The following is a 115,343-nucleotide window of genomic DNA, read 5'->3' as shown; positions in this document are numbered from 1 at the left end:
GGGCTGACGTTTGGCGGCATGTTCAGCTTCGGTGGTCAGGCGGGGCAGTTCGCGACGAACCGTGCTTTTAGCGTTGGCACCGGCTACGCAAACGGCCCGCTGACGTTGGGTGCCGCCTACCTGAATGTCAATAATCCTAGCGCCGCTGTCTACGACAATGGCGGTACCCTCGATAAAACGGTGTTTGGCGCTACCCCCTTGCAGCAAGCCGATCAACTGCGTGTGTTTGGCGTAGGTGGCTCGTATGCATTCGGTCCTGCGACTATTGGCTTGTTGTATACGAACACGAAGCTCAAGAACAGCAGCTTCGTCGCCGGCGGCAGCGATATCAAGGTGGACAACTATGAGGTCAATGCGAAGTACATGTTGACTCCGGCGCTGCAAATCGCTGCGATGTACACCTACACCAACGCGAAGTTCGATCGTCTTGGTTCGAAGCCCAAGTACCATCAAGTGAATTTGGGTGTCGACTACTGGTTGTCCAAGCGTACGGACGCCTATGTCATGGGTGTGTACCAAAAGGCTGCGGGCGACGCGAAGAACGCAGAAATCTACGGCCTCGGCGCCTCCAGCACCGACAAGCAAGTTGCTTTGCGCGTCGGCCTGCGTCACAAGTTCTAATCGAAGTCATCGCTTGATCGCCTTCGCGACGCGTCTAAAGTGAAGGTAGATCTCTCGAGCGCGGCACGAGAAAATTCGCGTGCCGCGCTCGAGACATACGTTGCCGGCACGACCGAGCGCTTTTCGTCCAGAGTCCCAACGGAGATCATCATGGCCAAAATCATAGCTATCACAATTTTGACGTTGCTTGCCGCGGGGTGCGCCTCTTTAAGCAAAGGTTCGCAATCGACGCAGTCGGATCCCAACTGGGGGGTACACTCGATTTACCGAGGTAGCCGTTAGCACAAAGTTCTCCGCGTCCGGATCGGGTGGATTTGCCCCCGTACTTCCGGACACCGCCTCACACTAAGGTTGATGAATCGGTCCTGCGTCGGAACTCGCGCGGCGAGCGATATTTCAACGCGCTGTGAGGATGTTTCTCGTTGTAGTACTCGAATGCAATGGCCAAGTTGCGCGCAGCCGTTGCCGCGTCGGGCTTCGGCATGAAGGCGACATAGTCACGTTTCATCGTCTTCACGAAGCTTTTCGCCATGCCGTTGCTCTGCGGGCTGCACACCGGCGTCGTCAACGGCTTCAAGCCGATGGACGCCGCAAAGCTGCGGGTGTTGTCCGCCGTATAGCCCAAACCGTTATCCGTCAGCCATTCGATTTCAGCCGGCGCGCTCAGCGCGGCGCCAAAACGATTTTCGACGGCGGCGAGCATCACGTCGCGCACCACATCGCCACTGTGGCCGCCGGTCGTCGCCGCCCAGCTCATCGCTTCACGGTCGCAGCAATCCAGCGCGAACGTGACGCGCAGCGGCTCGCCATTATCGCAACGAAACTCAAAGCCGTCCGAGCACCAACGCTGGTTGCTCTTTGCTACCGCGACCTTGCCGTCGCGTTCGGACATCCGCGCAAACACGCTGTCCATTCTGACCAACGTCTCGTTCAACCATTGCCGAATCGGTCGCAGCGGGTGGTTCGCCGGAATGAAATCGTCCAACTTGCTCATCGTGAACATCGATTCGGTATAGCTGTCGGGGCCGCGCATCGTTTCCATCACCGTTTCTGGGGTACCTTCATGCAACGTTTACCCCCGCGCGGCGGATGACCTCGCGTCGAGGTATTTCAGCAGCCTGCTAGACCAAGAATGCCATTGAGAGCATCAAATCGCAACTACGAACGATCATCAAATCCTCCGGACACAGCCTCTTTGCACCTCACCACCGGGAAAGGTCAAGAAGAACGTGGTCGTCCCATGCTGGCTTTCGGCTTGCACGTTACCGTGATGTAACTCCATGATGGATTTTACGATCGAGAGTCCCAGCCCAGAATTCCCGGCTGACGTATGACGCGATGCGTCCGCGCGGTAGAAGCGATCGAACAAGCGCTCCAAATGCTCGCCTGGAATGTCCTGCCCCTGATTGCATACGCTGATGATCGTTTCCCGCCCAAGCATTCTTGAGTGCAATTCGATACAAGTCCCTTGCGTCGAAAATACCAACGCGTTGGAAACCAGATTACTCACCGCTCGTCTAAGGAGCGTCGGGTCGGCGAATATCAGCCCTTCGGCACTGACGCGGATGCACAACTCACGCTCCTCTGCGACCGCTTCGAAATATGACGCGATATTGGTCAGTTCTGTGTTGGCGTCGAGCCATTCGAGACGCAATGCATGTTTTGCATTGTCAGCGCGTGCCAAAAACAACATATTCTCTACCATCCTGCGAAGTCGGTCATATTCTTCCATGTGCGACTCTAGAAGTGACTGATACTCGTCCAGCGTTCTTGGGCGGGACAGCGTGACTTGCGTCGAGCTAATAAGGTTCGACAATGGTGTTCTGATGTCGTGCGCGATGTCCGAGGAAAACTGGGTGAGGCGACGAAAAGCGTCCTCCAAGCGATCCAGCATCCTGTTAATGGCCTCAGCAATGTCCTGCAACTCGTCGGGGGCGAGCGCGATTTTGAGTCGCTCGCTCAAGCGACTGGCCTCGATCGAATGGGTTTGCATGCCAATATCCTTGACGGGTCTCAAGCCCGTGCGCGTAACAGCGTAGCCGAGAATCCCGACAAGCATTGCGCCCGCAGCGGCGGCGCCCCAAAGATCCTGTCGATAGACGGCAAGCAATTCGCTTCGGTCTTTTGACGAACGAATAAAGATGATCTGAATACGAGTGCCGTCGGCCAAACGCTCAATGAAAGCAATGGCACGTGCCTTTTGCTGACCATCGAAAGTCAAGTCAAATGGCGCACCAGCGTTGCTCGCTAGACCCAAACGATCCAACAACTCTGCGGACATACCGGCGGAGCTGCTGACAAGCACTTTGCCGGACATGTCCCGCAACGCCATGCTGAGTCCTGGGTGGGACGCGACAACATCCAAGAAGATGTGCGAGTCACGCATCACGCCACTCTCGGATTTCGACTCTTTCAGTATGCTCTGGAACTGCGTCAACTTACCAATGATTTCCAGGTCATCCCGTCGCTCAAGCTGGGCTGCCAGAGAGCGATATAGGAACGTGCTCGACAAGGCAAAAACGAGAACAGCCACCACCCCAAACGCAGCCGTCAGGCGGAACGTGAGTGACTTCGGCCGGATGAGCCTCACTTCCGATCCTCCAGGACGTACCCCATGCCTCGGACCGTGTGAATCAATCTTTTCTCGAAAGGGTCGTCGATTTTCGCACGCAGCCGTCGAATTACGACGTCAACGACGTTAGAGTCACTGTCAAAATTCATATCCCATACGTGCGATGCGATCAGCGTTCGCGATAATACTTCTCCGTGCTTTTCGATGAGAAGCTGCAGCAATGCAAATTCTTTGGCTGTCAGGTCCACGCGCGCGTCACCCCGTTTTACCTTGCGGCCGACGATGTCGACGCTCAAATCAGCGACTTCCAATATGTCTGGCAGGCGGCGAGGGGAACGGCGCAGCAAGGATCGAATTCGCGCCAGCAGTTCAGCATACGCAAACGGCTTGACCAAGTAATCATCAGCCCCCAAGTTAAAGCCCCGTATCTTGTCATCGAGCGTATCGCGTGCCGTTAAAAGAAGCACCGGTGTCTGCTTCTCTTCCCGAAGGGCCTTCAATACTTGAATGCCATCCAGTTCCGGCAGCATAATATCGAGGATGATGAGATCAAACTCCTCGTGCAGGGCCAGGAATAGGCCATCTTTACCGTTGACCGCCAAGTCGGCCGTGTAACCGGCTTCGGTCAACCCTTTCCGGATATATGCGGCGGTCTTCGACTCATCTTCAACGATGAGAATGCGCATTCGGTCTCTCCTGTAGAGCGTCAACTACTTTGGCCGCAAAGCGACTCGGGCGTGGGGCGATTCTAAATCGACGGCAAAGTCACAGATCGAAGGTGCCCATGGTTGGCGACACCAATGTACTGCCGATGGCCATTGCGTTGACCGTATGACTGCATCAGGGCATCGGAATCGGCACGTAAATAGTGCGAGTTCCCGTCGTGGGAAGTGAGGCTATTCTCGTAAGTGACGGCACAGCGGTTATCCCTTGCGACTGAAGTATTTGGAATAGCTTGCGGGTAGCGGAACTGTCGATTTCCCAAGCAAAGCCTTGCATCCCGTCACGCTTCATGTGCAAGGCAATCACGTACTGCGGAAGCCGTAGCTGAAGTTGGTCCGAGAAGACCCCGGAAAAGATCGAGGCAGACAATAGTTGCCCGGCGGAATACACGCGGAATGTCGTGCTCGTTCCGGTTGTCCGGTCGATGCGCCGCAAGTAAAGTTTGTTTTTGCTCGCAAGGCACACGCCTTGATAGAAAATCCCGGTACCAAGTCCGTTGGGAACGAGCGCGAACTCGCAACGGGAGGTGAAAAGGATGTCTTCGCGAGATATATTTTCGGCTTCTGTGATTGCGGCTTGTTCGGAACGACGATCGTAAGGCAACATTGCCGTGCATCCGGCGAGCGTGATTGGCAAAAGAAGTACGGCCAGCGGGATCGCCTTCATGGTTCATTTTCCGGTGGTTGCATTATGGCCTAAACATTTTACTGGCGCGCCCACTGCGAGCCGATTACTCTGAGATTACAACTTTGCAATCAGAAAATTACTATTCGTAGCCGTTGGGGCGACGTCGCTCGTACGAAGACCGCATTCGAGCCGTTCTGACCCTGCCCCGACTCCTCGTACAGCAGGAATTTGTTAATTTCCTGTTTGTTCGGGACGGATGTCAGAAAAGTCAGTGCCGAAATGCTCGAGCTGTCGTTTCGACGGCTGGCTACCCAATCGGGCCTAGGTCAGCGATATCACGTTCGTCATGACTGGCCGGTTTGGCCGTGCCCGGTAGGTAGCCGAGATGGTGGTTCATTTCGCCGCCCAGCGCCCGCTCGATCAATGCTTTCTTGAAGGCCAGCGCGATGCGGCATTGATGGCGTCGGCCGTCATCGGACCGTTGGCGAACTGCTCAAGCAGCTCGGCGGGGATCGTCGGCAGCTCCGCCGGTGGGGGTTTCGGTTTACGAGGCATGGTCACTCCTTGGCGACATGTTATGCCTCAAACACGAAATTTCTGACAGGCCCCACTTTGCTCCAGCCCGCGGGCATGCTCATGGCGCCACCTACTCATTGAGGGCTTTGGATGCCGAGTACCGAGACCAGCACGAGGATAGCCGTGGCGGCACTCGACTCAATCAGCAGACTCTTACGCAAAGCACCAACTGCGTCCGCGTAATCCCCAATTTGCATCTTTGCTTCGAGCCGTGGCGTCAGGTGGTACCGATTGGCCGCCGCGAGTGCAAGCATCAATGCAAAGAAGCCCAGTTTTGTAAGCAGGAGCTGGCCATATAGCGTCGTCGTCAGTCCACTCAGTGTCTGGCCGGAAATCATGCCGTAGTTGATCAAGCCCGTGGCGACCAGTGTGAGGACGATCGCCGTCCCGACCACGGCGAATCCGGCCAAGGTCCGCTGCAGCGTTTCAAGCCGCTGACTGGGTGAGGCATCGTCCACGCGAAGAAGCAACACGAACGCCGTCAGCGCCCCGATCCATCCGCCCGCCGCCGCGAGATGGAGAATGTCGGCCGAAAGATGGATCAACCCCTTGTCGCCACTGTCCATCGCGCCATGGCCGCCCCACGCCAACGACGCCAGTGCAACCGCGCCACCAATCGCGGCGAGGGCGAGTCCGACGGTCGGGCGACGCAGCAGTGTGGGTGTGATGGCAAGAACGACAACCAACGCCATGAGGCGGAGCACCCATACCGTGCCGAGCGCGGTACCGGATATGATCATTCCCAACGCGTGTTGGCTCACGCTGGAATAGTCTTCCGCACCCGTCATCATCTTTGCCAGAACGATCATGCTAAGTAAGGACAGCGCGATCCCGGCGGTGGCAGCACCGCCAAGAATAATGGCAAACTGCTTCGTGATCCGTGACGAACGGCGCTCGTCATGCTTTAAGGCATACAGGCCAAAAAGTGGCAAGCCAAAGAGCAACATGAGGTCCAGATAGAGCGCGAACCGAATGGCGATGTTTACCCAGCTGTCCATGATGCTCACTTCACCATAAACGTGATCTTTCCGGTGATCGGGTGTGTGTCAGAAGACACCGCACGCCAATCCACGCGGTAGGTTCCCGTCGTCAACGGTTGAGCCGGCGCAATCACCATCACCTTGGGGTCTTCGCCCCCGGAAATCTTCGCGGCGACTTTCATTGCGGCGTGATCCGACATGCCGGGCATGCCGGTCATGATCAGATTGGCCCCCGAGAATTGCGTCATCAGATTCTCGGAAAAGTGAAGTTCGATTTTTTGCGGCGCAGGTCCTTCAGCGTTGTCCTGAGGGGTCGAGGACAGCAGCTTCGGATGTGCAAATGCGGCCGAGGCAATGACCAGACCAGCGGCTCCGACAAGTGACTTCGAGAAAAAGCGTTGGCGCGACATGGCAAATATCCTTTGCAGTAAGAAATTGAGAAGCATTAAAGCGTCCCGTGTCAAGCAATGAGAGAACTTCTACGGGACAACTGAACATCGACGAATGTCGCCGTTACGTCAGAACCAGGCACGCACGCCGGCAAGGAATAACACCTCATTACGGCGCCCACCTTCCTGCTCCAGGATGCGCGCAGTGTTGCCGTATGATCTTTCCCAAGTCACACCAATGTACGGCGCCAATTGACGATCGACTTCGTATCGCAAACGCAAGCCCAGCGAGCTGTTGGCCACGCCGGCTCCCTGCTCTCTTGCCGCGTCGTTTTTCCCGTACATGTTGACTTCCAGCGATGGCTGGAGGATCAAACGATTCGTGATAAGAAAGTCATACGTGCCTTCCAGGCGTACGGCAGTTTGACCACGTTGTCCGACAAATGCGGTTGCTTGCGCTTCGAAGTTGTAGAGCGCGAGCCCTTGTATGCCAAGCGCTCCCCAGGTTTGCGAAGTTCCCGGTTTGAAGTTGTGGCGAACGCCGGCCACCACGTCCCACCACGGACTGATGGAGTGGCCCCAAAGCGCCTGAACTTCTGCGTCCCCGAGCTTGCCGCCGGCTCGCTTGCCTTCCGTGCGAAGCCAGAGGCGGTCAATGTCACCACCGATCCATCCTGACCCATTCCAGTTCAATACGTTGCCCCCCTGACTTTTTTGCCATTCCAGGTTATCGAACAGAAAGAAGTAGTTGGTTTCCTTATCGCCCATGTCGTGCATATGGCCGCCGGTGAAGACCGCTTTTCGATCTTCGTCCGTCAACGGTGGCACGGGTGACGGGACACCTTTAGACGGAGACCCCATCGATTGCATAGTGGCATCGCCCATAGAGGTCAATGGGCTCGATACTGAAGTCGTTGCATCCGATGCGGCCATCGCAGAAAGAGATGCTGCTGCGGAAAATATCACGGTCAAGGCAGTCGCTGCAGCCTTCCCGAATTGCAGTTTTTTAATCATGAGAACCTTTACTCCTCGACGACTACTTCACGGAACATGCCAGTCTCCATGTGGAAAAGCAGGTGGCAGTGGTACGCCCATCGTCCGAGCGCGTCGGCCGTTACGCGGTAACTGCGTTTGGAGCCCGGAGCAATGTCGATAGTGTGTTTGCGCACCATGAAGCGCCCTTGCTCGTCTTCCAAGTCGCTCCACATTCCATGAAGATGTATGGGATGGGTCATCATGGTGTCGTTTACCAACACGAGGCGGACCCGTTCGCCATACTTGAGGCGAATCGGCTGGGAGTCGCTAAATTTGACGCCGTTGAACGACCAGACGAACTTTTCCATATGCCCAGTCAAGTGCAATTCAATCGTTCGCGTCGGGTCCCGTCCGTCAGGATCGGCGAAGGTACTACGCAGATCTGCGTAGGTAAGCACGCGCCGACCGTTGTTACGCAATCCAATGCCCGGGTCATTGAGCTTCGAGGTCGGATTCATGGCCTGTGCGTCAACAAGCGGGTTACCGTTCTCGGACGCAGGATGAGACTGCATTTCGCCCGTCCCCGACATCGAATGGCCGCTCATGCTCGACATGCCATCCATGCCTTGCATGGAACCATGATCCATTCCGGCCATGCCGCTCATGCCCTGCATCGAATCGCCGTTCATGCTCGACATGCCATTCATACCTTGCATGGAACCATGATCCATGCCGGCCATGCCGCTCATGCCTTGCATCGAATCGCCGTTCATGCTCGACATGCCATTCATACCTTGCATGGAACCATGATCCATTCCGGCCATGCCGCTCATGCCCTGCATCGAATCGCCGCTCGTGCTCGACATGCCATTCATTCCTTGCATGGAGCCGTGATCCATGCCAGCCATACCTCCCATCCCCATATCGTCCATCGTCACTAGTGGGCGTGGGTCGAGCGCTGGAATCTCGGACGCAAGCCCTTCGCGCACGGCCAAAGTGGCACGCGCGAAACCCGTGCGGTCCATGGACTGGGCGAAAATGGTATAGGCCGCTTCCGAGGTGGGCTCCACGATGACGTCGTAGGTCTCGGCGACGGCAATTCGAAACTCTTCTACACCGACGGGTTTGACGGGTTGTCCATCGGCCGCCACTACCGTCATTTTGAGTCCCGGGATTCGGACATCGAAATAGGTCATCGCCGAGGCGTTGATGAAGCGCAGACGAATGCGCTCGCCCGGGCGGAAGATGCCGGTCCAGTTTCCGTTCGGCGCCAAGCCGTTGACCAAGTATGTATAGGTGTAGGCGCTGACGTCGCCAAGATCCGTCGGGCTCATCCGCATCTCGGCCCACATCTTGCGGTCGGCGATCGTCGCACCTAGCCCATCTTTCTTGACATCTCGGATGAAATCTCCGAGCGTCCTTTGATGGAAGTTGTAATAGTTCGATTGCTTTTTGAGCTTGGCCTTAATGCGCCTAGGATCCTCGTCGGTCCAATCGGACAGCATGACAACATAGTCCCGGTCGTACTTGAACGGCTCGGGATCCTTGGGTTCGATCACCAACGGGCCATATACCCCGGTTTGCTCTTGCAGAGACGAATGGCTGTGGTACCAATAGGTTCCGTGTTGCTTGATCTTGAAGCGGTATGTGTACGTCTCACCGGGGGCAATCCCGTCAAAACTCAGGCCCGGGACGCCATCCATATTGGTCGGCAAAAGAATTCCATGCCAGTGAATCGACGTCTGAGTGGACATGCGATTCGCAACACGCAACGTTACAACATCCCCCTCTTTCCACCGTAAGACCGGGCCTGGCAACGTTCCGTTAATCAGTGTGGCCGTTCGCTCTCTACCCGTGATATTGATCGGCGCTTCCGCAATGGATAAGTCGAAGTCGTTACCCACAAGCACATTAGGCTGTCCGGGACTCGACATGGCCCACACTTGCGGACGCCAGACACCCAATCCACCGACGAGTCCCGCCGCGCCTATGCCTCGAATGAAGGTTCGTCTGCTGAGATGAGATCGCATCTATCAGTATCCAGTTGATATTGGTTGAGAGAATCACCAATTCGTGATGTCAGCCGTGTTAATGCTGCCAGCAGACTCACTCTCTCTCGCGCGAAATAGCGACGCGCGCATACGTCAAAGCCTGGGGTGAAATCACCAGTCGATGCCGCATAATTCGGCTTGTCAACGTACTGCGGGCGATACTACCAGTGGAGCGGCGTCACTGGCATTACTTTCAAATGACAATGTTGTCATGTGCGACAAGCATGGAAAAACGCCGTGTTTGACGAAGGAGTGCGATGCTGAAAAACGGTGGAAGCCAACGTTTTGTACAATCGTGAAAGACGGAGGCATGCATGAATCGAATTCCCAAGGCGGTATACACGAGCGAGTTTCGTGAGCAGGCGAACAGGCTGCAGTAGGTCGGCAGGCAGCAGAAGCTACCGACCGAACTGGAGGCCGAGTTGGCGTGCGTACAGTGAGAACTGGCGTAAGTGAAGTTGGAGGCGAACTGGTTGCAGAGCGCACTCGCGCTGGGCTGATTGCTGCCAGGCCCGTTGGTCGTACCGGCGGGCGAAAACAAAAGTAAGATCGCCTCCGCCAGAACGCTGCTTGCTAGTGGCGTGCCAGCCAGAGCGGTAGCGACGAACCTCGACGTTTCGATTCCGATGCTATATCGCTGGATTCCCGCTTCCACGCCACCTTGAACGCGAAGTCCCAATTCGCATTTTCCATGAGGACCCTTCATGCGCTTTTCACTACCACGCGCTTTCGCTGCCGCCACTCTGCTCATGGCCACGCAGGCCCTCTTTGCGCAAACACCGAAAACCGTATCCCTTGACGACCTGACGTGGACCGAGCTCCGCGACCAGATTCAGGCCGGCAGGACCACCATCATCATTCCCATCGGTGGAACGGAGCAAAGCGGACCGTATATTGCGCTCGGCAAGCACAACGCGCGCGTGAAGGTGCTGTCCGAGCGCATTGCAGAAGGACTGGGCAATGCGCTCGTCGCTCCGGTCATAGCCTATGTGCCGGAGGGAAGCTTTGCACCGCCAACCTCCCACATGCGTTTCCCCGGCACAATTACTGTGCCAGATGACGTGTTCGAAAAAACGCTTGAGTCCGCCGCAAACAGCTTCAAGGTTCATGGATTCAGGAACATTGTCTTTCTAGGTGATCACGGCGGTTACCAGAACGACATCAGGCGGGCTGTTGCCCAGCTCAACAAGGCGTGGTCCGGCTCGGCGACCCGGGCCTTCGTGCCGGCGGAATATTACAGCGTCAGCTCGGACGGTTACGCGGAAATTCTGCACAAGCATGGCTACCGGTATGACGAGATCGGCACGCATGCGGGACTTGCGGACACGTCGTTGCTGCTCGCGGTGGCGCCGCAAATGGTTCGGAAGGATCGGTTGCGAAGCGGTCCGAAACTCGGCCCGTCTGACGGCGTCTATGGTGGCGATCCACGTCGCTCAACAGCCGAACTCGGTCAATTGGGCACCGATGCGATTGTGTCGCGGACCATCAATGCCGTCAAAAAAGAGACTACGGGCCACTGACGAATCCGCCTGCGTCTGACTCTCTTTAGTTATTGCTTCCCCTTATAACGGACCTCACCATGCATCAGTGTTATCGTCGTTTGCCGCTACTCGTATCGTCTTTTGGCGTTGCCCTGGCCGGATTAGGCGTCACCTGCATCGCCTCCGCAGCAACGGCTATTGCCACCATGGCTGGCATGCCACCCGTGGTGAACTCCAGCAACCTGTATAGCGAAGCGGGCACCGGCCACCTCAGCGCGGCGGTGGCGGATGCGTTGCCACGGATCTATGTGCCCAATCTTCGCTCCAACGACATCTACGTGATTGATCCGGCGACGTTCAAGGTAGTCGAAAAGTTTCACGTCGGCTACAGCCCGCAACACGTCGTTCCGTCGTGGGATCTGAAGACGCTGTGGGTGGCCAACAACGCCGAAGGCCGACCCGACGGCAGCCTCACACCTATTGACCCGAAGACCGGCAAACCCGGCAAGGAACTCATGGTTGATGATCCCTACAACATGTACTTCACGCCGGATGGCGCGGAAGCGATCGTGGTCGCGGAAGCGCACGCGCGACTGGATTTTCGCGATCCGCATACGATGGCGCTGAAGTCGAGCCTGTCCGTACCGGAGTGCAAGGGCATTAACCACGCTGATTTTTCGATCGACGGCAGGTACGCACTCTTTACCTGTGAGTTCGGCGGGAAGTTGGCGAAGATCGATCTCGCCAATCGCAAGGTCGTCGGCTACCTCGAGCTGGAAAAGAAGGGCATGCCACAGGACATCCGCGTCTCGCCGGACGGCAAGGTGTTCTATGTCGCCGATATGATGGCCGACGGGGTTTTCGTGGTCGACGGTGACAGCCTCACGAAGACCGGCTTCATCAAGACCGGTGTCGGCACGCATGGGTTGTACCCGAGCCGCGACGGCGCCCGCCTGTACATCGCCAATCGCGGCTCCAATCGCGTGCACGGGCCGCGGCACGGCAAGGGCAGCGTGTCGGTGCTCGACTTTTCGACACGCAAGGTTGTCGCGACCTGGACGATTCCGGGCGGTGGCAGTCCGGACATGGGCAACGTCAGCGCGGATGGCAAGACGCTGTGGCTATCCGGCCGGTACGACGACGTGGTCTACGCGATCGACACGACAACGGGTGCCGTCCGGACGATTCCGGTCGGCATGGAGCCGCATGGGCTCACTGTCTGGCCACAGCCCGGCCGCTATTCGCTGGGCCATACGGGCAATATGCGCTGACCACGAATGGCATCCATTTGACCGGCGATTTGGTGTAGATCCCTGCTCACAAGCGCGCCGTGAAGGCGCGCTTGTGAGCAGGGCGATCATTGCATGACGACAACCTGCGCAAGCGACCGACATTCGTGCGACTGTCCCGCGCGACATCATCGTTTTCAAGCAGAACATTAGCGCGGCAAACAATACGCGCGCAGCGCGCGTGTGAACGACAAGGCAAATAACACCAGCAGCCCGACCACGGCGATGCCCTTGTGCTGGCTGACGAATATACTCCTGTCGCGGTGCCGGATAGCGCCAGCCGCACGATCTCGATGCCGGGGTGCGTCGCGGCCTACTGCTGGCGCAGCGCGAGGTCACGCGAGCCGTCCGATCGATCAGGATAGCGAAGAATAAGGTGTCGAAGGCGCACCACGTGTACAGACGCCGACCATCGACCTTGAATACATGTGAGGTCTCACGCAACGTCAAACCGTACCCAACGACGTTGCCAACGTCATCCCACACGGTGCAGACCGCCTGTGCGAGTACAGCGTTCACACGCCCGACGGCTAGTCCAGCGCCAGCGCGAGTGCGGCGGGAGAATCCGGCGCACCTTTGCTGAGTTCGCGCAGCAGTGCGACAAAGATATCCGCAAAGCCCTCCGAGCGGTTGGTCAGCGTCAGGCGCTCGACAAGTTCGGCCGTGAAATGTGCAAAGGTCATCGCTGTCCCCTGCGAGTTATCCGGCGCAACACGAGAGCTGCTTCACGTCCTTCGAGAAGGTCTGCGCGGCTAGCTTGAGCCCCTCGACCATCGTCAGGTACGGGAAAAGCTGGTCGGCGAGTTCCTGCACGGTCATCCTGGCGCGGATCGCGATCGCGGCCGTCTGGATGAGTTCGCCCGCCTCGGGGGCCACCGCCTGCACGCCGATAAGCCGGCCGCTGCCGGCTTCCGCCACCAGCTTGATGAAGCCGCGCGTGTCGAAGTTCACCAGCGCTCGCGGGACATTGTCGAGCGTCAGTGTGCGACTGTCGGTCTCGATGCCCGCCTGGTGCGCATGCGCCTCGCTATAGCCCACAGTTGCGACCTGTGGCTCGGTGAAGACGACTGCCGGCATCGCATCGAGATTGAGCCGCGCGTCACCGCCGGTCATATTGATCGCCGCGCGCGTGCCGGCTGCCGCCGCCACATAGACGAACTGCGGCTGACTGCTACAGTCGCCGGCGGCATAGATATCCGGTGCGCTCGTGCGCATGCCGGCGTCGATCACAATGGCGCCGCGCTCGTCGACCTGTACTCCGGCACTCGCCAGGTTCAGGGTGCCAGTGTTGGGGGCGCGGCCCGTTGCCACCAGCAACCGGTCGGCCCGCACTTCGCCGTGATTCGTGGTGAGGACGAACCTGTCATCGGCGTGTGACACCCGGCTCGCCTGGGTCTGCGTCAGCACCTCGATGTCCTCAGCGCGAAAGGCCGCCGTCACCGCTTCGCTGACCGCCGGGTCCTCCTGGTAGAGCAACGTGTGGCGGGCCAAGACAGTAACGTGACTGCCCAGCCGTGCAAACGCCTGGGCCAGCTCCAGCGCGACCACCGACGAGCCGATCACCGCGAGCCGTTTGGGGATAACGTCGCTCACCAACGCTTCGGTCGAGGTCCAGTAGGGCGTCTCCTTCAGGCCCGGAACCGGCGGCACCGCGGCGGTTGCACCCGTGGCAACCAGGCAGCGATCGAACGACAACGTGCGTTCCCCGCCGGCGGTCAGCGTGACGGCGAGCGTGTGGCCGCCCGTGAAGCGTACCTCGCCATGCAGGACGTTGATGTTCGGGTTCGATGCCAGAATGCCTTCATACTTGTCATGGCGCAGTTCGTCTACACGCGCCTGCTGCTGGGCGAGCAGGCGCGGCCGGTCGATCACTGGCGCCACGGCGCCGATCCCCGCATCGAAGGGGCTCGCCTGCCGCAGATGCCCGATGTGCGCGGCACGGATCATGATCTTGGACGGCACGCACCCGACGTTCACGCACGTGCCGCCAAGGGTGCCGCGCTCGATCAGCGTCACGCGCGCCCCAAGCTCCACGGCCTTCAATGCCGCCGCCATCGCCGCGCCACCGCTGCCGATCACGGCCACGTGCAGCGCCTGCTCACCGTCACCGCGCTTCGTATCACCGCCCAGCCAACCCAGTGCCTTGCCCATCAGGTCGACGACCGGCGTGTTCGGCGTATCGGCAACTCGTGCGCGGTAGCCGAGCGCGGCCACGGCCGCAACCAGCGGTCCCAGGCGCGCACCCGCGTCCGCCTCGATATCAGCCTGCCGTAGCGGATAGGACACCGAGGCCGAGCGCACGCCAGGCACGTTCTTCAAAGCCTCCTGGACGTGCTCGGCGCACGTCGTGCAGGTCATGCCGTCGATGTGAAGGGTGATCGCTTCGGCCATGATCACGCCCTCACTGCTTCGCTGTAGCGGGATAGCCCGCGTTCTCGGTGGCCTTGGTCAAGGCTTCGGTGCTGGTCTTGGTGTCGTCGAAGGTGACGATGGCCTCCCGCTTTTCGTATCTCACTTCGGCCTTTTTTACGCCGTCCACCTTGGTAAGTGCCTTCTTGACCGTGATCGGGCACGCGGCGCAGGTCATGCCAGGCACAGACAGGGTGACTGTCTTGGTTGCAGCCCAAGCGGGTGCGCTCAGGGCGGCGGCCAAGGCGACTAGGGTGGCGAGTTTCTTCATGGCAATCTCCTTTCAGTAGAACAGCGGCAGGACATAGGGAAAAGCGAGGGCAACCACGACCAAGGCCGCCACGATCCAGAAGATCAACTTGTAGATCGTCCGCACTCGCGGCACGGCGCACATGTCGCCCGGCTTGCAGGTTTGTACCGGCGGGAAGATGCTGCGCCAGGCGAAGAACAGCGCGACGAGCGCCGCGCCGATGAAGATCGGTCGGTACGGCTCCAGCACGGTTAGGTTGCCGATCCAGGCGCCCGAGAAGCCGAGCGCGACCAGCACGAGCGGACCGAGGCAGCAGGTCGAGGCGAGGACGGCGGCGAGGCCGCCGGCGGCCAACGCGCCGCGACCGTCCTTTGGTTCCGACATGAGGTTCTCCTTCCGGGTCTTCGGTTGATACTGTAACGTTACTTCCGTAGTCAAGTACGGAGTCAAGTACCATGAAAAACGATATGAAGAACCTGACCATCGGGGCCTTCGCCAAGGCAGCCGAGGTCAATGTGGAAACCATCCGGTTCTATCAGCGCAAGAAATTATTGCCGGAGCCCGACAAGCCCTATGGCAGCATCCGCCGCTATGGCGAGGCGGATGTAACGCGGGTACGGTTCGTGAAATCAGCCCAGCGACTGGGTTTCAGTCTGGATGAGGTCGCCCAGCTGCTGCGGCTGGAGGATGGCATCCATTGCGAGGAAGCCAGCGGTCTTGCCGAGCACAAGCTCAAGGACGTACGCGAGAAAATGGCTGACTTGGCGCGCATGGAGGCCGTACTGTCCGAGTTGGTGTGTGCCTGCCATGCGCGAAAGGGAAACTTTTCCTGCCCGTTGATTGGGTCACTGCAAGACGGAACGAACCTCGCAGTGTCGGCGCAGGGTGGTCACGGGGTGACTACGCCTTAGGATGCTTCATTTCCCGAACTCTGAGCCGACCCAAGCACATCAATAAGGGCAGCTAAATATAGAGCTATTGCGATAAGTCTTCTTATCACGATAGACGCAAATCTGTCCTAAACTGGTCTTCGTGAGAATGCGTGAGAGCATGCGCAATGCCGCCACCAATCGCCATATCCCCGGAATTCCCCGATAACGCGTCACTCGCCGCGTTGCGCGCGTGGTATGCCGGACTGAGTGCCCGCGCCGCGGTCGAGCGCTACCTGAATGACAGAAAAGCGGATGGCGCTTCCTCGCGCGGCATGCTGGGGCAGATTCGGCGTCGGTTAAGCGAGATGGCACGCCGACGTCAACGCGAGGATCTCGCCGTCGTATTCGAGCACAGTGCTGGCGAGCGAATTCGGCGCGCACGGGCTGCGAGTCAGGCGATTGAAGCGCTACGTGTATTGCCTTTGCCAGCGCCTCTGATTAGCGACGATATCGCCACGTGGCTGCCCTCGCGGGCCGTACGGGTGCTACGCGCTTACGGCATCGCGACATTGGCTGATCTGACAGTACGCATTCCGCGCCGACGTCGCTGGTGGTCCGCTGTGCCGGGGCTGGGGCAGATGAGTGCCCGAGAAATCGAGGCATTCTTCGCGCAGCACCCGCAACTCACGGAGCGCGCCCGCGCCCTGATTGTCGCTACCACCCCCAACACGGTAGTGCCTTGGGAACAATTGCGGCTTCCGCACGAGATAGATGGCTCGCAGGGGACATTTCGAGCCCCACGCAAGACGTGCACGTTGAGAGCAGCAAACGACTACGAAGCGGTCAAAGCCTGGCTTGCGCTTCATGAATCGGCAGCTACGCAACGGGCCTATCGGAAAGAAGCTGAGCGGTTAATTCTATGGGCGATCGTCGAGCGCCAGCGCCCCCTGTCTTCATTGACCATGGAGGATGCGATCGCATACCGAAGCTTCATACGCCGACCCACGCCGCGCGAGCGCTGGGTAGGTCCGCCGCGGCCGCGCATCTCGCATGAGTGGCGGCCTTTCGCGCGCGGGCTGTCCGCCGTGTCAAGTGCTTACACCTTATCTGTGCTTGCAGCGATGTACCGATGGTTGATTCAACAGCGATACGTGCTCGCCAATCCGTTTGCAGGCATCAAAGTGCGCGGAGGGGCGCGCCGCGCGTCAATCGATGCGTCACATGTATTTGGAGAAGGCGAATGGCTGCTCGTACGCACCATCGCAGACGGGCTTGAATGGTCCTATGGATGGGAAGCGCCAGCCGCCCAGCGTCTACGATTCGTCTTGGATTTTGCTTACGCTACTGGATTGCGTGCCAGTGAGCTCGTCGCAGCGACCCTCGGTAGTGTTGAGGTTGATGGCCACGGTGATCAGTGGCTCACGTTGGTCGGCAAGGGGGCTCGCACTGGCAAAGTAGCGCTGCCACCGTTGGCACGCATGGCGCTCGAACGCCATCTCTTGGAGCGTGGATTACCAACGTCACGGACACTTTGGGTCCCGATCACGTCATTGATCGGTGACCTCGGTGGAGATTCCGCCACGGGCATCACCTCGACGCGGCTATGGAGTGTGATGCGCCGGTTCTTTACCCAAGCAGCCGATATCCTCCAGACCGAGAGTCCGGCTGTCGCTGATAAATTGCGGCGCGCCAGTCCGCATTGGATGCGACACACGCACGCAACGCATGCACTGATGCGCGGAGCTGAATTGACCACGGTCAGAGACAACCTCCGGCATGCATCAATTTCAACGACGTCAATCTATCTGCACAGCGATGATGTAAAACGAGCGAAGCAGATTAGCGGAGCGTTTGCTGCGCGGTAGGTTTGACAACGGCGCCCACAAGGTGCGGAGGAGGTTCGTCAGGTGAGAATACTCCTCATCGGCATATTCGAGGAAGTCGCATTGCCGTCAGCTCCATATTACTTTTAGTGTTATGTGGCAATTTCGCCTTTATCGTGGTACGCCCCCGAGTGGTTTCGGAACCGGATCGAAGCGAGGATCGTGATCGAAGATTGGCGGACTCACTACAACGAAGTGCGTCCGCATTCGAGTTTGCAGTACCTAACACCGGCAGAATTTCGCCGGGCTAGCGAATGTAGTTCAACCACCGGGGCCGTGAGTCTCTAGACACCAGTGGTACGAAAAAACCAGTCAGGTCAGTACCAAGTTTGAAACTTACGGGCAGCGTGCCGATACTGCGCGCTCGCCGGTCTTTTCGGTAAACTGCCGGTATTTACGGGACGGACCACCGCCCGCTGCTTACTTAGTCTGCTCATGTCAAATACCCACGAAGTCCGCCCCGGCCAGTCCATCGAGCTGCTCAAGGAACTCCACATCCTCACGCGCGACGGCAAGATGAACCAGGACAGCCGGCGCAAGCTCAAGCAGGTCTATCACCTGTTCCAGTTCATCGAGCCGCTGCTCCAGGAAATCAAGACCGAGCGCGGTCGCGTAACGCTCGTCGATCACGGAGCCGGCAAGTCGTACCTGGGTTTCATCCTCTATGACCTGTTCTTCAAGGCACTCGCGGACGACTCGCATATCTACGGCATCGAAACCCGTGAGGAACTGGTCAAAACCTCGCAAGCGCTCGCCGAGCGGTTGGGTTTCACGGGAATGTCGTTCCTGAACCTGTCCGTGGCGGACTCCATCACCTCGCCGGCACTGCCGCCGACGGTCGACGTCGTCACCGCGCTGCATGCCTGCAATACCGCCACCGACGACGCGATCCGTTTCGCGCTGGCCAAGCAAGCGCGTCATATCGTGCTCGTGCCCTGTTGCCAGGCCGAGATCGCGGGCGTGCTGCGCAAAAACAAAGGCAAACAACTGGCGGGCAATCCACTCACGGAAATCTGGCGCCACCCGCTGCATACGCGTGAATTCGGCAGCCAGATCACCAACGTGCTGCGCTGCCTGCAGTTGGAGGCCCACGGCTACCACGTCAGCGTGACCGAACTGGTGGGCTGGGAACACTCAATGAAAAACGAGCTGATCATCGCGCAATACAAGAACCTGCCGCGCCGCCGCCCCGCCGAACGCCTGGACGAGGTGCTCGCTTCGCTCGGGCTGGAAGAAATGCGCGAACGTTTCTTTACCTCGCCAGCACCAGTGTCAGCGGAGTAGTCCCTACGATCTGAGGTGCGCGAAGCGCGAACAACATCGCGCCACGCGCCCTCCTCTCAACGCGCCGGTCGAACGAACCCGGAGTGCCGGTTGACTTCGTAGCGCTGAACGACGACATCTTTCTCTGCCGTCACCACATCGGCAGTGATGGTGTCGGCATCTCGCTCGACCACCTTGCCGAGTTTGAGGCGCGCGTTGCCCATGCGCTTGAGCCACCCGTCCATGTTGTTTCGGACCTGATCAACGCTCAACTTGAGATCTTCACGCTGGGCCCCCGGCCCGCCCCCGCCCGCGGCGCCAGGCCCCCAGCACGGCCCGCAGCCGCCAGGGCCCTCCATCATGCCGCCCCGCCCCATCATGCCCGGCCCGTAGCCATAACCGCCGCCCATCATGCCCGGCCCATATCCCCGCCCGCACCCCCAGTCGTCATCCTTCGGTTGGGCAAGCGCCGGGATCGCAGTGATTATCAAAACCGCTGACGACGCGATCGATAACGCGCGTTTCATGGTTCTCTTTTCCATCTCATCAATCTCCTGAACCTAAATCCTGACAGCACCAACGCGTGTACAAACCGCGCGAATGCCGGGCCAATCGTGCATGTTCAGGGTAGGCGACGCCCCAAGGCGTGCCTTGAGGCAGGTCAAACCTTTGATCGCGTCGGCCGTGCCCCGCCAACGACGTCGGTGCGCATCAAGCGTTGCCGCCGGCCGGCAGCGCGGCATGCGCGCGTGTCGATGGACGCACGGCAAACGGCGCGCCCAATGCGATGACATCGCAAGCGGCTCCTTGACATCGATCAACACGGGGTCGTCTCAGAAAACGGAAAATAAAGCACGTTAAGCCGGTGGCAGCGCTCGCAATGGCCTGAACTTCCCCGCGCCGACCTTGGCGCTGCTGCGCCAGAGGTAATCGCCGGTCAAGTTGATGTGCTCCCAGCCCAGCGGCGACAGGTATTGCAATAGCGTGTCGTCCAGCGACTTGCCGTGGCCACGCAAAGCACTGGTGGCACGCTCCAGGTAGACGGTGTTCCACAGCACGATGGCCGCCGTCACTAGGTTGAGGCCGCTGGCACGATAGCGTTGCTGTTCGAAGCTGCGGTCGCGGATTTCACCCAACCGGTAGAAGAACACGGCCCTGGCCAGCGCATTTCGCGCCTCGCCTTTGTTCAGCCCGGCATTAACGCGACGGCGAAGCTCCACACTTTGCAGCCAGTCCAGAATGAACAGCGTGCGCTCGATGCGCCCCAATTCGCGCAGGGCGACAGCCAAGCCGTTCTGGCGCGGATAGCTGCCGAGTTTCCTGAGCATCAGCGAGGCCGTCACCGTACCCTGCTTGATCGAGGTGGCCAGCCGTAAAATTTCGTCCCAATGGGCGCGAATTTGCTTAATGTTCAGCCTGTCGCTGCTAATCATCGGCTTGAGCGCGTCATAGGCGGTATCGCCCTTTGGGATGAATAGCTTGGTGTCGCCCAGGTCTCGGATACGTGGTGCGAATCGGAAGCCCAGCAAGTGCATCAAACCGAAGACATGATCGGTAAAGCCCGCTGTGTCGGTGTAGTGTTCCTCGATGCGCAAGTCTGACTCGTGGTACAGCAAGCCATCGAGCACATAGGTTGAATCGCGCACACCGACGTTGACCACCTTAGCGCTGAATGGCGCGTATTGGTCGGAGATGTGGGTGTAGAAAGTCCGTCCTGGACTGCTTCCATACTTCGGGTTGATATGCCCGGTGCTCTCTGCCTTACTGCTGGTTCTGAAGTTCTGGCCATCCGACGATGAGGTAGTGCCGTCGCCCCAGTTTCCGGCGAAGGGTTGCCGAAACTGCGCGTTCACCAGCTCGGCCAGGGCCGTCGAATACGTTTCATCCCGGATGTGCCACGCTTGCAGCCACGACAGTTTGGCGTAGGTCGTGCCAGGGCAGGACTCAGCCATTTTGGTGAGTCCAAGATTGATGCCATCAGCCAGGATCGTCGTCAGCAGCAAGGTCTTGTCCTTGGCCGTGTCACCGGTCTTCAGATGCGTGAAATGCCGGGTGAAGCCCGTCCACTCATCAACCTCCATCAGCAGTTCGGTGATCTTGACGTGCGGTAGCAGCATCGCCGACTGGTCGATCAGGGCTTGCGCGGTCTCCGGCACCGCCGCGTCCAGCGGCGTGATCTTCAGGCCGGACTCGGTAATGATGGCATCCGGCAGGTCGTTTGCCGCCGCCATGCGGTTGACGGTGGCGAGTTGCTGTTCCAGCAATTCCAGCCGGTCGTGCAAATACTGATCGCAATCCGTGGCCACTGCCAGCGGCAATTCGCTGGCCAGCTTCAGAGTGGCGAACTTCTCGACCGGCACCAGGTATTCGTCGAAGTCCTTGAACTGGCGTGACCCCTGCACCCAGACATCGCCCGAGCGCAGCGCGTTCTTCAGCTCCGACAGGGCGCACAGTTCGTAGTAGCGACGGTCGATGCCATCGTCAGTGAGCACCAGTTTGGCCCAGCGTGGCTTGACAAATTCGGTTGGTGCGTCGGCGGGCACCTTGCGGGCGTTGTCGCTGTTCATGTCGCGCAGCACCTCGATGGCATCGAGCACGCCCTTGGCGGCTGGTGCCGCCCTCAGCTTGAGCACGTCCAGGAACTGCGGGGCATAGCGGCGCAACGTGGCATAGCTCTCTCCGATGCGGTGCAAAAAGTCGAAGCCCTCAGGTTGCGCGAGCTTTTGCGCCTCCGTGACGCTGGCGGCAAAGGTGTCCCACGGCATGACGGCCTCGATGGCGGCAAACGGATCTCCTCCGCTCTGTTTGGCTTCCAGCAGGGCTTGGCCGATGCGGCCATACATCCGCACCTTGTCATTGATCGCCTTGCCAGAAGCCTGAAACTGTTGCTGATGCTTGTTCTTGGCCGCATTGAACAACTTGCCGATGATGCGATCGTGCAGGTCGATGATTTCGTCGGTGACGGTGGCCATGCCTTCAATGGCCAGCGCTACCAGAGTGGCATAGCGTCGTTGCACCTCGAACTTGGCTAGGTCGGCGGGCGTCATCTGTCCACCCTCACGGGCGATTTTGAGCAGGCGGTTTTGGTGAACCTGCCGCTCGATGCCTGCGGGCAGGTCAAGAGCCTGCCAGGCTTTGAGGCGCTTGATGTGTTCGAGCATGTGCCGGGAATTTGGCTTGACGGGCGACTGGCGCAGCCATGCCAGCCACGTCACTTTGCTGCCGTCCTTGCGCTTGAGAAGTTCGTCCAGGCGCTGACGGTGGGGCGGCAACAAAGAATCGGTCAACGCCTCGTAAATACGTCGGTTGGCACGGGTGATGGCCTCGGCGCTCGCGCGCTCGATAGCATTCATGGCGGGCAAGATGATGGTCTGCCGCCGCAGGTTTTCGACAAGGGTGCGGGCCAGCACAATGCCTTTGTCAGTCTGCAAGGCCAGCTCGGTCAATGTGTGCACCGCTTGCCGATAGTGGCTCATGGTGAATGACTTGAACCCAAACACAGTTTGCAGCTCGACCAGGTGCTCGCGCCGTGTCTGCTCGCGTTGGCCGTACACATCCCAACTTTCCACCGGCACCTTGAGCTGTGTCGCCACCATGCGCAGCAAGGGCGCAAACGGCGACTCATCGACACCCAGGATGACGCCAGGGAATCGCAGGTAGCAAAGCTGGATGGCAAAGCCCAGCCGGTTCGCTGGCCCGCGACGCTGGCGAATGATCGACAGATCGGTTTCGTTGAACGTGTACTGCCGGATCAGTTCGTCCTTGGCATCTGGCAATGCGAGCAGGCTTTCGCGCTCGGTGGCGGACAGAATTGAGCGGCGCGGCATGGTCAGTCTTCCCGCAGGTACTGGTACAAGGTTTCACGGCTGATGCCGAAATCACGGGCCACCAAGGTTTTTTGATCGCCAGCCGCGACTCGCCGTTTCAACTCGGTAATTTGTTCGCTGTTTAGCGATTTCTTTCGTCCCCGGTAGGCACCGCGCTGTTTGGCAAGCACGATCCCCTCGCGCTGGCGTTCGCGGATCAGTGCGCGCTCGAACTCCGCAAAAGCACCCATGACCGACAGCATCAGATTGGCCATCGGCGAGTCCTCGCCGGTGAACGTCAAGCCTTCTTTGACAAACTCCATGCGCACGCCCCGTTGTGTCAGCCCTTGAACGATGCGGCGCAGGTCATCAAGGTTGCGTGCCAGCCTATCCATGCTGTGCACCACCACGGTATCGCCCTCGCGGACGAAGGCCAGCAGCCTTTCAAGTTCGGGACGCTGGGTGTCCTTGCCAGAAGCCTTGTCGGTGAACACCCGAGCCACCTGAACACCCTCCAATTGCCGTTCCGGGTTCTGGTCGAAGCTGCTGACGCGGACATAGCCGATGCGTTGACCTTGCAAGATGCCTCCAAAGGTAAAAGTGTCAGAATGAAATCTATTACCCTTGGCTGAATATGTCAACAAATAAGAATTTACACTCTATTCTGACGGTTGTCATTTTCAGAAGACGACTGCACCATTCAGCGCGGTTTGAAGCCTCTTGTGCATACGGCTCCTGACAGCCAGATATCAGGACTCCTCTGCACGAAACTCGTCTATGCTCAATACTCGTGTGCACCAAAGCGAGATGAGCATGGCGACCGATACCGCACCGATTACCGAGCACGGCGTGGCCACCCTGCCAGAACAGGCATGGGAGCGTGCGCGTCGTCGCGCGGAGATCATTGGGCCGTTGGCGCAGTCGGAGACGGTTGGGCATGAAGCGGCCGACGCGGCAGCCCAGGCATTGGGGCTGTCCCGGCGGCAGGTCTACGTCCTGATCCGCCGTGCCCGGCTAGGATCGGGGCTGGTCACTGACTTGGCTCTTGGGCAGTCGAGCGGTGGCAAAGGTAAAGGCCGCTTGCCGGAGTCGGTCGAACGAATCATCCGCGAGTTACTGCAAAAGCGCTTCCTGACCAAGCAGAAGCGTAGCTTGGCGGCGTTCCACCGCGAAGTTGTGCGGGCGTGCAAGCTGCAAAAGCTGCGGGTGCCGGCGCGCAACACGGTGGCTCTGCGGATCGCCGGCCTCGATCCGCGCGAGGTCACTCACCGCCGGGAAGGACAAGATGCCGCCCGCGACCTGCAAGGTGTTGGTGGTGTTCCGCCACCCGTCTCCGCGCCGCTGGAGCAGGTGCAGATCGACCACACAGTCATCGACCTGATCGTGGTGGACGAGCGCGACCGGCAACCGATTGGCCGTCCATACCTGACCCTCGCCATCGACGTATTCACCCGCTGCGTGGTTGGCATGGTCGTTACGCTGGAAGCCCCGTCCGCCGTCTCGGTCGGCTTGTGCTTGGTGCATGCCGCCTGCGACAAGCGCCCTTGGTTGGAAGGGTTGAACGTAGAGATGGATTGGCCGATGAGCGGCAAGCCCAGACTGCTCTACTTGGACAACGCGGCTGAGTTCAAGAGCGAGGCGCTGCGCCGTGGCTGCGAGCAGCATGGCATCCGGTTGGACTATCGCCCGCTCGGGCAGCCGCACTACGGCGGTATCGTGGAACGGATCATCGGCACGGCGATGCAGATGATCCACGACGAATTGCCGGGGACGACCTTCTCCAATCCTGACCAGCGCGGGGAATACGCCTCCGAGAAGATGGCCGCCCTGACACTGCGCGAGCTGGAGCGCTGGCTCACATTGGCGGTCGGCACCTATCACGGCTCCGTGCACAACGGCCTGCTCCAACCGCCGGCCGCGCGCTGGGCCGAAGCTATCACGCGGACCGGCGTGCCAACCGTCATCACTCGCGCTACGGCTTTTCTGGTCGATTTTCTGCCCATCATCCGCCGCACGCTGACCCGCACCGGCTTCGTCATCGACCACATCCACTACTACGCCGATGCGCTCAAGCCGTGGATAGCTCGGCGGGACCGCTTGCCTGCGTTCCTGATCCGGCGCGACCCGCGCGACATCAGCCGCATATGGGTGCTGGAACCAGAGGGGCAGCACTACCTGGAAATTCCCTACCGTACCTTGTCGCACCCGGCTGTCACCCTATGGGAACAACGGCAGGCGCTGGCGAAATTACGGCAGCAAGGGCGCGAACAGGTGGATGAGTCAGCGCTGTTCCGCATGATCGGCCAGATGCGAGAAATCGTGACCACCGCGCAGAAAGCTACGCGCAAGGCGCGGCGCGACGCGGATCGACGCCAGCATCTCAAGGCAACGGCACCGCCTGTCAAAACCACGCCACCACCAGATGCGGACATGGCTGACCCACAGGCCGACAACCAGCCGCCGGCCAAACCGTTCGACCAGATTGAGGAGTGGTAGCCGTGGACGAATATCCCATCATCGACTTGTCACACCTGCTGCCAGCGGCACAGGGGCTGGCTCGGCTGCCGGCGGACGAGCGCATCCAGCGCCTTCGCGCCGACCGCTGGATCGGCTATCCGCGCGCGGTCGAGGCGCTGAACCGGCTGGAAACCCTGTATGCGTGGCCAAACAAGCAACGCATGCCCAACCTGCTGCTGGTCGGCCCGACCAACAACGGCAAGTCGATGATCGTCGAGAAGTTCCGGCGCACGCATCCGGCCAGCGCCGACGCCGACCAGGAGCACATTCCGGTACTGGTCGTGCAGATGCCATCCGAACCGTCGGTAATCCGCTTCTACGTCGCGCTGCTCGCGGCGATGGGTGCGCCATTGCGACCGCGCCCACGGCTGCCAGAAATGGAACAACTGGCGCTGGCACTGCTGCGCAAGGTCGGCGTGCGCATGCTGGTGATCGACGAGTTGCACAACGTCCTGGCCGGTAACAGCGTCAACCGCCGGGAATTTCTCAATCTCCTGCGCTTCCTCGGCAATGAACTGCGCATCCCACTGGTCGGGGTCGGCACGCGCGACGCCTACCTGGTCATCCGCTCCGATGACCAGTTGGAAAATCGCTTCGAGCCGATGATGCTGCCGGTATGGGAGGCCAACGACGATTGCTGCTCACTGCTGGCCAGCTTCGCCGCTTCGCTTCCACTGCGGCGCCCCTCGTCGATTGCCACGCTGGACATGGCCCGCTACCTGCTCACACGCAGCGAAGGCACCATCGGCGAACTGACGCACTTGCTGATGGCGGCAGCCCTCGCCGCCGTGGAGAGCGGCGAGGAAGCGATCAACCATCGCACGCTGAGCATGGCCGATTACACCGGCCCCAGCGAGCGGCGTCGGCAATTCGAGCGGGAACTGATGTGAAGCCAGCGCCACGCTGGCCACTGCATCCGGCTCCCAGGGAAGGTGAAGCCTTGTCTTCGTGGCTCAACCGCGTGGCCCTTTGCTATCACATAGAGGTGTCCGAGCTGCTGGAGCACGATCTTGGTCACGGTCAGGTTGATGACCTGGACACCGCGCCACCACTGGCGCTGCTGGCGATGCTTTCCCAGCGGAGCGGCATCGAACTGAACCGGCTGCGTTGCATGAGCTTTGCCGGCTGGGTGCCTTGGCTACTGGACAGCCTTGATGATCAGATTCCAGATGCATTGGAGACCTATGCGTTCCAGCTCTCGGTGTTGCTGCCGACACACCGCCGTAAGACGCGATCCATCACGAGCTGGCGTGCCTGGCTGCCCAGCCAGCCGATACACCGCGCCTGTCCGCTATGCCTGAACGATCCGGAGAACCAAGCCGTACTGCTCGCGTGGAAGCTGCCCCTGATGCTGAGCTGCCCGCTGCATGGCTGCCGGCTGGAATCCTATTGGGGCGTGCCAGGGCGGTTTCTAGGCTGGGAGAACGCCGACGCCGAACCGCGCACCGCCAGCGACGCGATTGCGGCGATGGACCAGCGTACCTGGCAGGCACTGACGACCGGTCACCTGGAGCTGCCGCGCCGACGCATCCATGCCGGATTGTGGTTTCGGCTGCTACGCACGCTGCTCGATGAGCTGAACACACCGCTTTCGGCGTGCGGAACCTACGCGGGGTATCTCCGCCAAGTCTGGGAAGGCTGCGGGCATCCGCTGCGTGCTGGGCAAAGTCTGTGGCGACCGTATGAAACCCTGAATCCGGCAGTACGGTTGCAGATGCTGGAGGCGGCGGCAACGGCAATCAGCTTGATTGAGGTGAGGTACATAAGCCCGCCAGGCGAGCAGGCAAAGCTGTTCTGGTCCGAGCCCCAAACAGGGTTCACCAGTGGCCTGCCGACGAAAGCGCCGAAGCCCGAACCCATCAATCACTGGCAGCGTGCAGTCCAGGCCATCGACGAGGCCATCATTGAAGCGCGGCACAACCCCGAGACGGCACGCTCGCTGTTCGCGTTGGCTTCCTATGGTCGGCGCGACCCCGCTTCCCTGGAACAGTTGCGCGCCACCTTCGCGAAGGAAGGCATCGCCACGGAATTTCTGTCACATTATGAGCCTGACGGATCCTTTGCATGTCTTAGACAGAATGACGGGTTAAGTGACAAATTTTGACGACCTTAACTTTCCGGCGCACACTGTCACATAATCGAACGTATACGTGACGGGTGAAAAGGTGCTGATCGGCTACATGCGGGTATCGAAGGCGGACGGATCCCAGTCCACCAATTTGCAACGCGATGCGCTCATCGCCGCTGGTGTGAGCCTTGCGCACCTTTACGAGGATCTGGCCTCGGGCAGGCGCGATGATCGCCCAGGGTTGGCTGCTTGCCTGAAGGCGCTTCGTGAAGGGGACACGCTGATCGTGTGGAAGCTCGATCGGCTTGGCCGTGATCTGCGCCACCTGATCAACACCGTGCACGACCTAACTGCGCGTAGCGTGGGCCTGAAGGTCCTGACCGGTCACGGTGCGGCGGTCGACACGACGACTGCCGCCGGCAAGCTTGTGTTCGGTATTTTTGCCGCGCTGGCCGAGTTCGAGCGTGAGTTGATTTCCGAGCGAACAGTCGCTGGACTTATCTCGGCGCGCGCTCGCGGCAGGAAAGGGGGGCGCCCCTTCAAGATGACCGCCGCCAAGCTACGCCTGGCGATGGCCAGCATGGGGCAACCGGAAACCAAGGTGGGCGATCTCTGCGAAGAACTCGGGATTACCCGGCAGACGCTCTACCGGCACGTGTCGCCCAAGGGCGAACTGCGGCCAGACGGCGTAAAGCTGCTCTCCCTCGGTTCAGCCGCATAAATGGAGGCGACCTGGAACGGGGCGCTGTTCAGTGCGGCAACGATCCGATTACCGGTGTCGACCCAGAGCAGCCGTAGAGCTTTTGGGAAAGCTGTCGTTCAACGCCTGAGTTAAGCCGCGGTGCGCAGTGGCAAGCGGCGTGCGAAGCTTAGCGTAGCACGCAAGCGCCGCCACGAAGCAACGTCGGCTTGAACGAATTGTTAGACGGGCGTCAACTATTTGTCCGTGCTCAGGATGAGTTGTGTAATAACTTGACCGACAGAGGCAACTAATTCGTCACGTTCTACGGCCGATAGTTTCGGGGCCGTTGTATACACCGCTACAGCGTAATCTCTCTCCTGGGCTTTAAAAAAACCAATGTCGTTCCGGCCCCCGTTGGCGCAGGTACCAGTTTTCTCTCCAACAACCCAATCTTTAGGAAAACCCGCTCGTAGCGTCGCGTCTCCCGTTTGGTTTCCGATCAGCCACCTCTCAATGGTGTGGGTCGAGGTGGACGTCAGTGCGCCGCCATAGAGGACTTTAGCCACAGTACGTGCCATAGCAATAGGCGTAGTTGTATCTCTGAGGTCGCCAGGTGTGTTGTCGCTCATCTCCGGCTCTTTCCGGTCTAGCCGACTCACAGAGTCGCCAATTTTACGAAAATACTGCGTCATTGCAGCAGGTCCGCCAATTTCTCTCAGTAAGAGGTTAGTAGCCCCATTGTCGCTAAGCTGCACCGCAGCTTGCGCTGCCTCGAGAACCGTCATGTGTCCCGATGCTAGAAACCGCTCCGTGGCAGGAGACCATTCGACGATCATGTCCGGCCCATATGAAAGTTTTCGATCCCCCCGCTCGGTGCCTGAGTCAATTCTTTCAAAGACCAGCGCGGCTAGCGGAAACTTGAACGTTGAGCACATTGCAAAACGCTGCGCCATTCGGTGGCCCGCGACGATCTCTCCTTGGGGATCGACGATCGCAACACCGATCTCAGCTGCTTTTTCGCGCTCTAGCTTCTCAAGATCGGTCTTGAAGGTTAATTTTTCCGACGCATATGCAGAGTGAGCGATCCCTGCCAGTAATAGTGCGTGAATGAAGCGCATGGTGATCCCTTGAGATGGAAATTATCTTTGTACGCCCGTCTAACTTTGTTTTAGGGCGACTGCCCTGCTGCGTAACATCGTTGCTGCTCCATAACATCAAACATCGACCCACGGCGTAACGCGCTTGCTGCTTGGATGCCCGAGGCATAGACTGTACAAAAAAACAGTCATAACAAGCCATGAAAACCGCCACTGCGCCGTTACCACCGCTGCGTTCGGTCAAGGTTCTGGACCAGTTGCGTGAGCGCATACGCTACTTGCATTACAGCTTACGAACCGAACAGGCTTATGTCCACTGGGTTCGTGCCTTCATCCGTTTCCACGGTGTGCGTCACCCGGCAACCTTGGGCAGCAGCGAAGTCGAGGCATTTCTGTCCTGGCTGGCGAACGAGCGCAAGGTTTCGGTCTCCACGCATCGTCAGGCATTGGCGGCCTTGCTGTTCTTCTACGGCAAGGTGCTGTGCACGGATCTGCCCTGGCTTCAGGAGATCGGAAGACCTCGGCCGTCGCGGCGCTTGCCGGTGGTGCTGACCCCGGATGAAGTGGTTCGCATCCTCGGTTTTCTGGAAGGCGAGCATCGTTTGTTCGCCCAGCTTCTGTATGGAACGGGCATGCGGATCAGTGAGGGTTTGCAACTGCGGGTCAAGGATCTGGATTTCGATCACGGCACGATCATCGTGCGGGAGGGCAAGGGCTCCAAGGATCGGGCCTTGATGTTACCCGAGAGCTTGGCACCCAGCCTGCGCGAGCAGCTGTCGCGTGCACGGGCATGGTGGCTGAAGGACCAGGCCGAGGGCCGCAGCGGCGTTGCGCTTCCCGACGCCCTTGAGCGGAAGTATCCGCGCGCCGGGCATTCCTGGCCGTGGTTCTGGGTTTTTGCGCAGCACACGCATTCGACCGATCCACGGAGCGGTGTCGTGCGTCGCCATCACATGTATGACCAGACCTTTCAGCGCGCCTTCAAACGTGCCGTAGAACAAGCAGGCATCACGAAGCCCGCCACACCGCACACCCTCCGCCACTCGTTCGCGACGGCCTTGCTCCGCAGCGGTTACGACATTCGAACCGTGCAGGATCTGCTCGGCCATTCCGACGTCTCTACGACGATGATTTACACGCATGTGCTGAAAGTTGGCGGTGCCGGAGTGCGCTCACCGCTTGATGCGCTGCCGCCCCTCACTAGTGAGAGGTAGGGCAGCGCAAGTCAATCCTGGCGGATTCACTACCCCTGCGCGAAGGCCATCGGTGCCGCATCGAACGGCCGGTTGCGGAAAGTCCTCCCTGCGTCCGCTGATGGCCGGCAGCAGCCCGTCGTTGCCTGATGGATCCAACCCCTCCGCTGCTATAGTGCAGTCGGCTTCTGACGTTCAGTGCAGCCGTCTTCTGAAAACGACATCTTGCCTGGGAAGTAGCCGTTGCGGCTGGTCATGGGTTCCTCCGGTCATTTTGGGTATACGCAAAGTGTCCGGTCATGCTACCCCCGGCCAAAAAGGCCGTCATGCGATTTATCTGTCATTTTCAGAAGACGACTGCACCAATTATTAGAAGTCGATAACACTACATCGGCGAGAGCGAAAACTTCCCGGCTCAGTGCGAGCTAAGTCTGCCTGCGTACCTTCTCCACTGTGCAAATCCCTGCACTCTTCTGGAGAAGCATCATGTACCGCTACACCAAACTTTCCCTTCTGGCCGTCGCCATCGCTGCAACCGGCGCGGTCGCCTACGCCGCCAATGGCGGTATGGAAAACGACGCCCTGGCAATCAGCAAGGCCAAGATTCCCCTCACACAGGCGGTCACCGTCGCCGAGCAGCACGCCAATGGCAAGGCGTCACGCGCCGAGTACGAGAACTCGAAGCAAGGCTGGGTCTACGACGTGGAAGTCGTCAGCGGGGCCAAGGTCTTCGATGTCCGGGTCGATGCCGACAAGGGCACGGTCATCTCGTCTGCCGAGGACAAGGCGGATCACGATGATGACCACGACAAGCGGGACTGACTCCCGACAGTATGGCCGGATCGTTTCCCTCGGAGGCGATCCGGCCCGGAGACCTCATGGAATCACTCAACCATACATTTTTTCTCTGGCTCAACGCACCGGAGCATCCCAGTGCTTTGGCTCTGACGTTGGCCACCTTCTTTGCCGAACAGCTCATCTGGGCGGTTCCACTCCTGATCGGCATCGGCTGGCTTCGCGGCGGCGAGCCTACCCGCAAGACGATGCTCGTTGCTAGCGCATCGGGATTGCTGGGCCTGCTCATCAACCAGATCATCGGCCTGGCTTGGTTGCATCCTCGACCTTTCATGATCGGCCTGGGTCACACCCTCATCCCTCATGTTGCCGATTCGTCTTTCCCAAGCGATCACCTGACGCTGTGGTGGGCGGTTGCCTTCAGCCTCGCGCTGCAACGAGGCCCACGAATTGCAGGCGTGACTTTGGCTTTGCTGGGCGTTCCCATTGCCTGGGCGCGCATCTACCTTGGAGTGCACTTCCCATTCGACATGCTCGGGGCCATCGCCGTTGCTGCAATCTGTGCCTGGCTGACGTTACGTGAAGCACACTGGTATCTATTGCCAAGTTATCAACTTTCCACCGGAATCCATCGGCGGCTTTTCAGCGGGTTGATCGCGCTTGGATGGGTGCGCGAGTGAGCCTATGGGCGGGCTAAGTCAGCATGTTCAAACTGCTGGCAAACCATTTCACCCCCGGCAGGAGAACACCATGAACAAATTGCCCACGAGCAGCACCACTGGCTGGCTCAATAAAGTCCCGGAAGTCGCGCTGTCGTTCTGGATCATCAAGATCATGTCCACCACGGTGGGCGAGACGGGAGCCGATTTCCTGGCGGTCAACGCAGGGTGGGGGCAAGGCGTGACTCGAACCGTCATGGCTGCCCTGTTGGCGGCCGCCTTGTTCATGCAGTTGCGCACCCGACGCTATACCCCTTGGATTTACTGGCTGACGGTGGTACTGGTCAGCGTGGTCGGCACCCAGATCACCGATCTGCTGACCGATGGCCTTGGCGTCAGCCTGTACATCAGCACCTCGGCGTTCGCCGTTGCGCTCGCCGCGATCTTCTTCGTCTGGTATCGGATCGAGCGCACCCTGTCCATTCACGACATTGTGACGCGCAGCCGGGAGCTGTTCTATTGGGCTGCCATCCTCTGCACGTTCGCGCTGGGCACGGCTGCTGGCGATTTGGCGACCGAGGCATTGGGCTTGGGCTTTACCTGGGGCGCGGTGGCGTTCGGTGTGCTGATTGGCATCACCTATACCGCCTGGCGCATGGGCGGCAACGCCGTTCTGACCTTCTGGATCGCCTACATCTTGACCCGCCCCTTCGGGGCCGCACTCGGCGACTTGCTGACGCAGGCCAAGACTTATGGTGGCCTTGGCATGGGTGCCATGTGGACAAGCGCCTTGTTCCTCACGGTGATCGTCATGCTGGTGGCCGTCGCGCAGATCGGCATGAATGGACGCCGCTCGGCCCAGCTCGTCGAATAACCCTCTTCGCTCTACACAAGGAGAAAAACATGTTCATACAGCACTCAATCGCTCGCTCTGTTGCGGCTATTTCGGCCGCCGTGCTCTTGGCCCTCGCGGCTGGTTGTTCCAAATCTGCCGATCAGAACAACGCAAGCTCGGCATCAACTACACCGGCCCAGACTGTCTCGGCCTTGCAAGTCAAAACTGCATCCAAGCTGGGCGACCTGTCGGCCTTCCGCAGCATCGCCACTGATGTCGCCGCCATCGTTGACAAGGGCGATCTGCCTGCTGCCAAGTCACGCATCAAGGACTTGGAAGTCGCATGGGATTCGGCCGAAGCCGGACTCAAACCGCGCGCGGCAGATGACTGGCATCTGCTCGACAAGGCCATCGACAAGTCGCTTGCGACGCTTCGCGCAGACACGCCAAGCCAGGCTGACTGCAAGGCTGCGATGGATGCCCTGCTGAAAACCTTTAACACGCTCGAAGGAAAGTGAGCGCGCCCCATGAAAACATCCACTGAACACGCTTTGGCCAAGGTGCCCGAAGTTACGCTGGGCTTCTGGCTCATCAAGATTGCCGCCACGACGCTCGGTGAAACTGGCGGTGATGCGGTTTCGATGTCCATGAACCTGGGCTACCTGGTCGGTACAGCCATCTTCGCGGCGATCTTCCTGGCTGCCGTGGTCGCGCAGGTCAAGGCCAAGGACTTCCACCCCTTCCTGTACTGGACGACCATCATCGCGACAACCACGGTCGGCACGACGCTGGCCGATTTCGCGGACCGATCGCTCGGAATCGGGTACGCTGGCGGTTCGAGCTTGCTGCTGGCCTTGCTGCTTGGCTCTCTCTTCGTCTGGCATCGCACCCTTGGCTCCGTGTCGGTAAGCACGGTCAGCTCGCCCAAGGCGGAAGCCTTTTACTGGTTGACGATTATGTTCTCCCAGACGCTGGGCACCGCGCTGGGCGACTGGACGGCTGATACGGCGGGCCTGGGATACACGGGTGCGGCCGTCGTGTTCGGCGGGCTGCTCGCGCTGGTCGTGGCAGCCTACTACTGGGGTCGTCTCAGAAAACGGACCGCAAAGTACGCTAAGGCGGCTGCAGCGGTCGTAGGGGCCTGAATTTGCCAGCTCCGATCTTGGCGCTGCTGCGCCAGAGGTAATCGCCGGTCAGGTTGATGTGCTCCCAGCCCAGCGGCGACAGGTACTGCAACAGCGCATCATCGACGCCGAGACCGTTTCCACGCAGCGCATGCGCTGCGCGCTCCAGGTAGACCGTGTTCCATAACACGACAGCCGCCGTCACCAAGTTTAGGCCGCTGGCCCGGTAGCGCTGCTGCTCGAAACTGCGGTCGCGAATTTCACCCAGCCGGTTGAAGAACACGGCGCGGGCCAACGCGTTCCGCGCTTCCCCCTTGTTGAGTCCGGCGTGGACACGGCGGCGCAGCTCCACGCTTTGCAGCCAGTCGAGGATGAACAGCGTGCGCTCGATGCGTCCCAGCTCACGCAGGGCGACGGCCAGGCCGTTCTGGCGTGGATAGCTGCCGAGCTTGCGCAGCATTAGTGAGGCCGTCACCGTGCCATGTTTGATCGAGGTAGCCAGCCGCAGGATTTCATCCCAATGGGCACGGACATGCTTGATGTTGAGCGTGCCGCCGACCATCGGCTTGAGCGCCTCATAGGCGGTATCGCCCTTGGGGAGGTAGAGCTTAGTGTCGCCCAGGTCGCGGATGCGCGGCGCGAAGCGGAAGCCCAGCAGGTGCATGAGCGCGAAGACGTGATCGGTAAAGCCCGCCGTGTCGGTGTAGTGCTCCTCGATCCGCAGGTCGGATTCGTGGTAAAGGAGGCCGTCGAGCACGTAGGTCGAGTCGCGCACGCCGACGTTGACCACCTTGGCGTGGAACGGCGCGTACTGGTCAGAGATGTGGGTGTAGAAAGTCCGTCCTGGGCTGCTGCCATACTTCGGGTTGATATGGCCGGTGCTTTTGGCCTTGCTGCCTGTTCGGAAGTTCTGACCGTCCGACGATGACGTGGTGCCGTCGCCCCAGTGACAGGCGAAGGGATGCCGGAACTGGGTGTTGACCAGTTCTGCCAGCGCCGTTGAATAGGTCTCGTCGCGGATGTGCCAGGCTTGCAGCCAGGCCAGCTTGGCGTAGGTCGTGCCGGGGCAGGACTCGGCCATCTTGCTCAAGCCCAGGTTGATCGCATCGGCCAGGATCGTGGTCAGCAGCAGGTTCTTGTCCTTGGCCAGGTCGCCGGATTTCAAGTGCGTGAAGTACCGGGTGAAGCCCGTCCACTCATCGACTTCGAGCAGTAGTTCGGTGATCTTGACGTGCGGCAGGATCATTGCTGTCTGGTCGATCAGCGCCTGCGCGGTGTCGGGCACCGCCGCGTCCAGCGGCGTGATCTTCAGGCCCGACTCGGTGATGATGGCATCCGGCAAGTCGTTGGCCGCCGCCATGCGGTTGACGGTGGCAAGCTGCGCTTCTAGCAGTGTCAGCCGCTCGTACAGGTACTGGTCGCAGTCGGTGGCCACGTCCAGCGGCAATTCGCTGCCCTGCTTGAGGCTGGCGAACTTCTCGTGCGGCACCAGGTAATCCTCGAAATCCTTGAACTGACGCGAGCCCTGCACCCAGATGTCGCCCGAGCGCAGCGAGTTCTTGAGTTCCGACAGCGCGCACAGTTCATAGTAGCGCCGGTCGATGCCGGCGTCGGTCATCACCAGCTTCTGCCAACGAGGCTTGATGAAGTCGGTCGGGGCATCAGTGGGCACCTTGCGGACGTTGTCAGTGTTCATGCCGCGCAGTACGTCGACGGCGTCGAGCACGCCCTTGGCGGCGGGCGCGGCCCGCAGCTTGAGCACGGCCAGGAATTCCGGCGCGTAGCGGCGCAAGGTAGCGTAGCTCTCGCCGATGCGGTGCAGGAAATCGAAGTCATCGGGCTGCGCGAGCTTCTGCGCCTCGGTGACGCTCTGGGCGAAGGCATCCCAGGACATGACGGCCTCGATGGCGGCGAACGGGTTGCCGCCCGACTGCTTGGCGTCGATCAGCGCCTGGCCGATGCGTCCGTACAGTCGCACCTTGGCGTTGATCGCTTTGCCGGACGCCTGGAACTGTTGCTGATGCTTGTGTTTGGCGGCGTTGAACAGCTTGCCCAGAATGCGGTCGTGCAGGTCGATGATTTCGTCGATGACGGTGGCCAGGTAATACCCCCTGAAATCCACCGCTGGGAGAAGTAGAATTTTCTCGTTAAGAGGGAGTTCTGCAGATGAAGAAGTCGAGATTCACAGATAGCCAGATATTGGAGGCGCTCAAGCGCGCGGAGGCTGGGCTTGCGGTGCCGGAGCTATGCCGGGAACTGGGCATCAGTTCGGCAACGTTCTACAAATGGCGCTCGAAGTACGGCGGGATGGACGCGTCGATGATGTCGCGCATGAAGGAGCTCGAGGCGGAGAATGCCCGGCTGCGCAAGATGTACATCGAGGAGAAGCTCAAGGCTGAGATTGCCTCGGAGGCGCTGCAAAAAAAGTTCTGAAGCCATCTCGCCGGCGCGAGATGGCAAAGCAGGTTGTGCAACAGCGCCGCGTGTCAATTCGTGTGGCGTGCACAGTGTTCGGCATCAGCGAGTCGTGCTACCGATACGAGGCGAAGTTGAACACGGAGAACGAAGAGATTGCAGACTGGCTGATGCGTATCACGGGCTGTCATCGCAACTGGGGCTTTCTGCTGTGCTATTACTACTTGCGTAACGTGCAGGGATTCGGGTGGAACCACAAGCGCATCTACCGGATTTATCGGGAGCTGGAGCTGAACCTGCGCATCAAGCCGAAGAAACGCTTGGTGCGCGAAACGCCGCAGCCGCTGTCGGTGCCGCATGCCATCAACGAAGTGTGGTCAATGGACTTCATGCATGACCAGCTCGTTGACGGGCGCAGCATCCGGACGCTGAACGTGATTGATGATTTCAACCGCGAGGCGCTGGGCATTGAGGTGGATTTCTCGCTGCCGTCCGAGCGGGTGATTCGCACGCTGGAGCAGCACATGGAATGGCGTGGCAAGCCGAAGGTAATTCGTTGTGACAACGGCCCAGAATACCTGAGCACAGCCATCGTGACTTGGACGCAGAAGCTAGGTATACGGCTGGAATACATTGAGCCGGGCAAGCCGCAACAGAACGCGTACATCGAACGGTTCAATCGGACCGCGCGATACGAATGGCTCTCGCAATATCTGTGGGAAGACCTGGAGCAGGTTCGGCAGGCAGCGGCCGACTGGATGTGGACTTACAATCACGAGCGCCCAAATATGGCATTGGGCGGCTTTACCCCGAAGCAGCGGCTGGCCATGGCCGCTTAGTTTCTACTTCTGCCGACTGTGGAAAACGGGGGCATTACCGCCATACCCTCGATGGCCAGCGCGACGAGGGTGGCGTAGCGCCGTTGCGGCTCGAACTTGGCCAGATCAGCGGGCGTCATCTGGCCACCCTCGCGGGCGATCTTGAGCAGCCGGTTCTGGTGAAGCAGCCGTTCGATGCCAGTAGGCAGGTCGAGCGCTTGCCAGGCTTTCAGGCGCTCGATGTGTTCGAGCATGTGGCGCGAGTTCGGCTTGACGGGCGACTGGCGCAGCCAGGCCAGCCAGGTCGTCTTGCCGAACTCGCGGCGCTTGAGCAGATCATCGAGGCGATGCCGGTGGGGGTCTGTCAGCGGCTCGGACAGCGCTTCGTAGATGCGCCGGTTGGCGCGAGTAATGGCCTCGGCGCAGATGCGTTCAATGACGCCCGGTGACGGGAGCAGCACGCTCTTTTGTCGCAGCCCTTCGATCAACTCCGTCGCCAACACGATGCCTTTGTCGGTCTGCCAAGCCAGTTCATCCAGGCTGTGCACGCTGGGGCGATAGTGCCGCGTTGCGAAGGCCTGGAAACCAAAGATCGATTGCAGTTCCAGCAGGTGCTCGCGGCGCGTCTCGGCGCGCTGGCCGTAGTCCGCCCAGGCTTCGGGTGGCACCTTCAGTTGCGTGGCTACCAGACGCAGCAACGGCGGAAACGGCTCCGTATCTACCGCGAGCATCATGCCGGGATAGCGCATGTAGCAGAGCTGCACGGCGAAGCCCAGGAGGTTGGCTGGACCGCGCCGTTGCCGGATGATCGAGAGGTCGGATTCGCTGAACGTGTAGTAGCGGATCAAGTCCTCCATGGTGTCCGGCAACGCCAGCAGGCTCTCGCGCTCGGCGGCGGACAGGATCGAACGGCGCGGCATGTCCGGCGACTCCCTCTCGAATTCGCTTGGTTACATCTTCGGCGGCCAGTTATGCGTCTCACTCTGGCAGTGCTTGCACCATGCATAGAACGCGTCGTACATCACCATGCCGTGCTTGAGCATTTCATGGTCGTCGCTGAAGTTCTGCGACAAGCCAAGAGATAGCGCGTACAACCCTGTCGACTGCGGCGTCAGGTCAAGTCGAGGGTCGGCCGGGAATCATGAAAAATTCCCCGAAATCCGCCTACTCTCCTGAATTAAAAAGCGAATTCTGACTTTCAACACTATTTTTCTTTGTGTTGACGCTTTTCGGTTGCGGTACCTGCAAAGCCGTGAGCTTTTCAAAAATTTTCTCGTGGCTGACGACAACGGCTTTTGCCGCCATCAGTTCGGATTCCAGCCGCTGCCCCGTTTCCATAGTCTCCTGCAGCTTGCAGAAGTTCGCTTGGTTTTCCTTGCCTAGATCGGCCACCCGCGCATTGGCTTGCGCCAATTGCTCCGACAACTGCTGGTTTTTCACCTCGGCGACGGCCAACTGCTCTTTGGCCGAACGCAGTGATCGTACTTCGCCCTCTTGTCGGTGAAGTTCACTGTGTGCGTGGGTCAGTTCGCTCGATAGCCGGGCATTGTCCTCATGGCTGCGAATTAGTTCCTGCTGCTTGGTATTCACCGTGTCCTTGGCCGTGCGCAATTCGCCCTGCAAGAATTGAATTTGCTGTTCGAACTGGCGCTGATCCTGCTCTCGTTGCTCCTTGGCCGCAGCACGGAAATGCTCCAGCGCTTCGCGGGCGTGCAGGTGCACGCCAAGCGCCGTTCGCCATAAAGCTATGCGCCCTCGCGGCAGAGCCTCAATTGCATCGTTTGGAGCTTTGAGCAACTGCAAGAAACTGACTGCCCCCAGCATCCCCAATAACGCAATGTTTTGAGTGAGCATAGTTGTCCAGATCGGATGCTGCCCACCAAGCACACTTACGCCAAAAGCCAACACGCCAATTCCCGCAAGGAAGATGGCTTGTTTCTTTTGGGAAGCTAGCAACATTGGCCACAACAACATCCCGGCCAACCAAGCTGCACTCCCGGCTAACCAGGCTTGCGATCCATAACCTGTTCCCGTCAGTGTTGCTAACACAACCATTACCATCAGCAAAACTGACGCAAAAAATTTGCGATTAGGAAAGTTCACAGAGGATGTGGTGAAAATGAATTCATGCTGCGAGAAGACTTGTTTTGTGGCCCTATTTCGAAACCATCAATAATAGTTAAGCATTCAAATTAGCTCGAATTTGCGAGGAAAAACTACAACGCGCAACGCTTGATTACATATTGGGATAGGTCGGTCCTTCTCCACCTTGTGGTGCCACCCAATTGATGTTCTGAGTAGGGTCCTTGATATCGCAGGTTTTGCAATGCACGCAGTTCTGAGCATTGATCTGAAGGCGAGGAAGGCCGTCTTCGCTAACCAAGATTTCATAGACACCTGCAGGACAGAAACGCTGTTCGGGTGCATCGTAGAGAGCGAGGTTAACCTTGATCGGCACAGATGGATCGATCAGTTGCAAATGGCATGGCTGGTCTTCCTCATGGTGGGTTGACGAGAGAAAGACAGAGGAGAGGCGGTCGAAGGTCAGGACCCCATCAGGTTTCGCGTATTCAATCTTCAGACATTCTGATGCCGGCTTCAATTTAGAGTGGTCCGGTTTCTTGTTGTGCAGTGTCCAAGGAGCCTTACCACCGAGAATGAGTTGATCGATGCCGAACATGATAGAACCAAGCTTCAAGCCCTTGCTCATCCAAGGCTTGAAGTTGCGCGCCTTATGAAGCTCCTCGTATAACCAGCTTTTCCTGAAGGCTGACGGATAAGCAGCGAGTTCGTCATTGTGCTGGCCGGCACCAAGAGCATCAAAGCAGGTTTCGGCGGCAAGCATGCCGGACTTGATAGCACAGTGGGAACCCTTGATGCGGGCTGCATTCAGAAAGCCTGCGTCGTCGCCAATCAGTACGCCACCAGGAAAGACCAGCTTCGGGAGAGATTGGATGCCGCCGGCGGTTAGTGCGCGGGCACCGTAGGCGATTCGCTTACCTCCATCGAGGAATTTACTGATTTCCGGATGGGTCTTGTAACGCTGAAACTCCTCGTAGGGCGACAGGTACGGGTTCTCGTAGCCAAGCCCGACGACGAAGCCAACGGCGATCTGGTTGTTCTCCAGATGATAGAGAAAGCCGCCGCCGTAGGTGGCGTTGTCCATAGGCCAGCCGCCGCTATGAACTACGAGGCCGAGCTGATGATTTTCAGGCTTAATTTCCCACAGTTCCTTGATGCCGATAGCGTAGGTCTGCGGATCACAGCCTTCGTTGAGATCGAATTTCCCAATCAACTGCTTGCCTAGGCTGCCACGACAACCTTCGGCGAAGAAGGTATATTTGCCAAGCAATTCGATGCCGGGCTGGAAGTTAGCACCTTCGGAGCCGTCGTGCTGGCGGCCCATCTCTCCGGTAGCTACGCCCTTGACGGCCCCATTTTCGTCGAAAAGCACCTCCGCTCCAGTAAAGCCAGGGTAGATTTCAACACCCATTGCTTCAGCCTGTTCGCCCAGCCAGCGACAGAGATTGCCAAGCGAGATTACGTAGTTGCCTTCATTGTGGAAACAGCCGGGTAGCAGGCTGTTTGGTACCTTCGTAGACCCCTTCTCAGAGAGAATGAAAAACCGATCCTCTGACACTGGTGCGTTCAGCGGAGCACCATTCTCCTTCCAAGCAGGCAGCAGCTCAGTTAGAGCACGCGGATCCATGACCGCCCCGGATAGAATATGAGCACCAATCTCAGATCCTTTCTCGATTAGGCACACAGAAAGCTCGCGGCTCTTTTCAGCCGCCAGTTGTTTGAGCCGTATTGCCGCGGCTAGGCCAGCCGGACCGCCGCCAACGATGACGACGTCGAATTCCATGGATTCGCGTTGCATGATATTTGATCCAAAAAAAGGGGGGTTGGGAGACCCCAACCCCCAAACTCACCGGTACGCAAGGATTGATTACCGGCAGAGGAGACGACCTTAGTTAAATTCCGCAGTTAGTTGCGGCACCACCTCGAAGAGGTCGGCGATCAGACCGTAATCAGCCACCTGGAAGATCGGCGCATCCGGGTCCTTGTTGATGGCGACGATGACCTTGGAGTCCTTCATCCCGGCCAGGTGCTGGATGGCTCCCGAGATGCCGAGCGCGAAGTACAGTTGCGGCGCGACGATCTTACCGGTCTGGCCGACCTGATAGTCGTTTGGCACGAAGCCTGCATCGACGGCAGCACGGGAGGCACCGAGGGCGGCACCGAGCTTGTCGGCGAGCGGTTCGAGTAGCTTGTGGTAGTTCTCGCCACTGCCTAAACCACGACCACCAGAGACGATGATCTTGGCAGCGCCAAGTTCCGGACGTTCGGATTTGGTCAGTTCGCGGTTGATCAGGGTGCACTGGGCGGTGTCAGCTACGGCGGCGATGTTCTCGACGGCGGCATTGTTACCGGTAGCGACAGCATCGAAGGCGGTGGTACGGACGGTAATGACCTTGACGGCATCGGCGCTCTTGACGGTGGCCAGGGCGTTGCCGGCGTAGATCGGGCGGACGAAGGTGTCAGCCGCTTCGACGGCGGTGATTTCAGATATCTGTGCCACATCGAGCAAGGCGGCGACGCGCGGGGCGACGTTCTTGCCGAAGGTGGTGGCCGGGGCGAGGATGTGGCTGTAGCCGGCAGCGTTAGAGACAATCAGAGCAGTGAGGTTTTCAGCAGTCTGCGCACCGTAGTGGGCGGCGTCAGTGACTTTGACCTGGACGACACCCTGCAGCTGGGCAGCCGCCTGGGCTGCAGCCTGACAGTTGGCGCCCGCAACGAGGACGTGGATGTCGCCACCGATTTTTTGCGCAGCAGCAACGGTGTTGAGGGTGGCAGCCTTGAGCGAAGCGTTGTCGTGTTCGGCGATAACGAGAATGGTCATGTGTTGTCTCCTCAGATCACTTTGGCTTCGTTCTTGAGCTTGTTCACGAGCTCAGCCACATCGGCCACCTTGATACCGGCGCTGCGCTTGGGCGGTTCGCTGACCTTGATGGTGGTCAGGCGCGGGGTGACGTCGACGCCAAGGTCCGCCGGTTTGACGGTGTCGAGCGGCTTCTTCTTGGCTTTCATGATGTTGGGCAGCGTGGCGTAGCGCGGTTCGTTCAGGCGCAGGTCGGTGGAGACGACGGCTGGCAGGGTGATCTGCAGGGTTTCGAGGCCGCCGTCGATTTCACGGGTGACAGTGGCCTTGCCGTCGGCGAGGACGACCTTGGAGGCGAAGGTGGCTTGAGGCCAGTTTTGCAGGGCGGCGAGCATCTGGCCGGTCTGGTTGGCGTCGTCGTCGATGGCTTGCTTGCCGCAGATGACGAGTTGCGGTTGTTCCTTGTCGCACAGGGTTTTGAGGAGCTTGGCAACAGCCAGGGGCTGCAGGTCGGTCTCGGTTTCGACGAGGATACCGCGGTCGGCACCAATGGCCAGGGCGGTGCGCAGGGTTTCCTGGCAACCCGAAGGGCCGCAAGAAACAGCTATTACCTCACTTGCAATACCCGCCTCCTTCAGACGCACGGCCTCTTCGACGGCGATTTCGTCGAACGGGTTCATGCTCATCTTGACGTTGGCCAGATCGACCCCTGATCCGTCAGCCTTTACCCGGACCTTTACGTTGTAATCAATGACCCGCTTCACGGGAACCAGAATCTTCATAGAATTTCCTCACTAATTTCAGACCCTGACCGAGATGTGTTCAGATCAGTGCCTACCTAGTTTCTATGGACTCTCCCGCCGAATTGGAGGGAGAGTCCATTTCATTACTTGAGCGGGTCGTACAGTTTTTCTTTGATGAACAATGCGGGGATCAAGCCACAAACGAAGTACGCGCCTGCCATAACCAAAAATCCAAGGCCGATCGATCCCTCAGTAGCCAGATAACCAATTGCCGCTGGGGCAATCGCAGCACCGATGCGACCTACGTTATAAGCACCTCCAACTGCAGATCCGCGAATCTTGGTTTCGAAACTTTCCGTCATGTAGGTTGCATTTACACCGTACGGAACACCATAGAGGAATCCAAAGATCACCAGCAAATAAACGATGTTTTCTGGCGAGTTGTACATGACGATTACTGGGAGAAAGGCTGCAGTACCAATTGCCCCCAACGCGAATATCGCTCGCCGTCCAAATTTGTCAGCCAACCATCCAGCAATCACTTTGCCAAGGATCATGGCGACGTAGGTGCCAACCATGTAGCCTGTCATTGACTTGAAATTCATGTGTAGTTCTTTTTCCAAGTACGACGGCATCCAATTGTTAACACCGTAATAGCCAAACTGCAGGAATCCGGCTGTCAATGCCCACAGAATGAACATGCGACGGTGGTTGGGATCACCAAAGATAATTTTGTAGGCGCTTTCCTTTTTTACGGAAACTACAACTCCTGCCGCTTTATCTGCAGCTGCTTTTGCTCGAGCAGCAACCCAGGTCGCGGGCTCAGGAACAATACGCCGCATCACCAAGGCCATAAGAACCGGAATAATCGCGATGTAAAACAGCCAGCGCCAACCATAGGTTGGCAATATCCAACCAGCCAAAAGGGTGGCTACGACATACCCAACAGACCAACCAGCTTGCAGGGTCCCAAGTACCGTTGTCCGCTTTTCTGTGGGGACATACTCGGCCATCAATGTGTTGCAAACTACATATTCAGCACCAAGGCCAAGACCGGAGATGAAACGAAATGTTGCGAATTCCCAGAAATTTGTCGTAGCACCTAGCGCAGCAGTTCCGACGGAGAAAACAAGGATCGTCCAGACTACGGTGCGTACTCGACCGAACCGATCTGCGGCCCAGCCACCAAAAATGCCGCCGATTGCCATGCCTGCCAGGGTAATGCTTCCCAACATGCCGGCTTCAACATTCGTCAGTCCAAAATCTTTTTTAAGACTCGATAGACTGTAGGACAGGAACATTAGGTCAGCGCCATCGACCATCAGTCCGAGGAAAGAAAAAATAAATACCGCAATCCATATTTTGTCATTTTTTTGGGCAATGACGTCCCCGTTAGCAGTAATGCTCATGGCACCTCCTTGGATGGAAATTGGGAATTACTTCCCTTGTGGCAACTATTGAGTTGCTTAAACTTGAATGTCTCGAATCATGTTTCGAGCAATCACAATTTGCTGAATCTGGGTTGTTCCCTCGTATATGCGGAACAAACGAACATCACGATAGAACCGTTCAATGGCATAGTCCGAGACATAGCCGGCACCGCCATGGATCTGCACTGCGCGGTCTGCAACCCGACCACACATTTCGGATGCAAAAAGCTTGCAGCAAGAAGCTTCGGTCGAAATGTCTTCCTTATTGTCACGACGGCGTGCGGCATCGATAATCATTGACCGAGCTGCATAGATTTCAGCCTTGCTATCTGCCAACATTGCTTGAATCAGCTGGAATTCGGCAATTGGCTTTCCAAACTGTTGCCGCTCACAGGCATATCGCAATGCATCTTCTAGCATCCGCTCGGCAGCCCCGACGCAAATAGCCGAAATATGGAGACGTCCTTTGTCTAATACTTTCATTGCGGTTTTGAAGCCTACGCCTTCCTTACCGCCGATGATGTTGGCGGCCGGTACCCGGCAGTTGTCAAACATAACATCGCAGGTATGGGCGCCTTTCTGACCCATTTTGTGATCTCGCTTACCTAGAGACAGTCCAGGCGTTCCCTTCTCTACAATGAAGGCGGAAATGCCACCGGCGCCCTTGATTTCAGGATTCGTACGGGCCATGACCGTAAAAACGCCTGCCTCCGGAGCATTGGTTATGAATCGCTTAGTTCCATTTAGAACGTAGTAATCACCATCGCGGACTGCGGAAGTCCGTAGCGAAGCAGCGTCAGAGCCAGAACCCGGCTCCGTCAGCGCAAATGAAGCAATCAACTCACCTGAAGCGAGTTTCGGTAGGTAATAGTTTTTCTGTTCAGGAGTCCCATCAACGATGAGACCTTGAGAACCAATACCATTGTTAGTGCCAATCAGCGACCGGAATGCCGGGGAGGTTTTAGCTATTTCGAAAGCGACTAAAACCTCTTCCTCCATAGTCAGCCCGAGACCGCCGTATTCCTCAGGTATGCACAGACCAAAAAGCCCCAACTGGCGCATTTCATCCACGACATCCGCCGGGATTTCATCTGTTTCGGCAACGCTGTTTTCAACCGGAATAAGGCGTTCACGGACGAATCTGGACAAAGTATCCAGAAGTAAGTTTAGTGTTTCCTGGTCGCGGATCATTGTTTCTCCAAAAGTATCAAGATCGGCCCATCATGCTGCCGACACGGTTTACAAGGTTTACTAACTTCGGCCCGATGTCGTTTTCGAGCTTTTCACGGGAAAGAATGAATGCTGGTCCACCGCAGTTGAATGCCATTAGCGAGCCGTCAGTTCCCTGGAATGGCACACCGACTCCGACAATTTCGTGATCCCAGTCGCCGAGAGAAAGACAAAAGCCATGTTCAGCGTAATCACGAAGGGCTTGATCGATACCCGCTTTAACTCGAGGCCAGGCTTGCTCATCGCGCAATCGAATTTGATCCAACAGGAAGTTGCGCTCTGAGTCAGGAAGAGCCGCCAAATAGGCGCGCCCCATAGATGTGGTGGCCAATGCCAAGCGAGCCCCAATGCCGCGCTGCAGAGCAATAGGGGCAGAGCTACGAATCGTCTCGACATAGACCATACTCAAACGATCACGAATACCGATTGAGACTGATGCTCTGGAATACTCGGCCAGTTCTTGCATGTATGGCTTGGCTATCTGTCGTATGTCCATGTTGGACAACATGGCATAACCGAGAGACAGCACCCCTGAACCAAGGCTGTACTTCCCAAGTGATTCGGAAAAGTTGAGATACCCAAGTTTGGCCAGCGTGCCCGCAAGACGGGAAACACTAGGTTTGGGAATTCCAGTTCTACGCGCCAGTTCAGTCACGCCAAGATGGCGCTCACCGGGGCTAAAGCAACGCAACAACTCCAGCCCGCGGGCCAGTGCCGTGACGAACTGCCGATCTTTCTCTTGAAGATCATCGTCGAAACGTTCGATGTCGTTGCTTTCATGACCGACGGCCACGCTTGTCTCCTTGTTACCGGTATCAGATTGAGCCGGGCTTTGTGATTTGACGAATGCTGTCATAGCTATTTTCTCCGTGTCAACAAATTTGAAGCAGTGGTTCGCACAGCGAAACAATAAGGCAAAGCGCGAGATATTGGAAGAGGCATCCTGACGTGCTCCCTCATAGCCGTACCACCTGAATGGAAGTGAGGTCCGTCAACCTGGAGACCCAAGTTCGACATATTTTTGCGTAAGCCATTGATCCGATTGCATTTCCGCAATCGAAATTGGCACTACAGGGCGATGTCGAAGGGCTCTTTGGTGGGGGCGTCGAGTTGAAGTTGGTCGAACAAGGCGAGCTGCTCGGGGGTGAGGTCGGTCAGGCCGCTGGCGGCGCCCTGGCCGGCGATGCGAACCTGGTGGAGCTGGATGTGGCGAACGATCTCGAGGGCGCGTTCCGGGGAATAGGGGCTGTCGGCGGCCTTGAGCTGCATGCGCAGCACGCGGTACAGCACCAGAGCCATGAAACAGATCAGGGCGTGGGCCCGAATGCGCTCGGGCAGGCGGTGGAACACCGGGGCGATCTCGATCTCGGACTTGAGCACCCGGAATCCCCGTTCGATGTCGGCCAGACTCTTGTAGCGCGCGATCACCTCGGGGGGGTCGAGATCGGTGGTGTTCGTCACCAGCAGCAGCTTGCCATCGTTCAGTTCGGCCCGCGTCAGAGCGGCCTCGTCGATGACGTAGGTGAAGAGGTCCGACTGCAGATCGACCTTGACGATCGAGCCCAGGTGCGCGTCGCTGACGGCGCGAAACAGCCAGGCCTTGGCGCCCGAGTCGCTCAGGCGCCGACCCTTGAAGGTCGATCCGCCGTCTTGCGCATCGAGCTTGCCGGCGCGTTGCTCGGCCTGTTGGGTCAGCTCGTCGATGGTCTGGCGCCGCGCGGCGCTTTGCTGCGTGGCCACCTCCGGGGCGTGCGCCCAGATCAGGCGCAGCCCCTGCCAGGCCGTCTCGCCGATGACCTCGGCCTTGGCGTTTGCGCAGTGCTGGGCGTGCACGGCGCCCAGAATCTCGGTGAACTCGCCGTAGCGGCGCCCGGGCACGGCCAGGATGAACTCCAGGGGCTGGGGCGTCTTGCCGATGCGCACCGTCTGCAGCCACTCCAGGTTGTCCAGGCTGAGCAGCCCGCGGTCGGCCACCAGCACGACGCGCTTGACCGGGTACAGGGCCAGGATCTCGTCGACCACCGCGTGCAGCGTCGGCGCCTCGGCCGTATTGCCCTCCCAGACGCGGTGCGCGATGGGCAGTCCCTCGGCCGTCTGCACGACGCCGAGCATGATCTGGCGGCGGATGCCGCCGTCCTTGGACAGGCCGAACTGGCGGATCTCGCCGGGCATCTCGCTGTGGCCCTCGATGCCGATGGTGGTCATGTCGTAGAACACGATCGACAGGTCCTGATCGACCAGCGGCCGCAGCGCCGCCGCCAGGGCGCGCTGCATGGCGTCGCTGCGCTCGGCCAGCGTGTCCATGGTGCGCAGCAGCCGCTGGTGCGTGACCGAGGCGCTGTCGACGCCAGGCACTTGCGCACCTTCGAGCCAGCGCAGCACGCCGAGTTTGGAGGTGGCGTCGCACAGGCGGTTGAACACCATCACCCGCAGCAGCCGCTCGGCGTCGAAGGCACCGTGGGCATTGCGCAGGACACGGCGGAACGCCTCGTCCCAGCCCAACTTGTGCCACAGCGCGTGCAGCATCCAGGTGTCGCCCACCGCCAGCGCCGGGGCAAACCGCACCGAGGGCGCCTGCGGCTCCTGCCCGTCGATGACGCGATGCAGGCCGCGGACCAGGGCGTCGGCCGTACCGGCGCGCACCTGCTCCAAGCGACCCAGGGTGGCGACGACGCGCTGGCGGGAGACCCCCAGGTCATCGCGGTACGCCTCCACGAGCTTGACGTAGCTGCGCGATCCGGAGCGGGTGAGCTTGACGAACATGTCGCCACTATATCGCAGGAAACAACGCTAATGCGTATATTCAAAGAAATAACGTGTCACTACAGCGTTCGCGCCGAAAAGAGGCCTAAGGTCCTGTTACGACACAACTTCCAGCCGGATTCGGGGCGCAAAGACGTCGAACTTGGGTGGAGAATGACGGACATGAGGAAGAGTCGATTTACCGAGCAGCAGATCATTGGTTTCTTGAAGCAGGCCGAGTCGGGCCTGCCGGTCAAGGAGGTCTGCCGCCAAGGCGGGTTCAGCGAGCCCACCTTCTACATATATGGACTGCCCTAGATAGCAAGTTGATGTTTTGATTAGCACGGGAGTCGATTGCGTACATATATCCGGCGTCATGGAAAAGTCCTGCGCCTAACTGGAAATCCGCACGAACAGGCCTCAACAACTGGAAGACCTCAAGGGCCGTCATAAAAATCAGGTTCCCTGCTCGCCGGATCGACCGGTGTGCCACTGTCAATCATCAACGCATCGTCGGTGGAGGTAATGTTACGCAGGACGGTAAGGCTGGCCTGAGGCGAGTATGGCCCAGATGGTACGAGCCATCTTGTTGGCCATTGCGACGATCGCACGATTTGCGCCACGCCGCTGTTGAAGCGCCAAAGCCCAGGTATGCTTTTTATCCTGTTTGGTGGGGGCAGTTCGAAGTACCGCACGTGCGCCATGAATCAGTAGTGTTCGCAGATGTCGATCGCCGCGTTTGCTGATTCCCTGGAGTCTCGTTTTGTCGCCGCTTGAGCACTGGCGAGGCACCAAGCCCAGCCATGCGGAGAAATGACGCCCGTTTTTGAAGTCTTTGGGGTCCGAGACAGCGGCCACAATGGCGGTGGCCGTTTTGGGGCCGACGCCTTCGATCTTCGCGATGCGCTGGCACGTTTCACTGGCCTTGAAGACCGCATCAATGCGCTTGTCAAAACCGGAGATTCGACCGTCAAGCTCACGCAACTGGTCCATAAGATCGGACAGCATTTCTCGCGCGAGCGGTGTGAGCGCATTGCCGGTGTCAGCAACAATAGTTGGAATCTCCCGACGCGCCCGCGTGATTGACTGAGCAAACACGATGCCACGCTCGGCCAAGATGCCTCTCATTTGGCTTACCAAGCCAGTTCGATTGTTGACCAAGCGACTGCGAGCACGATGCAGACTTTGAACATCCTGCTGCTCAACAGACTTTACGGGAACAAATCGCATTGAGGGGCGTTGTAATGCCTCGCATATGGCCTCTGCATCATTGCTGTCGGTTTTGTTTCCCTTGACGAAGGGTTTGACGAACTGCGGACTGATCAACCGAACCGCGTGGCCCAGCTTCGCGAACTCCCTGGCCCAGTGGTGGGCGCTACCACATGCCTCCATGCCGATGGTGCACGGCGTGAGCCTCAGAACAGCTTCCATGAGTTGCGACCGCGCGACACGGCGTCGTAGCATGATTTTCCCAGACGCGTCGACGCCGTGCAGTTGGAACACATTTTTTGCCACATCGATTCCGAGAAAAGAGATTGCCATGATGGCCTCCGAACACGAGATGAGTCATTAGCACGATACCCCTTCGGGGGCAGTCCATCCCATTAAGTGGCGCACCAAGTACGGTGGCATGGAAGCTGATGAGGCTCGGCGCCTGAAGGATCTCGAAGTCGAGAATGCCAGGCTCAAGAAGCTACTGGCTGAAGCGCACCTTGACCTGGAGGCGCTCAAGGTCGGTTTCGGGGTAAAGCGCTAGCCCCACAAGGCAAGCGCAAGGCCATCGCCATGATGCTGGAGCACACCCAGATTTCTGAGCGCCGGGCTTGTCGTCTTGTGGGGCTGTCCCGAGATGCCTGGCGGCATCCACCGCAACCCGATGCGCAAACGGCGCGTCTGGCTGAACGCATTCAGGCCGTGGCCATGGAGCGGCGACGCTTCGGGTATCGCCGTGTGCACGACATGCTGCAGGGCGAGTTTCCTGGCACCAACCACAAGAAGGTGTTTCGGCTTTACCGCGAGCAAGGCCTGGCCGTACGTAAGCGCAACAAGGGCAAGAGATACCGAGGCGAGCGCACGCCGCTGGTGGCCGCAACTCGGGTCAATCAAACATGGAGCCTGGACTTTGTCAGCGATTCATTGAGCAACGGCAGGCGCATCAAGTGCCTGACCATTGCCGACGACTTCAGCCATGAATGTGTGGACATCGCAGTAGACCTGTCCATGCCTGGCGCGTACGTCACCAGAGTCCTTGAGCGAGCTGCACGCTTCAGGGGCTATCCAGAGGCCATCAGGACCGACAACGGACCGGAGTTCACATGCAGGGCCTTCATGGCATGGATGCAGGCACGAGGCATCCAGCACATCCTGATTCAACCAGGCAAGCCAACCCAGAACGCCTACATTGAAAGCTTCAACGGCAAGTTCCGGGATGAATGCCTCAACGAGAACTGGTTCGAATCATTGGCCCAGGCCCGTGAAGCCATCGCCATCTGGCGGCAAGACTACAACGAGGTGCGTCCCCACGGCACGATTGGCAGAATCCCACCGGCTGCATTTGCAGCCAAGCATCGCAACTCAAACCCAACCACCACCGACGCAGGATCAGTTAACCTGCAAACCCCTGGACCTCTCTCCAACTGATTGGTATGGCTGCAGGGGGCACGTCAATCCGAACCCATTGATTAAATTGACTAATACAAAGGAATTTATTTACCAATCCGTAACGCCGATGATGTCCTCAAACTTTACAAGCCAATTGTCTTGGTTTACTGTGAGCGCAACACAACACAAATGGAACAGTGTTTCGCTATGTGTCGCGTCCCGTGTGATCATGTACCCATTCGAAGCTGGCCGCTGTACAGAGCAAGGGACGTGATGCGCGGCGTGGTGGAGTCCTTCAAAGGGGAGCGAATATTGTGAGTGAAGTCCACGCCAGAGCCCGCACCACACCGCGCACGAGGACAGAGATCCGGGACTCGACGGCGCCGCTGAATCAGTTGGCGACTCGGTACAACATCAGCCGAGCCACAGCGGCCAAGTGGAAGGGGCGCGAGACGCCAGAAGACTTGTCGCATCGCCCGCACAAGCTCAGCACGACATTGACGCCCGCACAGGAGGCGATTGCGGTGGAGTTGCGCTGCACATTGCTGCTGCCGCTGGATGACCTGGTGGCGGTGGTCCGTGAGTTCGTCAACCCGAGGGCAACGCGCTCGGGATTGGATCGCTGCCTGCGTCGTCATGGCGTGGCCAATCTGCGCGAGCTTCAGCGCCAAGCGAGCCAGGCTGAGGGAGAGGCCGAGGCGCCGCGCAGCAAGACCTTCAAGGACTACGAGCCGGGCTTTTTGCACATGGACATCAAGTACTTGCCGCAGATGCCAGATGAGACCGAGCGGCGTTACCTGTTCGTCGCCATCGACCGGGCCACGCGCTGGGTGTTCATGCACATCTATGCCGACCAGAGCGAAGCCAGCAGCGTGAATTTTCTGGAGCGACTGCGCGAGGCGGCGCCGATGAAGATCACCAAACTGCTCACCGACAACGGCAGCCAATTCACCGACCGTTTCACCAGCAAAAAGCGCGAGCCATCGGGAGCCCACAAGTTCGACGTACGCTGCAAGGCGCTGGGCATCGAGCATCGCTTGTGCCCGCCCCGGCACCCGCAGACCAACGGCATGGTCGAGCGCTTCAACGGCCGCATCAGCGAGGTGGTGAACCAAACCCGATTCGGCTCGGCCGCCGAGTTGGAGGCCACGCTCACCAGCTACGTCAAGGCGTACAACCATCACATTCCGCAGCGCGCTCTCCATCACCTCTCACCCGTCCAGGCGCTCAAAAAATGGCAGGCAAAAAAACCGGATTTGTTCGTGAAACGGGTTTACAACCAGCCGGGACTTGACAGCTATGCAAACCAATAATGATGACCTGATTGTCTCTGAAGTTGCCAATAGTATTGCTCTTGTTACCCTTAACCGCGCAGCAGTCAGGAATGCCCTCAATCAGAACGTTCGTCGACTGCTTGCTGAGCAATTTGAAATACTAGGTCGCAATCCAAGCATCCGGTGCATCGTCTTGACCGGGGGTGCGAAAGTATTCGCCGCAGGGGCAGATCTCAGTGAAATTAGTGAATGTTCGCCAATTGATATGCACTTGCGCCAAGTCCATCGTCTTTGGCAATCAATTAGGGACTGCCCCAAGCCAATTATTGCTGCTGTAAACGGGTATGCCTTAGGTGGAGGATGCGAGCTCGCCATGCATGCAGACATCATTGTTGCTGGACGCACAGCATCATTCGGCCAACCCGAGATTAAGGTCGGGATCATGCCGGGCGCAGGTGGCACTCAAAGACTGACCCGAGCGATTGGCAAGTTTCAGGCTATGAAAATGCTGCTCACTGGGCAAGTAATTAATGGGGAAGATGCCTTTGCAATGGGCCTGGCCAGTGAGGTGGTTGACGATGAAAAGGTCCAAGAGCGAGCGCTAGAGTTGGCACAGGAGATTGCAGCAATGCCTCCCTTAGCGGCCACCCAAATCAAGGAAGTTTTGCTTGCCGGCCAAGACGCTTCTCTCGATGCAGCACTGACCCTCGAGCGCAAGGCATTTCATTTGCTTTTCGCTAGCCAAGATCAAAAAGAAGGCATGGCCGCCTTTTTTGAAAAACGCAAGCCATCTTTTACAGGACGTTAATGATGACTATTGATATTCAAACACCTTTCGTGCTCGGTGTCGTAGGTACCGGTCTAATGGGTCGAGGGATCGCGCAAATTGCAGCTCAAGGGGGGATTCAAGTCATTCTCCACGATAGCCGAGAAAACGCGGCCCTGGAGGCAAAGGATGCAATTATTTCCATCTTTGAGTCATTGGCCGCCAAGGGAAAAATGACGACAGATGCAGTTGTCGAGAGCGTTGCGCGCCTGAGTGTGGCTAGTTCGCTGACAGATCTAGCGGAATGTAGCGTTGTTGTAGAAGCCATCGTTGAAAAACTGGACGCCAAGCGAGAGCTGTTTCAACAATTGGAAACGGTCGTAAGCGACAAATGCATTCTGGCAACGAATACATCCTCGCTATCCATCACTGCAATCGCATCCAACTGCAAACACCCGGGTAGGGTTGCTGGATTTCACTTCTTCAGTCCAGTGCCGCTTATGAAGATCGTAGAAGTGATCGCAGGACCGCTTACAGATGATGAGGCTGCAACCACATTGGTTGAAATTGCCCAGCGCATGGGGCATACCCCGGTGCGTGCCAGCGACACCCCCGGCTTTATCGTTAACCATGCAGGTCGCGGTTATTTGACGGAGTCTCTTCGACTACTTGGAGAAACCATTGCCCCCTATCCAGAAATCGACCGCATCCTGCGACTTGGTGCCGGTTTCCGAATGGGACCATTTGAATTGCTTGATCTAACAGGGCTAGATGTATCACAGCCAGTGATGGAGTCGATTTACGATCAGTATTATCAGGAGCCCCGTTTTCGACCCTCACCGATCGCCCGACAGAGGCAGGCCGCAGGGCTTCTTGGTCGAAAAACTCAGCGAGGCTTCTACCGCTACGATAATGGTCAAAAGCAGGAGATGCCGGTACCTCCCGTACCACAACGCCAAGATCGGCCGGTCTGGTTGAACCCCCCGGATGCGGAAGCATTCCCTGCAGTAGTCCAGCTTCTTCGAACTGTTGGAGCACCACTTGATACAGGCGAGCGACCAAGCGAAGGTTCGATTTGCTTGTTACTACCAATTGGTGACGATATCAGCACGAGCGCCACGGCTTTAGGTCTTGACCCAACGCGCTGTGTCGGCCTTGACCCTCTATTCCTGGACGGTTGCCGCACCTTGATGACCTGTCCAGTGACGGCACCGGCTTACCGAGATGCTGCACATGCATTGCTTGCAGGCGACAACGTGCCAGTTGCCGTAATTCAAGACAGCCCTGGTTTTGTATCTCAGCGCGTCCTAGCCGCAATCGTCAACATCGGTTGCGATATCGCGCAGCAAGGCATCGCCACTCCGGGGGATATCGACAGAGCAGTGACCCTCGGACTCGGTTATCCACAAGGGCCTCTTTCAATGGGGGATCGCTTTGGCGCCGCAACCATCTTGAAAATTCTGGACGGCCTCTTCGAGTTTTATCGTGATCCGCGCTACCGGCCCAGTCCTTGGCTGAAGCGCCGCGCAATCCTCGGCCTTTCTTTGTTGACTCCCAATTCGTGACATTACATCTGGATAAAATCATGCTTGACGCTTATCTCTACGCTGGATTACGCACACCCTTTGGCCGCCAGGCCGGCGCACTTGCCCCGATTCGTCCGGACGATCTGGTTGCTGCGGTCATTCGACAACTCGTTAATGATTCGCCTTTTTCACCTGAGCAAATCGAAGACATCGTTCTCGGCTGTGCTTGCCAAGCCGGTGAAGACAGTCGAAATATCGCTCGCCATGCTGCGCTGCTGTCTGGTCTGCCAGCAAGCATTCCGGGACAGACAGTTAATCGCTTATGTTCGAGCGGTCTCGCTGCCGTCCTAGATAGCGCTCGAGCTGTTACTTGCGGCGAAGGCGAGCTCTACATTGCTGGCGGGGTCGAAAGCATGAGCCGTGCTCCCTTCGTGGTTGCGAAGAGCGAAAGCGCTTTTAGCCGCGACTTTAAAGTTTTTGACTCAGCTATTGGTGCCCGCTTCCCCAATCCAGCGATAACCAAACAGTACGGCAATCACACCATGCCTGAAACGGCCGATAACGTTGCCAGCGACTTGGGCTTCACTCGGGAAGACAGCGATCGCTTTGCCGCAGCGTCGCAGGCCAAATTTGCCGCTGCACAAAGGAGTGGTTTTTTCAGTGGCGAAATCATGCCGGTAGAAGTATCAACGGGCAGAAAGACTCCTCCGCGTATCGTTACTGCGGACGAACATCCTCGCCCGGAGAGCACCTTTGAGTCCCTGAGCAATTTGAAAGCCCTGTTCGAAGGTGGCGTCACTACAGCCGGTAATGCATCCGGCGTTAATGACGGTGCTGTCGCTATGTTCATTGGTAACAAGAGCGTTGGCGAGAAGGCTGGCATAAAACCAATGGCACGCATCCTTGCGGGTGCGGCTGCTGGTGTGGAACCACGCATCATGGGCATTGGCCCTGCCTATGCTATTCCCAAGGCGCTTGCCCGTGCTGGTTTGACTCTAAAGGACATGGACATCATTGAGATTAATGAAGCATTTTCGGCACAGGTTCTCGGTTGCCTTAAATTGATGAATATTGCGTTCGATGATCCACGGGTAAATCCCAATGGTGGTGCAATCGCCATCGGACACCCGCTCGGTGCTTCCGGCGCCCGCTTGGCCCTGACAGCAGCCCGCGAACTCGAACGCCGCAATGGCCGCTACGCGGTCCTCAGCCTGTGCATTGGCGTTGGCCAAGGCCTTGCCGTAGTTATCGAACGCTTGTAACCAAAGGAATATTATGCCCGGAGCACTATCCCATATTCGCGTTCTCGACCTATCGCGCGTTCTAGCTGGCCCCTGGGCCAGTCAGACGCTTGCAGATATGGGGGCAGAAGTTATCAAGATTGAACGTCCAGGTAGCGGTGATGATACCCGTGGCTGGGGCCCCCCGTATCTTAAAGATCAAGACGGCAATGACACCAAGGAAGCTGCCTATTACCTAGCAGCCAATCGTGGAAAACAATCTGTAACCGTCAATATATCCAAGCCCGAAGGGCAAGAGGTTATACGTCGCCTAGTTAAAGAGAGTGATGTATTTATCGAAAACTACAAGGTCGGAGATATGGCGCGATATGGCTTGTCTTACGACGACCTAAAGCAAATTAACCCTGGCCTAATCTATTGCTCAATCACCGGTTTTGGCCAAACAGGTCCGATGGCCCATTTGCCTGGCTATGACTTCATTATCCAGGGTATTGGCGGTCTGATGAGCATTACTGGTGAGCGTGATGACCTGCCTGGAGGAGGGCCACAGAAGGTGGGGGTCGCTGTGGCAGATATCATGACCGGTCTTTACGCCACGATTGGAATTCTCGGGGCATTAGCTCATAGGAATATTTCTGGAGAGGGTCAGTATGTCGATATGGCGTTGCTTGACGTCCAAGTCGCAACAATGGCCAATATGAATATGAACTACCTTTGCTCGGGGAAAATTCCGCATCGCCAGGGCAATGCTCATGCCAACATTGTGCCGTATCAAGTTTTTGATGCCGCGGATGGTGAGTTGATCATTGCTGCCGGCAATGACAGTCAGTTCGCCAAGTTATGTGAAGTGATGAATTGCTCGGAATTGGCCATTGATGAGCGCTATGCCACCAATGCAAATCGAATTCGTAATCGCGATGTATTAATCCCTATGCTTCAGAGCATCATGTCTACACGTACGGTTGCAGAATGGATAACGCTAATTGAACCCGAGGGTGTTCCTTGCGGGCCGATCAACAATATCGCACAGGTATTTGAGCATCAGCAGGTCCGTCATCGTGGCATGCGGATAGATCTCCCCCACCCAGTTGCCGGAACCACCCCTTCTGTTGCTAACCCGATTAAATTGTCGAAGACTCCTATTGAGTACACCAAGGCCCCACCAACCCTTGGTCAGCAAACCCATACGATTCTTTCTAATATTGGTGGCTATACCGAAGCTGATATTCGTCAATTAGAAGAGAAGAAAATTATCTAGCTTGAAAATACATTTGGCTGATATAGACCTTATATCAGCCATTTCTATTTTATAGCCAAAGAAAATCGGACTTATACCGACAGCACGGATCGCGGACAGGCAGCAACTGACGTTAGCTTTGCATCACCTGCGAATAAATTCATGCGTTTGCTCGAAGGTATTGGTAAAGAGTTTCACGGCTAATGCAAAATTGACGAGCCAAGGCGGCTTTTGACTTACCTTCATCAACTTGCCGCCGCAATTCCGCAACTTGTTCGTCCGATAATGCCTTTTTACGACCGCGGTAAACCCCTCGTTTTTTAGCTAGAGCAATACCCTCGCGTTGCCGCTCCTTAATCAGCGCTCGCTCAAATTCCGCAAAAGCTCCCATCACCGACAACATTAGCAGGCTGTTGAAATACCTCCCGCAGACGTCATCCGAGCGGGAGGGGTAAACGTTGAACGAAGGAATCGAACAACACTGAGAGCGAAGCGATGCGCGGAGCGGACGGCTACACCGAGACGATGTTCACGATGGCAAAGCTCGATGACTTCGTGCCGGCCAATCACCCGCTGCGACCGATTCGCCTCTGGTTGAACGACGCTCTCAAGCGCATGGATGGCGTGTTCGCGCGCATGTACGAGAGCGACGCGAAAGGCGGAAGGCCAAGCATCGCGCCCGAGAAGCTGATTCGCGCGTTGTTGCTGCAAGTGCTGTATTCGATTCGCAGCGAGCGCATGCTGATGGAACAAATCTCCTACAACATGCTGTTTCGTTGGTTTGTCGGCTTGGCGATGGACGATGCGGTGTGGGACCACTCGACGTTCAGCAAGAACCGCGACCGACTGCTCGTGCACGATGTCATTGTGGGCTTGTTTAACGAGACGGTGGAGACGGCGCATGCACGCGGTCATCTCTCGGGCGAGCACTTCAGCGTCGACGGCACACTGATTCAGGCGTGGGCGGGCCATAAAAGCTTCGTGCGCAAGAACAAATCCGACGACGATACGCCGCACCAGGGCGGTGCTCGGCAGCGCGAGGATTGGCACGGCGAGAAGCGCAGCAACGAGACGCATGAATCGAGCAGCGACAGTCAGGCGAAGCTGTTCCGCAAGAGTCGCAACACCGGCGCGATACTTTGCTATATGGGGCACGTGCTTACGGACAACCGGCACGGACTGGTGGTCAACGCGCAGGTGACGCAGGCCAACGGTACGGCCGAACGCGACGCAGCAGCCGACATGCTCGCCGATGCGGCGCGCCTTGCCGATAGGCCGATTACGGTGGGTGCCGACAAAAATTACGACACAGCGGGATTCGTCGCCACGTGCCGAACCAATCGTGTGACGCCACATGTTGCACAAAACGACGCGCGCGCAGGTGGTTCGGCCATCGACGGTCGCACCACTCGCTGGGCTGGTTATGCGGTCAGTCAGCGCAAACGCAAATGTATCGAACAGGTGTTCGGCTGGGGCAAGACGGTTGGCCGGATTCGGCAGGTCATGTGTCGCGGGCGCGAGCGAGTCGAGCAGTTGTTCCTGCTGACGCAGGCCGCCTACAACCTCACGCGCATGCGAACGCTCGCAGCGAAAGCGGCGTAGAGGCGACAGTGGGTGAGCGAATGACATCGAATCGGTCCGAATTTAGGAAATCCAGCATCAAAACGACATGATCCGAATCAGCGTGATGGCTCTTTGGAAAGGTACCGCCGCGCCACGACAGGGATACTTCAACAGCCTGTTAGGTTCGACATTGGGGACTCCTCGTCTGTGAAGGTTAAGCCCTCCTTCACAAACTCAATCTTGATCCCCCGATTGGTGAGCGTTTGCACAATCCGCCGCAAGTCATCTAGGTTCCTAGCGAGACGGTCCATGCTGTGAACCACCACAGTATCCCCCTCACGCACGAAAGAGAGCAGCGCCTCGAGCTGTGGCCGCCGAGTATCCTTACCTGATGCTTTGTCGGTGAAAACTCGATCCACCAGAGATTTTTCAAGCTGACGTTCTGGGTTTTGGTCAAAGGTGCTGACTCGGACATAGCCAATACGTTGTCCCTGCATAACTCCTCCAAAATGCACAGTGTCAGGAATAAATCTATAACCCCAACCAATCAGTGTCAATGAAACACGCACAACACCCTAAGCTGACACATTTAGAAGCTCCTCCTGACATCAGGTTAGGGTATAGCTCAGACTGACATTATTATTGCTGCGCCGCCGCAAAGAAGGTAAAATACCCCTTCCAAAAAATCAGCAAGCCAACTATCGGAGTTCCTACCCGTGTAAGCCTCTTTCTCGCTGCGAGCCAGCTTCAACCACTCACCACGCTCGCACGAGGCTGCACGTCCGATTCACTGCGTCTTGCTGGCCCCGGATCACTCGGGGTTCGTTCTCTATTCCGCTGGCCGGGAAGACGCGCTTGCGCTCGCCCCAACTGCCACCACTGGCTGGCAACCACAACGGAATAGAAGAATGATGAAATCCTTACGCCAGGACTGGCTTTCCAATGTCCGAAACGACCTACTAGCGGGCATCGTCGTCGCGCTGGCACTGATCCCCGAGGCGATTGCCTTCTCGATCATTGCGGGCGTCGATCCCAAGGTCGGCCTTTACGCCTCATTCAGCATTGCCGCAATCATTGCCTTTGCCGGTGGTCGCCCTGGCATGGTGTCTGGGGCCACAGGTGCAATGGCGCTGCTGATGGTGACCTTGGTCAAAGACCACGGCCTGCAATATCTGCTGGCTGCCACCGTGCTGACCGGCGTGCTGCAAATTCTCGCGGGCTGGCTCAAGCTCGGCGCATTGATGCGCTTTGTCTCTCGCTCGGTCATCACGGGCTTTGTCAACGCGCTGGCCATCCTGATCTTCATGGCTCAGTTGCCCGAGCTGACCAACGTGACGTGGCATGTCTATGCCATGACGGCGGCAGGTCTGGGCATCATCTACGGCTTCCCCTACATCACAAAGGCGGTGCCGTCGCCGCTGGTCGCCATCGTCGTACTGACTGCCGTAGCGATCTTCCTCGGTCTCGACATTCGCACCGTGGGCGACATGGGCAAGCTGCCCGACAGCCTGCCGGTGTTCCTGCTGCCTGATGTGCCGTTGAACCTCGAAACGCTCAAGATCATCTTCCCTGTCTCGGCCACCTTGGCAGTCGTCGGCCTGCTGGAATCCATGATGACGGCTTCCATCGTCGATGATCTGACCGACTCCAACAGCAACAAGAACCGTGAATGCGTGGGCCAGGGTGTCGCCAATATCGCCTCCGGCTTCCTCGGTGGCATGGCCGGTTGCGCCATGATTGGCCAGTCGGTCATTAACGTGAAATCCGGCGGCCGTGGCCGACTCTCCACGCTGGCCGCTGGCGTGTTCCTGCTGCTGATGGTGGTGTTCATCGGTGACTGGGTGGCCCGCATTCCGATGGCCGCACTGGTCGCGGTGATGATCATGGTGTCCATCGGCACCTTCAACTGGGCCTCGATCCGCAATCTGCGCGAGCACCCCAAAAGCTCCAGCGTGGTGATGCTGGCCACCGTGGTGGTGACGGTCGGCACCCACGACTTGGCCAAGGGCGTGCTGGTCGGCGTGTTGTTGTCAGGCTTTTTCTTCGCGCACAAGGTGGGCCAGATTCTGCGCGTCACCTCTCGCACTGAGGACGAAGGCCGCGTGCGCACCTACACCATCACCGGCCAGGTGTTCTTCGCCTCGTCGGAACGCTTCATCAATGCCTTCGACTACAAGGAGGTCATCGAGAAGGTGCGCATTGACGTGAGCCGTGCCCACTTCTGGGACATCACCGCTGTCAGTGCCTTGGACAAGGTGGTCATCAAGTTCCGCCGTGAAGCCACCGAGGTAGAAGTCATCGGCTTGAACGAGGCTAGCGCCACGCTAGTGGACAAGTTCGCCGTGCATGACAAAGACGGTGCCGACGACATGCTGATGGGCCACTGAGAGGAAACAGGATCATGAAGAACGAAAACAAAGTGCTGGCCTGCGTGGATCAATCCCACTTCGCCGAATACGTGGCTGACTACGCCGCATGGGCCGCTCGCCGCATGGACGCGCCGCTGGAGTTCCTACACGTCATCGACCGCCACCCCGAGCAGGGATCAGGCGAAGATCACAGCGGGGCCATCGGCATCGACGCCCAAGAAAACCTGCTGACCAAGCTCTCCGCAGAAGACGAGGCCCGCACCAAGAATGCTCGTGAACAAGGCCGCATCTTCCTGAACCGCCTGCGCGAACGGGCCACCGCTGCCGGTGCCGCGCTGGTCGATGTTCGCCAGCGTCATGGTGAGCTGGAAGCCACGCTGGCCGAACAGGAAGACGGCGTGCGCCTGCTGGTACTCGGACGCCGTGGCGAAGCCGCAGAAACGACACAGCGCGACTTGGGCCGCAATGTGGAACAGGTAGTGCGGTCCCTGCACAAACCGATCCTGACCGTGACCGAAGGCTTCAAAGAGCCGCAGCGCGTGATGATCGCCTTCGACGGTAGTACCGTGACCCGGCGTGGCGTCGAAATGGTCGCAGGCAGCCCGCTGTTCCGTGGCTTGCCAATCACCCTGCTGATGTCGGGAAAGGAAAGCCAGGACGCACCCAAGCAGCTTGATTGGGCCAAGACCACCTTGGAGGCCTCTGGCTTCAATGTGACCGCCTCGCTGATCCCCGGCGATGCGGAAAACATCATCGCCAAGACGGTCAAGGAGCAGTCCATCGACATGCTCATCATGGGCGCATTCGGTCACTCGCCGCTGCGCACTTTGATGTTCGGCAGCAAGACCGCTGACCTGCTGCGTTCCTCGACCGTCCCCACGCTTCTACTGCGATAGCGAAGGAGTCGCCTCAATGGACATGGAACAGTTCCGCGCTCGACTGCTGATCGAGCAAAGGGAAACCGTTGAGGCAATCCAGCAGGCTCAACAGTCCGCCGCGCCGGTCGAGCTGGATCAATCCTGTGTCGGTAGGGTGTCGCGTATCGACGCCCTCCAACAGCAGGCTCTCGCCCAAGGATTGCGGGAGCGGCTGACCATTCGCAAGCGCAAGGTCGAAGCTGCGCTGGCCCGCCTCGACTCTGGCACCTATGGGCTGTGCTGCGCCTGTCACAGTGATTTGGAGCCGGAACGGTTGAACGCCGATCCTGCTGTTGTGTTCTGCCAGGAATGCGCAACAGAGCGTCAATGACAAAGCCGTATTGATGCCCAACGGTGGAGCCGTTTTGCCTTAACGTGCTTTATTTTCCGTTTTCTGAGACGACCCCAACACGCAAACGAGCGCCACCGGCCATTCTGGAAACGAGACCGATATGGGGAGAATTGTGATGTCGAGAAGCGCCCGCGTTTCGCTGTTTGTGCCACTTTTCGCATGGCTATGCATGATTGGCGTCGCGCTGGCAGCATCGACACCACAACCGGAATCGGAAAGTGGCGTCTCGTACATCACGGGCGGCATTGGCGAGGACGAAGTCCAGGTGTTTCGCGCCGCAGCGCCCCAGTACAACCTCCGGATGACGTTCACGTCGACGTCGGGAAGCTATCTCTCCGACGTCGATGTCACTATCACCGCAGGGGCCGGGCGACACGTCCTGGCGGTGCGAACCGAGGGACCGTTCCTCTTTGTCCGGATGCCGGCGGGCGACTATCGCGTCTCTGTGCACACCCCCGCCAGATCGGAATCCAGGAATATCCGTGTCCCCAAGCGCGGCGCCGTCGACCTCCATTTCTCCTGGGACGATCCAGACGCGCCAGCCGTGCTGCATCTCTGCAAGCAGTGCCCAAGACCCCATCGCCGGTGAGCCGCATTGCCACGCCGCGAGACGTCCAAGCGCCGACACGCATGTGCGCAACGCCATCCACATCCACATCCGCTTCCAGTGGATCCTGTGACATCGCCAGCGCACCCGAGGCCGCCCCGATCCGGCCGCCCGACGCCGAACAGGGCCTATCGAGCGCCGAGGTGCTGGCCCAGCGCGCTCGGTTCGGCTGGAACGTCGTGGACTACGCCGCACGCCGCACCTGGTGGATCACGTTATGGGAAGTGCTGCGCGAGCCGATGTTCCTGCTGTTGCTCGCGGCAAGCGCCGTCTATCTCATTCTCGGAGATCGCGCCGAAGCGCTGACGCTGCTTGCCTTCGTTACGGCGATTGTCCTTCTCACCGTCTATCAGAGCCATCGCACCGCCCAGGTGCTCGACTCGCTTCGCGAACTGTCGGCACCGCGCGCCAAGGTGCTTCGCGACGGCAGCCGTCAACTGGTCTCCGCCTCGGAACTGGTCCCCGGCGACATCGTTTTCGTCGATGAAGGCAACCGCGTGCCCGCAGACGGCCTTGCCGTTGAACTCCACGAACTCAGTGTGGACGAGTCATTGCTGACGGGGGAATCCGTTGCCGTCAGCAAGGCCGTCACCCCGCTCGATGCCCGCTCCCGCCAATCGATCGAACAGGGCGAGGCCGCCGACAGCCAGCTATTTTTCGGGTCCATGGTGGTACAAGGGCAAGCCCGCATGGTCGTGACCGCCACCGGACCGAATACGACGCTCGGTCGCATCGGCAAGTCGCTGAGCGGCATCTCGGAAGCGCTCTCCCCGCTGCAAATCGAGACGAGAACCTTCGTCAATCGCTTTGCCGCCGTCGCCATCGCCACGGTCGTTCTCCTCACGCTCACGTACCGTTGGCGCGTTGGCGAATGGCTTCCCGGCATACTCGCCGGGATTACGCTGGCGATGGGCCTCCTGCCCGAAGAGATTCCGGTCATCCTCACGGTGTTCTTCGCCTTGGGCGCACGCCGCATCGCCAAAGAGGGCGTGCTCACGCGCCGGATGAGCGCGATCGAGACACTCGGTCAAACGTCGGTGCTGTGCGTCGACAAGACGGGCACGCTGACCCAGAATCGCATGTCGGTGAGCGCGCTCGTCGCCCATGGCAGACGATTTGACGTGGATCCCTCGACCCCACGGATCGACACCGCCTTTCACGAGTTGATCGAATACCTCGTGCTCGCCAGCGAAATCGAACCCATCGACCCGATGGAGCGGGCGTTCCACGAGACCGGACGCCTGGGCCTCGCGGGCACCGGACGTTTGCACACGGATTGGTCGTTGGTGCACGAGTACGCGCTGACGCCCGAGGTGCCCGCAATGTCCCACGCGTGGCGCACCCCGGAACCCACCCGTCATTCGGTGGCCTGCAAGGGGGCACCGGAAGCCGTCTGTGCGCTTTGCCATCTGGACGAGACGGCAACCCAGGCGGTCCTGGATCAGGCGGCAGCCATGGCGTCGGGCGGATTGCGGGTGCTGGGGGTGGCGAAGGCCTCGCATTTGCACCCCGAGTGGCCGAAGGATCAGCACGACTTCGCGTTCGAGTTCCTGGGGCTGGTCGGTCTGTCCGACCCGGTCCGGCCGGAAGTCGCACAGGCGATCGCGCAATGCCATGCCGCAGGCATTCGCGTGGTCATGGTGACCGGCGACTATCCGTCGACGGCGCAAGCGATCGCGACCGAGGTCGGTATCGACTGCCGACGGATCGTGACTGGGCAGGCCCTGGCGGCCATGACCGACGCGCAAGTGCACGACGCGGTCAAGGACGTCGAGACCTTCGCCCGCATCCGCCCCGAGCAAAAGCTTCGCCTGGTGAATGCGCTGCGAGACAACGGCGAAGTGGTGGCGATGACGGGCGACGGGGTGAACGACGCACCGGCCCTGAAGGCGGCCCACATTGGCATTGCGATGGGATTGCGCGGCGCGGAAGTCGCTCGCGAAGTCTCCGCGCTGGTCCTGCTGCGCGACAACTTCGCCCCGATCGTGTCGGCCATCCGACTCGGGCGACGCATCTACGCCAATCTCGTTCTCGCGATCAGCTATACCATCGCGGTGCATGTTCCCATGGTCGCGGCAGCCGTGGTGCCGATTCTGGTCGGCTTGCCGCCCATGCTCGCGCCGGTCCACATCGTCTTCCTGCAACTCGTGATCGATCCGGTCTGCTCGATCGTATTCGAGAACGAACCGGAAGCCGCTCACCTGATGACGACCCCTCCCCGGCACGCCGGGGCACGACTCCTATCGTCCCGCGCCTTCCTGCGAGTGGCCTCCGTGGGCGCGCTGGCCGGCGTGCTGGTCCTCGGGGTCTACGCGGGACTGCTGCGCTATGTCAGCGCCGACGCCGACCCGATCCCCTTGGCCCGCACATTGGCATTCGAACTGCTGGTCGTGGTCAATGTCGCGCTGATCTTCGTGGTCCAGCGGGTACTGCGTACGAAGCGTCCCGATCGCGGACAGCCCCGAAACCCCTATCTCTGGCGGGTGTTGGGCCTGACCGGGGGCGCGCTAATACTGCTGATGTCCGTACCGCCCCTGGCACGACTGTTTGGACTTGTAGCACTGCTCACTCCCTGAACGCGAGCCAAAGGGGAACCGAGAATACACCGATGCCGCGCATCCGGGCGCGTGCCTGATACGTATGACTCAACACGCTCATCGTCAGTCAGCACGCCATGCCGAATCCTCGCCTTCTCATGCCGGACACAACGCGCCATTTCGCACCGAAGGTGCTATATTGCGCGGAACGTCAATGCTATGGCCCACACGAAGGCCACGTCCGCATGAACGACATGCCCAGAAGTGCCAATCGAGCACGTCCATCCCCCTCGCAGCGCCAGCCCGACCCCAGTGCCGACATGGCATGGCGCGACGCATTGAACCGAGCACTATCGGCCGTGGGGCAGGAAGACCGCGAAGCTTTTGCCGCCGTCTATCAGATGACATCGGCACGTTTGTTCGGCGTGATCCTGCGAATGGTGCGCGACAAGGCGGAAGCCGAGGACCTGCTTCAGGAGGTGTTCGTCAGCGTCTGGCGACGCGCCGGCGGCTTCGATCCCGAGCGCGGCAACGCCATGACATGGCTGATCACGTTGGCCCGCAACCGAACCATCGACCGACTGCGCGAGCACCGTGAGGCCGCCCTCGACGATGCTGATGCCCTTGCCATCCCATCGGATGACCCGTCGCCCGCCGCACTTGCCGAAGCGTCCGAGGAACGGCAACGCCTGGAGCAATGCCTGCAACGCCTCGAGCCGCAACAACGTGGCGTGGTGCGCGAGGCGTTCTTTACTGGCGCCTCGTACAGCGAACTCGCGGCGCGCCTTAGCGTGCCGCTTGGCACGATGAAAAGCTGGATTCGCCGCAGCCTAATGCAACTGAAAGTGTGCCTCGAGCAATGAATACGCCCGCCAACCAAGACGACGAGCTGCGTTGCGCCGAATATGCCCTCGGCGTGCTGAGTGCCGCCGAACGGCGCGAACTCGAGCAGGCCGCCGACGCGAATCCGCTGATTCAGGCAACCCTGCACCAGTGGCAATCGCGCATCGCGCGACTGGCCGAAGACGTCGAGCCCATCGCCCCCCCGCCGCGCGTGTGGCAACGCATCCAGCGCGATCTTGGCGCCGTGCCGGACGCCCCGCGCACGGCCCGCCCGCGACCGGCTACCTGGTGGGACAACTTGCGCCTCTGGCGATGGGTGGGGCTCGGCGCAAGCCTCGCGGCGCTGGCGCTGCTTGCCGTGAACGTCGTGACGCTGATGCCCTCGCGCAGTCCGCCCGCCGTGACGGCCAATGCCTATATGGTGTCGACGATCGCCCGCCAGGATGGCGTCGCTCACTGGACCGCAACGGTCGACAGGCGCCGGTCGAGCATGGTCGTGGTACCGGTCGTGAAGCCCGTCATTGCCGCCGGCCGCGCCACCGAGCTGTGGCTGATCCCGCGGAACGCCAAACCCATTCCGCTAGGCGTATTTGCTTCGGATCAACCCGCGTCGATGTCCCTGTCGCCGCAAATCCTCGCGCAGATGGACAGCAACGCCGTACTCGCGGTGTCCGTCGAACCGCCGGGCGGCTCTCCCACCGGCCAACCGACCGGCCCCGTGGTCGCGACCGGCGCCATCCGACCCGCCTGAGCGCCCTGGCGCGCCTCCGCCATCGTGTCATCTGAAGGGGTTGTCCGTACGTTGGACAACCCCTTCGTCGCTTTCCCGCAAGCCCGCTCCCCGCTTCGATTCCAAGATGTCGCCGGCGCGTGCATCCGGCAACGCGTGACGTTCGTATACAGCAGCATCGAGCCCCGAATCCCTATCTGGAGCCAGCATGCTGTTTGCTGTCGTCGTATCGTTCGCTGGAATGTGTGCTGCGTTGACGCTCGCCTGGTGCTACCAATGGCGCTCGCACAACGCCGGCATGGTCGACCCGGTTTGGGCCGCCGCACTCGGCAGTGTGGCGATCGCGGCGGCAGGGCTCGGCACCGGCCACGCGATCAATCGCGCCTTCGTCGGCGTGGCCGGAGGCGTATGGGGCCTGCGCCTCGCAATGCATCTCTGGCGTCGCAACTACGGGCATCCGGAAGATGCGCGTTACCGGCAGTTTCGCGAACAGTGGGGCGAGCATGCCGGACGCAACATGTTCTGGTTCTTCCAGTTGCAGGGCGTGATCGCCATGCTGCTCGCGGCAGCGTTCTTCGTGCCGGCATTCAACGCCCACGCGCCGGCGCCGTGGGCGCTGGCCGTCGCCGCACTCGTCTGGCTGGCCGCCGTCGCGGGCGAGGCGTCGGCCGACCGTCAACTGCGACACTTCACCGCCGTCACCAGCCACCGTGGCCAAGTCTGCCAGGTCGGCTGGTGGCGGTACTCGCGGCATCCCAATTACTTCTTCGAGTGCCTGCACTGGTGTGCCTACCCGGTGATCGCATTTGGCGCGCCCTGGGCATGGACGACGTTGCTCGCGCCGCTGCTCATGGCGTGGCTACTGCTCAAAGTGTCGGGCATTCCGCTGCTTGAAGCGCATCTGATGCGCTCTCGCCCCGCCTACAAGACGTACATGCAAACCACCAGCGTGCTCATTCCCTGGCCACCCAGGAAGTCCGCGGAAACGCCGCTGCCATGAATCCGCGCATTGAAGTCAGGAGCCCATCGCGATGACCGCCTCCCTTACGCAACCCCCCGCCGCCCGAGCCGAAGCGCCCGACGAAACCGGATTGATCCGGCTTTGCGAGCGGGGCCTTGTGCCGGATATCCTTTTGCGCGCGGGCATGCGCATGCTGATGCGCCAGCGCCTGCGCGAAGCGCATGCGCACGATCCCGAGAAAAGCGTCGAATCGCTTGCCGCGTTCGTCAGTGAACTGCGCGCGAGTCCGATTGCCGTGGATACGCAGGCCGCCAACACGCAGCACTACGAGGTGCCAAGCGACTTCTTTGCCGAGCACCTGGGACCCGCCGTCAAGTACTCGTGCTGCTATTACCCGAATGGCGACGAGACACTGGCCCAGGCCGAGCAGGCGATGCTGGCCCTCTACGCGCAGCGCGCCGATATCGCCGACGGTCAGCGGATTCTGGATCTTGGCTGCGGCTGGGGCTCGCTCTCGCTCTGGCTCGCCGCGCAATATCCCGGTACGCAGGTCGTTGGGCTGTCGAATTCTCATGGTCAACGCCGTTTCATCGAGTCGACGGCGGCGCGACGCGGGCTTCGGAATCTGCAGATCGTGACCGGCAATGTGGCGGAATTTGAGTTCGATGACGGCGTTCGCGGAGGATTCGATCGCATCCTGTCCATCGAAATGTTCGAGCACATGAAGAACTACGGCGCATTGCTCGGGAAGATCGCCCGCTGGCTGAACGACGATGGCACCCTGTTCGTCCATCTCTTCGCGCATCGTCATGTGGCCTACCCTTTCCAGAACAAGGATGGCAGCGACTGGATGTCGCGACACTTCTTCACCGGCGGCACCATGCCCAGCGCGGATCTGTTGCTGCACTTCCAGGACGACCTGCGCATCGTGAACCGCTGGTGGGTCGATGGTCGCCATTACGAGCGCACAGCCAACGACTGGCTGGCGGCCCTGGACGCGTCGCGTGCGACGACCCTGCCGATGCTCGAGGCCGGTTATGGCCCGCAGGCCGGCGTTCAGTTCCAGCGCTGGCGCATGTTCTATATGGCCGTTGCCGAACTGTTCGGCTACGCCCAGGGCCGCGAATGGGGCGTGGGCCACTATCTGTTCGAAAAGCGGCGCCAACAGGTATGAGCCGCCGCCCCGCCGCCGCCATGACGTGGCGCGCCCTGCGTATCCGGCCGCGGCGGGCGCATTCGTGGGTGGCTCACCGCTTTTTCAAACGCGCATGCATCCGCGCGCGCTTGCGTTTCGTATAAGCAAAAAACTTCGACGAGACAAGCCAATGAATGCATCGACCGCCACCCTGCCTCCCGGACAACGTGTCGCCGTGGTGGGCGCGGGCATCGCCGGACTGGCCAGCGCCTATTTCCTCGCGCGCAAGCATCACGTGACAGTGTTCGAGGCGGGCGACTATGCCGGAGGACATACGAACACGGTCGATGTCACGCTCGACGGGCATTGTGCCCCGGTCGACACGGGCTTCCTGGTCTTCAACGATCGCACCTATCCCAACCTGATCGCGTTGTTCGACGAACTCGGCGTGAGCGCCATCGCGAGCGATATGTCGTTCTCGGTGTCGGTCGACGGCGGTGCGCTCGAATGGGCGGGCACGAACCTGAACACCGTATTTGCCCAACGTCGCAACCTCTATTCCCCGCGCTTTCTGGGGATGCTCCGCGACGTACTGCGCTTTAACGCGACGGCGGAGCAACACCTGCAAAGCGCAGTGCGCGAGCGCCAGTCCGTCGGCGACCTGTTGGTGGCGAACGGTTACGGACAACCGTTCCAGCACCACTATCTCTTGCCCATGGCCGCCGCGATCTGGTCGAGCCGGGCGGCCGACATTCTGCACTTTCCGGCGGCGACCTTTCTGCGCTTCTGCCTGAATCACGCGCTGCTGCAGATTCGGCATCGTCCGCAATGGAAAACCGTCGCCGGTGGTGGACGCGCCTACGTGCGGCGCATGTTGGCAACGCTCGACGATGTCCGGTTGCGAACGCCCGTACGGCGGGTGACGCGCGAGCGCGATGGCGTGACAATCGCTTTCGGCAACGGCGAATCGCAGCGCTTCGACGCCGTCGTGCTCGCCGGGCACGCCCCGGACAGCCTGCGGTTGCTGGGCGACGCCAACGCGTCCGAGCATCAGATTCTCGGTGCGGTGCGTTATCAACCGAACGCCGCGGTCCTGCACACGGATCCGAAGCTGCTGCCGCGCCGCCGTCGCGTCTGGTCCGCGTGGAATTACGTCAGTCAGGCGAACGCGGCCGCCGACGCGCACCGTCCCGTGTGCGTGAGCTATCTGATCAACCAGCTCCAGGCCCTGCCCTTCACGTCGCCCGTGATTGTCACGCTCAACCCGAGCCATGAGCCAGCGCCCGACAAGGTGTTGGGACGCTATGCCTATGAACACCCCCTGCTCGATCTGGCGGCCGTGGACGCGCAATCGCGCTTGCCCGATATTCAAGGCCGCCAACGGACGTGGTTCGCAGGCGCCTGGACCGGCTATGGATTTCACGAGGACGGCCTGAAATCCGCGCTGCGGGTGGCTGACGCCTTCGGCGTGATGCCGACGTGGGCGCAGCCATGAGCACGAAGGAGGTCTCGGGCACCCCCTCGACACCGCCTGCCTGGCTGCTGCGCGGTCTCGTGACCCACGAACGGCTGCATCCGGTCCGGCATGCGTTCACTTATTCGATGTTTCAGATCGCCTGCGATGTCGGGCGTCTCGACGCCCTGCGCAGCCGATGGTTCGCGCTGGACCGGCGACGCCCACTCGCCTTGAAATCGTCCGACTACGGTCCCCGCGACGGCAGTGCGCTCCTGCCCTGGATGCGCGCACGTCTGGCGGAGGCGGGAATTCCCGCCGACGGCGCCGTCTGGCTGCAGACGATTCCACGCATGGCCGGCTACGCGTTCAATCCGGTGAGCTTCTGGTACTGCCATGACCGTCAGGGGAATTTGCGCGCCTTGTATGCGGATGTGCGCAACACCTTTGGTCAACACCACGGGTATCTGCTCAGTGCCGACGATCATGCGCCCATTCGTGGCGATACGCGGCTCGTCTGCCGCAAAGTCTTTCATGTCTCCCCGTTTTGCGACGTGCAGGGGCAATACGAGTTTCGCGTACGCCGCAAGGGCGCGATATGGTCAGTCGCCATCGACTACCGCGTCGGCGATGCGCTGCTGCTGCGCACGGCGATCGCCATGCGGGCCGAACCGTTCACGGGGCGGCGCGTTCTGTTCGCCGTGCTTTCGCAGCCCTCCAATGCGCTGAACGTCGTCATCAGAATTCACTGGCAAGCGCTGAGGCTCTGGCTCAAGCGCGTGCCGTTCTTCGGCAAGACGCCGCCAACGCTACGTGCAACGGCGCCGGAGCGCGCCGCTTCCGCCGACCGGGAGATTCGTCCATGATTCCGCTCCGCCTGCTTTCCGTGCGTCCGATCGCACCGATTTCCGCGCGCCTGTTTATCGCATTGCTGCGCCGGATTCACGCCGGACACCTTACGCTGATCTGTCCCGACGGCACCCTGCATGTGTTCGGAGATCCCCACAGTTCGCCAGGCGCAACGCTTCACCTGCGCGACTGGCGTGCCTGCCGCCGCATCATGCACGCCGGGGACATCGGCTTTGCAGACGCCTATCGCGCCGGCTGGGTCGACTCGCCCGATATGGTGGCGCTGCTCCGGCTCGCGATACGCAACCTCGCGTCGATCTCCAACACCGTCACGGGCTCGCGGATCGCACGAATCTGGTATCACCTGCGCCATCGCCTGCGCGGCAACACCAAGTCGGGCAGCCGTCGCAACATTCACGCGCATTACGATCTCGGCAATCGCTTCTACGAACTGTGGCTCGACGCCACGTGGACCTATTCCAGCGCCTGGTTCGAGGGCGACCCCCACCGTTCGCTTGCCGACGCTCAGGCCGCCAAGTATCAGCGGATCATCGATACGCTGGCGCTGCGTCCGGGCGAGCGGGTGCTGGAAGTGGGATGCGGATGGGGCGGATTTGCGCTGCACGCGGCCCGGCAAGGCATCGCAGTGCATGGCATCACCCTCTCGCCAGCGCAACTGACGCTCGCCAAAGCCCGCATCGACGCCGAGGGACTGAGCCACCTGGCGGACGTCTCGCTCACGGATTACCGTGACGTGCAAGGCCAGTTCGCCGCCATCGTTTCGATCGAGATGTTCGAAGCCGTGGGCGAAGCGTTTTGGCCGGCGTACTTCAGCATGCTCAAGTCGCGCTTGCGCCCCGGAGGCCGTGCGCTCATTCAATCGATCACCATCGACGACAGCGCCTTCGACGCCTATCGCTCGTCGAGCGACTTCATCCGCGAGTTCATCTTTCCGGGCGGCATGCTGCCAAGTGCGGAGCGATTTGTCGGCGCGTCGGAGGCATGCGGGATGACCGCCGTCGAGACACTACGCTTCGGTCTCGATTACGCCAGAACGTTGCAGCACTGGCGTGCCGCCTTCGAAGCGCAGATCGACGCGGTGCGTGCGCAAGGCTTCGACGACACGTTCATCCGGTCGTGGCGGCTGTATCTCCAATATTGCGAGGCGGCGTTCGCTGAACAGCGCATCGATGTGCGGCACTTCGTTGTGGCGCATGGGCGTTGATGGGCCGTGCGCGTTCGCGCGCGGTGGCCCGCGGGCCTTGCCTTGACGCGATGCGCCGCGCCCTACTCGATGGCTCGCCGCCGGGCGCGGCGAGCGGCGTCGAGCTGACGCTCCGCCTGACTCAAGAGTGCCGAGACATTGGCCGGCCCGCCGCTGGACACCGGCGTCGGCCCCAACGTCGCCGGATCGCCGATGGCGATGCCGAAGCTCGCTGTCAGCGGCACGACTTCGCCGTTCGGCAACGTCAACGCGGTGGCTTCGATACGCCCGCACATCAGTTCCGCGAATTGCTGCGCGCGAGATGGGGCAAGCACACGGGCCACGATCGCGAACGCGTCCGCACCCAGCCGCGCCACCACATCCCCCGGCTGACACGTGTTGAGACACACCGCGCCGACACGGCGCAACACATCGTCGCCGACCCCGTGTCCCCAGGTCGCGTTGATCTGCGTGAAGTTGTCGATATCCAGCTTGATCAACGCCACCAACCCCGGCGACGGCATCGCACACAGCGCCTGGGCCTGCCGCTCGAACGCCCGCCAGTTCATCAGTTGCGTCAGCGGGTCCGTGTCCCCGCTCATTTCCAGCTCACTCTGCAACCGGGTGCGATCGCGCCGCAATTGCCTTAATTCAAGGGCGTTGAGCCTGAGTACGCGCAGCGCATCGAACACGGCCCGCACCTGCGGACGTTGCGTCGGCATGTCGTCAACCGGCACCGCCTCATCGAGATTGTCCTGCGCCAGCGCCTCGACGAAACGCGTTGCCGCCTCGAACGGTTGCACCACACTGCGCCGGAAATTCCGCAACGCAACGATCATCCCGAGCACCAGCGTAATCGCAGCGATCGCCGTGACGATCAGCCACTTGAGCGCGAGCGCGGCGCGGGCATCGACCTTGCGCTGGGCCAGCGTCAGCATGTTGTCGCGGAAGTCGGTGATCGCGCGCATCGTCGGCACGTATTGGCGCGCAAACTCGGCCGTCGTTGGCGCGACCGGTTGGGGCTGACTGGCCAGCGTGCGTACCGTCGCCACATAATGCAACCCCGCACCAAAGTACTGGGTGTTCAGGGCGTCGAGCGTCTCGGGGCTGAGTTCAGAGGGATCGATCATGCGCGCGGCGATCATGTCGTGCAATTGCTCGACGCGCCCGAGCGTGCGTTCAATCGCGCGCTGATCGACCTCGGCGAGCGGCTTCCCGGTGGTGAGCGCCGCGGTGAAGCGTGAGCCGAGTTGTCCGGCAAACTCGCGCAGATCCGCCGCCAGTCGCGCCAGGACGACGTAGTGAAGCGCGTCGGGCGCGCCTCGCGAAATCACGTCGATGCGCGACGATGCCACAGAGGTGAACTCGGGGATGACACGGATCATGCGATCGACGGCATCGCGCACGGCCGCGTCGCCGCGCATGTCGCGTGGACGTTGCACCAACAGGTCGACGTTCGCGCTGGCCGCCGCGAGATCCAGGCGCGCGCGCTCGACGATCCGCAAGCTGCTGCCGCAGGCGTCGCACCGATCGGCCGAGAGCGCAGACAGCAGTTCCTGAAGACGCGCGTTGGTGGCCTCGCGGGCATTGCGCAGCGCAACGACCGATCCGTCGGGAAGCGGGAGATCGGCGCCCAGCACGGCATTGGCCGGCCCGCGCTCCGCCGACGCCTTCTCCATCGCGAGCAGCGTGGCACGCAAGGCCTCAAGCGCAAGGGACGCGTCGCTCGCGCGCTGGTATGTTCCCCAAGTCCAGGCGAGCAAACTACTGCAAAGGACGACGACAACGCAGACGACAGCGAGATTCAGCCACCGCAGGCGGCCGGTGAGCGAAACGGTAGAGAGAAACGTGCGCTTCATGGACGATGACACCGTCGGCCACACGGTTCAGGCTCCCACGCGGGCCGCGTCGGACACCGCCGTGACGGCGACAATCCACAGCGTGCCTCGGACACGTGACGCCCGGCACTTGGCGCCCACGCTTTGGCATTGCGACAACGCCGGCGGACGATAAACGAGCAGCCGAAATCGACGAGGCGCCATTGTCGCACAACGATCTGGCGCCGCCCGCGCTCGCCCGGCACCGTCACAGGTCGATCGCCACCTCGGTGCCCTGCTGGATCGCGCGCTTGGCGTCGAGTTCGGCCGCCACATCGGCCCCACCAATGACATGCACGCGTGCACCCGCCGCCCGAAGGCCCTCGGCGAGCTCGCGCAAAGGCTCCTGTCCGGTGCACAGCACTACGTTATCGACGGGCAGAACGTGCGGCGTGTCGTCGATGGTGACGTGCAAACCTTCGTCGTCGATCCGGCGATAGGTCACCCCGGGGATCATTTCCACGCCGCGATGCTTGAGCGCGGTGCGGTGAATCCATCCCGTGGTCTTGCCCAGTCCGTCGCCCACCTTCGAGGTCTTGCGCTGCATCAGGTAGACCTTGCGAGGCGACGTCTGCGGCACTGGCGAGCGCAGGCCGCCGGCGTGCGCGTAGGCCGGGTCGATGCCCCACTCCGCGTAGAACTTCGCCGGCACGAGCGTGGCACTCTCGCCGGCCTGCGTGAGGAACTCGGCCACGTCGAAGCCGATGCCACCTGCCCCGATCACGGCGACGGTCTTGCCGACCGATGCCCCACCACGCAGCACATCGATGTAACTGAGTACCTTGGGGTGATCCAGTCCCTCGATAGCAGGCCGACGCGGCACGACCCCGGTGGCCAGCACGATGTCGTCGTACCCGCCGTCGACCAGCGAAGCCACCGTCGCACGCGTGTGCAATTGCACCTTGACGCCCGCGGCATCCAGTTCATGACGGAAGTAGCGCAGGGTCTCGAAAAACTCCTCCTTGCCGGGAATCCGCTTGGCCATGTTGAATTGCCCGCCGATCTCGGCATCGGCTTCGATGAGCGTGACGTCGTGTCCCCGCCGCGCCGCGACGGTTGCCGCCGCCAGACCTGCGGGGCCCGCGCCGACGACGGCCACACGACGCGTGCGCCCGGCCGTCTCGATGCGCAGTTCCGTCTCATGGCAAGCGCGCGGATTGACCAGGCACGAGGTGATCTTGCCGCTGAACGTGTGATCGAGACACGCCTGATTGCAGCCGATGCACGTGTTGATCGTCTCGGCGCGGCCGGCCACCGCCTTGTTCACGAACTCGGGATCAGCCAGCAGCGGGCGCGCCATCGACACCATGTCCGCTTCGCCGTCGGCAAGAATGCGTTCGGCCACGTCCGGCATGTTGATGCGGTTGGTCGTGACGAGCGGAATGCCGACGTGCCCCTTGAGCTTGCCGGTGACCCACGCGAATGCGGCGCGCGGCACGCTCGTGGCAATCGTCGGGATGCGGGCTTCGTGCCAGCCGATCCCCGTATTGATCAGCGTCGCCCCGGCCGCCTCGACCGCGCGGGCCAGTTGCGCCACCTCCTCGAAGGTGGACCCGCCTTCGACCAGGTCGAGCATCGAGAGGCGGTAGATGATGATGAACTCGCGCCCCACGCGCTCACGCACGCGGCGCACGATCTCGACGGGGAAGCGGATCCGGTTCTCATAGCTGCCGCCCCAGGCGTCGGTGCGATGGTTGGTGCGGGCCGCAATGAATTCGTTGATGAGGTACCCCTCGGACCCCATGATTTCGACCCCGTCGTATCCGGCCTGCTGCGCGAGCGCGGCGCAGTTGACGAAGTCGCCGATGGTCGCCTCGACCTCGTCGCTCGTCAGTTCGCGCGGCTTGGCGGGCATGATGGGCGCCTGCAATGCGCTGGGCGCGACCAGATCGGGATGGTACGCATAGCGCCCGAAATGAAGAATCTGCAAAGCGATCTTGCCCCCGGCGGCATGCACGGCCTGCGTTACGACACGGTGCTTCTCGGCCTCTTCCTCGGTGCTGAGCTTGGCGCCGCCCGCATAGGGCCGACCGGCGTCGTTCGGCGCGATGCCACCCGTCACCATCAACGCCACGCCGCCACGCGCCCGCTCCGCGTAAAACTCGGCCATGCGGGCAAAGCCATTGCGCGCCTCTTCGAGCCCGACATGCATCGAGCCCATCAGCACGCGGTTGCGCAACGTCGTAAAGCCCAGATCCAGGGGTTGCATCAGGTGGGGATAGCCGCTCATCGTTGTCTCACTTGTCATTCGGCGCGGGCCGCAGGTTTTGGTAGGGACTACCCGGCAAGCACATGACGCGTCGTTCGCGCGTCTTTGGTTTATGCAACCGGTTGCATAGTTCGAGGGCGATTTTAAGGGGGCGTTGCCCACCATGCAACTGGTTGCATAGTCTAAATAGAGTCCCTACACTGCCGGACATGCCGCTTGCCCACGCCCTGATGACCTCGTTGCTGGAGAAATCGTCCTCCGGATACGACCTTGCTCGCCGTTTCGACAAGTCGATCGGCTTTTTCTGGCATGCCAGCCATCAACAAATCTACCGCGAACTGGCGCGTATGGAGGCGTCCGGCTGGATCGATTCGATGGCTGCGCCGGATGGCGGGCGCACGCGCAAGCGCGTCTACCGCGTGCTCGACGCCGGGCGCGATGAATTGCTCAACTGGGCCGCCACCCCCACGGCCCCCGCCGATCTGCGCGACGATCTGATGGTGCGACTGCGTGCCGATGCCGCCATCGGGCCGCTCGGCCTGCAGCCGGAATTGCAGCGGCGCGCGGCACTCCACGCCCAAAAGCTCGCTGCCTACCAGGCCATCGAAGCGCGCGACTTTCCCCCGGACGAGGCGCTAACGCGCGCCGCCACACTGCAACGGCACATTCTGTTACTTGGCGTGCGGTATGAGCAAGGCTGGCTCGACTGGACGCGCGAGGCGCTGGCCCTGCTGGAAAAATGGGATGGCGTGGCACCCGCCGATGCGCCTTCCGCCTGACAAGACGCGGCGTGAGCCTACGCGCTTGGGGAGCGGATAAGTTTTATCGGTCTGCAGCATCCCGCCGCTTCGCGCCACGTTTCGGCCAATGTCGCACCCCGTGTCCCCACTTCGTCCGCCGTCATCCCGTCTTGCCGTGTTTCGTCCCGTCTCGTCCCATTTTTCTGTCAACGCGCCGGGCACGTGGCGCGTTTAACGAAGGAATCGACGCATGGCTTACCGGCCCTGCGTTACTGTCCTATGCCCCACCTCAGGCTCTCATGGCGTTCTCTTTCAAGTTTTCCCGGCTGAGCGGCCGTGCCCACACCCTGGCGACGCTTTCGGTCGTGGTCGCCGCGATGCTCCCGCTCTCGCCCGCGCATGCCGGCACCGTCATCGTGCTCGATTCCGGCGCAGCCCAGCTTTCCCTCATCGATCAGGCGTCGCACAAAGTCGTCGGCACCATGCCGACGGGCAAGGAGCCGCATCACCTGATGATCACCCCCGACAAGCGTTCGTTGATCGTCGCGAATTCGGTCTCGAACAGCCTGATGTTCCTCGATCCGAACACCGGCAAGCTGCAACGTCAGATCGCGGACATCGAAGACCCGTATCAGCTCGCGTTCTCGCCCGACCGCAAATGGTTCGTCACGACGGCACTGCGCCTTGACCGTCTCGACGTGTACCACTATGACGGCCAGAACTTCTCGATCGCCAAGCGCATTCCGCTGGCCAAGACACCCAGCCATATGACCTTCACATCGGACAGCAAGACCGTGTTCGTGACGGTGCAGGACACGGGCGAGCTGGCCGCCATCGACCTTGCGACGCAAACGGTGAAGTGGCGCATGGCGCTTGGCAAGACGCCTGCGGGGCTCTGGATGACACCGGGCGACAAGTACCTGCTCGTCGGCATGACGGGGGAAGACGATGTGGCCGTGGTCGACTGGCGCACGCAGAAGATCGTCAAACGCATTCCGACGGGACGCGGCGCGCACAACTTCCGCTCGCTCGCCGATGGCCGTCACATCGCCGTGAGCAACCGTGTCGAGAGCACGATCAGCATTCTCGATTACGAGTCGCTGACCAAGGTGGGCGATATCACCGGCCTGATGCCAGGGCCGGATGATATGGAATTGTCCGCCGACAAGCGTTATCTTTGGGTGACATTCCGGTTTGCGCGTCATGTGGGGGTGATCGACCTGACGACGCGCAAACTCATCGACCGAATTGCCGTCAATCGATCGCCGCATGGTATTTTCTTTGCTGATCGCGCGCCCGTACTTTCGCCGAATCCGGACTGACGAGACCCCAGATGATTCAGGAAGCCATCAACTTCGTAGACAGCGGCATCGCCGCTGCGCAGACGCTCGTCTACGTCGATGGGGTGCAGCCGCTGCTGTTCCACTTCAACCTGATGGGCTACGCCGACGATATCTATGACGCCTTGTATTGGGTGCTCGTCGGAGTCTTCCAGATCGGCGTAACGTATGCCCTGCTGCGTCCGCTCGAGGCGTTGCGTCCGGTCGAGCAGTGGCAGGATCGCCGCCAGGTGCGCGCCGACGTGATCTACACGTGGATCGCCAAGCTCGGCATTCTCAATCTGCTCTTCTTCATGGTGCTGCAACCGGTCTTTAACGCGCTGCAGAGCCAGATGGTGATCCACGGGCTGCCGAACGTCCAGTTGGACGGCTTGTACCCGGGCGTGACGGATCAACCGCTCGTGACGTTCCTGCTCTACCTGATCGTGCTCGACTTCGCGGGCTACTGGTACCACCGCTGGCAGCATCGCTTCGGCGTCTGGTGGGAACTGCACGCGGTGCACCACAGCCAGCAACAGATGTCGATGTGGACGGACGACCGCAACCACTTCCTCGACAACATGCTGCAAGCCGCCTTCTTTGCGTCGATTGCGCTGTTCATCGGCGTGCAACCCGCGCAATACGTCGTGCTCGTGGCTGTGGGGAATTTCTTGCAGAGTGTTCAGCACGTGAATGCACGGCTACCGTACGGCCCGGTGCTCGAACGTCTGATCGTGAGCCCGACGTTTCACCGTCGTCATCACGCCATCGGCTACGGGCACGAAGGCACTCGGTACGGCTGCAACTTCGGCGTGCTGGTTCCCTGGTGGGACGTGGTATTCCGTACCGCCTCCTGGGAACGCGCCGTGGAGCCGACCGGCATTCGCGACCAACTCCCCGCCCCCGAAGGCCGTTCGCGCCGGTATGGGATGGGCGTGATAGCGCAACAACTGCGCGCCTTCGGACGTATCGCGAGACGCCTTACCCTGCGTCGCCCCGCCTTGCGCGCCGACGCTTCCTGACCGGACGCGCCCGCCTCAGCGCGGGCACGGTTCAGGAGACGGCGTTGATCTGGATGTGATAAATGCCCCACGGGCAAAGCGCGAACTGCTCCCTGAGGGGTTTGCCCGCCAGCATGGGGATCGCGGCCGGGTCGTAGACGGCCCACAGCGGCCCCAAACCACCGAGCGCAAGCGGCTTGTCGTCAAGATGCGTGGCGAGCAGAAAGCGATACTCTCGCACCTGCGCCAGCGTGGTCGCGACAATGTACCCGTCGATGGCGCGCAACAAGACCTGCGTCGCCGGATTGGCGGGTACGCCCGCCTGCGCCAGGACGTCGATCAGGCGTGGTCCGTGCAGGGTGTGCGGCCGGGCATCGTATTCCAGCGTCGGACGGATGGTCTGCGCGGGCAGGCGCGTCAACATGCCGAAGTCGAACGCATACGCGGCGTCGAATTTCACCAGTTGCTTGTGAAAGAGCTGATCGAGCGCTGGATCGACAGGCCCACGGTTGTGATGCCCGATAGCGCCGCTGATGGTGACCAGCGATGTCGTAGCCGCTGATCCCGGCATTGCAGCCGTCTTGGCGAACAACGGCGCAGACGCGCCGACTGCCGCGGCACCGGCAAGAAACTCTCTTTTCTTCATGGACGTTGACGAAAGCGATGGCGAATGCCGGCAGGTGCGCCGAAGCATTGCACGAGCGTATCACGAGCGAACAGCCCGGTGGCACGTCGCCTGCTTCTTCGTGCACTCGATCATGAACTTCCATCGCCCGTCACGATAAAGACGCAAGCACCCTCGCTGGGAGCGACATGATCGTCTTCAATTACGGTGCGCTCTGTGACGTCTCGGTGCTCGGTACGAGAAGGGTCGGCTCCTGATCGGTCGGCATCTGCGCCAGCTCTTCGACAGTGAGCCGCGCATAGACCTCGATCAGATAGCCACTGGGATCGCGCAGCCACAATTCGTGCAGCGGGGTGCCGCGCCACGTTGTGCGCGGAGGCTTGACAATGGGCGCCCCAGCGGCCAGCGCGGCATGATACGCGGCGATCACTTGTGCCTTCCCCGCCACACCCAACCCCAGGTGATAGAGGCTGTAGGTATCCAACGGTTTCTGACTATCGTTGACCAGCAGTACCAGGTTCAGATGCAAATCCGGCAATAGGAACGTGCTGTATCGCGGCGTGGTGTCTTTGGGCGAGACAGTGAATAACGCAGCGTAAAAGGCCGTGCTCGCAGCCAGATCGGCTACGCGCAGGCTCAGGTGGAATTCTTGCGCTTGTGGGAAAGCGGTGGAATCGACCATCAGGTTGTCTCCGCAATGTGTCCTGCAACTTTCATACTGTCGGAAGCCTTTTGAGGCGCTCGTCAAAATACCCTTTCGGCTGCGAACTGCGCGATGTTCAGACCAAACCCCGGCATCTTCCCGTGCGTCAGGAAAAACAAGTCCCGGTAGCTCATCTTCAGCCGATACGGAACTCGCCCCATTTTCAGCACATCGTCGTGGCCACCAAACCAGCTGTTAGAGCGCACGTAGAACGCCCGGCCCTCGCCCATGTCGCCAATGCAAAAGGTGACCGGACGAAGTGCCTGGTTGGCCTCCTCGGCGTCCATGCGGCCCATGTCGAGCGCGATCTGTCGTCCGACGATTTCGGCTTGCTGGTGCCCGATGCCGCCGATCTTGGGCACGGTTACCGATGCGCAGTCGCCAGCGGCAAGAATTTCGGGGTGTTCTGGATTGCGCATCAGCAGATTAGTCCGCACGAAACCCCGACTGTCGCAGATCGGCAGATCCCGCAGACACTCATGCGACACCCAGTCGGGCAGGATTAACTTGATTTCCGCCGCAAGCGTCTCCCCTGTGTTGAACTCGATGCCCTCAGCGGTAAGCCGGGCAATGTCGGGCATGTTGTTGCGGTAGTGGATGCCCATCGCGTGGGTCATCCGCAGGAAGGCCTCGACGTTCTTGACACCTGCGTCCGCCGCGATCACCTCATCAGGCGTGAAGACGGTGATCTTTTCCGGGGTTCCCCTGCCGGTGCGCGTGAGCCAACTCGCCATCGCTGTCGTCATCTCCAGGATAGGCCCCTCGCACGCCGCCTTCAGATAGGGAATGCTGCCGCCCGGATAGGGTTGCAGGCCCTCGGCGCCATCGCCCTGGTGAAAGTGCGCCGCACCAATCACGATAGGCCCACCGCGGTAGCCGCCCTCGAACAGATACCGACGAAGGCGCTCACCGTGAAACAGGTCCGAGACGGTATGCCCGTGCTCGGCAAAGCCGGGCAGGCGGTCATAGGCCAGATGGGCACCCAAGGCAACCACGAGGTAGTCGTAGTGCAACGACTCGGAGGCTTCGCCCGGGCGCTCGAACGGAAGAAAGTGGACCATTCTGGCGTCGATATCCACGCGTTGCACCAGCGCCTGGATGAAGTGGATGTCGTCTCCCGCCAGCGCTGGCCGCAATTGCATGCGCTGGTGCAGCGACGGATCGCGATTTTCGAACACGTCGGTGGGGATATTGGGCACGAATAGGAGATAGTCCTTGCGGTCGATCACCGTGATGTCCACGCTCTCACCCGCGTATTCACGGATTTTCTGCGCGCTGGAAAGTCCGGCGAAATTGCCGCCGAGGACAAGCACATGTGGCTTGGTCGCGGTGTTCATAAGCATGTCTCCAGCGCGCAGCGCAGTGAATTCGGACAGTCCAGGGCAAGCGCCACCCACGCGCCAGATCGTGACGTTGCCCCACGCCTTGGCAGCCGTCGCAGCGGTGTCACCTCGTTCGCGCGCTTCCATCCCCCTAAAAGCCTATCGGTATCGTCGGCGGGGGCATTGATGCGAATCAATCACACGCGAACTGATATGCGACGTGCGGGGCGACGCACGCGACATCAGGCGCTGCCCGATCAACATGAATAAAATTAACGTCAATCTAAAATAAGACCATTTTCATTCATGAAACGAAACCTCTATGATCGTCGTCACGATTTCCTTCATCTGGCGGCTAGCGTCACAAGAGAACATGGCAACGACACACAACCTGGGATTTCCGCGCATCGGCGCGAAGCGTGAACTGAAGTTCGGTCTGGAAGCGTATTGGAAGGGGCAATCGACGCGCGACGACCTGACCGCGCTCGGCGCGTCGCTGCGCCGGCGTCACTGGCAGGACCAGGCCGCCCTGGATCTGGCCCCCGTCGGGGATTTCTCCTACTACGATCAAGTCCTCGACATGAGCTTCACGCTGGGCAACCTGCCTGAGCGTGTCCAAGGCTTCCACGGCGACGCGCTCGACAACTACTTCCGCGTCGCCCGTGGACGATCCGCCCACAGCGCCGAGGCGCACGACGCCTGCTGCGGCGGCGTCGCCGCCGGTGAAATGACCAAGTGGTTCGACACGAACTATCACTACATCGTCCCGGAATTCTCCGCGGCCACAACCTTTGCGCTCGACGCATCGCGTCTGGTCGAACAACTCACGCAGGCCCGCTCGGCCGGGGTGAAGACCAAGCCCGTCATTCTCGGCCCGGTCACGTACCTGTGGCTCGGCAAAGCCAAGGACGACAGCGACAAGCTGGCCCTGCTCCCGCGCCTGCTGCCGGTCTACGTGAAGCTGCTCGAGACGCTCGCCGCGCAGGGCGTGGCATGGGTGCAGATCGACGAGCCGATCCTGGTCACCGAACTGAGCGCCGAATGGCAGCAGGCCTTCGAGACGGCCTACGCCGCGCTCGCCGCCGCCCCGGTCAAGCGCCTGCTCGCCACGTACTTCGGCGAACTGCAGGAGAACCTGCCGCTGGCCTGCGGATTGCCCGTCGACGGCCTGCATCTGGATGCCGTGAATGCCCAAAGCGAAGTCGCCAAGGTTATCGACGCCCTGCCCCCGGATGCAGTCGTGTCGCTTGGTGTGGTCAGCGGCCGCAACATCTGGAAGACCGACCTGACCGCCGTGCTCGACTGGCTGGAGCCGGTCGCCCAGGCATTAGGCGATCGCCTGTGGGTCGCACCGTCGTGCTCGCTACTGCATGTGCCGGTGGATTTGGACAGCGAGCAGAACCTCGATGCCGAAATCCGATCATGGCTGGTGTTCGCCAAGCAGAAGCTCGCCGAAGTGACGGTCGTGGCGCGCGCCATCAACGAAGGCCGCGACGCCTTGCGCGCCGAGCTCGCCGCCAATGCCGCCGCCATCGCCAGCCGTCGCGCCTCGCCGCGCGTCCACAATCCGGCCGTCAAGGCTGCGGTGGCAAAGATCGAAGCGTCGCTGGGCCGTCGTCAGCACCCGTACGCCGTGCGCGCCGAGAAGCAAGCCGCCGCGCTGAACCTGCCGAGTTATCCGACCACGACGATCGGCTCGTTCCCGCAAACGTCCGAAATCCGTGCTGCGCGCCGCCAGTTCAAGGCCGGCGAACTGGATCAGTCCGGTTATGTCGCCGCGATGCAGGCCGAAATCGCCCGCAGCGTGCGCGAACAGGAGGCCCTTGGTCTCGACGTGCTCGTGCACGGGGAAGCGGAGCGTAACGACATGGTCGAGTATTTCGGCGAGCAGCTTGACGGCTACGCCTTCAGTCAGTTCGGCTGGGTGCAGTCATACGGGTCGCGTTGCGTGAAGCCGCCCATCATGTTCGGGGATATCCGCCGCCCGAAGGCCATGACCGTCGAGTGGATCCGGTACGCGCAATCGCTGACCCGCAAACCGATGAAGGGCATGCTGACCGGGCCGGTCACGATCCTGAACTGGTCTTTCGTGCGCGACGATCAGCCCCGCTCGGTGTCGTGCTACCAACTGGCGCTGGCGATTCGCGAGGAAGTGCTGGATCTGGAGCGAGCGGGCGTGCGCGTGATCCAGATCGACGAGGCAGCCCTGCGCGAAGGCCTGCCGCTGCGCCGTGCGCAATGGCAAACGTATCTGGACTGGGCCGTCGAGTCGTTCCGCATCACCGCGAACGGCGTGCAGGACGACACCCAGATCCACACGCATATGTGCTATTCGGAGTTCAACGACATCATCGCCTCCATCGCCGACATGGATGCCGATGTCATCACCATCGAGACATCGCGCTCCGACATGGAACTGCTGGATGCCTTCGATTCGTTCCAATACCCGAACGAAATCGGACCGGGCGTCTACGACATCCACTCGCCGAATATCCCGACGCAGGCGCACATCGTGTCGCTCATGCGCAAGGCGGCCGAGCGCATTCCGGCCTCGCGTCTGTGGGTCAACCCGGACTGCGGCCTGAAGACGCGCCAGTGGGCGGAAGTGATTCCGGCACTGCAAAACATGGTGGCGGCCGCAAAGACACTGCGCGCTCAGTAAGCGGCCTCCCGGCGAAAGGGTTCGAGAGGGTCCGGTCTGCCGGCCGACAACCATTTCGAACGCATGGGCCGGCACTCGCCGGCCCGCTGACGTTGGGTCGCCGTATTTGTCTCCCGATCCGCTGTGAAACGACGCCAACCGGCCTCAGCGATGCCGCACGACTAAGCCGATGCGGTCCCGTCATGGCGAGGTTACGTGAAAAAACCTTGCTAAGTCATTGATTAGCTATTGGTTTGCATGGCATAGTCGCGCGGACGCACCTCGTCGCGGACTAAGTTTCTCCTAATTCTCGCGCGCTATCGTGCGCCCGTGCCGTCCTGCGTGACGAGCGGGGTATCAGGCGTTCGTCTGCGTGGCGACGTCGGGAAGCGTTCGGAAAACCATGCGGATATTGCTCGTAGAAGACGACACCATGATCGGTGAGGCCATGATGCAGGCGCTCAAGGACGCCTCTTATGCGGCCGACTGGTGTCGTGACGGCGACGCCGCCCTGGCGGCGCTGGCCGCGCACAGCTACGACCTCATGCTGCTCGACCTCGGGCTGCCCGGGCGAGACGGCTGGGAGGTGCTGCGGGCGCACCGCACGGCGGGAGGTCGCACGCCCATCATCGTGGTGACGGCCCGCGACGGTGCCGACGACATTATCCACGGGCTTGATCTGGGCGCCGACGACTTCGTCGTGAAGCCGTTCGAAGTGGGCGAGTTGCTTGCGCGCATGCGCGCCGTGATCCGCCGGCAGGCGGGCGTTGCCGCACCGGTGCTCACGAACGGCGCGCTGGTTCTCGACCCCGCCACCCACCAGGCCAGTTACGGCGAGAACCAGTGTGTGCTCTCGGCACGCGAATACGCCCTGCTGCACGCGCTGATGCTGCGCCCGGGCACGATCCTCTCGCGCGACGCGCTGGAGCACCGCCTCTATGGGTGGGGCGAAGAGATCGAAAGCAACATGATCGACTTCCTGATCCATTCCATTCGCAAGAAGCTCGGGGCGGACGTCATCCGCAATATCCGTGGTGCGGGCTGGCTGGTGCCCAAGCCATGATCATGATGCGTTCGCTGCAGTCGCGACTGGTGGTCACGCTCTCGGCCTGTGCGCTGGGACTGGCCATCGTCGCGGGCTTCGTCTCCTACGCGGCGGCCTTTCGCGAGGCCTACCGTTTCCAGGACGATCAACTGCTGCAACTCGCCGCGCTCGTCGACACCCGCAATCTCGCCGAGGCCGACAGCGCCATGCATGGCCTGCCGGTCGAGGACCACGACTACCGTCTCACGGTACAGCGGCTCGGCGGCAGCTTCCCGGTCACGCTGGCCGACGGTTTTCACACGGTCAATACGGGCGACCACACCTGGCGCGCCTTCGTGCGCACTATCGAGCCGGAGCTGCGTATCGTTGTCGCCCAGCCAACGGAAGGACGCAACGAGATTGCGCGTAACAGCGGCCTGCGCACCGCGCTGCCCTTCGTGGGGTTCGTGCCGCTGCTCATCGGTGCCATCGTCGTGACGGTGCGCCGCGCATGGCGGCCGGTGCAGCGGCTGGCCGACGATGTCGACATTCGGCGCGATACCGATTTGCGCGGCCTCGACGCGCAAGACGCGCCCACAGAAATCGAGCCGTTCATCGTGTCGATCAATCGTCTGCTGGCGCGACTCGCCAAGGCGCTCGACGAGCAGCGCCGGTTTGTGGCCGACGCCGCGCACGAATTGCGCTCGCCGGTGACCGCCCTGGTGATTCAGTCCGAGAACCTCGACCGGGCACTCGACCCGGTGCCCCTCGATACCGAGACGCGCAACCGCCTGACCAAGCTCAAGAGCGGGCTGCGCCGCACGCGGGCGCTGCTCGAACAGTTGCTGACCCTCGCGCGAGCCCAGAGCGCCCCGACGGTCACCGCCACGCCGCTCACGCTGCTGCCCGCCGTGCACGAAGCGCTCGAAGACGTCTTCGTGCTGGCGGACCGCAAGCAGATCGTGCTCGACCTGGTCGATACGTCTCAGGCGGCGCCCGGGCGCCCCAATCTGCGCGTGACGGGATCGAAACGCGATATTGTCACGCTGCTGAGCAATCTTGTCGGCAATGCCGTGCGCTATACGCCGGCGGGCGGCAGTGTCGGCGTGCGCCTGTCGGCCACGGCGGCCGAGGTGGTCATCGACGTGATCGACTCGGGGCCAGGCATCGACGCCGACAAGCGCGAGCGCGTATTCGATGCGTTCTACCGCGCGAGCGACCAACGCGAGGCCCGCGATCACGGCGGCGAAGGCACGGGCCTGGGCCTCGCCATCGTGCGCGCGATCGTCGACCGCCTCGGCGGTCGGGTGACGCTGGCGGATGCCAGTCCGACTCCGCCGCGCGGCTTGCATGTGCGTGTGACGCTGCCTAACCCCGATGCCGCCGACAACACCGGCGCCTGAACGTCATGCGCCTTATTCACGACACTTACCTCATTCAACAAGACCGGAAACCTCCCATTCATGTCCATACGCCCTCAACGTGACGCCGGGCTGGAACCCTGGCCGATCTCTCCCGCCGCCCTGCTCTGGCTGCTGGCCACATTCGCGCTGGTCTGGTTCGGCGTATTGAACCTGCGCCATCTGGTGCCTAGCGACGAAGGCCGCTACGCCGAGATGGCGCGCGAAATGCTGGCGACCGGCGATTGGGTCACCCCGCGCTACAACGGCTATCTATACTTCGAGAAACCGCCGCTCCAGACTTGGATGAACGCGCTGACGTTCATGATCTTCGGACTGGGCGACTGGCAGGCCCGTCTGTGGACCGCATTGACCGGTTTCGGCGGCGTGCTGCTCGTCGGTTATACCGGCCGTCGGGTGTTCGGCGCGCGCGCGGGCTTCTTTGCCGCGCTGGCGCTGGCAAGTGCCCCGCTGTGGAGCCTGCTCGGCCACTTCAACGTGCTCGATATGGGCGTGTCGTTCATGATGGGGCTGGCGCTGTGCTCGCTGCTGCTGGCGCAACGCCCCGGGCTCACCGACACGCAGGTCCGCAACTGGATGTGGCTGTGCTGGGCGGCGATGGGCGTGTCGATCCTGAGCAAGGGGCTGATCGGCGTGGTGTTGCCCGGTGCGGTCCTCATCATCTACACGCTGATTTCACGCGACTGGGCCCTGTGGAAGCGTCTGCACCTTGCGAGCGGCCTGATCGTGATGTTCGCCGTCACCGTGCCGTGGTTCGCCGCGGTCATGGCGCGCAACCCGTCGTTCTTCGAATTCTTCTTCATCAACGAGCACTTCAACCGCTTCCTGAAGCCCGATCACCATCGTCCCGGCGCGCTGTGGTACTTCGTGCCGGTGCTGATCATCGGCTTCCTGCCGTGGCTGTCGATGATTCCGCGCGTCGTGTCGGCGTCGCGCGCTGCACCGCGTCAGGCCAATGGGTTCCGTCCGGTACTGATGCTCACGGTCTGGGCCGTGTTCATCTTCTGCTTCTTCTCGGTGTCGCACTCGAAACTGCTGTCGTACGTGCTGCCGGTCGCGCCGGCCCTGGCACTGCTGATCGGGCTGGGGCTCGCGGGCATCTCGCGCGAGTCGCTGCGCAAGCACCTCGTCGTGTCCGCCGTGCTGTTCGTGGCGACGATCGTGACGTGCCTGGTCTTTCTCTCCCATCACTCCGATAGTCGCAACCCGGTCGAAGCCTACCGCACCTTCTCGTACTACCTTTACGCCGCCAGCGTCGCCGGACTGATCGGCCTCGCCATCGCGCGCTGGCTGAGCACGCGCAGCACGAAGCAGGCGCTCGTCGCCTTTGCCGGCGCGTGGCTGGCGTTTGCGATGATCGGCGGTTCCGGGCATGAAGCCTTCGGGCGCAGCAGCTCCGGGATCGATCTGGTGCCGGCCGTGCGTGCGGAAATGGATCGCCTGGGACCGGACACGCCGTTCTACTCCGTCGGCACGCTCGACCACACGATGCCGTTCTACCTGCGTCACACCATGATCATGGTGGCGGTGCAGGACGAACTCGAATTCGGCATCTCGCAAGCGCCGGATAGCTGGATCCCGACGCTCAACAAGTTTGCCGACGTCTGGATGGCGGCGCCCAAGGCGCTTGCGCTGGTCGACCCGCAAAAGTTCACCGTGCTCGAGACGCTCGGTCTGCCGATGAAGGTCATCGCGCGCGACAACCGTCGCGTCATCATCGAGAAGCCGACGACCGACACACCGCCCGCCGCCAACTGAGCGCGGCCGCGCCGAGACAGGAATGGCTGGGGGACGCGTTGCCCCCAGCCATTTTTTTTGCGCGCCTCGTTGAAAGCGCAACACACCGTAATATGCCACGCCCCTCGTCGTGACCACGCACAGCGCCTTGTTGGACAAGGCTGTGCGGCCGGTGCCGAGATTTCTGTCGATTTCGCCACTTTCGCGCCATTTTGGCGTTGGGGGTGCGCCCCTACCATGGCGACATTCCTTCCGGGACCGGTGCCGCGCCATGGCGCACGCGCTCCGGACGGCCCTTGCCCCGTAAGTCTGCGACTGCGCCCGAGCGCGTCTGAACCATGTGGATTGTCAACGTTGCGCTCAAGCGGCCCTACACGTTCATCGTGATGGCCATCCTGATCCTGCTCGCTACGCCGCTCGCGCTCATGCGCACACCGGTCGACGTGCTGCCGGAGATCAACATTCCCGTCATCAGCGTCATCTGGACCTATAACGGCCTGGCAGCACAGGATGTCGCCAACCGGATCATCTCCGGCAACGAACGCGGACTGACGACCACCGTCAACAATATCGAGCACATCGAGTCGCAATCGCTGCCCGGCATCGGCATCATCAAGATCTTCCTCCAGCCGACGGCGAACCTCCAGACGGCCATCGCCCAGGTCGTAGCGATCGAGCAGGCGCAGGTCAAGCAGATGCCGCCGGGCGCCACGCCGCCGCTCATCATCAGCTACTCGGCCTCGTCGATTCCGGTAATGCAGCTCGGCTTGTCGAGCCCCAGCCTGTCGGAACCCGCGCTCAACGACACGGCGCTCAATTTCCTGCGGCCGCAGTTGGTGACGATCCCGGGGGCCGCCGTGCCCTATCCGTACGGGGGCAAGACGCGGCTGATCTCCGTGGACATCGACACGCGCGCCTTGCTCGCCAAGGGATTGACGGCGCAGGACGTGGTGGCTGCCGTCAACGCCCAGAACCTGATCCTGCCGACCGGCACAACGAAGATCGGCCCGCGTGAGTACAGCGTCGACATGAACGGGTCGCCGGCCACGGTCGAGGGCCTGAACAACATCCCGGTGCGTACGGTAAACGGCGCCACGACCTATCTGCGCGAAGTCGCGCACGTGCGCACCGGCTTCTCGCCGCAGACGAACATCGTGCGCCAGAACGGCCAGCGCGGCGTGCTGATGTCGGTCATGAAGACGGGCGATGCCTCCACGCTGTCGGTGGTCGACTCGCTCAAGGCCCTGCTGCCCGAAGCCCGCGCCGCGCTGCCGCCGGATCTGCACATCTCCGCGCTGTTCGATCAGTCGGTGTTCGTGAAGGCAGCGGTGCAAGGGGTGATTCGCGAAGCGCTGATCGCCGCCGCGCTCACGGCCGCCATGATCCTGCTGTTCCTCGGCAACTGGCGCAGCACCTGCATCATTGCCATCTCGATCCCGCTCTCGATTCTGTCGTCGCTGCTCGCGCTGCATGCGCTCGGTCAAACGATCAACATCATGACGCTGGGCGGATTGGCGCTGGCCGTGGGGATCCTGGTCGACGACGCGACGGTGACCATCGAGAACATCGAGCGCCATCTGCATATGGGCACGCCGCTGCACCAGGCCATTCTCGACGGTGCGGGCGAAATTGCCGTGCCTGCCCTGGTCTCGACGCTATGCATCTGTATCGTGTTCGTGCCGATGTTCTTCCTGACGGGGGTGGCGCGCTACCTGTTCGTGCCGCTCGCCGAGGCGGTCGTGTTTGCGATGCTGGCCTCATACCTGTTGTCGCGCACGCTGGTGCCCACGCTCGCGATGCTGCTCATGGGACACGCCCGCGCGGCCGATCCGAACGCGGCGCCCGGGGCGTTCCGGCGCGTCTATCTGCGCTTCGACGCCGCCTTCGAGCGCATGCGCGCCGCCTACATCGCCGTGCTCTCGATGCTGCTGGTACGCCGGCGCGTATTCGCCACGGGTTTCCTGGCGTTCTGCGTGCTGTCGATGGGGCTGGTGTTCGCGTTGGGGGCGGATTTCTTCCCGAGCGTGGACGCGGGCAACATCCGGTTGCACATGCGCGCGCCCACCGGCACGCGCATCGAGGAAACGGCGCGTCTGGCCGATGAAGTCGAAAAGGTCGTGCGCGAGATCGTGCCCGCCAACGAACTCGAAACGATTCTCGACAACCTGGGCCTGCCCTACAGCGGTATCAATCTCTCGTACAGCAACGCGGGCACCATTGGCACGCTCGACGGCGAAATTCAGATCGCGCTCACCCCCGACCATCACCCGAGCACAGGCTATATCGACAAGCTTCGTGCGGTGCTGCCGCAGCGCTTCCCCGGCGTCGAGTTCTTTTTTCAACCGGCCGACATCGTCACGCAGATTCTCAACTTCGGGCTGCCCGCGGCCATCGACATTCAGATCAGCGGCGCTCGACAACTGGCGAATTTCGACGCCGCGACGAAGCTCCTCAAGCAGGTGCGACAGGTGCCCGGCACCGTCGACACGCATATCCAGCAACGGATCAACGCGCCGACGATCCACCTGAACATGGACCGCACGCGCTTGCAGCAGCTGAACCTGAACGCCAACGCCGTCGCCCAGAACGTGCTGATCTCGCTCTCCGGCAGCTCGCAGACGTCGCCGGGCTTCTGGTTCAATCCGCAGAACGGCGTGGAGTACAGCCTGTCGGTGCAATCGCCGCAGTACCGTATCAGCTCCCTCGACGACTTGCTGCGTCTGCCGGTGGCGGGCACGACCAACAACGGCCAGCCGCAACTGCTCGCCAACTTCGTGACGGTTGAGCCGACGCAGCGCTTCGCGGTGGTCAGCCACTACAACATCCGGCCGGTGATCGACATCTTCGTGAGCGTGGAAGGCCGGGACCTGGGAAGCGTCGCGCGCGATATCGACCGGCTCGTGGCCCAGGCGCGCACGGACTTGCCGCGCGGCAGCCAGATCACGGTACGCGGCCAGGTCAGCACGATGCAAAGCTCGTACCTTGGGCTGGGCCTGGGCGTGGCGATGGCCATCGTGCTCGTCTATTTACTGATCGTGGTGAATTTCCAGTCGTGGGTCGATCCGCTCATCATCGTGAGTGCCCTGCCCGCCGCCCTCGCGGGCATCGTCTGGATGCTGTTCCTGACCGGCACACGGCTCTCGGTGCCCGCGCTCACGGGGGCCATCATGACGATGGGCGTGGCCACGGCCAACAGCATTCTCGTGGTGGCCTTCGCACGCCAGCGCATGGAAGCGGGCATGGCGCCACTCAAAGCGGCGCTCGAAGCCGGGGCGAGCCGAATCCGTCCGGTGTTGATGACGGCGCTCGCCATGATGATCGGCATGGTGCCGATGGCCCTCGGTCTCGGCGAAGGTGCCGAGCAGAACGCGCCGTTGGGCCGCGCGGTGATCGGCGGCCTGCTGTTTGCCACGGTCTCGACGCTCTTCTTCGTGCCGCTGGTCTTCGCCGGCGTGCATACGCGACTCGCGCGACGCAAGGCACGCCGTGCCGAACCCAATACCCCATCCTGACGGGGGCCCCCCATGACCGAAAAACATCACGCCGAACTGGCCATTCCCGAACACAATTCCGCCGACGGCCGGCAGTTGCCCCCGCGACAGGGCGAATTCCGGCGCGCCAGGCGCGTGTTGATCGTTGTGGCCGTGTTGCTCGCGGCCGGTGCGGCACGCACGACGATCTCCAATGCGCTGCAACGTCGCGACGTCGCCAAGGCCACAGCCGAGAACGCCTTGCAATATGTCAGCGTCGTCACGCCACAACCGACGCCGGCAAGCGAAACGCTGTTGCCCGCCACGTTGCGCGGCGCGGTCGAGTCGCCCATCTATGCCCGAGCGACCGGTTATTTGCGGCGGCGATACGTGGACATCGGTGCCCGCGTCAAGCAGGGTCAGTTGCTGGCCGAACTCGATACCCCCGAAATCGATCAGGAACTCGCTCAGGCGATCGCCCAGCGCAACCAGATCGATGCCAGCCTTGGACTTGCGAAATCTTCGCTCGCGCGCTGGCAGCAACTACGTCAGCGCGACGCCGTCTCGCAGCAGGAACTCGACGAGCGCCAGAGCACGTACACGCAGGGTATCGCCAACCTGGCGGCGGCCGACGCCAATGTCAAACGGCTCCAGCAACTCGAGTCTTTCAAGCGAATCGTCGCGCCGTTCGACGGCGTGATCACCCAGCGCAACGTCGACATCGGCGATCTCATCGATGCGGGCAGCGGCAACAGCCGCGCACTATTCTCGCTGGCGCAGACGGATCCGCTGCGCGTCACCGTGCAGGTGCCGCAGGCCTATGCACAGAGCGTGAGCGTCGGTCAGCCCGTGGTCGTGACGCAAGCCGAACTGCCCGGCATGCACTTTCAAGGCAAGATCACGCATGTGTCCGGCGCCATCGACGTGGCGACCCGCTCGCTGCAAATCGACGCCGCCCTCCCCAATCCCGACGGAAGGCTGCGCCCAGGCGCTTATGTGCAGCTTGCGCTGCCAAGCGCCGTGCAAGCCCATCTGAGCGTGCCGGCCAACGCCCTGCTGTTCCGCGCCGAGGGGCCGCGCGTGGCGGTCGTGGACGACCAGGGTGTCGTGCATCTCCACAAGATTGCGATCGCGCGCGATCTGGGACAGTCGCTGGAATTGTCTGCCGGGGTCTCCCCGACCGACCGTGTCATCGTCAATCCGAGCGATTCGATCGACGACGGCGATCAGGTGCAGGCCAAAGCGCTGGCGGTCAAGACCGCCCCGGCGGCCAAACCCGAAGGCAAGGCGCCAGGGGGCCAGTCGTGAACGCCCCAATGCGCGGCGCGCGCTCTGGCATGGCGCTGCTCGCCGTCGCCACATTGCTCGGTGGGTGTGCGGTCGGCCCCGATTATCGTCGGCCTGACGTCGCGGTGCCGCCCGACTGGAAGACGGACACCGGGTGGCAGCTCGCCCAGCCGTCGCACGCGGCGCTTCAGCCGGATTGGTGGAAGGCCTTCCGCGACCCGGTGCTGGAAGCGCTCGAAATGCAGGCGCTCGCGCAGAACCAGACGCTCGCCGCCGCCGTGGCGCATTACGACCAGGCCCAGGCGACGCTCTCCGGCACCTCGGCACAACGGCTGCCGGAAGTCGACGCGTCGGTCGGTCTGGCCCGCCAGCGCGTCTCGGCAAACCGGCCGGTCACGAGCTATACGTCGACCAGCATGTCGACTGTTCAGAACAATGTGCAGGCGGGTCTGGGTGTGAGCTACGACACCGATCTGTTCGGCCGCCTCCGTCGTCAGGTCGAAGGGGCGCGCGCCTCCGCCGAACAGGCGGGGGACGATCTGGCCAACGCGCGTCTGGTGCTCACGACACAGCTGGCCACCGCCTACGTCCAGCTACGGGCCGCCGACGACGAAATCAAGGTGCTCGACGAATCCGTCGCGCTGCAACGCAAGGCGCTCGACTACGTGAGCGCGCAGCACGATCTTGGCGCCGTGTCGGGTCTGGATGTCCTTCAACAACAATCGGAACTCGACACCACGCGGGTACAAGCGCGTCTGCTGCATCAGCAACGCGACCAATACGAGCATGCGATCGCCGCGCTCGTCGGCGTGCCCGCCCCGGCGTTTTCGGTGCCGGCGGGGACGCTGCCCGCCACGCTGCCGGTGATTCCGGTCGGGGTGCCAAGCGACATTCTGCAGCGCCGCCCGGACGTGGCATCGGCCGAGCGCGCCATGGCGGCGGCAAACGCCCAGATCGGCGTGGCGAAGGCGGCGTTCTTCCCCAGCCTCACGCTCAACCCAGGCATCGGTTGGCAGAGCACGGAATTCGCCAATCTGCTCTCGGCGCCGAGTCTGCTCTGGACGCTGGGCACGCTCGCCACGCAAGCGGTCTTCGACGGCGGTCGGCGTCAGGCAAATGTGGACTTTGCGAGTGCGGGATACCGTGCCGTCGAGGCGAATTACCGACAGACCGTGCTCTCCGCGTTCCAGCAGGTGCAGGACGGCGTGACCGGCCTGTCGGTGCTCGACGCCGCCGCGCGCGAATCGCACGCGGCTGTCGTCGACGCGCAACGACTCCTGAGTCTGGCCAACGACCGCTACTCGGGCGGGCTCACGGCCTATCTGAGTGTGATCACGGCGCAGCAGGGGCGCCTGGCGAGCGAGCGCCAGGATGTTCAGATCCGTGCTCAGCAATGGGTCCTGTCGGTGGCGCTGGTCAAGGCGCTGGGCGGCGGCTGGCAACCGTCGGAGCCCGGCGCCGACTCGTATAATGCGCAAAGATGAGGTGGCGAGATGAAAGTATTGATCGTTGAAGACGAACACAAGGTCGTGGACTACCTGCGCGCCGGGCTGACCGAGCAAGGCTGGGTGGTCGATGTCGCGCTCGATGGCGAGGAAGGCATGCATCTGGCGCTGGAATTCGACTACGACGTGATCGTGCTCGACGTCATGCTGCCCAAGCGCGACGGCTTTGCCGTGCTCGGCGCGCTGCGCGAGCGCAAGTCCACGCCCGTCATCATGCTCACGGCCCGCGATCACGTAAACGACCGCGTGCGCGGCCTTCGCGAAGGTGCGGACGACTATCTGACCAAGCCCTTCTCGTTCATCGAGCTGGTGGAGCGCCTGCACGCCCTCGCCCGTCGCACGCGAGTGCAGGAATCAACGCTGGTCTCGGTCGGCGACCTCTACGTCGACCTGATCGGTCGCCGCGCCACGCGCGATGGCCAGCGGCTCGATCTGACGGCCAAGGAATTCCAGTTGCTGTCGGTGCTCGCGCGCCGGCAAGGCGACATCCTGTCGAAGACGGCCATCACCGAACTCGTCTGGGACGTCAATTTCGACAGCCACACGAACGTGGTCGAGACCGCGATCAAGCGATTGCGTGCCAAGCTCGACGGGCCGTTCCAGTCCAAGTTGCTGCACACCGTGCGTGGCATGGGCTACGTGCTGGAGGTCCGCGAGGCCTGAGTGCCGCGCGTCGTTGCCATGTCATTGTCATCGTGAGCCATTCGATCTCCCGCCGCCTCGCCGCCATGTTCGCGATCGTGGCACTGTCGGTGTTCGCCATGGTCGGGGCCGGCCTCTTCCTGATGCTGCGCATCCAGTTGGAGCGGCATCTGCGCGAATCGCTCGACGATCGGGCCCAGATCGCCCACATCATCGTCTATCACGGCGCCACGCCGCAGAAGTGGCAGATCGTGCGCGAAAAGCTCAGCGACATGACGCCGCGCGACGGTGCCACGACCTATGCGGTGACGAGCGACGACCCGAATTACACGTTCGGCAAGCCCTTGACCGGCATGTTCGTCAAACGCCTGGCCAACGGCTACGTTCGGTTACGCCCCGATGGCGGGGGCGACGACATGCTGAGCACGCGCGAGATCCTGCCGCCCTATGGCACGCGTCCGGCCGTCACCCTGCAGGTGGCCGCCAGCTACTCGCGCAACGAGCGCACGTTGCGCGCCTTCGGCCTGGGACTCGCGGTGCTCTCCGCGCTAGGCTGCCTGAGCGTGCTGCTGCTCAGCTATTGCGCGACACGCCTGGGCCTGGCGCCGCTCACACGCCTGACGCGCGAAGCGTCCGAGATCCGCCCTGACAACCGTTCGCAACGGCTCGACACGCGTTCATTGCCCGTCGAACTCGACGATCTGGCACATTCTTTCAACGGCGCCCTGGCGCGACTCGATAGCGCGTACGAACGCCTGGAATCGTTCAATGCCGACGTTGCGCATGAACTGCGTACGCCAGTGACGATTCTGATCGGGCAGACGGAAGTGGCGCTCACGCGAGAGCGACCGGTCGAGGATTTGCGAGCGTTGCTGCAATCGAATCTGGAAGAGCTGGGGCGCATGCGCACGATCATCAACGACATGCTGTTCCTCTCGCGTGCCGATCAGGGCGAACGGGCCACGGGGCTGAGCACGGCGTCGCTCGCGAGCGAGGCGGCGCACACCCTGGAGTTTCTGGAGATTTTGCTGGAAGAGGCACAGGTCACGGCCCGCTTGCAAGGGAGCGCCGTCGCTCAAGTGAACAAGGCGCTGTTCGGTCGGGCGTTGGCCAACTTGGTGATGAACGCCATCGAGCATTGCGCCCCGGGCGCGAACATTGATGTTCACCTGCGTATCCAGGCCGATGACGCCCGCACCGTGTGCATCGATGTCGTGAATCCCGGCCCGTCGATTTCGCCCGATGTGCTGCGGCACCTGTTCGACCGCTTCTACCGGGCGGAGGCGTCGCGCACCAACAGCCGCGAGAATCATGGCCTGGGGCTGGCCATCGTCAAGGCGATTGCCGACATGCATGGCGGCACGGTCTGGGCCCATAGCGCCAACGGTCTCAATACGTTCGGGTTCTCGGTGCGCGCCGACGCGGCGACCGGCGGGGATACAGACGCGGAGGCATCGAAGCGCGGTCACGGCCGAAACCTCCAGCCCGTCGGTCAAGGCACCGTTTGATCGGCGCCTCCGGCGCGCTGCCCTAGTCTCGCCCCACGCTCACCTTGGCACGGCGCCGTCGTTCGGCGCGCTTGTGAGCGAGACGGTGAGAACGGTATCCTTGCCCCATGAACCGTCGCATTCTCATTGCTCCCGAAGACGTCGAACTCACTGCCATGCGCGCCCAGGGCGCCGGCGGCCAAAACGTCAATAAAGTCTCCAGCGCCATCCATCTGCGCTTCGACGTGATGCGTTCGTCCTTGCCCGACGATGTCAAATCGCGTTTGCTCTCCCGGCTCGACCAGCGCATCACTCAGGACGGCGTGATCGTCATCAAGGCACAGCAGCATCGCTCGCAGGAACTCAACCGGGCCGATGCCCTTGCGCGTCTGCAGGCGCTGGTCGATGCGGCAGCCGTAGCGCCGCGTCGGCGGGTTCCGACCCGGCCCACGCTCGGCAGTCAAGTCCGCCGACGAGACGCCAAACAAGGTCGCGCCCGCGTCAAGGCAACGCGTGGCAAGGTGCATGCGGGTCGCGAGGATTGATGATAACAATAACAATCTTTTAACAATAAAAGATCATCATTATTAGCTTTCATGGAAATTCTCTTGAGAAAATGCTAAGATAAAGCATCTTTTCCATGCAAAAGCACATCATGATGAGCTTCATTGCACCGCTGATCGCGGCACGCAAGGCAGCCGGCCTGACGCAGGCGGAACTCGCCGATCAGGCGGGGTTGTCACGCATGACCGTACAAAAAGTGGAGTCTGGCGCGTTCGATCCGCGCCTGTCGACCGTGCTTGAGGCCGCGCGCGCCCTCGGCCTCGAACCGATGCTGGTACCGGCGGGTCTGCGACAGGAGGTCGAAGCCTTTCTTCGCTCCGGCGGCAAATACCTCGCGCAACCCAGCGGCATCGCCGCCCCGCCCTCCATCGTCGAGACGCTTGCCGGCTAACCAGCCATGGGATCACGCCACTGCTCATGAACATCAAATACCTGCGCGCGTACCTGCACATGCCCGATGGAACACGCCGCCCCATCGGCTATCTGTCGCAGTACGGTGACATCCTGCGCATGTCGTTCGATGAAGACTACATCGCCGACGCCCAGCGGCCGGCGCTCTCCCTGGCCTACCGCGGCGCCAACGAGACGGCCACGCGAGCCATTCTCGCGTCGCCCCACGATGCGCGTCTCGTGCGCACCGACGGCCGTTGGCCGATGTATTTCGAGAACCTGCTGCCCGAGGGCCATAACCGCGAACGACTCGCCGCCGAGCGCCGCTGCAGCCCCGACGACGAGTTCGAACTGCTCGCCGCCGCCGGACACGACCTGATGGGGGCACTCGAGGTCGAGCCCGTGCCCTTGCGCGAGGGCGTGCCCGACATCGTGCATCGCTGGCACACGGCGCTTGGTCTGGAAATGGTGGAACCCGGTTTCGTTGATACGCCGGTGGAAGACGCCGCATCGCTACCCGGCGTGGTGACCAAGTTCTCAGCCGTTCGCGATGGACGGCGCTACGTCGTCAAGCGCCAGGGGCGCGCGGGCTCGGTCATTCTAAAGTTGCCGACGACGCGCCACCCGGATCTCGTGGAGAACGAATTCACCGGCTACCGACTGTGCGAGGCCCTCGGCCTCGATTGCGCGAAAGCCGAAATCATCTCGCGACGCGATGCCGACTTGCCCGAGCAGGTACCGTTCGAACATATCCTCGCCGTGCCGCGCTTCGACCGGCTGCCCGACGGACGGCGCGTGCATATGGAGGAATTCGCGCAGGTGCTGCAATATCCACCGCGCAGCAAGTACGGGCGCGGGCTCGACATCGACTACACGACGATGCTGCGGGTGCTGGATCAGTTATCCGCGCAACCGGTGCGCGACGTACGCGAGTTCTTGCGTCGTCTGATCGCCTTTATCCTGCTAGGCAATACCGACGCCCACCTCAAGAACTGGGCATTGATCTACCCCGACGCCCATACGCCGCAGTTGGCGCCGGTGTATGACCCGGTGTGCGTCGCCGCCTTTTTTCACGACGTGCCGGCATCGCATTATGGCGTGAACCGGGCGATCGACAAGACGTTGCGGGCATTCGACTGGGCTGCCCTCGACGCGCTGCTCAAGGGCGCTGGGCTGCTTCGCGTGAGCCGCCTGAGCGCCATCGCGCGGGAGACCGTCCGAGACGCTCAGGCCCAATGGCCGGCACTGCTCGCGGACGCCCCGGCCGCCGTGCGCGCCACCGTGCTCGAACGCCTGAACGGCGGCGTGGCGCTCACGACCTGAGACCGCAGCGACCTTAGCGGGCACCCGTCGGCTTACCGCGCCTCTCGACGGGCGTCGTGGCGCGCCCAGAGGAACATCAACATGCCGGCGCACGACAGCAAGACACCGACCCACCCGGTCGACGTCCAGCCGTAACCTGCGGAAATTGCCACACCACCGAGCCATGCACCGGCGGCGTTGGCCATGTTGAACGCCGAATGGTTGAGCGCCGCCGCAAGTGTCTGCGCCTCACCAGCCACATCCATCAGGCGAATTTGCAACGCCGGGCCGATGATGATGATCGTGCCGATGCCAAGCACGTTGACACCGGCCAGCCAGGGACTCGATGCCGTGAAGGTGAAGGCACCCAGGAGCAGCGCCGACCAGATCAGCGTGCCGCCGATGGCGCGCATGAGCGACGCGGCCGCGACCAGGCGCGGCCCGACGACGGTACCCGCGACCATGCCGACACCGAACAATGCCAGGTAGAACGGCACCCACGCTTCCGGAACGCCGGCGACTTGCATGAGCGTCGGCTTGATGTAGCTGAACACCGCGAACATGCCCCCGAAGCCGATCGCGCCGATGCCCAACGTGAGCCACACCTGGGCGTTACGCAACGCGCTCAGCTCGCGCATCGGACTCGCGCCATGAGGGGCCGGCACATTCGGTACCCAGCGCCAGACCATCACCGCTGTCAACGCGCCGATGAGGCCGACAAGGACGAACGCAGCACGCCAGCCGAGCCACTGCCCGAGACCGGCGGCCAGGGGCACACCAAAGAGCGTGGCGAGCGTCAGCCCCAGCATGATCTGCCCCACCGCGTGCACACGACGATGTGGCGCAACGAGCGATGCCCCGACCAACGCGGCGACACCGAAGTAAGTGCCGTGCGGCAGGCCGCTGAGAAAACGCAACACGATCAGCGCGAGGTAACTCGGCGCGAGAGCGCTGGCCAGATTGCCGATGGCGAACATCGCCATGAGCGCGATCAGGAACGCACGGCGCGGCAGGCGCACTCCCAGCACGGCGAGCAGCGGTGCGCCGATCACGACGCCCAGTGCATACGTGCTGATCGCATGGCCGGCTTGTGGAATGGTGATGTTCAGGCCTTGGGCGACGTCGGGCAACAGCCCCATGATGACGAATTCGCCGGTACCGATGCCGAAGCCGCCCATGGCAAGCGCCACGAACGAGAGCCAGACGGGAATGGACGACGGAGGCAACGCTTCGGCCGCCTGGGCGGGCAGGATTTGGGAGGCACTCATTGGGATTGGGTCATGACAGCCAGTCCGGGACTGGCGAGGTTGTCGGCAACGACAAGCGAACGATATCGGGCGCGGCAGGCGGTGGATGTCCAACCTGGCGCGCGTCGCAGCCGCCCCATAAAGGAGGCCGATTCTACGCCAACGCGACAAATTCTGCAGACAGCACGCCGCGACGCCGCTGCCCGGAGCAGGCGATCACTGGTGACGTGTTTTCGCGCGCCACTGACCGGATCCTTCGTCCTTTTCGTAGGTCTTCTTCACTGCGGCCCAAGCCACTTTGTGTGCCGTTGCTTCACGCGATTCATGACCGCGCCGCTCGCCGGGATCCCGGTATTCTTCCCAGGCGGCGTTGAACGCCTTGAGGTAAATCTCCTTCGCGTGCGCGGGCAAGTGATCCTTGACGCTTGCCGGCAGCTCCTCGGTCTGACGATAAGGCATGACTTTCCTCCGTTGGCGATCCGGCCCTGACGGACAGGAGTCGCTCCGTGTGCCGCCGCTGCCCGTCAAGTGGATCGCTCAAAGCAGACATATTTGCCCGGCGGCCGCAGCGGCGGCTCCTCAACCGGGGGATCCAGCGGTCTGTCGGGGGGAGGCGTCGGCGACGGCTCGTCCTCGTCGGGCGGCGTTTTCGGCGGCGGTGTCCCGGGCGGCCTGCCTGGGTCGTACGGCTCAGGCAGATGTGCGTACCGTCGTGGCGCTTTCGTCATCCAGCAAATCTCGGATTGACTCGACATGAGCAAGACCTCACCGAGCTTAATGCCAATAGGGGTCGACGGTGTAATACGTATGCACCTGTTCGGCCCATTGCATGTCAGCCATGCTTGGCCAATGATCCTTGTCGAAGCCTGGCGCCTTCTTGAGCGCTTCCTTGTCGATATCCAGAATGAAACGCTTGTTTCCGACGTCGAGCTGCAAGGCGTGCCAAGGAATGGCAAACAGCTTGTCGCCCATGCCGAGAAACCCGCCGAACGACAGCACCGCGTAGGCGACTGTGCCCCGTTGCACATCGAGCATGATGTGCTTGACCTTCCCAAGGCTTTCGCCCGCGCGGTTCACAACGTCTTCAGCATCGAGCGTGTCGGCGGCCATCACCGACGGGCCTGGCCCCTCGGGCAACTTGTGCGAATCGCCTACGATGCGGGCGCCTGACTGGGGCGTTTCGCCCCGACCGGTTTGCAGGGTCATGATCTTCTCCTTCTTCCAGTAATGTCGAGGCGCGCGGCACGCGCCGCCGACGGGGAGAGAATGCGGTTACTGTTGCGATTTCCGTTGCGGTTACTTGCCCATTACCTTGATGTCGTCCTTCACATCGACGACGCCTTCAACGCCCTTGACCGTGTCGACGACGAGGGTCTTCTGAGCGGATTGCGGCACTGAACCGGTCAGATGCACCACGCCATGACGCGTCGTGACGTGCACCTTGGTCGAAGGCACGTCCTTCTTGGCGAGCAATTCGGCCTTGACCTTGGCAGTGAGTGCCGAATCGTCAATCTTGCGGCCGGTATCGCTCATCACGCCGCTGGCGCCCGACTGATCGGCAATCTTGATGATGCCGCCCTGATCGAGGGCATGCGCGGCGATACCAGTCGTAGCAAGTGCACCGGCCATGACGAGTTTGAGTAGATTGGCTTGTTTCATGATTAACCTCCCGAAATTGAGTCGTCGCACCCATGGCATCGCTGCCTCGGGCGTCACCTCCGGCACGTTTGACGTGCCGCACCCCTGCGGCGACCGAGTCTTAGGTGATCCCTTCCCTGGCATTGAAATGCGGGGGAGTCTTTCGCTGCCTTCGGCACCCGGCAACCTTTTGCGTAAAGGGTTTGCCCGAATGTCCGCTTGCTCCGTAAAGCGATGTCGCCCGAGTCAGATCTTGTGACCCTCCTGACTTTCTCCGGGACGGCTCATCGGCTGCGTGCGCCGCTCGTGCAATCGGTTGTCGACGCCGCTCACGCCGGGCACTTTCGAGACGATCGCCTGTACCTCATGTTGCATCCAGCGCTCCGGTACATCGCCGGTAAGCAGCGCCAGCCCCGAGGTCACCGTGACATCGATGTGCGAAATATCGAGGTCGGCCACGACGGCTAGCCGCCGATGAATGTCGTCTCGTATTGCCGCATCGCTCGACTGCTGCGCCTCATGCGGTTGCGCCGGTGTCGGACGCTCGCCTGCGGGCGTCGACGCGCCGGTTGTCTCGGCGTCACCGTCCTCGTGCGTCAACGCGTGCTCCTCGTCCGCCGTCCTTGGGCGGGATGTCCCATGCGGTACGGACGCAATCGGTGATGGGGGAATGCGCTTCGCCATGACAACCTCCTGTACGGCCGTCCGTGCTTTGGTGAATGGCACCCGACCTGTTGAAACCGATTGTAGAGAGCCCGTCTCGTTTGGCGAATCGGCGGAGTCCGAAAGATGTGTAGGCGGACACCGTCAAACGATGCAGCACCGAGGCCGCATTGAAATGCATTTCATTAATTTTTATTATAATCAATTACTTAAAACGCACATCTCATGTAATTTAGAGAAAAAAGTGGCGGCATTCGGACAATATCGCGTCCCAATTCCATCACTTCATCGGACGATTCCTGCGAAGCAGTCCTCCACCGGACCCTACGTCGACCGACGGCGTGCCGCGTTGCACGGCGCACCGATATCGAATGCGTGGCAACGCGAATTGGCATTGACCGGTATCAACAAGCGTTTCATTGGTCGACTTATGCTTCTTACGTGATTTTCCTGATCCGCAGCAGAACGCCATGCACAAACCCATCTTCATTACGCCCGGCGTTGTGGCTCATGGCATGAATGGTCACGCAACCCATCGCTTCCCACTGGACAAGGCCTTCCGTACGAGGCGAAATCGATCTGATAGCAGGACCTGCCACCACGTGACCATCGCGATGATGCTCCACAGGGTCAACGAACCACAGCCGTACGTCCGGTAAGGGGATGGATCATGAGAACCGTAAGCAGCCGTCGCTCAGTAACCAAGGCGCTTACGTATCGGAGCCTGGTCATGTGCCTCGACTTCGGGACGCTCTACCTGCTTACCGGCACCATTCACACCGCGGTCGGTTTCATGATCATCAGCAACATCTACACGTCCGTCGGTTACCTGGCTCACGAGCGTCTTTGGGCGCGTATCAAGTGGGGCATTGTTGAAACGTAGCGATGCGTTCGTTCGTCATGGCAGCGGTTGATCGACGCTTGTCTTGCCGACGAGCGGCCCGAGTGTCGGTCCGAGGGACTTCAGGAGCTGGACGGCCATCGCGCTAGTGTAGGTATAGTGTGTCGCGTAGGGCTCATGCACATAGGCGCTCAACACACCGTAGAAGCGGTTTCCGATCATGAACACGAATGTCGCCGTGCGGTTGACCTTGCGCGATTCGATGAGCTTGGCGCCGCGTGCATAGACGTTGAAACGCTGGTCGCCGGTGCCGGTCTTGCCGTAAACCTCGAGCGTGCGGCCCGAGCCTAGCGGCAGGCCGTCCGCGAGGCGCTTGCCCGTGCCGCCCGTCACGACGTCACGCAGCAGACCCCGGACGACGTCGACGATGGCGGGTGAAATCACGACCTGCCCCACGTCAAATGCGTGGGAAAAATGCGTCTCATATGGCGTGGCGGCCGCGAACGTGAGCGAACTCAGGCTTTCCTGTTGCACCTTTCGGCCGTCATTGGCGATGATGCCCATTAGTGTCGCAAGCGCGGCTGGCCGGTCACCCGCGGCGCCGATGGCGCACCCATAGGACGGCGTGATGCGATTGAATGGATAGCCGAGCGAGCGCCACGCGCGCACGATGGGGGCGTAGGCCTGAAGCTCGATCGTTTCCCGGATTCGGCGGTCTTGGGTGGCGTGAAAACGCGTCTTGAAGAGCCACGAGTACGATTCGAGACGCACGTCGCGGCTCGCGTCGCGCAAGTCGCTCTCGGTGGCTTGCGGATGGGCACGAAGGTAGGCGAGCAGCCAAAGCTCGACCGGATGCACGCGCGCAAGATAAGCGCGGTCGTTCAGGTCGAACTTGTCTGGTCCGTACTTTGCATATAGCCCCGCCATCTCTTCGGCGCTCATTGAGGCCGCCGGCGTGCCCTTCAGCGCCGCGCGCATCTGGCCCTCGAACCAGGCCGGCGAGCCGTCAGGCGCCACGCTACGCAGGGCTGCCGCGAGCCTGACGGGCGACTTTGGCATCCCCGCGACAAGCTTCGCCACCGCCTGGTCAGCCGCAAGCCCCGCATACCTTTTATTGAAGCGGTCGAGAAAGGTCAGGCTCTCTTCGTCGGCAAAGCGTGTCAGATACTGCTGCCGCAGCACCGGATCCGTGAGCCAGTGCGCCGACGGCCCCGCCTGCCTGACCATCTCGTAGTGGACAATGTCGCGCATGAGCCTCACGAATACGAGGTTGACCGAGCGCTGGAACGCTTCGTGCACGGTCAGGATGCGGCCGTTGTCGGCGGGCTCGAAGTTCGAGAACGCCTGTTCGCCGCTGCCGGTGTGAAAAACTTCGCCGGGATTGGCCGAGTACTTGCGTTCGACGGCGGCCGCCAGCATCGCCGGCAGCGAGCGGTCAGTCGTGTGCTCAACATAGTTGACCGCCCAGGATGTCAGTGCGTCGAGCGCATCGGGCTTCACGCGCGCGAGTTCGGGGGGTGTGAGCGAAGCATAGTGTGCGTGGAGATCGGAGACGATCTGCAGATACAGGATAAGGGTGCGCAGCTTCGCGGTTGACCCGAGATTGAGGCGCGCCCCCTGGTTGATATCGAACGGCTCGTTCACGGTGTCGGTTTGCACGCGCAGCACATTCTCACCGCGGCGGCGCTCATAGAGCGAGAAGCTGAAGGCGATCTTCGCAGGATCGTCGCCGGGGCGAAGCATCTCGAAGCCATAGAGGCCGGCCTGCTGCGCGCCAGCCACCGTTTGTGCACGCGCAAGCTGCTTGCTGACGGCTTGCTCGAGCGCATCGGCGAGTGTCGAGCTGGCAGTGAGGTCGAGGTGATCGAGCGCGTAGGTATTTTTGAGGCCGAGTGCCTCGAGCAAATGCGCGCGCAATACCGAAATCGCCTTACGTTTGGCAAATGGGATTGCCGGCGCGGTTGCCAGGCCGTGCCGTACCTGCAGGGGCTGACCGAGCGCGGCGTCGCGCAGCCGCGCCGAGATAACGTGGTTGTCGGCAAGCAGCCGCAGGTAACTGTTCGTCAGCGTCTCGAGCGCTGCATTGTTCCGTGTAAGAAAATACGACGGTGCGCGTTGCGCGATCAGGAGTGAGAGCACCTGCTTGAATGCGAGCGCTTCGTTGGTGAGTCCGCCGTTGACAGGCGCCCCGGTTTGACCTCGAGCGTCGGTGTCGAGCGCTGCGAGCAGATGGTTCGCCTCGTCGAAGTCGCGGCCGTACCAGGCCACGAGCCCGTCGCCAATGCCTTCGATCTCGCCGATGCCTGGCTGCGCACCAAGCGGCTCCGTATTCAGGTAGGCGACGACGATCCTGCGGCGTGCCGGGAGCGTCCGCTCACCGCCGAGATAGGCGCGCAACGCCGCCGAGACCATCTGCCGGAGCTTCTCGGACGGGTTGACGGTACGCCCCCCCGGCGAGTGACGATATTTCTCGATCTGGGTTGCGAGCGTGCTGCCGCCGGGCATTGCATGGTGATGGAGCACGTGTTTGAGTGCCAGATCAATGACGGCGAGCGAGAAGCGCTTCCAGTTGATCGCGGGATTGAGGTACGGTTCAGCAGCATCGAGCAGTGATCGGTCTTCGATGAAGGTCAGCGCATCGGCAACAACCGGTGGTACGGCGTCGAAATTGGCGTAGGTGCGCAACGGGTAGCGCGCCCCGTAAAGCGGCGCGCCGCTCGCGTCGAAGAGCCGAAGACCGGCTTGAGCCTTTTCCTCGTAGGGAACGAAGAGTCCCTGGTCTGCGATGCGGGCCATCGTGGCCGAGTCGCGCGCCTGAGCGGTGACGACGAAGCCACGTGCGGTGAGGCGAGCGGCAAACTCGGGTAGTCGCTCATAGCCCATGCGCAGGTCGTAGGGACCGCCGTGGGAAGGGAAGCGGATGGTGTCGCTCGGGCCTTGCGCAACCCTGAAGGAAACTTGGCGGTCAAGTGCCGCAAAGTACTTCGCCTGGAGGCGCGAAGTCTGCATCTCGCGTGCCACGAAATAGACCCCGATGGCGCACAGTGACGCGGCCGCAAGCAAGAGAAGCCATTTCAGACGTATGCCAAACGGCTTTGTCGCTACTGCGCGCAACGTCGAATTGGCGGGCGGGCGGTTCATGTCAGTTCCGGAGGACGCCCGCATGCAAGCATGCGTGGCGGTGGACGTCCAGCGTACCTAGTGTCGCGCTTGTGAATTCGCGCTTGTCAATAGTAGTTTAGTCACGCCCGATCGCCGATGCATTGGGGGAAGCCTGCATCGCCCCCGTTCGGCTCACGCAATGAAATCGGCGGCCATGTCGGCATCGGTGCGCGCCTCTAGCTGACCGTCACGACACGCCTTTCTGAACACCTCGTAGTCGCGTTCGATCTGGTCGGCGTAATCGGTCGCGTAATGGACCAACGCTTGCGCGAGCCGGTTGCCTTTGCCCACATACCCAACCAGCTCAGCCGCACAACCGCCCGCTTTGGCGTGCGCGCGCGCCAGCACCCATCCGCAAAGCCCGGCGTACTCACGGAAGCCGTCGGCGCGAAACAGCTCGAATTGCGCCGACACCTTCATGTCGCGCAGTTGACGTCCATACACGCTGCGCCCGAACGGGCCGCTGCCCCAGCCCAGAAAGGCGTCGGAGGCCGCCTGCATCAGTCGCTGCCCCTCCACGACGCGACGCCCGTCGTGCTTCGACGAGGCGCTTTTGAAGAAGCGCGAGACGACCGACTTCGACGCCTCCTTGAACTGCAGGAAGAGCGGTTGCTCGTGGGTATCCATCATCAGCAACACCAGACACCGGGTGCCGACGCTACCGACACCCACGACCTTGAACGCCAGATCCTCCTGCGTGTAGCTCGACAACATGAGCGCACGATCGGGCGAGAGCGAGTTCAGATAGCTCTTGTAGACGGGGGCGAACAGCGTGCGCCAATCGCCCAGGCCGAGCCAGTCGTCTTCCGTGCCGAACAGCGTGGTGGCGCCGTGCACATGGAAAATGCTCGGTGGTGCATCACGAATCTGCCAATGATCGCCCACCTGCTGGGCAAACTTGGGAAGCACGTTTTCATGCGTGCGCCCGGTGGCGCGCGCAATGCCGCGTTTCACGCCCTCGCGCACGCGCTCGCTTTGAGCGAGGTCGAGCATGCGCTCGAACGTCACCTGCTCATGCCATAACGCAATCGTCGGCATGTGGGCGTATTCATTCAGGCGCCGCGCGTACGTCTGTACCGCCGTGCGCACCATCTCGACGCCCAGCGTATCGCCGAAGCCGAATTGGCGGGCGGCCAGTACCAGGCTGGCGCACAAGCGCTTTAGATCCCACTCCCAAGGTCCAAGCGCGGTCTCGTCGAAATCGTTCAGATCGAAGATCAGGGTGCGCTCCGGTGTGGCAAAGCCGCCGAAGTTGGCCAGATGGCAATCGCCGCAGATCTGGAGCGTGAGACCGGTGTGCGGGGTACCCGCCAGATCGTGGGCCTGGACAATGGCGCTGCCCCGATAGAAAGCGAAGGGCGACGCGAGCATGCGTCCGTAGCGCAACGGCACGAGCGCATCGACGCGTCCCTCGCTGCTGGTTCGCAGCAGTTCCACAACGTCTCGGTCGACGTTACCGACATGCGCGTGGCTACCACGCGGTGTGGTGTCGCGCAGCTTGCGCCCGGCAGCAATGCGGGCTTCGAACGGCACGACGGGAACGGTGGGCGATGTTGCGACCGGAAACCCGGCGGAAGATGCGGCGGGGCTGGCCGTGGCCGAGCGCGAGGCAGACGACAATTTAGCGGGCATGACTGGCTCCCTGTTCGTGCAATGCCGCAACCATTTCACACACGCCACCGGCACTGGTGAGCGCGCCGCAAGCCGGCACTTTTCACGGTGCCAGCGGGGCATTTAACTATCAAAATTGACGCGGCGCGAGGAAATCCCGCGGAAATCAGGCAAAATTGAGGGCTGCCGTAATCTACCGCCCGCCGGCACCCGACGTCATACGCGTGTCATGTCCGAGACTTCGTGATTCTGGCGGTTGGCCGCCCAAGAGGGGCGCAGGTGATGCAGCTGATGCACGCGACGCCGCGTGCCGGGTCATCCACCCACGACACGGCTCAAGACGGGCATGGACGGATTATTCCCCATGATATCGGCAGTGTCGAGCGTCGGCACGACGCGCCCGGACGTCGGCGAAGTCCCCCGCTCACGCGCCACCCGACCCAATCGGCCGAGCGCTGTCGGAAACATTCCTACGTGCCCCTCAACTATCGGCCGTCCTTGCCGATAACCAGTTAAGCAGGACTTTTCGGTCGGTTCTCATATGTCCAGTTCGTACAGTGGTTGGCTCGTCGCACTATCGCTCGCGGTTGCCGTGCTTGCGTCGTACACCGCACTCGACCTTTCGGGTCGCATCTATCTCCTGACGCACCGCGGCATGCGTCACGCGTGGCTCGCCGTGGGCGCGGCCGCGATGGGCATCGGTATCTGGTCGATGCATTTCATCGGCATGCTCGCGCTGTCGCTCGCGCCGTTCGGGGCGCCGCTGGGTTCGCACGCCAACCTCGCACTAGGATACGACCCCGTCATTACCGCGGCCTCGCTCGGCATTGCCGTCGTTATCTCGTGGGCGGCGCTCTGGCTGGTCGCCCGCGAGCGCTTCACCAAGCGACGGCTGGTCACCGCAGGTGTCACGCTCGGCCTCGGGATCGCGGCCATGCACTACACCGGCATGGCGGCCATGAAGATGTATCCGAGCATCGAGTACGATCCAGCACGCTTTGCCGCCTCGATCCTGATCGCGATGGCGGCGGCCACGGCGGCACTGTGGATTGCGCGCACGCTGCGCGACGGCAGTCTGCGTCACGTTATGGCCAAACGCATCGGCGCCGCTGGGGTCATGGGACTGGCGATCACCGCCATGCACTACACCGGCATGTCGGCGGCCAACTTTGTGCCGGGCGCCATCTGTGGCGCGGCGGGCGGGGTGAGCTCCCCGTGGCTGGTCACGACCGTCAGCCTGTTCACCTTCCTGATGCTCGTCACCACCCTGCTCGTCTCGCGCCTGGACGCCCGCACGAGTTTCCTGGCGAACTCCGTTCTGCAGCTGAACTCGCAGATCGCGAGAATGGCGACCTACGATGCGCTGACCGATCTGCCCAATCGTCGCGCCCTGCATGACTCCGCTGCGCGCATGCTCGTGAACTCGCGTCGCGACGAGCGCCGTTTCGCGGTGCTGTTCATGGATCTGGACGGCTTCAAGACCATCAACGACTCGCTTGGCCACAACGTGGGCGACGACGTATTGCGCGCGTTCGCCAAACGGCTTCGCAAGAACGTCAATGGCGACGATGTGGTCGCCCGACTCGGCGGCGACGAGTTCGTGGTGCTGCTGGGCTCCCTGTCGTCACCTGCGGTCGCGGGGCGCGTGGCGCAACGCCTGCTCGACGATATGCGCGACGGACTTCGCGTGGGCAATCAATCGCTGCACGTCATGCCCAGCATCGGCATCGCCGTGTTTCCGGACGATGGCGATACCATCGACATGCTGCTCAAGCACGCCGACACGGCCATGTACGAAGCCAAGCGCGCCGGACGCGGCATCTTCCGCTACTTCGAGCCGCGCATGAATGCCGCCGCTCAACGCACGTGGGAGATCCAGCAGGCGCTGCACGACGCGGAACACGAGCAGTATTTTTCGCTTCACTTCCAGCCGAAGTACCGGGGCGACACCGAGGCGCTGGCGGGTGCCGAGGCATTGCTGCGGTTGTCGCATCCCACCTTCGGCGAACTGCAGCCGGCCGACTTCATCCCCGTCGCCGAGCGCACCGGACAGATCGTGCCGATCGGCTATTGGGTCGTGCGGGCCACCTGCCGACAGATCAAGGAATGGGACGCCGCGGGTCTGCCGCCCGTCAAGGTCGCGATCAACCTCTCGCCGCGCCAGATGGCCCAGTCGCAACTGGTGGAAAACATCGTGGAGATCGTTCGCGAGGCGGGCATCGCCGCCGACCGGCTCATGTTCGAAATCACCGAGACGGTGGCCATGTTCGACGCCCAGCACACGATCGACGTGATCCAAGCCTTCCACGAGCAGGGTTTTGAAGTGGCGATCGACGATTTCGGCACGGGCTATTCGAGTCTGGCGTACTTGCAGCGCTTCCGCGTCAAGCAATTGAAGATGGACCGCTTCTTCACGAGCGGGCTGGACACCTGCGGCCGCGAGGGCAGCGCCGTGGTCTCCGCCATCATTGCGCTGGCGCACTCGCTCGATATGGATGTGGTGGCCGAAGGCGTCGAGACGCCGTCGCAGCGCGAGGCGCTCAAGACCCTCGATTGCGACGAACTGCAAGGCTTCCTGCTCGGCAAACCCGTCACGGGCGACGCCTTCGCCCGGATCTTATCGGCACTGCCGGGCGCCTCCGGTGCGGCGGCGATGGCCTGAGCAGCGGCCATCCGCGCTCGCCCGGTCGGGGGCGCCGAAGAAGGGCGCCGCAGGGGTGGCGCCGGGGTTGCCGGCACCGGCTGGAACGACCGTGTTACTTCACCGGGGTCAGGATCGGCGCGCCCTGTTTCTTGATCAGGAACACGACAAACTTGGCCGGCCGCGTGGTACTCGCATTCCGCCCCACCGTATGAATGTCGTTGGGGCCTTCGTGGAACGTATCCCCCGCCTTCAGCGTCACCGTTTTGCCCCCCTTGACGCCCATGACAATGCTTCCCTCGAGCACATACACAAACGCTTGCGCGTCGTGACGGTGCACGGGGTCGACTGCGCCCGGCGGATACTCCACAACGATCATCTTGACTTCCTTGCCCGGGTACTCCGGCAACGGCGTCGAACGCAGCGGCACCACCTGCGCCTCGGGCGCGGCCGTGACCGGGCGCACCCCCATCAGGCACAGGCACATCAGCGTTGCGCCGAACAAAACCATTCGTTTCATGACTTCACTCCATCGGGGGCCTTCGTCGGCCCGAAAAATCAGCCTTCGCGCGTTTGGGCGAGCCACTGGTCGAGACCGATACGGCCGATCGTCGCGTCGCCGAGCGGAACAAGCGACAGTTCCTCGACGATGCCGCCGTAGTACCGCGCGTTACGATCCGTCACGACCGGGCGCGCATCGCCCTTCGCGCTCAGATAGCGCGCAATGATCTGCGCCAGCGACGCGCGGTCCGGGCCGGCAATGTCCATCGTGGCGTTACGCGGCGCCGCGAGCGCCACCTGTGCGAGGATCTCGACGATGTCGTCCACAGCGATCGGCTGGAACAGCCCGTCGCCGACGCGCACACTGTCGCCATCCGTGCTGAAATCCGCGATGCCGCCGATGAACTCCATGAACTGCGTGGCGCGCACAATCGTGTATGGCACGCCAGCGGCTTCGATCGCAGCCTCCTGCGCGACCTTGGCCGTGAAATACGCGTTCTCCGGCATGCGGTCGGTACCGACGATCGACAACGCAACATGATGACGCACCCCCGCGGCCACCTCAGCCTTGCCGAGATTGCGAGCCGAGGTGCGGAAGAAGTCCAGCACGGCCTGAGGCTCCCAGGACGGTGCGTTCGTGACATCCACCACGACATCCGCGCCGACGAGCGCGGCATCCAGACCTTCGCCAGTCACGGAGTTGACGCCGGTACGCGGGGACGCGGCGAGCGCCTGATGGCCTGCCTGGCCGAGCCGGGTGACGAGACGTGAGCCGATCAGGCCCGAACCACCGATTACCACGATTTTCATGACAGATTCTCCAAGGGGCAACTGAACGCGCGAGACGCGTACTGAGCGTGGCATCGCGTGGAAGTGTCCTCGCCATGGCATTGCTTAAGGGCAGTATGTAACAATCATGTCGTAACAATAAGGGCCAAAAATCATCGATCCGACTAGTCCAAATCAACTTGGCCCGCCCTCATCCACGAGACACCCATGCCCGCACGAACGCCCTCCCTGGACATTCAGATAGATCGCCAGCGACCGCAGCCGATCTATCTGCAGATTTGCGAGCGTTTCAGGACGGCGATTGCCGCGGGGCATCTGCGTCCTGGAGATCGCGTGCCGGCACTTCGCAGCCTCTGCGCGCAGTTGAATACCGCCCGCGGCACCGTCGAACTGGCCTATACGATCCTTGTCGACGAGGGTTATCTGCAGATGCGCGGCGCGGCCGGCACGTTTGTTTCCCCGTCGCTGCCGCCGTCAATCGTGCATTCGACTTACGGAACAGGTCACCAAACACCGCAAGGTGTGCCGCACACGGAACGAACGAACGTGGAACGCGCCGACCCAGCGAAATCGTCAACCGCGTCACCGAGTCGACCGGCACCGCCCCACGTGTCCATCACTGTCGCAATGAGCGGCGAGCCACGACCGTTGCAGGCCGGGCAACCGGCGCTCGACGCGTTTCCCCGCAAGATATGGAGTCGACTGGTTTCGCTTCGTGTGCGCAGCGGCGATCGCGCGATGCTCTCGTGCCCGGATCCGATGGGCTACCGGCCGCTTCGAGAACGCATTGCCACCTATCTGGGTCTGTCTCGCGGTGTCACGTGTCTGCCCGAGCAAGTGTTCGTGACCGGCGGCTACCGCGCGACGCTTGAACTCGTGTTGCGCAGTCTCGCGAAACCGAACGATCGCGTGTGGTTCGAAGAGCCCGGCTATCTGCTCGCGCGCGATTTTCTGTCCGAGTCCGGCATGCAGTTCGTCCCCGTGCCGGTCGACGATGAGGGGATCGATGTAGAGCGCGGCATACAACTGGACCCGGAAGCGCGCTTCGCCCTGGTCACGCCATCGCACCAGAGCCCGCTGGGTCATACGTTGTCGCTCGCAAGACGCCTGGCACTGCTGAATTGGGCCGAGAAAGCGTCTCGCTGGATCATCGAGGACGATTACGACAGTGAATTCCGATATTCGGGCAGGCCGTTGCCGGCGCTGAAGAGCCTCGATCGGCACGATCGCGTGATCTATTGCGGCACGCTCAGCAAGCTGATGTTCCCCGGCCTGCGGCTCGCTTACGCGGTGGTGCCGGAGCGTGCCGTGGAGCGCGTCGCGCGGGTGGCGTGCAGCATGAACACCGGCTCTCCAGCGCTATTGCAGGCCGCCGTGGCAGATTTCATGGCGCAAGGCCATTTTGCGCGACATGTGAAGCGAATGCGCACGTTGTACGGACAGCGGCGCGTCTGGATCACACAAGCGCTGACGCAAGCGTTCGGCGAGCGAATGCGTCTGGATTTGCCGCACGGTGGCATTCAGTTCGCGGTGCAATTCCCAGAAGGCCCGCACGGCCCAGTCGACGACGTTGCCGTTGCCGCCCGGGCCAGCGAGGCGGGACTTGCCGTGTTGCCCCTCTCGAGCTGGTATGCGAACGGGCATACACCGCACACGCCGCGCGGCCTCGTGCTTGGCTTCGCGAACGTCGCCGATGCCGGGGAAGCCACTCGTCTCGCGCAGACGTTGCGCGCATGCCTGGACGACTGACTTGCTGACCGACGCTTCGCCAATGCCGACAAATATCAGACACCCCGCGCTACCTGTCTCATGGCCGGCGCACGCGACGCAACACTGACGTTGTCGGCACGCCCGCATGGCTCACGCGACGCTTTTTTCCCGACAGGTTGCCGCGCCCGGACGATAACGTCATCGGCGCGGCCAGCATCGACTGATACGTTGCCGCCAATGCCTCCTGCGCGCTGACCTGCTCGCGCAGCCTCGCCACGACTGCATCCTGCAGTGCCTTCGCGGCCCGCATCGCGTGCTGTGCCTCGGTCATCGCCGCAAGCCCGGTTTCGGCATCCTGCAGTTGACGCTGCACCTGTTTGCGCTCCTGCTGCAGCGACTTGATCGACTCGCGTGCGGCGTCCAGTTCAAGCATCAAGCGGCGTTCATTGGCTTCGGCCCGCTCGCCAAGCCGGGTGCGCTCGACATCCCAATGGGACCGTTGCGCCGCGTGTTCCTCCTGAAGCGCATGCGTACGCTCACGCGCCACCGACAGTGCCTGCCGCGATGCCACCGCATCGGCTTGCGCCTCAATCAACAACGCCTCGGCGCGCCGCGCCTGCGCCTGTGCTTCCTCCCTCGCCTGGCGCGCATCCGCCGCCGTCATCTCGGCAGCGGCAATGCGCTCGTGGAGCACGGCCCGCGCCTGCTCCAGCGCCTCGCGATCCGCTGCCAGCTCGGCTTCGCGCGCGTCCAACACTGCGCGCCGCGCCGCTTCGTCTTCCGCCAGGGCAGCACGCCCCTCGTTCAACGCCAGCGCCCACAGATCGAGCGCGGCACGCGCCACCGATTCCGGCATCGTCACGCCATCCGGTAACCCGGGCGCGGCGGCCGTCGCGCCTTGCAAGCGCGCCCCCAGTCCGGCGAACCACGCATCCAGATAAGGGCTCACGGTATTGGGCGAGCCGCGCCCCAACTGCTGACGAATTCGCTCGATGGTCGGGCGCTGCCCCGCCATCAACAACGTATCGGCCGCCGTCCAGACGTCGTGCGCCGAAATACCTCGCCCGCCTTGCCGCGGCAACGGCGTGGACATGGCGGACGTCGGGGTTTGA

Annotated in this window: 93 protein-coding genes and 12 pseudogenes (2 of these 105 cut by a window edge); 56 read left to right on the top strand and 49 right to left on the bottom strand. The window is 61.3% G+C overall.

The window, feature by feature from the left end; genetic code table 11:
* Positions 1 to 621 carry the 3' portion of a porin gene (locus OYT13_RS11185; RefSeq protein WP_268567740.1) on the top strand. The gene continues 513 nt to the left of window position 1, outside the view, so 621 of the gene's 1,134 nt are visible here — the last part of the coding sequence; the start codon falls outside the window, past its left edge; the stop codon is at positions 619 to 621.
* Positions 622 to 961: 340 nt separating this feature from the next.
* Here the strand turns inward: OYT13_RS11185 and OYT13_RS11180 are convergent.
* From OYT13_RS11180 to OYT13_RS25250, 11 genes and pseudogenes are all read right to left on the bottom strand, one after another.
* Positions 962 to 1,501: pseudogene (locus tag OYT13_RS11180) on the bottom strand (DDE-type integrase/transposase/recombinase); the annotation flags it as partial.
* A pseudogene (locus OYT13_RS11175) lies at positions 1,493 to 1,654 on the bottom strand (IS5/IS1182 family transposase); the annotation flags it as partial. The pseudogenes OYT13_RS11180 and OYT13_RS11175, both read right to left, overlap by 9 nt.
* 138 nt (positions 1,655 to 1,792) lie before the next feature.
* Positions 1,793 to 3,211 carry a heavy metal sensor histidine kinase gene (locus OYT13_RS11170; protein WP_268567739.1) on the bottom strand — a complete coding sequence of 473 codons (1,419 nt, stop codon included), beginning with the start codon at positions 3,209 to 3,211 and terminating at the stop codon, positions 1,793 to 1,795.
* On the bottom strand, positions 3,208 to 3,879 hold the full coding sequence (locus tag OYT13_RS11165; RefSeq protein WP_268567738.1) for a heavy metal response regulator transcription factor: 672 nt from the start codon (positions 3,877 to 3,879) through the stop codon (positions 3,208 to 3,210). The genes OYT13_RS11170 and OYT13_RS11165 overlap by 4 nt, the downstream gene beginning before the upstream one ends.
* A 154-nt stretch (positions 3,880 to 4,033) precedes the next feature.
* Positions 4,034 to 4,582 (bottom strand): hypothetical protein, encoded by a 549-nt coding sequence (locus OYT13_RS11160; protein WP_268567737.1) that lies wholly within the window; start codon positions 4,580 to 4,582, stop codon positions 4,034 to 4,036.
* A 313-nt stretch (positions 4,583 to 4,895) separates the two neighbouring features.
* Positions 4,896 to 5,098, bottom strand: a pseudogene (locus OYT13_RS11155) (IS256 family transposase); the annotation flags it as partial.
* Between the two features lie 95 nt (positions 5,099 to 5,193).
* Positions 5,194 to 6,117 carry a copper homeostasis membrane protein CopD gene (gene copD / locus OYT13_RS11150; RefSeq protein WP_268567736.1) on the bottom strand — a complete coding sequence of 308 codons (924 nt, stop codon included), beginning with the start codon at positions 6,115 to 6,117 and terminating at the stop codon, positions 5,194 to 5,196.
* 5 nt (positions 6,118 to 6,122) lie between these two features.
* A complete protein-coding gene (gene copC, locus OYT13_RS11145; protein ID WP_268567735.1) occupies positions 6,123 to 6,509 on the bottom strand; it encodes a copper homeostasis periplasmic binding protein CopC in 387 nt (128 codons plus the stop codon).
* A 108-nt stretch (positions 6,510 to 6,617) separates the two neighbouring features.
* Positions 6,618 to 7,502, bottom strand: coding sequence for a copper resistance protein B (locus tag OYT13_RS11140; protein WP_268567734.1), 885 nt, complete (start codon positions 7,500 to 7,502; stop codon positions 6,618 to 6,620).
* 8 nt (positions 7,503 to 7,510) lie between these two features.
* Positions 7,511 to 9,493 (bottom strand): copper resistance system multicopper oxidase, encoded by a 1,983-nt coding sequence (locus tag OYT13_RS11135; protein ID WP_268567733.1) that lies wholly within the window; start codon positions 9,491 to 9,493, stop codon positions 7,511 to 7,513.
* A 214-nt stretch (positions 9,494 to 9,707) separates the two neighbouring features.
* Positions 9,708 to 10,220: a hypothetical protein gene (locus OYT13_RS25250; protein WP_268567732.1), complete on the bottom strand. Its 513-nt coding sequence runs from the start codon at positions 10,218 to 10,220 to the stop codon at positions 9,708 to 9,710.
* Here OYT13_RS25250 and OYT13_RS11125 point away from each other — a divergent pair.
* Positions 10,219 to 11,034, top strand: coding sequence for a creatininase family protein (locus tag OYT13_RS11125; RefSeq protein WP_268567731.1), 816 nt, complete (start codon positions 10,219 to 10,221; stop codon positions 11,032 to 11,034). The genes OYT13_RS25250 and OYT13_RS11125 overlap by 2 nt on opposite strands.
* A 59-nt stretch (positions 11,035 to 11,093) precedes the next feature.
* Positions 11,094 to 12,266 carry a YncE family protein gene (locus OYT13_RS11120; RefSeq protein WP_268567730.1) on the top strand — a complete coding sequence of 391 codons (1,173 nt, stop codon included), beginning with the start codon at positions 11,094 to 11,096 and terminating at the stop codon, positions 12,264 to 12,266.
* Between the two features lie 258 nt (positions 12,267 to 12,524).
* On the opposite strand, the pseudogene merB reads toward OYT13_RS11120, so the two are convergent.
* From merB to merT, 5 genes and pseudogenes are all read right to left on the bottom strand, one after another.
* Positions 12,525 to 12,770 (bottom strand): annotated as a pseudogene (gene merB / locus OYT13_RS11115) (organomercurial lyase); the annotation flags it as partial.
* 44 nt (positions 12,771 to 12,814) lie between these two features.
* Positions 12,815 to 12,967, bottom strand: a complete 153-nt coding sequence (locus tag OYT13_RS11110; RefSeq protein ID WP_268567729.1) for a hypothetical protein — start codon at positions 12,965 to 12,967, stop codon at positions 12,815 to 12,817.
* A 16-nt stretch (positions 12,968 to 12,983) separates the two neighbouring features.
* Positions 12,984 to 14,675, bottom strand: coding sequence for a mercury(II) reductase (gene merA, locus OYT13_RS11105; protein WP_268567728.1), 1,692 nt, complete (start codon positions 14,673 to 14,675; stop codon positions 12,984 to 12,986).
* Positions 14,676 to 14,685: 10 nt separating this feature from the next.
* Positions 14,686 to 14,964, bottom strand: a complete 279-nt coding sequence (gene merP / locus OYT13_RS11100) for a mercury resistance system periplasmic binding protein MerP (RefSeq protein WP_268567727.1) — start codon at positions 14,962 to 14,964, stop codon at positions 14,686 to 14,688.
* Between the two features lie 12 nt (positions 14,965 to 14,976).
* A complete protein-coding gene (merT, locus tag OYT13_RS11095) occupies positions 14,977 to 15,327 on the bottom strand; it encodes a mercuric ion transporter MerT (protein ID WP_268567726.1) in 351 nt (116 codons plus the stop codon).
* A 71-nt stretch (positions 15,328 to 15,398) separates the two neighbouring features.
* Here merT and merR point away from each other — a divergent pair, with 71 nt between their 5' ends.
* The 4 genes and pseudogenes from merR (at position 15,399) to OYT13_RS11075 (ending at position 18,982) form a co-directional block, all read left to right on the top strand.
* On the top strand, positions 15,399 to 15,854 hold the full coding sequence (gene merR / locus OYT13_RS11090) for an Hg(II)-responsive transcriptional regulator (protein WP_268567725.1): 456 nt from the start codon (positions 15,399 to 15,401) through the stop codon (positions 15,852 to 15,854).
* Positions 15,855 to 16,000: 146 nt separating this feature from the next.
* On the top strand, positions 16,001 to 17,680 hold the full coding sequence (locus OYT13_RS11085; RefSeq protein WP_268567724.1) for a phage integrase family protein: 1,680 nt from the start codon (positions 16,001 to 16,003) through the stop codon (positions 17,678 to 17,680).
* Between the two features lie 171 nt (positions 17,681 to 17,851).
* Positions 17,852 to 17,986, top strand: a pseudogene (locus tag OYT13_RS11080) (integrase core domain-containing protein); the annotation flags it as partial.
* 147 nt (positions 17,987 to 18,133) lie between these two features.
* Positions 18,134 to 18,982: a class I SAM-dependent methyltransferase gene (locus tag OYT13_RS11075; protein ID WP_017234382.1), complete on the top strand. Its 849-nt coding sequence runs from the start codon at positions 18,134 to 18,136 to the stop codon at positions 18,980 to 18,982.
* Positions 18,983 to 19,038: 56 nt separating this feature from the next.
* Here OYT13_RS11075 and OYT13_RS11070 read toward each other — a convergent pair whose 3' ends face one another.
* From OYT13_RS11070 to OYT13_RS11060, 3 genes are all read right to left on the bottom strand, one after another.
* On the bottom strand, positions 19,039 to 19,503 hold the full coding sequence (locus OYT13_RS11070) for a hypothetical protein (RefSeq protein WP_150563902.1): 465 nt from the start codon (positions 19,501 to 19,503) through the stop codon (positions 19,039 to 19,041).
* A 315-nt stretch (positions 19,504 to 19,818) separates the two neighbouring features.
* A complete protein-coding gene (locus OYT13_RS11065) occupies positions 19,819 to 22,788 on the bottom strand; it encodes a Tn3 family transposase (protein ID WP_268567723.1) in 2,970 nt (989 codons plus the stop codon).
* A 2-nt stretch (positions 22,789 to 22,790) separates the two neighbouring features.
* Complete coding sequence (locus OYT13_RS11060; RefSeq protein WP_268567722.1) at positions 22,791 to 23,348, bottom strand: recombinase family protein; 558 nt, start codon at positions 23,346 to 23,348, stop codon at positions 22,791 to 22,793.
* A 196-nt stretch (positions 23,349 to 23,544) separates the two neighbouring features.
* Between OYT13_RS11060 and OYT13_RS11055 the strand changes: the two genes are divergently transcribed.
* The 4 genes from OYT13_RS11055 (at position 23,545) to OYT13_RS11040 (ending at position 28,073) form a co-directional block, all read left to right on the top strand.
* Complete coding sequence (locus OYT13_RS11055) at positions 23,545 to 25,263, top strand: Mu transposase C-terminal domain-containing protein (RefSeq protein ID WP_013521181.1); 1,719 nt, start codon at positions 23,545 to 23,547, stop codon at positions 25,261 to 25,263.
* 2 nt (positions 25,264 to 25,265) lie between these two features.
* Positions 25,266 to 26,174 (top strand): TniB family NTP-binding protein, encoded by a 909-nt coding sequence (locus OYT13_RS11050; protein ID WP_011137966.1) that lies wholly within the window; start codon positions 25,266 to 25,268, stop codon positions 26,172 to 26,174.
* Positions 26,171 to 27,388, top strand: a complete 1,218-nt coding sequence (locus OYT13_RS11045) for a TniQ family protein (protein ID WP_011137967.1) — start codon at positions 26,171 to 26,173, stop codon at positions 27,386 to 27,388. The genes OYT13_RS11050 and OYT13_RS11045 overlap by 4 nt, the downstream gene beginning before the upstream one ends.
* A 76-nt stretch (positions 27,389 to 27,464) precedes the next feature.
* Positions 27,465 to 28,073, top strand: coding sequence for a recombinase family protein (locus OYT13_RS11040; protein WP_152960984.1), 609 nt, complete (start codon positions 27,465 to 27,467; stop codon positions 28,071 to 28,073).
* 215 nt (positions 28,074 to 28,288) lie between these two features.
* Here OYT13_RS11040 and OYT13_RS11035 read toward each other — a convergent pair whose 3' ends face one another.
* Entirely contained in the window at positions 28,289 to 29,152 is an 864-nt protein-coding gene (locus OYT13_RS11035) for a carbapenem-hydrolyzing class A beta-lactamase GES-16 (protein ID WP_063860504.1), read from the bottom strand.
* A 179-nt stretch (positions 29,153 to 29,331) separates the two neighbouring features.
* Here OYT13_RS11035 and intI1 point away from each other — a divergent pair, with 179 nt between their 5' ends.
* The 6 genes and pseudogenes from intI1 to OYT13_RS11005 form a co-directional block, all read left to right on the top strand.
* Positions 29,332 to 30,345: a class 1 integron integrase IntI1 gene (intI1, locus tag OYT13_RS11030; protein ID WP_000845048.1), complete on the top strand. Its 1,014-nt coding sequence runs from the start codon at positions 29,332 to 29,334 to the stop codon at positions 30,343 to 30,345.
* A 465-nt stretch (positions 30,346 to 30,810) separates the two neighbouring features.
* Entirely contained in the window at positions 30,811 to 31,146 is a 336-nt protein-coding gene (locus OYT13_RS11025; RefSeq protein WP_005797945.1) for a PepSY domain-containing protein, read from the top strand.
* A 56-nt stretch (positions 31,147 to 31,202) separates the two neighbouring features.
* Positions 31,203 to 31,799: an undecaprenyl-diphosphatase gene (locus OYT13_RS11020; RefSeq protein ID WP_011517526.1), complete on the top strand. Its 597-nt coding sequence runs from the start codon at positions 31,203 to 31,205 to the stop codon at positions 31,797 to 31,799.
* Between the two features lie 70 nt (positions 31,800 to 31,869).
* Positions 31,870 to 32,652 carry a COG4705 family protein gene (locus tag OYT13_RS11015; RefSeq protein WP_005797951.1) on the top strand — a complete coding sequence of 261 codons (783 nt, stop codon included), beginning with the start codon at positions 31,870 to 31,872 and terminating at the stop codon, positions 32,650 to 32,652.
* A gap of 29 nt (positions 32,653 to 32,681) precedes the next feature.
* Entirely contained in the window at positions 32,682 to 33,131 is a 450-nt protein-coding gene (locus tag OYT13_RS11010) for a hypothetical protein (protein ID WP_076205818.1), read from the top strand.
* A gap of 9 nt (positions 33,132 to 33,140) precedes the next feature.
* Positions 33,141 to 33,695: pseudogene (locus tag OYT13_RS11005) on the top strand (COG4705 family protein); the annotation flags it as partial.
* A 31-nt stretch (positions 33,696 to 33,726) separates the two neighbouring features.
* Here OYT13_RS11005 and OYT13_RS11000 read toward each other — a convergent pair.
* Positions 33,727 to 35,838, bottom strand: a pseudogene (locus OYT13_RS11000) (Tn3 family transposase); the annotation flags it as partial.
* A 65-nt stretch (positions 35,839 to 35,903) separates the two neighbouring features.
* Here OYT13_RS11000 and OYT13_RS10995 point away from each other — a divergent pair.
* Positions 35,904 to 36,991 (top strand): IS3 family transposase gene (locus tag OYT13_RS10995; RefSeq protein ID WP_086003188.1). Its coding sequence is split into 2 segments (ribosomal slippage): positions 35,904 to 36,153 and positions 36,153 to 36,991, totalling 1,089 coding nucleotides; the frame shifts between segments, so codons are not numbered across the junction.
* A gap of 32 nt (positions 36,992 to 37,023) precedes the next feature.
* Here the strand turns inward: OYT13_RS10995 and OYT13_RS10990 are convergent.
* The 10 genes and pseudogenes from OYT13_RS10990 to OYT13_RS10945 form a co-directional block, all read right to left on the bottom strand.
* Positions 37,024 to 37,890, bottom strand: a pseudogene (locus OYT13_RS10990) (DUF4158 domain-containing protein); the annotation flags it as partial.
* A 30-nt stretch (positions 37,891 to 37,920) separates the two neighbouring features.
* Positions 37,921 to 38,094 (bottom strand): annotated as a pseudogene (locus OYT13_RS10985) (chromate resistance protein ChrB domain-containing protein); the annotation flags it as partial.
* Between the two features lie 40 nt (positions 38,095 to 38,134).
* Positions 38,135 to 39,073: a hypothetical protein gene (locus tag OYT13_RS10980; RefSeq protein ID WP_268567721.1), complete on the bottom strand. Its 939-nt coding sequence runs from the start codon at positions 39,071 to 39,073 to the stop codon at positions 38,135 to 38,137.
* A 133-nt stretch (positions 39,074 to 39,206) separates the two neighbouring features.
* Complete coding sequence (locus tag OYT13_RS10975) at positions 39,207 to 40,850, bottom strand: electron transfer flavoprotein-ubiquinone oxidoreductase (RefSeq protein ID WP_059038765.1); 1,644 nt, start codon at positions 40,848 to 40,850, stop codon at positions 39,207 to 39,209.
* 90 nt (positions 40,851 to 40,940) lie between these two features.
* Positions 40,941 to 41,873, bottom strand: coding sequence for an electron transfer flavoprotein subunit alpha/FixB family protein (locus tag OYT13_RS10970; protein ID WP_059038764.1), 933 nt, complete (start codon positions 41,871 to 41,873; stop codon positions 40,941 to 40,943).
* A gap of 11 nt (positions 41,874 to 41,884) precedes the next feature.
* Complete coding sequence (locus OYT13_RS10965; RefSeq protein ID WP_059038763.1) at positions 41,885 to 42,634, bottom strand: electron transfer flavoprotein subunit beta/FixA family protein; 750 nt, start codon at positions 42,632 to 42,634, stop codon at positions 41,885 to 41,887.
* A 104-nt stretch (positions 42,635 to 42,738) separates the two neighbouring features.
* A complete protein-coding gene (locus tag OYT13_RS10960; protein ID WP_268567720.1) occupies positions 42,739 to 44,004 on the bottom strand; it encodes an MFS transporter in 1,266 nt (421 codons plus the stop codon).
* A 57-nt stretch (positions 44,005 to 44,061) separates the two neighbouring features.
* Positions 44,062 to 45,216: an acyl-CoA dehydrogenase family protein gene (locus OYT13_RS10955; protein WP_268567719.1), complete on the bottom strand. Its 1,155-nt coding sequence runs from the start codon at positions 45,214 to 45,216 to the stop codon at positions 44,062 to 44,064.
* 16 nt (positions 45,217 to 45,232) lie between these two features.
* The gene (locus tag OYT13_RS10950; protein WP_268567718.1) at positions 45,233 to 46,111 is read right to left on the bottom strand and encodes an IclR family transcriptional regulator; all 879 of its coding nucleotides are present in this window, start codon (positions 46,109 to 46,111) and stop codon (positions 45,233 to 45,235) included.
* A gap of 212 nt (positions 46,112 to 46,323) precedes the next feature.
* Positions 46,324 to 48,018 (bottom strand): IS1634 family transposase, encoded by a 1,695-nt coding sequence (locus OYT13_RS10945; RefSeq protein WP_268567717.1) that lies wholly within the window; start codon positions 48,016 to 48,018, stop codon positions 46,324 to 46,326.
* A gap of 162 nt (positions 48,019 to 48,180) precedes the next feature.
* Here OYT13_RS10945 and OYT13_RS10940 point away from each other — a divergent pair.
* Positions 48,181 to 48,303, top strand: a pseudogene (locus OYT13_RS10940) (transposase); the annotation flags it as partial.
* Between the two features lie 222 nt (positions 48,304 to 48,525).
* Here OYT13_RS10940 and OYT13_RS10935 read toward each other — a convergent pair.
* Positions 48,526 to 49,539: an IS110 family transposase gene (locus OYT13_RS10935; RefSeq protein WP_268566701.1), complete on the bottom strand. Its 1,014-nt coding sequence runs from the start codon at positions 49,537 to 49,539 to the stop codon at positions 48,526 to 48,528.
* A gap of 67 nt (positions 49,540 to 49,606) precedes the next feature.
* Between OYT13_RS10935 and OYT13_RS10930 the strand changes: the two are divergent.
* The 6 genes and pseudogenes from OYT13_RS10930 to OYT13_RS10905 all read left to right on the top strand — a co-directional run.
* Positions 49,607 to 50,637 (top strand): annotated as a pseudogene (locus tag OYT13_RS10930) (IS3 family transposase); the annotation flags it as partial.
* Positions 50,638 to 50,909: 272 nt separating this feature from the next.
* Positions 50,910 to 51,911 (top strand): IS481 family transposase, encoded by a 1,002-nt coding sequence (locus OYT13_RS10925; RefSeq protein ID WP_268567873.1) that lies wholly within the window; start codon positions 50,910 to 50,912, stop codon positions 51,909 to 51,911.
* The gene (locus OYT13_RS10920) at positions 51,898 to 52,680 is read left to right on the top strand and encodes an enoyl-CoA hydratase (protein ID WP_268567716.1); all 783 of its coding nucleotides are present in this window, start codon (positions 51,898 to 51,900) and stop codon (positions 52,678 to 52,680) included. Before OYT13_RS10925 ends, OYT13_RS10920 begins: the two co-directional genes overlap by 14 nt.
* A gap of 2 nt (positions 52,681 to 52,682) precedes the next feature.
* Positions 52,683 to 54,203 (top strand): 3-hydroxyacyl-CoA dehydrogenase, encoded by a 1,521-nt coding sequence (locus tag OYT13_RS10915; RefSeq protein WP_268567715.1) that lies wholly within the window; start codon positions 52,683 to 52,685, stop codon positions 54,201 to 54,203.
* A gap of 20 nt (positions 54,204 to 54,223) precedes the next feature.
* The gene (locus OYT13_RS10910; protein ID WP_268567714.1) at positions 54,224 to 55,426 is read left to right on the top strand and encodes a 3-oxoadipyl-CoA thiolase; all 1,203 of its coding nucleotides are present in this window, start codon (positions 54,224 to 54,226) and stop codon (positions 55,424 to 55,426) included.
* A 13-nt stretch (positions 55,427 to 55,439) separates the two neighbouring features.
* Positions 55,440 to 56,663: a CaiB/BaiF CoA transferase family protein gene (locus OYT13_RS10905; RefSeq protein ID WP_268567713.1), complete on the top strand. Its 1,224-nt coding sequence runs from the start codon at positions 55,440 to 55,442 to the stop codon at positions 56,661 to 56,663.
* Between the two features lie 139 nt (positions 56,664 to 56,802).
* On the opposite strand, the pseudogene OYT13_RS10900 reads toward OYT13_RS10905, so the two are convergent.
* Positions 56,803 to 57,048, bottom strand: a pseudogene (locus OYT13_RS10900) (helix-turn-helix domain-containing protein); the annotation flags it as partial.
* Between the two features lie 89 nt (positions 57,049 to 57,137).
* Between OYT13_RS10900 and OYT13_RS10895 the strand changes: the two are divergent.
* Entirely contained in the window at positions 57,138 to 58,244 is a 1,107-nt protein-coding gene (locus tag OYT13_RS10895) for an IS5 family transposase (RefSeq protein ID WP_268567712.1), read from the top strand.
* Positions 58,245 to 58,372: 128 nt separating this feature from the next.
* Here the strand turns inward: OYT13_RS10895 and OYT13_RS10890 are convergent, their stop codons facing one another.
* Entirely contained in the window at positions 58,373 to 58,702 is a 330-nt protein-coding gene (locus OYT13_RS10890; protein WP_442796471.1) for a recombinase family protein, read from the bottom strand.
* A 411-nt stretch (positions 58,703 to 59,113) separates the two neighbouring features.
* On the opposite strand from OYT13_RS10890, the gene OYT13_RS10885 reads away from it, so the two are divergent.
* The 12 genes from OYT13_RS10885 to OYT13_RS10830 all read left to right on the top strand — a co-directional run bounded on the left by OYT13_RS10885 (position 59,114) and on the right by OYT13_RS10830 (position 72,183).
* Positions 59,114 to 60,592 (top strand): SulP family inorganic anion transporter, encoded by a 1,479-nt coding sequence (locus OYT13_RS10885; protein WP_029306730.1) that lies wholly within the window; start codon positions 59,114 to 59,116, stop codon positions 60,590 to 60,592.
* Between the two features lie 14 nt (positions 60,593 to 60,606).
* Complete coding sequence (locus OYT13_RS10880; RefSeq protein WP_029306729.1) at positions 60,607 to 61,470, top strand: universal stress protein; 864 nt, start codon at positions 60,607 to 60,609, stop codon at positions 61,468 to 61,470.
* Between the two features lie 16 nt (positions 61,471 to 61,486).
* A complete protein-coding gene (locus tag OYT13_RS10875) occupies positions 61,487 to 61,822 on the top strand; it encodes a TraR/DksA family transcriptional regulator (RefSeq protein ID WP_029306728.1) in 336 nt (111 codons plus the stop codon).
* A 190-nt stretch (positions 61,823 to 62,012) separates the two neighbouring features.
* A complete protein-coding gene (locus tag OYT13_RS10870) occupies positions 62,013 to 62,432 on the top strand; it encodes a carboxypeptidase-like regulatory domain-containing protein (protein WP_268567711.1) in 420 nt (139 codons plus the stop codon).
* Between the two features lie 41 nt (positions 62,433 to 62,473).
* Positions 62,474 to 65,026, top strand: coding sequence for a cation-translocating P-type ATPase (locus OYT13_RS10865; RefSeq protein WP_442796470.1), 2,553 nt, complete (start codon positions 62,474 to 62,476; stop codon positions 65,024 to 65,026).
* Between the two features lie 206 nt (positions 65,027 to 65,232).
* On the top strand, positions 65,233 to 65,850 hold the full coding sequence (locus OYT13_RS10860) for a sigma-70 family RNA polymerase sigma factor (protein WP_442796469.1): 618 nt from the start codon (positions 65,233 to 65,235) through the stop codon (positions 65,848 to 65,850).
* Positions 65,847 to 66,581 (top strand): anti-sigma factor, encoded by a 735-nt coding sequence (locus OYT13_RS10855; RefSeq protein WP_017234377.1) that lies wholly within the window; start codon positions 65,847 to 65,849, stop codon positions 66,579 to 66,581. Before OYT13_RS10860 ends, OYT13_RS10855 begins: the two co-directional genes overlap by 4 nt.
* 187 nt (positions 66,582 to 66,768) lie before the next feature.
* Positions 66,769 to 67,560 carry a DUF1295 domain-containing protein gene (locus OYT13_RS10850; RefSeq protein ID WP_268567710.1) on the top strand — a complete coding sequence of 264 codons (792 nt, stop codon included), beginning with the start codon at positions 66,769 to 66,771 and terminating at the stop codon, positions 67,558 to 67,560.
* A gap of 31 nt (positions 67,561 to 67,591) precedes the next feature.
* A complete protein-coding gene (locus OYT13_RS10845) occupies positions 67,592 to 68,695 on the top strand; it encodes an SAM-dependent methyltransferase (RefSeq protein WP_268567709.1) in 1,104 nt (367 codons plus the stop codon).
* Between the two features lie 151 nt (positions 68,696 to 68,846).
* Positions 68,847 to 70,151: an NAD(P)/FAD-dependent oxidoreductase gene (locus tag OYT13_RS10840; RefSeq protein ID WP_017234374.1), complete on the top strand. Its 1,305-nt coding sequence runs from the start codon at positions 68,847 to 68,849 to the stop codon at positions 70,149 to 70,151.
* Positions 70,148 to 70,975, top strand: coding sequence for a DUF1365 domain-containing protein (locus OYT13_RS10835; RefSeq protein ID WP_017234373.1), 828 nt, complete (start codon positions 70,148 to 70,150; stop codon positions 70,973 to 70,975). Before OYT13_RS10840 ends, OYT13_RS10835 begins: the two co-directional genes overlap by 4 nt.
* The gene (locus OYT13_RS10830; RefSeq protein WP_268567708.1) at positions 70,972 to 72,183 is read left to right on the top strand and encodes an SAM-dependent methyltransferase; all 1,212 of its coding nucleotides are present in this window, start codon (positions 70,972 to 70,974) and stop codon (positions 72,181 to 72,183) included. The genes OYT13_RS10835 and OYT13_RS10830 overlap by 4 nt, the downstream gene beginning before the upstream one ends.
* A gap of 62 nt (positions 72,184 to 72,245) precedes the next feature.
* Here OYT13_RS10830 and OYT13_RS10825 read toward each other — a convergent pair whose 3' ends face one another.
* Together OYT13_RS10825 and OYT13_RS10820 are read right to left on the bottom strand one after the other, a co-directional pair.
* Entirely contained in the window at positions 72,246 to 74,021 is a 1,776-nt protein-coding gene (locus tag OYT13_RS10825) for a GGDEF domain-containing protein (RefSeq protein WP_268567707.1), read from the bottom strand.
* A 226-nt stretch (positions 74,022 to 74,247) separates the two neighbouring features.
* Positions 74,248 to 76,269, bottom strand: a complete 2,022-nt coding sequence (locus tag OYT13_RS10820; protein WP_268567706.1) for an NADPH-dependent 2,4-dienoyl-CoA reductase — start codon at positions 76,267 to 76,269, stop codon at positions 74,248 to 74,250.
* 188 nt (positions 76,270 to 76,457) lie between these two features.
* Between OYT13_RS10820 and OYT13_RS10815 the strand changes: the two genes are divergently transcribed.
* The 3 genes from OYT13_RS10815 (at position 76,458) to OYT13_RS10805 (ending at position 79,329) form a co-directional block, all read left to right on the top strand.
* A complete protein-coding gene (locus OYT13_RS10815; protein WP_017234369.1) occupies positions 76,458 to 77,027 on the top strand; it encodes a PadR family transcriptional regulator in 570 nt (189 codons plus the stop codon).
* Between the two features lie 338 nt (positions 77,028 to 77,365).
* On the top strand, positions 77,366 to 78,310 hold the full coding sequence (locus OYT13_RS10810) for a YVTN family beta-propeller repeat protein (RefSeq protein ID WP_232424646.1): 945 nt from the start codon (positions 77,366 to 77,368) through the stop codon (positions 78,308 to 78,310).
* A gap of 11 nt (positions 78,311 to 78,321) precedes the next feature.
* Complete coding sequence (locus tag OYT13_RS10805; RefSeq protein ID WP_268567705.1) at positions 78,322 to 79,329, top strand: sterol desaturase family protein; 1,008 nt, start codon at positions 78,322 to 78,324, stop codon at positions 79,327 to 79,329.
* 31 nt (positions 79,330 to 79,360) lie between these two features.
* Here the strand turns inward: OYT13_RS10805 and OYT13_RS10800 are convergent, their stop codons facing one another.
* From OYT13_RS10800 to OYT13_RS10790, 3 genes are all read right to left on the bottom strand, one after another.
* Positions 79,361 to 79,954 (bottom strand): molybdopterin-dependent oxidoreductase, encoded by a 594-nt coding sequence (locus OYT13_RS10800; protein WP_268567704.1) that lies wholly within the window; start codon positions 79,952 to 79,954, stop codon positions 79,361 to 79,363.
* Between the two features lie 181 nt (positions 79,955 to 80,135).
* Entirely contained in the window at positions 80,136 to 80,615 is a 480-nt protein-coding gene (locus tag OYT13_RS10795) for a VOC family protein (protein ID WP_268567703.1), read from the bottom strand.
* Between the two features lie 62 nt (positions 80,616 to 80,677).
* The gene (locus tag OYT13_RS10790) at positions 80,678 to 81,973 is read right to left on the bottom strand and encodes an NAD(P)/FAD-dependent oxidoreductase (RefSeq protein ID WP_268567702.1); all 1,296 of its coding nucleotides are present in this window, start codon (positions 81,971 to 81,973) and stop codon (positions 80,678 to 80,680) included.
* 358 nt (positions 81,974 to 82,331) lie between these two features.
* Between OYT13_RS10790 and metE the strand changes: the two genes are divergently transcribed.
* The 12 genes from metE to OYT13_RS10730 all read left to right on the top strand — a co-directional run bounded on the left by metE (position 82,332) and on the right by OYT13_RS10730 (position 99,449).
* Complete coding sequence (gene metE / locus OYT13_RS10785) at positions 82,332 to 84,620, top strand: 5-methyltetrahydropteroyltriglutamate--homocysteine S-methyltransferase (protein WP_268567701.1); 2,289 nt, start codon at positions 82,332 to 82,334, stop codon at positions 84,618 to 84,620.
* Between the two features lie 382 nt (positions 84,621 to 85,002).
* A complete protein-coding gene (locus OYT13_RS10780) occupies positions 85,003 to 85,662 on the top strand; it encodes a response regulator transcription factor (RefSeq protein ID WP_150608314.1) in 660 nt (219 codons plus the stop codon).
* Positions 85,659 to 87,026, top strand: a complete 1,368-nt coding sequence (locus tag OYT13_RS10775; protein ID WP_268567700.1) for a sensor histidine kinase — start codon at positions 85,659 to 85,661, stop codon at positions 87,024 to 87,026. The genes OYT13_RS10780 and OYT13_RS10775 overlap by 4 nt, the downstream gene beginning before the upstream one ends.
* Before the next feature lie 60 nt (positions 87,027 to 87,086).
* A complete protein-coding gene (locus OYT13_RS10770) occupies positions 87,087 to 88,802 on the top strand; it encodes a glycosyltransferase family 39 protein (protein ID WP_268567699.1) in 1,716 nt (571 codons plus the stop codon).
* A gap of 317 nt (positions 88,803 to 89,119) precedes the next feature.
* Complete coding sequence (locus OYT13_RS10765; protein WP_150563883.1) at positions 89,120 to 92,293, top strand: efflux RND transporter permease subunit; 3,174 nt, start codon at positions 89,120 to 89,122, stop codon at positions 92,291 to 92,293.
* 12 nt (positions 92,294 to 92,305) lie between these two features.
* Positions 92,306 to 93,559: an efflux RND transporter periplasmic adaptor subunit gene (locus OYT13_RS10760; protein ID WP_017234361.1), complete on the top strand. Its 1,254-nt coding sequence runs from the start codon at positions 92,306 to 92,308 to the stop codon at positions 93,557 to 93,559.
* Positions 93,560 to 93,567: 8 nt separating this feature from the next.
* Entirely contained in the window at positions 93,568 to 95,022 is a 1,455-nt protein-coding gene (locus tag OYT13_RS10755) for an efflux transporter outer membrane subunit (protein WP_261939874.1), read from the top strand.
* A gap of 9 nt (positions 95,023 to 95,031) precedes the next feature.
* The gene (locus tag OYT13_RS10750) at positions 95,032 to 95,706 is read left to right on the top strand and encodes a heavy metal response regulator transcription factor (RefSeq protein WP_017234359.1); all 675 of its coding nucleotides are present in this window, start codon (positions 95,032 to 95,034) and stop codon (positions 95,704 to 95,706) included.
* A gap of 32 nt (positions 95,707 to 95,738) precedes the next feature.
* Positions 95,739 to 97,193, top strand: coding sequence for a heavy metal sensor histidine kinase (locus OYT13_RS10745; protein ID WP_261938646.1), 1,455 nt, complete (start codon positions 95,739 to 95,741; stop codon positions 97,191 to 97,193).
* Between the two features lie 107 nt (positions 97,194 to 97,300).
* Positions 97,301 to 97,717: an alternative ribosome rescue aminoacyl-tRNA hydrolase ArfB gene (gene arfB, locus OYT13_RS10740; protein ID WP_017234357.1), complete on the top strand. Its 417-nt coding sequence runs from the start codon at positions 97,301 to 97,303 to the stop codon at positions 97,715 to 97,717.
* Positions 97,718 to 97,812: 95 nt separating this feature from the next.
* Complete coding sequence (locus OYT13_RS10735; RefSeq protein WP_017234356.1) at positions 97,813 to 98,127, top strand: helix-turn-helix transcriptional regulator; 315 nt, start codon at positions 97,813 to 97,815, stop codon at positions 98,125 to 98,127.
* Positions 98,128 to 98,153: 26 nt separating this feature from the next.
* Entirely contained in the window at positions 98,154 to 99,449 is a 1,296-nt protein-coding gene (locus OYT13_RS10730) for a type II toxin-antitoxin system HipA family toxin (protein ID WP_410007545.1), read from the top strand.
* A 32-nt stretch (positions 99,450 to 99,481) separates the two neighbouring features.
* Here the strand turns inward: OYT13_RS10730 and OYT13_RS10725 are convergent, their stop codons facing one another.
* From OYT13_RS10725 to OYT13_RS10705, 5 genes are all read right to left on the bottom strand, one after another.
* Complete coding sequence (locus OYT13_RS10725; RefSeq protein WP_017234354.1) at positions 99,482 to 100,696, bottom strand: MFS transporter; 1,215 nt, start codon at positions 100,694 to 100,696, stop codon at positions 99,482 to 99,484.
* A 195-nt stretch (positions 100,697 to 100,891) separates the two neighbouring features.
* Positions 100,892 to 101,134 carry a ChaB family protein gene (locus OYT13_RS10720; RefSeq protein ID WP_017234353.1) on the bottom strand — a complete coding sequence of 81 codons (243 nt, stop codon included), beginning with the start codon at positions 101,132 to 101,134 and terminating at the stop codon, positions 100,892 to 100,894.
* A gap of 315 nt (positions 101,135 to 101,449) precedes the next feature.
* Complete coding sequence (locus OYT13_RS10715) at positions 101,450 to 101,881, bottom strand: PRC-barrel domain-containing protein (RefSeq protein WP_017234352.1); 432 nt, start codon at positions 101,879 to 101,881, stop codon at positions 101,450 to 101,452.
* 90 nt (positions 101,882 to 101,971) lie between these two features.
* Positions 101,972 to 102,334: a BON domain-containing protein gene (locus OYT13_RS10710; protein WP_017234351.1), complete on the bottom strand. Its 363-nt coding sequence runs from the start codon at positions 102,332 to 102,334 to the stop codon at positions 101,972 to 101,974.
* Between the two features lie 225 nt (positions 102,335 to 102,559).
* Positions 102,560 to 102,913, bottom strand: a complete 354-nt coding sequence (locus tag OYT13_RS10705; protein ID WP_268567698.1) for a BON domain-containing protein — start codon at positions 102,911 to 102,913, stop codon at positions 102,560 to 102,562.
* 733 nt (positions 102,914 to 103,646) lie between these two features.
* Here OYT13_RS10705 and OYT13_RS10700 point away from each other — a divergent pair.
* Entirely contained in the window at positions 103,647 to 103,859 is a 213-nt protein-coding gene (locus OYT13_RS10700; RefSeq protein WP_083902323.1) for a DUF2061 domain-containing protein, read from the top strand.
* Between the two features lie 15 nt (positions 103,860 to 103,874).
* On the opposite strand, the gene OYT13_RS10695 is transcribed toward OYT13_RS10700, so the two are convergent.
* Both OYT13_RS10695 and OYT13_RS10690 read right to left on the bottom strand, forming a co-directional pair.
* Entirely contained in the window at positions 103,875 to 106,958 is a 3,084-nt protein-coding gene (locus OYT13_RS10695) for a transglycosylase domain-containing protein (protein ID WP_268567697.1), read from the bottom strand.
* Between the two features lie 153 nt (positions 106,959 to 107,111).
* Complete coding sequence (locus OYT13_RS10690; protein ID WP_268567696.1) at positions 107,112 to 108,611, bottom strand: DUF2252 domain-containing protein; 1,500 nt, start codon at positions 108,609 to 108,611, stop codon at positions 107,112 to 107,114.
* A gap of 520 nt (positions 108,612 to 109,131) precedes the next feature.
* Here OYT13_RS10690 and OYT13_RS10685 point away from each other — a divergent pair.
* Complete coding sequence (locus OYT13_RS10685; protein ID WP_268567695.1) at positions 109,132 to 111,252, top strand: putative bifunctional diguanylate cyclase/phosphodiesterase; 2,121 nt, start codon at positions 109,132 to 109,134, stop codon at positions 111,250 to 111,252.
* A 94-nt stretch (positions 111,253 to 111,346) separates the two neighbouring features.
* On the opposite strand, the gene OYT13_RS10680 is transcribed toward OYT13_RS10685, so the two are convergent.
* A complete protein-coding gene (locus OYT13_RS10680; protein WP_017234344.1) occupies positions 111,347 to 111,751 on the bottom strand; it encodes a cupin domain-containing protein in 405 nt (134 codons plus the stop codon).
* A 38-nt stretch (positions 111,752 to 111,789) separates the two neighbouring features.
* The gene (locus OYT13_RS10675) at positions 111,790 to 112,542 is read right to left on the bottom strand and encodes an SDR family oxidoreductase (RefSeq protein ID WP_017234343.1); all 753 of its coding nucleotides are present in this window, start codon (positions 112,540 to 112,542) and stop codon (positions 111,790 to 111,792) included.
* Positions 112,543 to 112,728: 186 nt separating this feature from the next.
* Between OYT13_RS10675 and pdxR the strand changes: the two genes are divergently transcribed.
* Positions 112,729 to 114,270 carry a MocR-like pyridoxine biosynthesis transcription factor PdxR gene (gene pdxR / locus OYT13_RS10670; RefSeq protein WP_268567694.1) on the top strand — a complete coding sequence of 514 codons (1,542 nt, stop codon included), beginning with the start codon at positions 112,729 to 112,731 and terminating at the stop codon, positions 114,268 to 114,270.
* Positions 114,271 to 114,328: 58 nt separating this feature from the next.
* Here the strand turns inward: pdxR and OYT13_RS10665 are convergent, their stop codons facing one another.
* Positions 114,329 to 115,343 carry the 3' portion of a DNA-binding protein gene (locus tag OYT13_RS10665; RefSeq protein ID WP_261938653.1) on the bottom strand. The gene runs 11 nt beyond the window's last position, so 1,015 of the gene's 1,026 nt are visible here — the last part of the coding sequence; its start codon lies off the right edge, out of view — the gene reads right to left on this strand; it ends in the stop codon at positions 114,329 to 114,331.

Source organism: Pandoraea sp. XJJ-1 (assembly GCF_026802345.1).
In the GTDB taxonomy this organism is placed as follows: domain Bacteria; phylum Pseudomonadota; class Gammaproteobacteria; order Burkholderiales; family Burkholderiaceae; genus Pandoraea; species Pandoraea cepalis.
This window is presented reverse-complemented; position numbering and strand designations above follow the sequence as displayed.

Excerpts from the sequence above, each read along its gene's own strand:
- OYT13_RS11165 (WP_268567738.1), bottom strand. The coding sequence starts at position 3,879 with ATGCGCATTCTCATCGTTGAAGATGAGTCGAAGACCGCCGCATATATC.
- OYT13_RS11160 (WP_268567737.1), bottom strand. The coding sequence starts at position 4,582 with ATGAAGGCGATCCCGCTGGCCGTACTTCTTTTGCCAATCACGCTCGCC.
- copD (WP_268567736.1), bottom strand. The coding sequence starts at position 6,117 with ATGGACAGCTGGGTAAACATCGCCATTCGGTTCGCGCTCTATCTGGAC.
- copC (WP_268567735.1), bottom strand. The coding sequence starts at position 6,509 with ATGTCGCGCCAACGCTTTTTCTCGAAGTCACTTGTCGGAGCCGCTGGT.
- OYT13_RS11140 (WP_268567734.1), bottom strand. The coding sequence starts at position 7,502 with ATGATTAAAAAACTGCAATTCGGGAAGGCTGCAGCGACTGCCTTGACC.
- OYT13_RS11135 (WP_268567733.1), bottom strand. The coding sequence starts at position 9,493 with ATGCGATCTCATCTCAGCAGACGAACCTTCATTCGAGGCATAGGCGCG.
- OYT13_RS11125 (WP_268567731.1), top strand. The coding sequence starts at position 10,219 with ATGCGCTTTTCACTACCACGCGCTTTCGCTGCCGCCACTCTGCTCATG.
- OYT13_RS25250 (WP_268567732.1), bottom strand. The coding sequence starts at position 10,220 with ATGAAGGGTCCTCATGGAAAATGCGAATTGGGACTTCGCGTTCAAGGT.
- OYT13_RS11120 (WP_268567730.1), top strand. The coding sequence starts at position 11,094 with ATGCATCAGTGTTATCGTCGTTTGCCGCTACTCGTATCGTCTTTTGGC.
- OYT13_RS11110 (WP_268567729.1), bottom strand. The coding sequence starts at position 12,967 with ATGACCTTTGCACATTTCACGGCCGAACTTGTCGAGCGCCTGACGCTG.
- merA (WP_268567728.1), bottom strand. The coding sequence starts at position 14,675 with ATGGCCGAAGCGATCACCCTTCACATCGACGGCATGACCTGCACGACG.
- merP (WP_268567727.1), bottom strand. The coding sequence starts at position 14,964 with ATGAAGAAACTCGCCACCCTAGTCGCCTTGGCCGCCGCCCTGAGCGCA.
- merT (WP_268567726.1), bottom strand. The coding sequence starts at position 15,327 with ATGTCGGAACCAAAGGACGGTCGCGGCGCGTTGGCCGCCGGCGGCCTC.
- merR (WP_268567725.1), top strand. The coding sequence starts at position 15,399 with ATGAAAAACGATATGAAGAACCTGACCATCGGGGCCTTCGCCAAGGCA.
- OYT13_RS11085 (WP_268567724.1), top strand. The coding sequence starts at position 16,001 with ATGCCGCCACCAATCGCCATATCCCCGGAATTCCCCGATAACGCGTCA.
- OYT13_RS11075 (WP_017234382.1), top strand. The coding sequence starts at position 18,134 with ATGTCAAATACCCACGAAGTCCGCCCCGGCCAGTCCATCGAGCTGCTC.
- OYT13_RS11070 (WP_150563902.1), bottom strand. The coding sequence starts at position 19,503 with ATGGAAAAGAGAACCATGAAACGCGCGTTATCGATCGCGTCGTCAGCG.
- OYT13_RS11065 (WP_268567723.1), bottom strand. The coding sequence starts at position 22,788 with ATGCCGCGCCGCTCAATTCTGTCCGCCACCGAGCGCGAAAGCCTGCTC.
- OYT13_RS11055 (WP_013521181.1), top strand. The coding sequence starts at position 23,545 with ATGCTCAATACTCGTGTGCACCAAAGCGAGATGAGCATGGCGACCGAT.
- OYT13_RS11040 (WP_152960984.1), top strand. The coding sequence starts at position 27,465 with ATGCGGGTATCGAAGGCGGACGGATCCCAGTCCACCAATTTGCAACGC.
- OYT13_RS11035 (WP_063860504.1), bottom strand. The coding sequence starts at position 29,152 with ATGCGCTTCATTCACGCACTATTACTGGCAGGGATCGCTCACTCTGCA.
- intI1 (WP_000845048.1), top strand. The coding sequence starts at position 29,332 with ATGAAAACCGCCACTGCGCCGTTACCACCGCTGCGTTCGGTCAAGGTT.
- OYT13_RS11025 (WP_005797945.1), top strand. The coding sequence starts at position 30,811 with ATGTACCGCTACACCAAACTTTCCCTTCTGGCCGTCGCCATCGCTGCA.
- OYT13_RS11020 (WP_011517526.1), top strand. The coding sequence starts at position 31,203 with ATGGAATCACTCAACCATACATTTTTTCTCTGGCTCAACGCACCGGAG.
- OYT13_RS11015 (WP_005797951.1), top strand. The coding sequence starts at position 31,870 with ATGAACAAATTGCCCACGAGCAGCACCACTGGCTGGCTCAATAAAGTC.
- OYT13_RS11010 (WP_076205818.1), top strand. The coding sequence starts at position 32,682 with ATGTTCATACAGCACTCAATCGCTCGCTCTGTTGCGGCTATTTCGGCC.
- OYT13_RS10975 (WP_059038765.1), bottom strand. The coding sequence starts at position 40,850 with ATGCAACGCGAATCCATGGAATTCGACGTCGTCATCGTTGGCGGCGGT.
- OYT13_RS10970 (WP_059038764.1), bottom strand. The coding sequence starts at position 41,873 with ATGACCATTCTCGTTATCGCCGAACACGACAACGCTTCGCTCAAGGCT.
- OYT13_RS10965 (WP_059038763.1), bottom strand. The coding sequence starts at position 42,634 with ATGAAGATTCTGGTTCCCGTGAAGCGGGTCATTGATTACAACGTAAAG.
- OYT13_RS10960 (WP_268567720.1), bottom strand. The coding sequence starts at position 44,004 with ATGAGCATTACTGCTAACGGGGACGTCATTGCCCAAAAAAATGACAAA.
- OYT13_RS10955 (WP_268567719.1), bottom strand. The coding sequence starts at position 45,216 with ATGATCCGCGACCAGGAAACACTAAACTTACTTCTGGATACTTTGTCC.
- OYT13_RS10950 (WP_268567718.1), bottom strand. The coding sequence starts at position 46,111 with ATGACAGCATTCGTCAAATCACAAAGCCCGGCTCAATCTGATACCGGT.
- OYT13_RS10945 (WP_268567717.1), bottom strand. The coding sequence starts at position 48,018 with ATGTTCGTCAAGCTCACCCGCTCCGGATCGCGCAGCTACGTCAAGCTC.
- OYT13_RS10935 (WP_268566701.1), bottom strand. The coding sequence starts at position 49,539 with ATGGCAATCTCTTTTCTCGGAATCGATGTGGCAAAAAATGTGTTCCAA.
- OYT13_RS10920 (WP_268567716.1), top strand. The coding sequence starts at position 51,898 with ATGCAAACCAATAATGATGACCTGATTGTCTCTGAAGTTGCCAATAGT.
- OYT13_RS10915 (WP_268567715.1), top strand. The coding sequence starts at position 52,683 with ATGACTATTGATATTCAAACACCTTTCGTGCTCGGTGTCGTAGGTACC.
- OYT13_RS10910 (WP_268567714.1), top strand. The coding sequence starts at position 54,224 with ATGCTTGACGCTTATCTCTACGCTGGATTACGCACACCCTTTGGCCGC.
- OYT13_RS10905 (WP_268567713.1), top strand. The coding sequence starts at position 55,440 with ATGCCCGGAGCACTATCCCATATTCGCGTTCTCGACCTATCGCGCGTT.
- OYT13_RS10895 (WP_268567712.1), top strand. The coding sequence starts at position 57,138 with ATGCGCGGAGCGGACGGCTACACCGAGACGATGTTCACGATGGCAAAG.
- OYT13_RS10890 (WP_442796471.1), bottom strand. The coding sequence starts at position 58,702 with ATGCAGGGACAACGTATTGGCTATGTCCGAGTCAGCACCTTTGACCAA.
- OYT13_RS10885 (WP_029306730.1), top strand. The coding sequence starts at position 59,114 with ATGATGAAATCCTTACGCCAGGACTGGCTTTCCAATGTCCGAAACGAC.
- OYT13_RS10880 (WP_029306729.1), top strand. The coding sequence starts at position 60,607 with ATGAAGAACGAAAACAAAGTGCTGGCCTGCGTGGATCAATCCCACTTC.
- OYT13_RS10875 (WP_029306728.1), top strand. The coding sequence starts at position 61,487 with ATGGACATGGAACAGTTCCGCGCTCGACTGCTGATCGAGCAAAGGGAA.
- OYT13_RS10870 (WP_268567711.1), top strand. The coding sequence starts at position 62,013 with ATGATTGGCGTCGCGCTGGCAGCATCGACACCACAACCGGAATCGGAA.
- OYT13_RS10865 (WP_442796470.1), top strand. The coding sequence starts at position 62,474 with ATGTGCGCAACGCCATCCACATCCACATCCGCTTCCAGTGGATCCTGT.
- OYT13_RS10860 (WP_442796469.1), top strand. The coding sequence starts at position 65,233 with ATGAACGACATGCCCAGAAGTGCCAATCGAGCACGTCCATCCCCCTCG.
- OYT13_RS10855 (WP_017234377.1), top strand. The coding sequence starts at position 65,847 with ATGAATACGCCCGCCAACCAAGACGACGAGCTGCGTTGCGCCGAATAT.
- OYT13_RS10850 (WP_268567710.1), top strand. The coding sequence starts at position 66,769 with ATGCTGTTTGCTGTCGTCGTATCGTTCGCTGGAATGTGTGCTGCGTTG.
- OYT13_RS10845 (WP_268567709.1), top strand. The coding sequence starts at position 67,592 with ATGACCGCCTCCCTTACGCAACCCCCCGCCGCCCGAGCCGAAGCGCCC.
- OYT13_RS10840 (WP_017234374.1), top strand. The coding sequence starts at position 68,847 with ATGAATGCATCGACCGCCACCCTGCCTCCCGGACAACGTGTCGCCGTG.
- OYT13_RS10835 (WP_017234373.1), top strand. The coding sequence starts at position 70,148 with ATGAGCACGAAGGAGGTCTCGGGCACCCCCTCGACACCGCCTGCCTGG.
- OYT13_RS10830 (WP_268567708.1), top strand. The coding sequence starts at position 70,972 with ATGATTCCGCTCCGCCTGCTTTCCGTGCGTCCGATCGCACCGATTTCC.
- OYT13_RS10825 (WP_268567707.1), bottom strand. The coding sequence starts at position 74,021 with ATGAAGCGCACGTTTCTCTCTACCGTTTCGCTCACCGGCCGCCTGCGG.
- OYT13_RS10820 (WP_268567706.1), bottom strand. The coding sequence starts at position 76,269 with ATGAGCGGCTATCCCCACCTGATGCAACCCCTGGATCTGGGCTTTACG.
- OYT13_RS10815 (WP_017234369.1), top strand. The coding sequence starts at position 76,458 with ATGCCGCTTGCCCACGCCCTGATGACCTCGTTGCTGGAGAAATCGTCC.
- OYT13_RS10810 (WP_232424646.1), top strand. The coding sequence starts at position 77,366 with ATGCTCCCGCTCTCGCCCGCGCATGCCGGCACCGTCATCGTGCTCGAT.
- OYT13_RS10805 (WP_268567705.1), top strand. The coding sequence starts at position 78,322 with ATGATTCAGGAAGCCATCAACTTCGTAGACAGCGGCATCGCCGCTGCG.
- OYT13_RS10800 (WP_268567704.1), bottom strand. The coding sequence starts at position 79,954 with ATGAAGAAAAGAGAGTTTCTTGCCGGTGCCGCGGCAGTCGGCGCGTCT.
- OYT13_RS10795 (WP_268567703.1), bottom strand. The coding sequence starts at position 80,615 with ATGGTCGATTCCACCGCTTTCCCACAAGCGCAAGAATTCCACCTGAGC.
- OYT13_RS10790 (WP_268567702.1), bottom strand. The coding sequence starts at position 81,973 with ATGAACACCGCGACCAAGCCACATGTGCTTGTCCTCGGCGGCAATTTC.
- metE (WP_268567701.1), top strand. The coding sequence starts at position 82,332 with ATGGCAACGACACACAACCTGGGATTTCCGCGCATCGGCGCGAAGCGT.
- OYT13_RS10780 (WP_150608314.1), top strand. The coding sequence starts at position 85,003 with ATGCGGATATTGCTCGTAGAAGACGACACCATGATCGGTGAGGCCATG.
- OYT13_RS10775 (WP_268567700.1), top strand. The coding sequence starts at position 85,659 with ATGATCATGATGCGTTCGCTGCAGTCGCGACTGGTGGTCACGCTCTCG.
- OYT13_RS10770 (WP_268567699.1), top strand. The coding sequence starts at position 87,087 with ATGTCCATACGCCCTCAACGTGACGCCGGGCTGGAACCCTGGCCGATC.
- OYT13_RS10765 (WP_150563883.1), top strand. The coding sequence starts at position 89,120 with ATGTGGATTGTCAACGTTGCGCTCAAGCGGCCCTACACGTTCATCGTG.
- OYT13_RS10760 (WP_017234361.1), top strand. The coding sequence starts at position 92,306 with ATGACCGAAAAACATCACGCCGAACTGGCCATTCCCGAACACAATTCC.
- OYT13_RS10755 (WP_261939874.1), top strand. The coding sequence starts at position 93,568 with ATGCGCGGCGCGCGCTCTGGCATGGCGCTGCTCGCCGTCGCCACATTG.
- OYT13_RS10750 (WP_017234359.1), top strand. The coding sequence starts at position 95,032 with ATGAAAGTATTGATCGTTGAAGACGAACACAAGGTCGTGGACTACCTG.
- arfB (WP_017234357.1), top strand. The coding sequence starts at position 97,301 with ATGAACCGTCGCATTCTCATTGCTCCCGAAGACGTCGAACTCACTGCC.
- OYT13_RS10735 (WP_017234356.1), top strand. The coding sequence starts at position 97,813 with ATGCAAAAGCACATCATGATGAGCTTCATTGCACCGCTGATCGCGGCA.
- OYT13_RS10730 (WP_410007545.1), top strand. The coding sequence starts at position 98,154 with ATGAACATCAAATACCTGCGCGCGTACCTGCACATGCCCGATGGAACA.
- OYT13_RS10725 (WP_017234354.1), bottom strand. The coding sequence starts at position 100,696 with ATGAGTGCCTCCCAAATCCTGCCCGCCCAGGCGGCCGAAGCGTTGCCT.
- OYT13_RS10720 (WP_017234353.1), bottom strand. The coding sequence starts at position 101,134 with ATGCCTTATCGTCAGACCGAGGAGCTGCCGGCAAGCGTCAAGGATCAC.
- OYT13_RS10715 (WP_017234352.1), bottom strand. The coding sequence starts at position 101,881 with ATGACCCTGCAAACCGGTCGGGGCGAAACGCCCCAGTCAGGCGCCCGC.
- OYT13_RS10710 (WP_017234351.1), bottom strand. The coding sequence starts at position 102,334 with ATGAAACAAGCCAATCTACTCAAACTCGTCATGGCCGGTGCACTTGCT.
- OYT13_RS10700 (WP_083902323.1), top strand. The coding sequence starts at position 103,647 with ATGAGAACCGTAAGCAGCCGTCGCTCAGTAACCAAGGCGCTTACGTAT.
- OYT13_RS10695 (WP_268567697.1), bottom strand. The coding sequence starts at position 106,958 with ATGAACCGCCCGCCCGCCAATTCGACGTTGCGCGCAGTAGCGACAAAG.
- OYT13_RS10690 (WP_268567696.1), bottom strand. The coding sequence starts at position 108,611 with ATGCCCGCTAAATTGTCGTCTGCCTCGCGCTCGGCCACGGCCAGCCCC.
- OYT13_RS10685 (WP_268567695.1), top strand. The coding sequence starts at position 109,132 with ATGTCCAGTTCGTACAGTGGTTGGCTCGTCGCACTATCGCTCGCGGTT.
- OYT13_RS10680 (WP_017234344.1), bottom strand. The coding sequence starts at position 111,751 with ATGAAACGAATGGTTTTGTTCGGCGCAACGCTGATGTGCCTGTGCCTG.
- OYT13_RS10675 (WP_017234343.1), bottom strand. The coding sequence starts at position 112,542 with ATGAAAATCGTGGTAATCGGTGGTTCGGGCCTGATCGGCTCACGTCTC.
- pdxR (WP_268567694.1), top strand. The coding sequence starts at position 112,729 with ATGCCCGCACGAACGCCCTCCCTGGACATTCAGATAGATCGCCAGCGA.